Raw genomic sequence first — 98,998 nt, 5'->3', positions numbered from 1 at the left:
GCAATCGATCATAATAACAATATCATGATATTGTTATTATGATCGATCGCCACTCGAATCTGATCTCTGCTTCAATCAATTCCATCTCACTCATATAGTTTCAGCGCATAATCATTCTCCAGCCATATCGGCAATTTCAACATAAAAATCATATATTTACACGTTATCGTCCCGCAATCCGCAAATTGCAGGCCGTAAAAGCAAGATTCCGCCCGCGGTTTCTCATCCGCCTTCAAATATCCATATACAATTCAATTCAGCATGTATTTTATATGTTTCTGCATGTATCTATATAAATATATGTTCATGGAATCCTCCCGGGTCGCAGGTGTACTCCCCTCTTGATCTCGGTTCCCAAATCCGAATTCTTCTTCTGGTTGTGTAAATATTGCTTCTTGTGCCGACGATTCATAATCTTCGCTACCCTTCGCCTCATCAGGGCTGTATCTGCACGAGCAGCAAGAACGTACATCTCATAAAGACCCATTTGAACACACCTTTCCTATCACGCGACGCGGTTGCGACCGTGTCTTGAGCTTCATCTCTTTTCCCATCAGCCTTTCAGCTCGATGGGCATTGCAACGGGGCACTGAAAATTGCCGCCTAGGGAAATAAAGACATCTATCAGTGCCCCCTGCTTTCCTAACAGATACCGAAAATGTGAAAGCAACGTCCTCTCTCACAATCCACGCTACTTCAGCTCCAACACCAGAAATCTCCCGGTTCATTGCCGAACAGGTGCAGTATAAGACACGCAAACAAGGTGGGGACGAATGGAAACAAAAAAATGCGAAAGGCACTATCGAAACGGCAAGGCCGGCTGATGGAATCCACGGGATAAAGAGTATAAACTAACGATTAATACCTATGAGTGCACAACTACAAATGATATTTCATTTAAAAAACACGCTGGATCGGGGGGTCGGCATGAATAGCTCACCATTTGAAGTCTTGGTTGATGAGACACTTGCTGGAATTACGTCCGTCTCAGAGCTAACGGGCCTGATTAATAAAAGGGTACTGAGCCTAATTAATGACTTTGAAGATGCAGAGTGGCGCTATCCAAAATTTCAAAGCTATCTTTGGGACAACATTGCCCAAACTGCCCTATCGCAAAAAGAGCGAGCGGCCCTTATTGATCAAAGTCACAGTACGCTCATCGCGGCCGCACAAAATCTAAGACTAACAGACAATGATGAGATAGGACAAGGAAGTGAAATTGCGGAAGTTTTCCTTTACGGATTGATGAGACATCGCTTTGGTGCGCTACCGGTCGTTCCCAAAATTTTTTACAAACAAAATGTGAACGATAATGCCAAAGGGGCAGACAGCGTGCACATTGTCGTTAATGGTGACGATTTTACGCTGTGGTTTGGAGAAGCCAAATTCTACAATTCTATTGCAGATTCTCGTCTAGATTCCATTGTGACATCCGTTATTAACTCTTTGTCCAAGGACAAGTTAAAAAAAGAAAATTCCATAATAACAAGTCTATCTGATCTCGACCTATTACCTATTAATGCCGGACTTCGTGAAAGAATAAAAGCATCACTAGATAACAGGGAGTCTATAGATAATATAAAATCAAAAATCCATATTCCAATACTGCTGTTGCATGAATGTTCGACCACGTCGGCCACACAAGAATTATCTGACAGTTACAAGGCCGACATCATCGCTTTCCATAAAGATCGTGCCAGCGCCTATTTCCTTAAACAAATAAAAAAATCCAGTAATATTCACAAATATAATGATATAAATTTTCATATAATATTGTTCCCTGTTCCAAATAAAAAGAAAATAGTTGACGTATTTGTTCAAGCTGTATCTTTCTATAAGGGGCAAAAATAATGGATGTTTTTGAGATTTGTTTCGAGATAAACAAACTTCTTTTATCTAAAAACGAGGTTGCGGCTAGAAACATTTTGATACGACTACTGGCAGACCTCGATCGAGCCCAAAAGCCTTATCCACAAGTCGTCAATCATATGATCCGCGCGACCGGTTTGTTCCCATACTTACAACTCGCAAATGCTTCTTGGGATCAAAAATTCGTTCACCATGCATTTGAGGTAGATGTTGGGCACCGAATGGCGACGTTGCATCGCGAGCAATCAAACCTACTAGCTAAACTATTGGACGGCAAAAATATCGCGGTAAGCGCGCCCACCAGCTTCGGCAAGAGTTTCATCATTGACGCATTCATCGCTGCGAAACAGCCGAATAATGTCGTAATCATCGTGCCCACAATCGCATTAATGGACGAAACACGAAGAAGGTTATTTAAAAAATTCTCCGAGAACTACAATATAATAACAGCACCAGACACGAAACTTGGCGCAAAAAATATCCTAATATTTCCGCAAGAAAGAGCTTTCGGCTACTTATCTGCGCTCGAACATATAGACCTTCTCGTAGTAGACGAATTTTATAAAGTAAGCCAAAAGCATGATCGTGAACGAGCACCATCTCTTATAAAGGCAATACTTAAATTATCGAAGAAATCAATGCAAAGGTATTATCTAGCTCCAAATATAAAAAGACTCAGCGACAACGCTTTCACTAGAGATATGGAGTTTATAGAGCTTCTCGATTTCAATACCGTTTATCTCGACATAGAAGAATCATACAAAAATATTGATGGTGATACAGATAAAAAAAATCAAAAATTAATCGACATAATTGCACCGGGTACTCAAAAATCGCTAATTTATGCTGGTACATATAGCGAAATTAAGAAGATTGCTGATCTAGTAATAGAGAAAATTCCTCAGGTAGATCGTATTTATACCAGTCATTTTTCCAAATGGCTCCGACAAAATTACCAGTCAGATTGGGTACTAGCTGATTTGGTCGATAGAGCTATCGGTGTTCATAATGGCAGAATGCATAGATGTCTTAGCCAGTTGCAGATAAAGTTATTTGAATATGAGGACGGATTCGACAGTATCGTATCCACATCTTCAATCATTGAAGGAGTCAATACGTCTGCGCAAAACGTGATAGTGTGGCGAAGCAAGCTCGGTAATAATAATCTAAAAGATTTCACATATAAAAACATCATCGGCCGAGGAGGCCGAATGTTTAAGTATTTTGTTGGAAATATATATTTATTGGATGCACCACCTAAGTCCGAAGACACCCAGCTCGAAATTGACTTCCCGGACGAAATCCTCGGCACACTAGACGAGGATCACGATGTCGATCAACTCACCGAGAGACAAGTGGAGCGCATTATCGAATATCGCAAACAAATGTCGTCGATAGTAGGAGAAGAAAACTTCGCACGGATCAAGCGAGAAAACTTGCTCCAAGATAGTGATGCTGATTTCCTTCTCCGTCTGGCTGCCGATATGAGGGACAATCCTGAGGAGTGGCGTGGGTTTGGCTATCTGAATTCCTCGAATCCAGATAATTGGGATAATATGCTTTACAAAGTTCTCAAATTAAAACCAAGCGACTGGGAAACACAATGGAATAAACTGGTTACAGTTACGAAAAAAATCGCTAACAATTGGATTACAGATTTATCAAAAATCATATCATCACTAAGAGAAGACGGAATAGATATTGAAGATTTCTTTAAAATGGAGAGAACAGTTACATTCAAGCTTTCAGCTCTACTTAGTGACACAAACGAATTACACAAAATTATCGTAAATCCTTCGGTAGACATTTCACCTTTCATCGGTAGGATGAGTAGAGCTTTTCTGCCTAGCGCAGTATACCATCTCGAAGAATATGGCCTGCCACGTATGATATCTAAGAAGATTCACGCCGCAGGTTTGATTGATTTCGAAGACCCAAATATGGACCTATCGCGAGCACTTGAGCGTTTTAAGTATTTAGGCATCGAAACAGTATTAGGCCTTAAGTCGTTGGGGCCTTTTGATCGTTATGTGGTACGATTTTTCTTTGAGGGAATTACCCCTCATGATTTATCAGCCCAAGAAATCGTGGAATAATTTTATGATAGCTAGCCATAGCTAGAACTGGGACCGTATCCGCTCCGAAAATAATCGAAGTAGAGGAAAGCTACGCTACAAGCACCTTTATTCATCGATAACCCGCGCCTAAGGCCGATCACATGGTAAACAGAGAAAAACGGGAACAACAGTATGGCTACAAACCCGACATGGAGCAGCTGGAAGAGATGAAGCGGTTGGCTTCTAACCAGATGAGAAAACAAGAATGAGGATCAAGAATTGAAGGTCATCACAGGAACCGGATTTGCCGCTGCCGCTCTTCTTTTTTCAGGCTCTGTTGCCCTTGCCGTGCCGACATATCTCAGCTGTGAATTCGCAACTTCGAAGGGAACACCACAGGTGTTCAATTTCGCTCTCGACGAAGCCACCGGGACATTTGGAGTTTATGTCCCGGCTTCTGGAAGTCAGAGAATGGAGAAAGGCACCTTTGCCGGTGGTAAAGCGAGCCTGAATGAAGGCTCGGTGGCATGGGAGATCGATATCGCCAAAGGTTCAGTCATCCGCGATAAGCGCATGGTTGGCGAGAAGGATGGCGGGACCTGCAAGACGATCTCGCACGCGCAGAGCGGCTTTGAAGATTAAGCCGGTCTGGACAGGAGCCAGTATCGAGACCTCTGCACATGGAGCTGACGGCACGGCACATCTATAGCGCCTTGGCGAAGCGCTCCAGTTTGCCGAGCGTTTGCTGACCCAGCTCCACGGCGCCGAAACCCTTCGCTTGCTGGAACTCGGCTTCCGTGCTGAACACCATGCCCAGCACAACTTTCGTCGCGCCATCCTGATCTTCGAAGGAGGCCCAGGCATCGGCATGTTTCGGCCCGTTTTCGCCCCATAGCAGCGTATAGGCAATCCTCTCTTCGGGCCGGACCTCGACATAACGATGATGGTTCGGGAAAACTGTGCCGTCGGGGCCGATCATGTCAAAGACCCATTCGCCGCCGGTCCGCAGATCAATCCTCTTCGTGCGGCAGGAGAACCCTTCAGGGCCCCACCATTGCGGCAGCGTCTTTTCATTCATCCAGGCTTTCCAGACAATGTTTCGCGGCACCTTTATCGTTCGCTCCAGCACCATGGTGCGCCCGGCCACGCTGGCCAGATTGTTGAGGCCCGCGTTGAAACCTTGTTGATAGCCATCGCGCATATCCTCGGCCAGAGAGGAAAGCTGCACCGTTACGGTCAAGCGGTTGCTCTCTTCCGTCGCCTGAAAATCGGCAGTCACCAGCGCTGCCGACTGGGTTACGCCGCCGGATGAGACCACCTCGTAATTCACGCTGCGGCGGGCTGGCTGTAGCTCCAGCCAGCCGCATTCACAGCGAATATCCGGCTGGCCGGCGACCTTGCAGAGCGACACTTCGCGACCGCCCAGCCTGCTGTCCGCCTCCAGGAACTCCACTGTCACCGAGGGCGTGGGAGAGGCCCACACCGCCCGGGCGGCGGGTGACAGCCAGACCTGCCAGAGCGCCGATAGCGGAACGGCAATTTCCCGTTCGAAGCTGAGCGTTGCAAAACGGTCTTGCGGTTGAAGCGGTTCAGCGCGTGCGCTTTTTTGATCCGGTTTCGTTGTCATTCTGAATCCTCCTTCATGGCCTGCATTGCAAATGCCTCCAGCCGGTCAAGCCGGCTCTCCCACACAGCCCGCTGCTCATCGAGCCATGTACTTACCGGCTCCAGCGCTTCGGGCACGATTGCGCAGGTGCGCACCCGCCCATCCTTGGACGTGACGATCAGCCCCGCCTCCTCCAGCACGGAAAGATGCCGCATGACCGTGGGCAGACGCAGCCCCGTGGGAGCGGACAACTCCATGACCGGCGCCGGACCGCCGCCGAGGCGCGCCAGAATCGCCCGCCGCGTCGGATCGGCCAGAGCCTGGAAGATCGGTGAAAGGTCCTGATGATGCTTAGTCATGTTGCTAACTATCATGTTTCATCGCGATGGGGCAAGCAGAAACTTAGCAGATTAACTAAGTTTTATCGGGAGGAATGGCCCCGGGGATGAAATGCCCATGCGTCGTCCGGCCGTCTCGTTTGGGTAACCGGGCCTTTCCCCTTCATGCGCCTGGCGTTCGGCAACGGGTGGCGGATGCAACTGCCGGGCCGGAAACGAGCCATCAAAAGTTGCAGAAAAAGATTGACTCTCGCTGCCGCCTGAGTGAGCTTCGCCGGGAAAAGACGGGGAAAAAATCAAATCATCATGTCACCAGAACGCTTTAATCAATGCCTGCGGGTGATCCGCTGGACGCCGATCAATATTGCGTCCGCGCTGCAATGCGAACTTTCATGGATCGAGGCGCTGGAAGCGGGCAACGAGGAGGTTCCCGCTGGCCTGGCGACATGGCTGGAAACGCTGGCGCAAGCCCATGAGGCTCTTCCGCCTCCGTCCACTTACAGAGGAAAACGGTCGACATTCTGATGCGGCCGGCAGCTTTCAGCCTTTACCAACGATTGGATTATTCGAAATGAAATATGTCATAGCAGCTCTTGGCCTGATCGCCTTCTCAAGCCCCGTCCTCGCCGCATCCTGCGAGAAGAACTTCACTGTCTCAGGCGTACCGATGGTGACGGCTGTCTCTTACAAGTCCTGGCAGGAGCTGCCGAAGGCGAAAGCGCCCGCCGTGCTGCAAAAACTCGCTCAGGCCGTGGCGGCGGAAGGTTTTGCAGGCATCCAGATCAACAAGGCGTTGTCTTCCATCGATGCGCACCAGGAAACCAGCGGCAGCGGCAGAATTCAGACGCTGCGGGTCGTGGCCCGGCAGAAGGGCGCCGCGGTGCGAATTGATGCTGTCTTCAACATTCAGGCAGGGCAGATCGCGGACAAGAACGTCATCCGCGAGGGCATCTGCAATATCATCAATGGCGCGTGACGCACGGTGAATGACCCGTCCGTTCGCAGTCTCGATGCCGGCGCACGCTGACATCGAGACTGGGGAGCTGTGCGGGTGCGGCGCATTTGTTGCGAACGGACGCGGCGGCTGGCCCGGCGCGGGCGGCGGGCCATGTGCTGGTGCATGCCGTTGATGGCGATGCTTAGGCTATGGCGGGCAAACCCGGAATCTGCGATGGGTGCAGACAGGGATAGTGTCCGCAGCCGGAAGCAGGCTGCGAATCGACGGGGAAAACATGCCGATCTATGAACTGGCTGCCGTGGGCGCCGCGACGTGCTGGGCGATAACCGGGCTTCTTGCCGCGGGCCCGGCGGGGCGGCTTGGAGCGCTGGCCTTCAACAGGACGCGGCAGCTTTTTGTCGCCGCTTTGCTGGGGGTCTATGTGCTCGCGTCAGGCTCCTGGCGAGAGCTTCAGCCCGAGGCATTGTCGTCGCTTATCCTTTCCGGCTTCATCGGCATTTTTGTTGGCGACACGCTTCTCTTTACCTGCCTCAACCGGCTGGGGCCGCGCCGTTCGGGAATCCTGTTTGCGCTGAATGCCCCGATCGCCGCGCTGCTGGCATGGGCGGTGCTTGGCGAGCAGCTTCCCGCAAGCGCCATTGCCGGCATAGGTCTGACACTCAGCGGCGTGCTGCTGGCAATCCTCTTCGGCAAGCGCAAGGCGCAGCTGCATGAATGGGAGAGCGTGAAGGGGCCTCTCTGGCTCGGCGTGCTCTTCGGCCTTCTGGCGGCGCTCAGCCAGGCGGTCGGCTCGCTCATTGCAAGGCCCGTGATGGCGACCGGGATCGATCCTCTTGCCGCTTCCATGCTGCGTGTCGGGGTGGCCGCCCTTTGCCTGACCGCACTGACCATGCTGCCTATCGAGGCTGTCAGGCCCAGAGGCCCGATGACCCGGAGCCTGTTCCTCCAGACGGCGTTCACGGGCATCATCGCCCTGGCTTTCGGCATGACGCTGCTTCTTTTTGCCCTTTCCGGCGGCAAGGTCGGCATCGTCTCGACACTGTCGGCAACGACGCCCGTGATTATCCTGCCATTGCTGTGGCTGAGAACGCGGGAAGTGCCGGCGCCCGGCGCATGGGCCGGCGCCGCACTTGTCGTGGCCGGTATGGCGCTGATGTTCTGGAGATAGCTTCAACCCGATGGAGAACGGGTGCGGAAACACCTCATCCGCGTCGAGACTTTTCACGCCAGAATTCAGACAGCAATGACCGCTTGCTAAGCAACTTTTGCGTGCTTAAAAGGCGTCTAATATCAGTTCGTTAGAGAGGACCAACTTCGTGGAACAGGAAAACATCCAGACCGGCAAGGGTCGGCGCAGGGCGCTTTGGGCGGCAGTTGCGATTATTGCCGTTGCTGCCGCAGGCGTCATCGGCGGCAAGACCTTCTACGAAGCAAAGGTGAAGGAGCTGGTTGCCCGCAGCGGTGCGACGGCCACTTCCATCGAGGTCGATTTTCTCGGGAAAATTCATGTTCGCGATCTGACGCTGCCGCTCGAAGAGGGCAGGAATATCAAGATCGCGGCTATCGACGGACGTCCGAAACTTCCGTTTCTGGACGGCGCGTTGGACATGAACACCATCGACATCGATGTGCCGACCGGAAAGATCTCAATGGCGCAGGCCCGCGTCGAGAATGCCGCGTTCCAAAAGCCGGCACGGGCGGAAGGAAACGGCGGCTCCCTGCCCCGGCGCATCGAGCGCTTCGCGGCGACAAGCATCTCCACGCCGGAGGTGACGTTTACCCAGTCCGTCGCGACCACCGAGCAGAAGACCGTTTACAGGAACCTCGCTCTCTCTGAGATCGCCGGCGGCCGCATTGCCCGATACTCTATCGATAATGGCAGCTACGACATCAAGATGCAGCTTCCCGACAGCGAAGGCGCGATGAAGGACAAGCATATGGTCGTGTCAACCGGCGCGATCGCCGGCCAGGACATCGACGTCGCTTATCTCGCCCGGCTCTATACGGAAAAGGCGGGCCCGGACGACAAGGAAGCGAAGCCGCTCTACGGGCCGGTCTCCATCAAGGCAGTTTCCTTCTCTGAAGGAGACGGTCATTTCAGCTACGATGAAATCCGCAGCGATGGCTTTACCGCCCGCATGCCGTCCGAACCGCTGCTGGAAACCCTCAAAACGCTGACGACGACCCAAGATCCTGACGAGCTTTCACCGGAGGCGCGCCAGGCGCTTTTCGCGAAGGTCGTGTCCATTCTCGACATGTTCGGCAAGAGCAACATGCAGCTCATCGGCTTCAAGGTCGATGCGCCGGATGAAAAGGAAGGCGCGGCCGGCAAAAGGGTCAAGGCCACCATCGACCGCATCGACATGCAGATGGACAGCCGCAAGCTCGACTTCGGCTTGAATGGCATGTCGATCGGAGATGGCGACGGCAAGATTGAAGTCGCGGAAGCGAGCCTCAAGGGCTTCGACTGGAGTTCGACGATCAAGGGAATTTCCGAGATCATCGCGCTCGACGAGACGCAGATGGAGACCTTCCAGTTCAATCGCCTGATACCGGAGCTCGGCAGGGTGCGCGTCGGCGGCATCAACGTCGATATCGCCGCGCCGGAAAAGCCGGAGGAGGAGACGGAGGAAGAAACGGCCGGAACGCCGGAACGCATCAAATTCTCGCTCAAGAATTTCGAGATGGGGCTGACCAAACCCTTCAACGGCATTCCGACCGATATCGAGATCAGGCAGGACGAGCTCACGCTTCCGATTCCGGCGGACTCGACGGAGGAAGTTTTCGTCGAAGCCCGCAAACTGGGTCTCGAAACGCTGGCCTTTTCTTATGGCCTCGCCGCCGGCTGGGACGAACCGAACAGCAATCTGGTGATCCGCGATATCTCGCTTAGCAGCAAGGATTTCGGCAGCGTCAATTTTGCCGGTCTGGTAAGCGGCTTTACGGAAGAGTTCTTCTCCTTCGACGTCAATCGCGCGCAGGCGGCACTTTTCGGGCTTGCCGGCCGCGAAGTGAAGCTCACGATCAAGGACGAAGGCCTGATGGCCAAGGCGATCAAGCTTTATGCCCTGCAGAACGACATGACGGAAGATCAGGTACGCGCCACTCTGACGCTTGTGGCGAGCATGATGCTGCCGCAGGTGGCAGCTGAACAGCCCAAGCTCCAAAACGCCGTGCAAGCGCTCGTCCAGTTCATCAGCAAACCCGGTACCCTGACGGTAACGGTCAAATCCACCGGCGCAAACGGTCTCGGCATTTTCGATCTGGTTGCCGCCTCCGACAACCCGATGGGGCTTCTGGACAAGGTCGATATTCAGGCGACGGCCGAATAAATCCGGCGATTTCCGCCCCTCCAGTGGCTGCACAGGCTTTAGCTAGTGCAGCCACTCGCAACTATAGGCCAGCACCGGCTCGGCAAAGCCCTTCAGCCTGTAACGATCGCCATGCACGAGGACATCGGCGCCGCCATATTCCTGAAAAGTCTTGTCCGATATCAGGATCTGGTCGCTCTCGGCGGCGGCGCAAAGCCTTGCCGCCAATTGCACGGTCGTGCCAAAGAAATCATTGCTGTCTTCGATAGGTTCCCCGCAATCCAGGCCGATACGGATGTGGATGGGCTCGCCCCTGTCGCTGTTGTAACGATGGAACTCGCGCTGGATATCGATGGCGCAATCCACCGCAAATGGCGTGGAGGAGAACACGGCCATTATCCCATCGCCGGTGTGCTTGACCTCCCGTCCCGAGCGCCGCCCCAGACAACCGCGCACGAGGGCATCATGGGCCCGGATGAGTTCCGCCGCCATGCGATCGCCGAGGCGGGCCGTCATTTCGGTTGAACCGACAATGTCCGTGAAAAGGATCGCGCGGTGGCCGGGGTCCATATTTTTCGAGGCGGCCGCGGGTGCTACCGGATCCTGTATTCGCCCGAGAAACGCTTCCACCGCCGACAGCGCGACTTCCACCACCTCGCTGGCGACGAAGCCGTGCGCTTCGCGATGCACGCACTGCGCGGTTTCAGCGTCCGGCGCGTCCATAAGGCAAAACGCCGTACCGCGCCTTTCATCGAACCAGTAGGTCAAAAACCTGACGCCGTACCGATCCTGAATGTTGATATCTTTAAGATGTGCCGCGGCGATATCGGCAGCGGAAACGCCGGCAAGCTCGTGCCGGTCCATGAAGATAGGCATTGGTTTCCTCCCAAGAGTATATCGTTGCCTCCTCTGCCAGCCATTTTATGACTTCGCCGAATTGCCGTCCATCGTTCTTACGGGTGACACCGCACAGGGCGGGAACACCGGAAAGGGCGATATTCGTTCGCGTTAGCACTCGCGACAGCCGCAGCGACTTACCTGCGTTTGACCATGCGCCGAAGCAGGGAGCGGGATCTGGCCTTGCGGGGAATGAGGTGGATATCGCTGACCAGCTTTGCGCCGCCGTCCCGTCGCTCCAAGGTTATTTTCCGGCTATGGAAGGCCTCCAGTTCGGCACGATGCGCCACGCTGATGATGGTGGCGTCGGGCAACTCATCGATCACCGTCTGCATCATCCTGTCCTGGCTTTTTTCGTCGAGAGCCGCGGTCGCCTCGTCCATGACGATGATATCCGGGTCGTTCAGCAACAGGCGGGCAAAGGTCAGCCGCTGTTTTTCACCGCCCGACAGCGTCTGGTCCCACGGCGCCTCCTCCTCCACCTTGTCTTTGAGATGGCCGAGACCAACCTTGTCGAGAGCTTCTCCTATCTCTTCGAACGTCCAGCTCTCGGCCGCCTGCGGATAGCAGACCGCCCGGCGAAGGGTGCCGGAGGGCACATATGGCCGCTGCGGCAACATGAAAAGCCGGCTGCCGGCCCGAAAACTGACGCTGCCTCCGCCCCATGGCCAAAGGCCCGCGATTGCCCGCACAAGCGTGCTTTTACCGGATCCGGATTCGCCTGCGACGAGCACTCTTTCTCCCCGCCCGATTTCCACATCGGTCTCCTTGACGACGGCCGTGCCGTCGCCGAGCGACACCGAAACATCCTTGAGGCTGAGCATCGTTTCGCCTTCCGTTTCGCCGCGTACGATCCGGCCGAGCTTATCGCTCTGTTCGGCCCGCTCCAGCCCGTCAAGCGACATCATCAGGGAGGCAACGCGGCGTGCACAGGCATTCCAGTCCGCCAGCCGGGGATAGTTGTCGACCAGCCAGCCGAAGGCGGATTGAACGATGGTGAAAGCGGATGCCGCCTGCATGACCTGGCCGAGAGACATGCTTCCATCGAGAAATTTCGGCGCGCAGAGAAGAAGCGGAACAACGGGCGCAATCAACATCGATCCATGCGACACGACCGTGGTGCGCATATATTGCTGCGCCATCTGCTTCCATTGGTGTCGGACATTGCGGAACCTCCTGTCGAGGTCGCTTCGCTCTTCCTCTTCGCCGCCCAGCAGGGCGATGCTTTCCCCATTTTCCCGGACACGGGTGAGCGTGTAACGGAATTCCGCCTCCAGCTGGTTCTTGACCTCGGAGACCCGGACGAAGTTCCGGCCGATCAACGCAATGGAACTGGATGTGATGAGCGCATAAATCACCGCCGCGATCACCAGAAAACCGGGTATCGTGACCGATAGGCCGCCGATCGGCAGCGTCAGCGCGCCGCCAATCGTCCACAGAACGACGATAAAGGTGGACGCCGATACGAAGGCGGCAATGACGCCCGCCATGAAATCCACGGGCGCTTCGGTGGCGATCCGCATATCTTCCGACAGCCTCGCCTCCGGATTTTGATGGTCGCCGTCTATCAGGTTGAGCTGATAATAGCGGCCATTTGCGATCCATCGGGAGACCAGCACCTTGGTCAGCCACGACCGCCAGCGGCGCTGAATGCGCATTCTGACGTAAACCTGCGAGGTCACAATAAAAACGCTTCCGAGAACCAGCGGCGGGAATATGGAAGCGAGAAAGTAGACCGTCGATGCATCCCGTTTTTCAATCGCATCGAAAATCCCGCGATTCCAGACGTTGATGCCATATTGGAAACCGACATTGACGCCGATCATAGCGAGAAGCCCGATGGAGAACGGCCAGGCAAGCCCGTCCCCACGGCGGCTCCAGAACCCCCGCGCGCTGATCAGGAAGCGCTTCAGAAGATATCGCTTGCGAGCCTCTTCGGCCTGCTGCGGCGTCAAACCCGCAGCGGGCTCCAATTCCTCCGGCGGAAGGGGATCATCGGGTGCGTCGTTGGCATGAACATTCTCTGCACCGTTGTGGCCGGTGCCATCGACTGGTTGGGGTTTTGCGTCAGCATCGGTCATGGATGCATAAACGGATGACCGTTTGAAAAGTTGCCGGCCCGGGACGCTAGTGATCCCGGTTTTTTCTCCACTTCAGCATATAGCAAAATCCCGGTCCGAGCAGAGCGCCGGCGATGACCCATTCCATCCGGCCGAGCGAAATCGGCGCCGCTGCCGCTCAGCGCGTGCATCCGGCCATGCACGGATATGGGAACCTTTCGTCCCGCTCTGCGCTCTTATCCCTGAGGGAGCAATTCAATGGACACGCGCGTCACACATCGCAGAACCTCAATTGCGGGGGTAGAGACCTTCTACAGGGAGGCTGGCTCGCAGGATGCGCCGGTCATTCTGCTGCCGCACGGCTATCCCTGCTCATCCTTCGAGTTCCGAAACCTCATGCCCAGATTGGCCGACAGATGGCGGCTGATCGCACCCGATTTTCCGGGATTCGGCTATAGCGGCAATCCCGAAACCTTTTCCTATAGCTTTGACGGTTATGCCAGCTGGCTTAACGCTTTTGTCGAGACGCTGGGTCTCGATCGTTTTGTGCTCTACCTGCACGACTTCGGCTCTCCCATAGGCGCAAGGCTTTCCATCATGAAGCCGGACCGCATCGTGGGACAGATCATCCAGAATGGCGATATTCCCTATGAAGACGCGCTGGGGCCGAAATATGCCGATATCGAAAAGTTCTGGTCGCTGCCTGCAGACCGGATGCGCGCCGCATTTCGCGATGCCGTCACCGAGGAGAATTTTCGTGACGAGTTTCTGAATAACGTCCGTCCCGAACTTACCGCACTCATTCCTCCTGACCTCTGGCAATTGCACTGGAGCCTTGTGACGGAGAGGAGGAAGGATATCGCAGCAGACCTACTTTCTGACCTCAAGGCAAATCGCGACTGGTTTCCGATCCACCGCCGCTACCTGCAAACCTGTCGGCCGCCGACCGTCATCATCTGGGGACCGCAGGATCATTACATGCCCGAGCGCTCCGCACGCGCTTATCTTCGCGACATGCCCGCTGCCGAGCTTCATCTACTGGATGGAGGACACTGGCTCCTGGAAACAAACCTTGAGGAAGTCATCCCTTTGATCCGGAGCTTTCTTGATCGCATCCACCACTGATGGGACCACGCTTTCATCGCGCCCTCATTCAGGCCGCCGGTCCGCAATGGCATCCTCCCCACGCGAATGGCACGACAAATGTTGTGCGATGCACAAATTTCGGAGGAATAGGCATGAAATTCGGATTTTTAGATACATATCATCCGGAAAAAACCGTCTAAAACTCTCTCAACTCAAGGAGAGACGTCATGACGGACACAACATCGCAGTTTGATGGGGTAGCTATCCCCCTGGAAACCACAGAAGAACCCGCATGGACGGCTGCGACCTGGTTCGCCGTTCTTTCCATGGCGGCCACCAGCTTCGCGCTGGTATCGGCCGAATTCCTGCCGGCGGGCCTGTTGACGCCCATGGCGCGCGATCTTGGCATCACAGAAGGCACGGCCGGACAGGTCGTCACCGCCACCGCCTCCGTGGGCGCGGTGACGGCCCTGTTGAGCAATGTTCTGATCGGCAAGCTGAACCGCAAGACAGTGCTTGTCGGTCTTAGCGCGCTGGCGATTGCCTCCAACATTCTGGCATCGGTTGCCGCCGATTTCTGGCTATTGCTCTTGGGCCGGGCCGGGCTGGGTGTTGCACTCAGCGGTTTCTGGGCGCTGTCGGTTGCCGTTGTGGCGCGGCTTGTCGGCGCAAATTCGACCGGGCGCGGCATGGCTATCGTTACCCTCGGCGTTTCGCTTGCCACCATTGCAGCTCCTTCGATGGGCGCCCTGATCAGCGACTGGCTGGGATGGCGCATCGCCATGTCGATGACGGCGGGACTTGCCATAGTTGCCATGCTGCTTCAGATACTCAGCCTGCCGTCGCTGCCGGCAAGTACAAGCAACAGTCTTTCCGATGTCCTTGGATTGACGCGACGCCGCAGCGTTCAGCTCGGTATGCTTGCCATCCTGTTGCTGATGACGGGGCATTTTGCAGGCTCGGTCTATGTGCGTCCCTTCCTCGAAAAGGTCACGCTTCTTGACACCACGCCGATTGCACTCGCCCTGCTCGGATTTGGCGTTGCCTCGGTGATCGGCAATGTCGTCGGCGGCCGGATGGCTGACGCCAGTATCCGCGTTGCTCTCATCGTCACTGCAGCGGTGATGGCATTTGCGACGATCGCCCTCGTTATCTGGGGTGCTCATACGAGTGCGGCTTTTGCTCTCGTCGCACTTTGGGGCCTTGCATTCGGCATGGGACCGGTCGTGCTGCCGACAAACCTCTCCCGTGGTGCACCCGATGCCTTGGAGGCAGCCGGCAGCCTGATGGTGGTATCTTTCCAGGTGGCGATCAGCATTGGCGCGGTGCTCGGCGGTTATATCGTTGACTCCTACGGTGCGACCGCGCCGCTCGCTCTCACCGCCGTCCTTGCCGCATTGACGGTCGCACTCGCCGTCGTGCAGCGTCGCGACTGATCCCTGCCACTCCTGGGCCGCGGGCGACATGACGTCCGCGGCAACCGGATGAGCGGCGAATTTCCGGAGCCGCCACCTGAAACAGGTTAAAAATTGGGGCAGGTCCTGCCTTGCGTCACTCCACCTTTGCGCTACGCTTGAGAACAGGGATTTCTCAATGGAGGGACTGAGGCATGTGCAACAATTGCGTGATCGAGAACGTAAAACGGAACATGCTGTCACGACGCCTGCTGTTCAAGGGCGCCGCGGCCGGTTTAACGGCCATGACGGCGGGCAGCCTGGCGGCGCCGGTGCTGGCGCAATCGCCCCGGCAGGTCGTTGATCTCACCCATACCTATGATTCCACATTTCCCACATTCGATGGCAAACCGGGCATAGAATACGAGTGGGCAGCGGAGATCGCCAAGGACGGCTATCAGCTCCACAAACTCACCATCTACGAACATACCGGCACCCATATCGATGCGCCTTTCCATTTCAGCGCGGATGGCGCGAGCGTCGACCAGTTGGAGCCGCAGAAACTTGTGGCGCCGCTCGTCATCGTCGACATCACCGACCGCGCCAAAGACGATGCCAATTCCACCATTGAAGCCGAAGACATCGAGCGCTGGATATCTGCGAATGGCGACATTCCGGCAGGTGCAATCGTGGCCCTGCGCTCCGGCTGGGCAACCAAAGTGAAGAGCCCCTCATTCCGCAATGACGACGCCGGAAAATTCGCCTTCCCCGGTTTCGGCAAATCGGCGACCGACCTTCTGCTCAAGCTCGATACGGTCGCCATTGGCGTCGACACGCTTTCGCTGGATCCCGGCAACTCCGCAGATTTCGCGGTTCACAATTCCTGGCTGCCGGCGGGGCGCTACGGCATCGAAGGGCTGAACAACCTCGAGGCTCTGCCGGTCAAGGGAGCGACCATAGTTGTCGGCGCGCCGGCACACCGCGGCGGAACGGGCGGCCCGGCCCGGATTCTGGCCCTGGTCTGATACCGGACAGCCCTTCCGTTCACTCATGGATCGATTGGAAAGGCGAATCCTGCCTTGACGCGGTCCATGACGACCATCGTCTTGAACCCCTTGATATCGTGGTTCTCGTAAAAGAACCGGCGGGTGAAGGCCTCGTAGTCTTCCATGTCCTTGGCCGTGATCACCAGGATGAAATCGGCGTCACCCGTCACGTAATAACCGATCATGACCTCCCGCGTGGCGCGAATGGCAGCCTTGAAACGATCGACAATATCGGCCCTTTCTCGCTCCAGCGAGACGAGAACGATCATGGTGATGCCGCGCCCGACGGCCTTGGGCGAAACGATTGCCACATCGGCTTCGATCACCCCCTCATCACGCAGGCGCTTCAACCGACGCTGGCACGCGGTTGGCGACAGGTTGACGATTTTGGCCAACTCTTCCGATGTCAGGCGATTGTTCTTCTGTACGGCGTCAAGCAGTGCCCGGTCGGCTCGGTCAATCTGTGTCATGCGGGATTCCTGCATCTGAATGTCGAACTAAGCATTATTCCTGCGTCGAAGCATGCTTAAACGCCGTCGATCAATCATGCAGCGCAGTTAAGCTTCTGGCAAATGAAAAGGGAACTTGCCGATGGAAGCTATCGCCAGCGCAGCGCTTAAAAACCTTCACCGACCCGAGCTGATCGAGCATCGTGCCTTTCTGGATGGGCAATGGGTGGCGCGTAAGGAGACGCTGGGCGTTGTCGATCCGGCAAGCGGAGATCATCTGCTCGATGTCTCTTCCTGCTCCCTGAACGATGTGGACGCCGCAGTCGAGGCCGCCGGCAGAGCGTTTCTCCGGTGGCGGGACATGCTGCCCGTGGAACGCGGCGATATCCTGCGGGCATGGGGCCGGCTGATGCGTGACAATGCCCGCGACCTCGCTGTTATCATCAGCGCCGAACAGGGAAAGCCGCTTTCGGAATCGCTCGGCGAAATTTCCTATGCCGCCGCCTTTTTGGACTGGTTTGCGAGCGAGTGCGAGAGATCCTATGGCGAGACAATTCCAAGCCACCTAAAAGGCGGCAATCTTTCCGTGCGGATGCAGCCGGTCGGCGTCACGGTGGCCATCACCCCCTGGAACTTTCCCTCCGCCATGATCGCGCGCAAGGCGGGCGCCGCCCTTGCTGCGGGCTGCACGATGATCGTCAAGCCGGCGCCGGAAACACCGCTTTCGGCACTGGCACTGGCAAAACTGGCGCAGGAGGCGGGTATGCCGGCCGGCGTGTTGCAGGTTCTGCCGGGTGAAGCCGCGCTGCTCGCGCGCCGCCTGCTGGAGCATACCGAGGTGCGGGCATTTTCCTTCACCGGCTCGACGGAGGTGGGGCGGCTCCTCCTCACGCAATCGGCAGCGACCATCAAAAAAGCCTCGCTGGAGCTTGGCGGCCACGCACCCTTCATCGTCTTCGCCGATGCGGATCTGTCCCAGACAGTGACGGGCTGCCTCGCCGCCAAATTTGCGACATCGGGACAGGACTGCCTTGCAGCAAACCGCATCTATGTTCAACGCGGGCTTTATGACCGTTTCATTGAGCGGTTTGCCGATGCGACCTCTAGACTGACCGTCGGCCATGGCCTTGAACCCGGTATCGACATCGGGCCGATGACACGACCGTCCGTCGCCGAAAAGTGCCGCCAGCAGATTGCGCAGGCGCTCTCTTCCGGCGCGCGCCTCGTCTGCGGTGGACAGGACAGCCCGCTCGGCGGCAATTTCGTCACCCCCACCGTGTTGGCCGATGTGACTGACGACATGCTGATCGCGCGCGAAGAAACCTTCGGTCCGGTCGCCGCCATCCTGTCATTCGATGACGAGCGGGAGGTGGTCCGCCGCGCCAATGCCACGGAGATGGGGCTTGCGGCCTATGTCTACACCAACGACCTCGGCCGGGCGATGCGCCTGACCGACCAGCTGGAATACGGCATGGTTGCCGTCAACACGCCGAAATTCACCGGCGCGCCAATCCCCTTCGGCGGCTGGAAACAATCCGGCCTAGGCCGCGAGGGCTCGCGTCATGGCCTCATGGAATATCTCGAACCCAAATATGTCTGCTTCGGCAACCTGGCTGCCTGAAAGGAACTCGCCTATGACCATCGACATCAAAAACATCGCGGAAATGGATCGAAATGCGGTTCTGCATCCCTTCACGCAGTTGAAGGATTTCGCCAGCGGCAAACTCGGCGAACCGACCATCGTCGAAACCGGCAAGGGCATCCGCATTCAGGACGCGCATGGCAAGCAGCTGATCGATGGCTTTGCAGGTCTGTATTGCGTCAATGTCGGCTATGGCCGCACCGAGGTGGCGGAGGCCATCTCCCGTCAGGCCTACAGGCTTGCCTACTACCATTCCTACGCCGCCCACACGACGGACGAACTGGCGATCCTGTCCGACCGGCTGGTGCAGATGGCGCCCGGCAAGATGAGCAAGGTCTTTTACGGCATGTCGGGCTCGGACGCCAACGAGACCCAGGCCAAGCTCGTCTGGTATTACAACAACCTGCGCGGCAAGCCGCAGAAGAAAAAAATCATTTCCCGCGAGAGAGGGTATCACGGCTGCAGCGTGGTCTCCGGCTCCATGACCGGCATGAGCTTTTATCACGACCACATGGACCTGCCGCGCGCCGGCGTGCTGCACACCGGCGTTCCGCACCATTACTGGGGTGCGGAAGCCGGTGAAACCGAGCTGGAATTCTCAAAACGCCGCGCCGACGAACTGGAAGCACTCATCCTGCGCGAAGGTCCCGACACAACAGGCGCCTTCATTGCCGAACCGGTGCTTGGCACGGGCGGCATCACGCCGCCGCCGGAAGGCTACTGGCCGGCGATACAGGATGTTCTCAAAAAATACGATGTCCTGCTGATCGCCGATGAGGTGATTACCGGCTTCGGCCGCACGGGCTCCATGTTCGGCTCGCAACATTACGGCATCGAGCCGGATCTGATCACCGTCGCCAAGGGCCTGACTTCGGCCTATTTCCCGCTCTCCGGCGCCATCGTGGGGGAGAAAGTCTACAGGGTGATGGAGGACGGCGCTGATCGCGTCGGCGCATTCTCCCATGGCTACACCTATTCCGGCCACCCCATCGGTGCGGCTGCGGCAAATGCCGTGCTCGACATTGTCGAAAAGGAAGACCTGCCCGGCAATGCGCGTGCGGTCGGCAGCTATTTTCAGGAACAGTTGAAGGCGAAGTTCGCGCAGCTTCCAATCGTCGGCGAAGTGCGAGGCGTGGGCCTGATGGGCGCCATCGAATTCGTGGCGGACCGGGAAAAGAAGACACGTTTTGCCCCCGCCCTCACGGTCGGCGCGCGCGTTTCGAAGGCGGCACGCAACGGGGGACTCATTGCGCGTGCCATGCCGCATGGCGATATTCTGGGCTTTGCACCGCCGCTCGTCACAACGAAGGCGGAGGTGGACGAGATCATCGCCATCGCCGAAGCCGCTGTCCGCAGCGTCATGGATGATCTGGTGCGGGCCGGCGAAAAAATCTGACGCCAGCCTTGGCGTTCAACGGTCACCACTGCTGCCCATTTCGACAGTAATGACATGACAACTGCGCCCATTTGCGGCGCAGTTGTCATCTGCGCTGCATAAGGCTTCATCTTTTCGCAGAAGCGTGCATAATGTCATGAAATTACCTTCGTCAAAAACGAGACAATTTCATGCGTCGTCAAGCCAATCCGCTCAGCTCCGATCCGGTTTCCGCAACCAAACCGGTGGCATGGCGGCCGTCGCTTGCCAAGCAGAAGGGCGAAACCAAACATTCGGCACTGACGGAACGCATCATTGCCGATATCGACGCCGGCGTCCTGAAGCCGATGGACCGCATGCCGACCCACCGCGATCTCGCCCGCGAACTCGGCCTTTCAGTCCAGACCGTCAGTCTTTCCTACAAGGAGGCCGAGCGGCTGGGTTATCTCAGCGGCGAAATCGGCCGCGGCACTTTCGTAAAGACACGGGTGACGGACCGGGCGGGACGCATGATGCTCGATCACAGCCCGACCGAGGTGCTCGATCTATCGATTATCCGCGGCGTTTATCTCGACGACCATGAAAACGCCTCGCGCGCCATCCTTCGCGAATTGGCCGATGGTGACAATTCGGGCTTCATGCGCCCCTGCCGGCCGGTCGCGGGCCTCGACAGCCATCGCGAAACCGCACGGATCTGGCTTGGCATGATGGGCGTGACCGCCGGCGCGGAGCGTATTCTTGTCACCAACGGTGCTGCGCACGGCATTTTCCTTGCCTTGAGCTGCATTATCCGCTCGAACGACGTGGTTCTCTGCGAAAACCTCACCGACCACGGCATTATCGGCCTGTCGAACATTCTGGGCTTCAGCCTCAAGGGCCTGCCGACCGACGAAGAGGGCATTCTGCCGGACGCGCTCGAGGCCGCCTGTGCAGCCGGCGGTGTCAGGGCGCTGGTGCTCATTCCCACCCTCAACAATCCCACCGGGCATGTGTCGGGTGCGGAGCGCAGGCGGGCGATTGCGGCGATTGCCGAACGGTACGGCGTCTTTGTCATTGAGGACGAAGTTTATCGCCCGATCATCGAGGATGACCTGCCATCCATCACCGAAATGCTGCCTGATCTGGGCTTTTTCGTCACCAGCTTTACCAAGACGGTGCTGACCGGGCTACGCGTCGGTTATCTCGTCGTGCCGCCCGCCTACTCCATCCGCGCCGCCTCTATCCTGCGTGTATCGAGCTGGAGCGGCACCTATCTCACGGCCGAAATCGCCACGCGCTGGGTCGAAAACGGCACCGCAGGGCGGCTGCTGGATGTCCAGCGCGCCGAAGTGCGTGCGCGGCAAAAGATCGCCACGGACATATTGGGCGACCATATCGCCTCGACCCACCCCCTCTCCTTCTGCGCCTGGCTGAAGGTTCCACCGCGCTGGACGGAGGACGGCCTGGTGCGCGCGCTCACAAACCAGAACGTCGCGGTCACGCCGTCGGAACCATTCATTGCCGGTCCCGGCCATGGCGGCGGCATCCGCATATGCCTCGGCGGCCGCCTCAATCACTCAAGCCTCGTCAAGGCCTTGACCACCGTGCGGCAGACCTTCGAGCAACTGCCGCCTGTCTACGATATCGGTTCAATCGGCTGAGGCGGCCGCCCGAAAATCATTGAATCATTACAATATAATAATTGACATGATTTTACTTCGCTCTCAACATGACAATCATGAAGAGCGAAAACCTGTCCATATCCGCCGACAAAACCCTGCTTCCGGTCTCGCTGGCCGCGATAGAGCAGGCGGCTGCGCGGCTTGCCGGACAGGTGGAGCGAACACCTTTGGTTCGCTCGGACAATCTGTCCGAACGCTGTGGTTCTCCCGTTCATCTGAAACTTGAAACCCTTCAGCCCATCGGCGCCTTCAAACTGCGCGGCGCGATGAACGCTATCCTCTCGCTTGACGATGAGGCACGCAGGCGTGGCCTCGTCACGGCCTCGACCGGCAATCATGGCCGCGCCGTGGCCTATGCGGCCCGCAAGCTCGGAATTCCCGCCACGATCTGCATGTCGGCACTCGTGCCGGCGAACAAGGTTGAGGCGATCCGCGCGCTCGGTGCGGAGATCCGGATCGTCGGCAGGTCACAGGATGACGCGCAGGAGGAAGCGGAGCGCCTGACCAAGAGTCTCGGCCTGACCGCAATCCCACCATTCGATGATGCTGACGTTGTGGCCGGCCAGGGCACGATCGGTCTCGAGCTTGTCGAAGACATGCCTGAACTGGCGACGGTGCTCGTTCCTCTTTCCGGCGGCGGCCTTGCGGGCGGTATCGCCGTTGCGGTGAAGGCGCTGAAGCCACGGGCACGGGTCATCGGCATTTCCATGGAGCGGGGTGCGGCCATGCAGGCGTCGGTCGCAGCCGGCCGGCCCGTCACCGTCCGGGAAGAAGAAACGCTGGCGGATTCGCTGGGCGGCGGGATTGGACTAGAGAACCGCGTGACATTCGCGCTTTGCCAGACGCTTCTCGATGAGATCGTGCTGGTTTCCGAAGATGAGATCGCAGCCGGCATCCGCCATGCGGCGCGCGAAGAAGGTTTGACGGTGGAGGGTGCGGGTGCCGTTGGTTTCGCTGCCATCCTGTCCGGCAAGATCGACATCAGCGGCCCGACCGCCATCATCGTGTCGGGCGGAAACATCGATCCGGCGATCCACAGAACAATCATCGACGGGGGAGCCGCATGAGCCGCATCACCATCCTGACCGAAAAAGATCTGCGCGGTGTCATCCAGCTCGACCTTTCCGCTGTCGACTGCGTGGAGCGGGCCTTTGCGGCGCTCGCAACGCAAGCCGTTGCCATGCCGCCGATCCTGCGGCTCGATATTCCGGAATTTCGCGGCGAAGTGGATGTGAAGACCGCCTATGTCCCGGGCTTTGACGGTTTCGCCATCAAGGTCAGCCCCGGTTTTTTCGACAATCCGAAACTCGGTCTGCCCAGCCTCAATGGCCTGATGATCCTCTTCAGTGCGAAGACCGGACTGGTGGAGGCCCTTCTCCTCGACAATGGCTATCTTACCGATGTGCGGACCGCCGCAGCCGGTGCTGTCGCGGCGCGGCATCTGGCCCGCAAAGACGCGTCCGTCGCCGCGATATTCGGGGCGGGCATGCAGGCCCGCTTGCAGCTTGAAGCCCTGATGCTGGTGCGCCCGATTAGATCGGCACGGATATGGGCACGCGACCATGACAAGGCCAAGAGACTTGCGGGCGATTTCGCCAGCGAACACGGCATCGAAGTCACCGCCATGGCCGATCCGCAGGCCGCCGCGCGGGGTGCCGATATCATCGTGACAACGACACCCGCCGAAAGCCCGATCCTCTTTGCCGACTGTCTGGAAGAAGGCCAGCATCTGACAGCCATGGGATCGGATGCCGAACACAAGAACGAGATCGATCCGGCCGTATTCGCCAGAGCACATTATGTCGCGGACCGCATCTCGCAGACCCGCATTCTCGGTGAGTTGCGTCACGCCATCGCCGCCGGCCACGCCGCGTCGAATCAGCACTTCGCCGAACTTGGGGACGTCATTGCCGGCAAGGTGCAGGGCCGCATGTCGAGCAAGGACATCACCTTTGCCGATCTGACCGGCACCGGCGTGCAGGACACGGCTATCGCCAATCTCGCCTTTGCCCGCGCAAAGGAAGCCAAGAGCGGTCAAACAATCGAAAACAGAGTAAAAATGGGAGACGCAGCGTGAGCGTAACGCTGAACTTTACGCGCGAGGAATATGCCGCGCGCCTGTCCAAAACACGTAAAGCCATGGAAAAGGCCGGGCTCGATCTTCTGGTCGTCACCGACCCGTCCAACATGCATTGGCTGACCGGCTATGACGGCTGGTCCTTCTATGTGCATCAATGCGTGCTGGTGCCGCCGGAAGGCGAGCCGATCTGGTACGGCCGCAAGCAGGATGCCAACGGCGCCAGACGCACAGCCTATCTCGCCCACGACAATATCATCGGCTATCCGGATCACTACGTTCAATCGACCGAACGGCACCCGATGGATCTGTTGTCTGAGATCATCGAGGAGCGCGGCTGGTCTGGCCTGACGGTCGGTGTCGAGATGGATAATTATTATTTCTCGGCAGCCGCCTTTGCCTCTCTGCAGAAACATCTGCCAAACGCCCGTTTCAAGGATGCCGCCGGTCTCGTGAATTGGCAGCGCGCGGTGAAAAGCCCGACCGAACTCGACTATATGCGCAAGGCCGGCAAAATCGTCGAGCTGATGCACAAGCGTATCGTCGATGTCGTTGAGCCGGGCATGCGCAAATGCGATCTCGTGGCCGAAATATACGATGCCGGCATTCGTGGAACTGCCGAATTCGGCGGCGACTATCCCGCCATCGTGCCGCTGCTTCCTTCGGGTGCCGATGCCTCCGCCCCACATCTGACATGGGACGACAAGCCGATGCGCTCAGGCGAAGGTACTTTCTTCGAAATCGCCGGCGCTTACCGCCGTTATCATTGCCCGCTGTCGCGCACCGTCTTTCTCGGCAAGCCAACACAGGCGTTTCTCGATGCGGAAAAAGCGACGCTTGAGGGCATGGAAGCCGGTCTTTCCGCCGCAAAGCCGGGCAACACCTGCGAGGACATCGCCAATGCCTTCTTCGCCGTCCTGAAAAAATACGGGATCATCAAGGACAACCGCACCGGCTATCCCATCGGCCTCTCCTATCCGCCGGACTGGGGCGAGCGCACCATGAGCCTTCGCCCCGGCGACCGCACGGAGCTGAAGCCCGGCATGACATTCCATTTCATGACCGGTCTCTGGCTGGAAGACATGGGCCTTGAAATCACCGAAAGCATCGCCATCACCGAAGCCGGTGTCGAATGCCTTTCCAATGTGCCGCGGCAACTGTTCGTGAAAGGCTGAGACGATGTTGAAGACCGCGCTTCGCCCCTCGCCGATCGCGCCCACCGTCGATTTTGACGCGAAGGGCGTGCAGCACGGTCATCTGCGGCTGCCATACAGCCGCGATGACAGCGCCTGGGGTTCGGTGATGATCCCGATCTGCGTCATCGCCAATGGCGAAGGGCCGACAGCCCTTTTGACCGGCGCCAATCATGGCGACGAATATGAGGGACCGGCAGCACTTTTCGAACTCGCCCACACGCTTGATCCGGCAGACGTGAACGGGCGCGTCATCATCGTGCCGGCGCTCAACTATCCGGCCTTTCGTGCGGGAACACGCACCTCGCCCATCGACCGGGGAAACCTGAACCGCAGCTTTCCCGGCCGCCCTGACGGCACGGTGACGGAGAAGATCGCCGACTACGTGACCCGCCATCTGATACCGCTCGCGGATATCGTCCTCGATTTCCATTCCGGCGGCAGGACGCTTGATTTCCTGCCCTACGCCGCAGCCCACGATTTGCCCGACAAGACGCAGGAGGCCCGGTGTTTTGAAGCGGTAGCCGCTTTTGCCGCCCCCTATTCGATGAAGATGCTGGAAATCGATGCCGTCGGTATGCTCGACACAACGGTCGAGGAGATGGGCAAAGTCTTTGTCACGACCGAACTTGGCGGAGCCGGCACGGCGAGCGCAAGATCGATCGACATCGCCCGGAAAGGCACCGTCAATCTGCTGCGCCATGCCGGCATCCTCGCCGGCGCACCGGCACCTGCGCCAAGCCGCTGGCTGGATATGCCATCCAGCGATTGCTTCACCTTTGCCGAAGACGACGGGCTTGTCGCCTTTGTCCGCGATCTGGGAGACGCGGTCACGGCAGGTGAAACAATCGCCCGGGTTTATCCTGTCGGCAAAACCGGCCTCGCGCCGGTCGATTACCGCGCCTCCATCAATGGCGTGCTTGCCGCGCGCCATGTTCCCGGCCTCATCAAGGCCGGCGACTGCCTTTCCGTCATCGCCACGGTCACGGAGAATATCTAGCCACAAGAAACATCGTGAGATCCAAAAACGGACCGCGCAACCCAACCAGAGGAGTAAGAACATGCACATTGCCAGACTTGCCGGGCTTTCCGCCCTCGCGCTTACTATCGGCGTGACGTCCGCCAGCGCCCTGACAGTCGAGGAAGTAAAAAGCCAGGGCTATATCCGCGCCGCAACGGCCAATGAAGTGCCCTATTCCTACATGCAGCCAGACGGCACCTCCGCCGGCATCGGCCCCGATGTGGCCAATGCGGTTCTGAAATCGATGGGTATCGAGGAGGTCAACTGGACGGTGACGCCCTTCGGCACGCTGATCCCCGGCCTCAAGGCCCGTCGCTTCGATTTCGCGGCCGCCGAACAGAACATCTCGCCCGAGCGCTGCAAGCAGGTCGCCTTCACCGAACCGAACTCGTCCTATGGCGAAGGCCTGCTGGTGAAGAAGGGCAATCCGAAAAAGCTGACCACCTATGCCGATATCGCCAAGGACCCCTCGCTGAAGGTAGCGGTCGTGTCGGGCGCCAACAATGTCGACTTCCTGCGGGCGGTTGGCGTCAAGGAAGAGCAGATCGTCTTCATCCCCGCCAATGCCGATGCCATTCCGACCGTCCAGAGCCGCGCCGATGCTTATGCAGCGACGGAGCTGACTGTTTCGGAACTCGCCAAGGGACAAGCCAATGTCGAGCAGGTCGAGCCTTTCACCGACCCCGTCGTGAAGGATGCGCCGGTGCGTAATTACGGGGGTTTTGCCTTCCGGCCGGAAGACAAGGAGCTGCGTGACGCCTTCAACGCCGCACTCGTCGAATTCCGCAAGACCGACGATTACAAGAAAATCCTCGCCAAATACGGCCTCTCCGAACAGAGTATTGCGGCGGCGGCCGAAAAGAAGGTCGCCGATCTCTGCGCCGGCAAATAATGCCAGCCGGCGCCCGGCCATAACCGGGCGCCGTTCCTCGGAAACTCGGGAAAACGCCAGATGGACATGACCGCCTATTTGCCGATGTTGTGGCAAGGCGCCGTCGTCACCATGACGATTACGCTCGCAGCCCTTGTCGTCGGCACGGTGCTCGCCTTTTTCTTCGGCATTCTGCGCGTCGAGGGTGGACCGATCCTGTCGACCATCGCGCTTTGTTACACGGAAGTGTTCCGCGGCACCTCGCTGCTGGTGCAGCTTTTCTGGTTTTATTATGCCCTGCCGCTGGTCGGGCTGAGCTTCGATCCGATTACCACCGGCGTGCTGGTGCTTGCCGCCCATGCCGGCGGTTATGGCGCCGAGATCGTGCGCGGCGCGCTGTCTTCCGTTTCGGTGCAGCAGCTGGAAGCCGCACGCGCGCTGAATTTCACACGGATGCAGACGCTGTTTCGCATTTCCTTGCCGCAGGCCGTTGTCGAGATGATGCCGGCCTTCGGCAATCTCGCCATCGAAACGCTGAAGCTTTCATCGCTTGTGTCGCTTATCTCGATTGCCGATCTCACCTTTGCCGCGCAGTCGATCCGCAACCTGACGCTGGATAGCGCCAGCATCTATTCGATCACGCTGCTTTGTTATTTCGCGATGTCGCTGATCCTGATGGTCGTCATCCGGGTGATCGAACGCTTCGTGCGGCGCGGCAACGTCTTCCCGCGCACCCGCCATTCGTAAGGATATCTGCTCATGATGTATGGTTACGAATGGGACACAACCACCTGGCTCACCTACACGACCTCCATCCTGCCGATCATCCTGATCGGGCTTACGGTGACACTGAAGGCCGCCGCCGCCGGCTTTGCCATCGCGCTGGTTCTGGGGCTCGTCTTCGCGCTGCTGCGCCGCAGCCGTGTCAGGATGATCTCCTGGCCGACCGCGCTGGTTGTCGAGTTCCTGCGCGATACGCCGCTTCTGGTGCAGCTGTTCTTTCTCTATTACGTGCTTCCGGATTTCGGCATTGTTCTGCCGGCGTTTCTCACCGGCGCGCTGGCGCTCGGCCTGCAATATGCCGCCTATACGTCCGAGGTCTATCGCGGCGGCATAGAGGCAGTGCATCACGGGCAATGGGAAGCGGCGACGGCGCTTAATCTCACACGCATGCAGACCTATCGGGATATCATCATCCCGCAGGCCATTCCGCGCATCGTTCCGGCCATGGGCAACTATCTGGTTGCCATGATCAAGGAAACGCCGGTGCTTTCCGTCGTCACGGTTCTGGAGATGATGGGGCTTGCCAATATGATCGGCGAGCGCACCTTCGAATATCTGGTGCCGCTGACGCTTGTGGGCCTGATCTTCCTCCTTCTGACCATAATCTGCTCGGCAGGCCTCAGCCGCCTGCAAAGGGCACTTCCAAAAGCAGGAATACCCTTGCGATGACCAACAACACGAACCAGCCACTGATCGAATTTTCCGATGTCACGAAACGCTTCGGCATTCTGACGGTGCTCGACCAGTTCAATTTCAGCGTGGCGAAGGGCGAAAAAGTCACCCTCATCGGTCCTTCCGGCTCCGGCAAATCAACAGTTCTGCGCATTCTCATGACGCTGGAACCGTTCCAGGAGGGAAAGCTGACCCTTGCGGATATGTCCTACCATGAGCCAGGCGGCAAAGGACCATTCAAGGCCTCGGAAAAACATCTGCGCCAGATCCGCAACCACGTCGGCATGGTGTTCCAGAGCTTCAATCTCTTTCCCCATATGACCGTCCTTCGCAATATCGTAGAGGCACCGGTGCGGGTTCTGGGCATCGGCCGGGCAGAGGCGGAGGCGCGCGCAATCGAATTGCTGAAGATGGTCGGGCTGGCGGATAAAAAGGACCATTATCCGGTGCAGCTTTCCGGTGGGCAGCAGCAGCGTGTCGCCATTGCCCGCTCGCTTGCCATGCGTCCGCGTGTCCTGCTTTTCGATGAGCCGACCTCGGCGCTCGACCCGCAACTGGTCGGCGAAGTGCTGTCCGTCATCCGCGACCTGGCCCATGAGCATGACCTGACAATGCTTCTTGTCACCCACGAAATGCGCTTTGCACGGGAAGTCTCGGACCGCGTGTGTTTCTTCGATAAGGGCCGCATCTGCGAACAGGGAAAACCGGACGAGATTTTTGGCCAGCCGAAAGAAGACCGCACACGCGAATTTCTGGCTTCCGTCTTACGGTGACCTTGGTGCAATCAGTCGGCAGGGCTGGACAGAACCTTTCCGTCCCTGCCCTGCACGATATCATGCGACGGAACCGGTGGAGCATCGGCAGCCGGCAGGGGCGGGATTATCAACCACGCGCCGGGATAGTCGTTGCGAAGATGCCGGGGATTGTAACGAATACTGGTTCCGGCGGCATGGTGAAGCGTCCCGAGCGTTGCGTCTTTTGACAGGACACCTCTCTTGATCTCGTGGAGTTTTCGCTCGCCATCAAGGGCAAGCGTTGCCTCGGAAAGATCGAACCTGTCGATGTGAACGGTCTCGCCCTGCGCCGTATCGAGAACCCATCGATCGGAATCGACGAAGCCATCAATATAGACATTGCCGGTGGAGGCACGCAGGGACGTGCCTTTAGGCAGGGTGATGCCGTCGACAACATTGCCATCGGAAAGAGTGCAGTTGCTGAAGGCGGAGATGCCGCCATCGGGCGAAAGATCGAATTCCACCGGTTGCGTCGCATCGCAGCGCCAGCCGTTCTGGCTGGTCACGCCGTTGCCGGTGATCCGCATAGTCTGCGGGGTAAAGCCCACCGTTTCATAATTATCGTTGGTTTTTATCGAGATATAACGGGCGATTTCGACGGCATCGATATCCGCCACCCGCACCGCATGCGGAAACACGGCCCGGTCGAAGGCTTCCCTGTTATTGGCAATTGCCAGTTCGAGTTTGGTGCCCTTGGGCATATCGATCTGGCCAAGACGCGCCGGCTCGAGCAGTTCCGGCCGATGGCTTGCCTTCCTCTCTTTGTCGTAGGCGCGCATCTGCAGATAAAAATCACCGAACCGAAAGAGGGTGAAAAGCGCGACGGTGGTTACCAGTCCATAGGGCAGGATCATCGGGCGTTTCCAGCGGCCTGCCACATATCGTACGAACAGCAGGAACGTCCAGACGATCCATACGAAGGTCGTGATGAACAAGAAGGCAAGGAGAAGCAACGCTTCGACGGACGGGAGTGCGACAGGGATCATGCAAACCAATGGTCTTGGGCGGATCGTATTGATCCCGAAGAGACATCAGTGCTTTAGCCCACAAGCGGTTATCTTTTCAACTCGGCGATTGCGGGCGAACATGGCAGTCGCTGCCCGGGCGACAGATGGCCGCCGCCCGGTCAATGCGCTTATCAGCCATCAGCCGCCAAGCACGAAACGGGAAAATGCCAGGGCATTGCGGGCATCCTCGTCCATTTTCGCGAGGTCGGCGCCGCCGCTGAGATCGCGCCACACCTTGATGTCGGAGCCGATCGTGCCGCCCGTCTTGACGAAAGGCTCCATGACGACCGCGCCGGTGTAATTGATATCGCGAAGGGCGAGGCCGATTTCGTGCCAGGGCATCCTGCCCTTGCCCGGTACGCGGCGATTGCTCTCGCCGGTATGGAAATGCCCCAGCAACGGGCCGGCCGTGCGGATGGCCTCACCAAAGCTGTCTTCCTCGATGTTCATGTGGAAGGTGTCCAGCATGACTTTCACGTTGTTCTTGCCGACATCCTTCACAAAAGCGACGCCCTCGGCCGCCGTGTTGAGAACGTGGTTTTCGAAGCGGTTGAGGACTTCGATGCACAGGTTGATGCCGAGATCATTGGCGAAATCGGCAATGCCGTGAATGCCCTCGACGCCGCGCGCATAATCGCCCGCCTTGTCGACCGGCTGCGAATAATCGATTGGCCAATAGGAATGCAACGCGCCGCCGATGGTGTGGATGTCTAGCTTGGCGACATTGGTAAGGGTGCGTTCAAAGAACGCCTTGCCGGCTGCACGAACCGCGGCATCCTCTGACGACAGGTTCTTCGTTTTCGAAGGGCCGATGCCGGCGGTGAGGATGATGCCGTTATCCTTTGCGCTCTGCCTGATGACGGCGAGTTCGGCGTCGCTGTATTCATTGATGTGGTGGGCGGCGACTTCGATGATATCGAAACCGAGCTTGGCGACCTTCTCGATATAGGGGCCGAACTTGGCGCTCCACTCATGTTCCCAGTAGGAGTAATAGATGCCGTGTTTCATGGAGGTCTCTTTCGCTTTTCTGTTTCGCTTGACTTTGGATAGGGAGGCGCAGCCCTTCAGGAAGGTTCAGGACGCGGGACTGCTTCCCGGATTTCCGATGCGAATATCCGGCTCCATGCTTGTGGACGTGATGAAGCGGCCATTGGGGAGATCGTTTTCCTCCACCTTCCGGTTGATCTCGTCCTCGCCGAGACCGAAGCTTCGCCAGCGGTCCCGCAGCCGCGCACGCAGATCGTCTTCGTCGACATCAACGAAAATCGTGAGATCGAAGATCGGCTTGAGGCGATCCCAAGGCGACTGGCCGGCGAGGAGATAATTGCCTTCGCAGACGATGATATCGACGGATTGCGGGATCAGGCGGCCGCCGGCGCGGGCGATTTCGATGGCGCGGTCAAAGACGGGGACGGCAACGACATCGTCCTCATTGGCCTTCAGGCGCTCAAGCATGTGACGCAGGCCGTGGGCATCGAACGTATCGATGGCGCCCTTGAAGGGACGGCGCTTCATCTCTTCCAGAACGGCATCGTCATAATGAAAACCATCCATAGGAAACAGTGCGGCCGATACGCCTTTGCCTGCGTTCAACGCATCGACCACGCATTCGGCAATGGTTGATTTTCCCGATCCGGGGGCACCGGCAATCGCAATCATCACACGCCGACCCTTCGACCCTTCCAGTCGCTGGAGGGCAAGGCCCGCAATCTCGCGGGCATTATCGTCAATTTTACTCAAGGTGCTTGCCCCGATAATGAGTGCTTTCAGAAAATGCGGTACTGGTTTGCCTTGTCGCGCAGGAATGCCAGGCCCTTGTCGAGAACCTCATCGGCGCTGGGCGCAACCGGCCGCCAGGTGGAAATCGCGCCGGCCATCTCCCTGGGCATCGCGGCGAAGCTTTCGAGCGTCAGCACACCCTTGAAGCCGATGGCGGCGAGCGCTGAAAACACCTCGTCCCAAGCAACATTGCCGCAACCCGGTGTGCCGCGGTCGCTTTCCGACATATGCATGTATTTCAGATGGTTGCGGGCGGCGATGATGCCATTGGCGATGCCCTTTTCCTCCATATTCATGTGGAAAGTATCGAGATGGATAAAGACGTTGTCGGCACCGATGCGCTCCACCAGCGCCACCGCCTGTTCGGCGGAATTGAGCAGATGGTTTTCGTAGCGGTTGACGGTTTCGATACCGAATTGCAGGCCGAGTGTTTTTGCGTGGTCGGCAGCGCTGGAGAGCGCCCTTGTCAGATTGTCATATTCGCCCTGTGTCGGCGGAAATCCGGTTCGCTCATTGGTGCCGCCATAGGTAACACCCGTCAGCGCTTCCGCGCCCATATCGGCGGCCTTGTCGAGCGCGGCATTCAGATGGTCGATTGCCGCATCGGGACGCGCGGACGCCCAGGCCGGCTCCGGCAGCACCAGCGAGCAGACGGCGCGCAAACCGTATTTCTCCAGCAGGGCGCGCGTGTGTTGTGCATCGACGGAGGGGATATCGGTAAGCGGAATCTCGATGAAATCCTGACCGTAATCCGCGGCAGCGGCGATGGACCGTCTGGCATTTTCGTGGTCCCAGTTCAGGGACCACATCATTGCGTGAACACCGAAGCCTTTCACGTCATACCTTCTTTCTGAGAGATGCGAAGTAGCTCGAAAACAGGCCGCGCGCCGCCATGACGACAATCATCAGCACGCCCCAGAGCGCCGTTGCCAGATGCTGGTTGGCCCCGAGAAGATTGAGGCCGGACGACAGCAGTTGCAGAACGATGAGCGCGACGAAGACCGGCAGCACCCGACCGAAACCGCCGAACGGATTGATGCCGCCGAGAAAGGCCGCCAGCACCGTGATCAGCAGGTAGGATTCCCCGTGGCCGACACGGACGGAGTTGAAACGGGCAAGCATGATGATGCCGGCAACCGCACACATCAGGCCCGAGAGCGTGTAGACGAGAACCTGAATCTTGCGCGTATTGAGGCCGGAATAACGCGCGGCTTCGATGTTCGAGCCGATCATCAACAGGCCGAAGCCGAGCTTGGTTCGCGTCAGCAGCACATGCCAGAGGCCGACGCAGACGGTGAAAATCAGAAGCGGGATCGGCAGACCGAGAAGTGTGCCGTGACCGAGCGGCGCCATATAGGTGGGGAAACCGGAAACGTCTCCGCCACGGGTGAGAAACTCGCCAAGGCCGCGCAGGAAAATCATCATCGACAGCGTCACCAGAATGGGGTGCGCACGGGTGTAGGCAATCGCCGCCCCTGTCATCGCGCCGGCAGCGCCGCCGGTGACAAGTGCGGCAAGGCAGGCGAACAGGAATGCGCTCGGCGGCGCATCCACCCCGCCATGGGCCTGCAGCACCCAGGCCGCGGCGAGACCCGACAGATTGGCGGCGAAGGTGACGGACAGATTGATGCCGCCCGTCAGCAGCGGCAGCAGCATCGCCAGTGTCAGCAGGCCAAGTTCCGGCAGCTGGAAGGCGACCGAACCGAATGTCGCGAGCGAGAGAAAGTTATCGGCAAAGGTTCCGAAAATGAGCATGACCGCGACGAAAGCAATCACCGGCCCAGCCATGTCGGCACCGAAAATCGCGTTGAATTTCCGAACGAGATTGTTCATCGCTGTGCGCTCCCCTTCTTTGCGGATGTCCGTAAGGCACTCGGCAAAAGCTTGTCGAAGCGGGTGGAAGAGAGCGTGATGGCGATGAGGATGATGGCACCGACGATCATCTTGAAGGCAAAGGGAGAAACGCCCATCAGGTTGAGGCCGTTCTGGGTGATCGACACCATCAGCACCCCGAGCACGCAGCCGATGACGGAGCCCTTGCCGCCGCCAAGCCGCGCACCGCCAAGCACGGTTGCGGCAAGAACATCCAGCTCGCGGCCATAAAGCGCGTTCGGCACCACCTCCTGCGCATAGTGCGCCTGCATGAGCCCGGCAATGCCCGCCATCAGACCGAGCCAGCCGAAGGAAATATAGTGCATGGCGCCGATGTTGATGCCGAAGCGGCGTGCGCCTTCCGGATTGTCACCGAATGCATAAAGTTTGCGGCCGACGGTGGTGCGGGAAATCATGAACCAGGTGGCAAAGCAGCAGAGGATCATGACCACGACGGGCAGTGTCAGCTCTACCCAGGAACCATCGGACATCTCGCGCTCGTAAAACACCACGCGCGTCGACAGCCATTCGGGCAGGTCGTAGATCGACACGCCCTTGGTGAAGAACATCAACAGCCCGAAGAAGATGTTGAAGGTGGAGATGGTCGCGACGATGGAAATGATGTTGAGCCGCCAGACGAGGAAGGCGTTGACGAAACCGAGACCAAGGCCAACCGCGCCGGCAATGATGAAACCTTCCGCCCAGTTGCCGCCACCCAGCGCATTGAGCGCCAGCACCGTGACATATTGAACGACGGAGGCGGCGACCGCGAAGGAGATGTCGATACCGCCCGAGATCAGCACCACGAGCAGGCCGACCGCGAAGATGATGTTGACCGCCGAGACATTCAGCACATCGAAGGCGTTGGAAATGGTGAGGAACCGGTCGGTGGCGAAGGACAGTCCCGTGCAGAGCAGCACCATGACCATAAGCAGCGTGAATTCGGTTGTATGTCCAAGGATGAGCCTACGCATAGATGGCGGACTCCAGTTCGGTCAGCGACAGGTGTCGCGGATCATAGGTGGCGTGGAACCGGCCTTCGACCATATGGATGACCCTGTCTGTATTGAAATAAACTTCCGGCGGCTCGTCGGAGATCACGATGATCGAAAGACCTTCTGCGGCGAGCTTGCGGACGATTTCGAAGATGCCGGCGCGGGCGCCGACATCGACCCCCACGGTCGGCGCATCGAGGATGAGGATTTTCGGCCCGATGGCCAGCCACTTGGCAATCGCCACGCGCTGCTGGTTGCCACCCGAGAGCGTGCGGATCGGATCTTCCGGCAGGCCGATCTTCACCCCGAGCGCCGAAATCCAGCGGGAAACGACATCGGCCTTTTTAGAGGGTGAGATGAGGCCGCCGCTCAGCAGCCGGTCGAGCGAAGCCATAACCAGATTGTCGGCAATGGACTGCGGCTGGTTGAGGCCAAGCGACAGCCGGTCTTCGGAAAGATAGGCGACGCCCGCCCGGATCGCATCTCGGTTGGAATGAAAATCCACCTTCTTGCCGTCAATCAGGATTTCACCCGATTGCGGCCGATGCATGCCGAACAGCGTCAAAGCCAGTTCCGTGCGGCCGGCTCCCAAGAGGCCGGTTATGCCAAGCGTTTCGCCCCGCCGCAGATCGAACGAAACATCCTCGAACTCGCCGGCCCGGCTCAGCCCGCGCACCGAGAGAACGGTGGGTTTGTCATCGTGATCGGCTGCAATGACGGCGCTATCGAAATTGCGGCCGGTCATCAGTTCGGTCACCCGTGACTGGGTCATGCCTTCGACGGGAAAGACACCGACAAGCGACCCGTCCCGCAAAACGGTTATGCGGTCTGAAATCTCAAGCACTTCCGCAAGGCGGTGCGAGACGAAGACGACCGCGACGCCGGAGGCCGACAGGTTGCGGACGATGTCGATCAGGTAATCCGTTTCCGACTGCGTGAGCGACGCGGTCGGTTCATCCATGAAAACGAGCCGCGCTTCCCCGACCAGCGCGCGGGCAATCGCCACGATCTGACGCTGGGCGATAGGCAGTTCCTTGAGCGGCTTATCAAGATCGATCTCGACGCCGAGCCGGGCCAGCGCCTTTTCGGCCGCCTGCTCGATGGCGCGCTTGTCGACCAGCCCGTATTTTCCATTCACCGCGTACTGGAAGCCGATATTCTCAGCCACCGTCATTTCATCGAAAAGCGCCAGATCCTGCCAGATCACCTGGATGCCAAGCGATTGCGCAAGCGTCGGGTTCATCGCGGTGATCTGCTTGCCGTCGAAATAAAGTTCGGCATCGCTTTCGGGCGTATAGACGCCTGTGATGACCTTGATCAGCGTGCTTTTACCGCAGCCGTTTTCGCCGGCAAGGCAATGCACTTCACCCGGATTGACCTCGAAAGAAACACCCTTCAGCGCGCGGACGCCGCCGAAGGTGACTTTGACATTTTTGAGGGCCAGGAGCGGTTCTGCGCTCATGATAACGTAAATCTCCTTCGCCGCGGCAGCATTGCAGACGTGGCGCTCGGCATGTTTTCCAGATGGGACGTCGCGCGAGTATCACACCTCGCGCGACGCCCTCGGCCTTGGGGAGGATCAGAGGCCCATGGAAACGAGCTTGTCGATGCTTTCCTTGTCGATCTTCAAAAGCTGGTCGACGACGATGGTGTTACCCTCGGGATTGATGGTGCCGAGACCTTCGATAGTGTCGCCGGCCTTGGGTGTCTCGCCCTTGGCGATACGATCCGCGAGGGTGATGAAGACTTCACCGGCTTGTTTCGGGTTCCACATGAAGCCGCCCGTCAGCGCGCCCGACTTGATGAGCTTGGCGCCCTGCCCCGGCGAGAACGGGCCGATGACGAAGACCTTGCCATCCTTGCGCCGCTCTTCGACGGCACGCCCGGCGCCGATCGGCCCCTGCGAACCGAAGGCGAGGAAACCGCTCAGGTCGGCATTGGCGGACATCAGGTCAAGCGCCGTCGAACGGCTCTTGTCGAGGTCCTCCGCCACGCCGTAGCGATCGCCGACGAGCTTCATGTCCGGATAATTGGCCTTGATGTAAGCGATGGCGGCATCAGCCCAGGCATTATGAAGCGGAACCGTAAGCGAACCGACGAAGACGGCATAGGAGCCCTTGCCGCCCATCTTTTCAGCCAAGAGCTTGCCATGCGCCTCGCCGAAACCCTTGGCGGATGCCAGTTCGAAATCCCAGTCGGCGCCGAGCTGCTTGGGCGATTCATGGGTGATGACCTTGATACCGGCGGCCTGAGCCTTTTTCAGCACCGGCTCCAGCACCTTCGCATCATTGGGCACAACACCGATGAAATCGACCTTCTGGGCGATCAGGTCTTCGATGGCGCGGACCTGCAGGGCGGGATCGGCGCTGGTCGGGCCGACCATGAAACCGTCAACGCCGAGCTTCTTGCTCTGCTCCTTGATGCCGGCCTCCATGGCGTTGAACCACGGAATGCCGCCGATCTTGACGACGACGCCCACCTTCGGCCCTTCGGCAAAGGCGGCGGACGAGAGCAACGCGAGCGACAGGCCGACCGCTGCAGCAATAATTTTCTTCATGATGTTCCTCCTCAAAAAATTAGGCAAACGAAACCAGCCGCAGCCATTTTTCATCTGGCGCGTTCAAAATTTCTCATCTCGCTTATTCGAGACTCTCCCTTGCCACTCCCACAGCAACCATCTTGCACAATCGATATTGCCAAGTTGCACAATCGATGGTGCAATAACCATAACATGAAGCGCCCTTCCGTCAAGGGGATGTGTGCTCTAATAATCGGAATCAGTTGGGGAGATCGCAGTGACGGGTATAAGTTCCAAGAAAGCCACCATTTATGACTTGTCGATATTGTCGGGCGCATCAGCCTCGACAGTGAGCGCGGTGTTGAACGGATCGTGGCGCAAACGGCGGATTTCGGAGGAGACTGCCGATAAGATTCTCTCGCTCGCCAAGGCGCATCGCTATACAACCAACCTGCAGGCCCGCGGTCTGAGAAGTTCGAAATCCGGTCTCGTCGGGCTTCTGGTGCCCATTTATGACAACCGGTTCTTTTCATCGATGGCGCAGACATTCGAAGGGCAGGCACGCAAACGCGGCCTGTCGCCCATGGTGGTCTCCGGACGGCGCGATCCCGAGGAAGAACGCCGCACCGTGGAGACCCTGATCGCCTATTCCATCGATGCCCTCTTCATTGCAGGCGCGACCGATCCCGACGGCGTGCACCAGGTCTGCGCCCGCGCAGCACTGCCGCATGTCAATATCGACCTTCCCGGCAAATTCGTACCCTCGGTCATTTCCGATAACAGGCACGGTGCGGAGATACTGACATCGGCGATCCTTGCCCATGCGGAAAAAGGCGGGCCTCTCGGCCCTGACGACGTCATCCTGTTCGGCGGTCATGACGACCACGCCAGCCGCGAGCGTATCGACGGCTTCCACGCCGCCAAGGCCGCTTATTTCGGGGCGGAGAGCGGAGACGATATCGAGATCACCGGCTATTCACCGCATATGACGGAGCTGGCATTCGAACGCTTCTTCGAGCGCAGGGGCCGCCTGCCCCGCTGTTTCTTCGTCAATTCATCGATAAATTTCGAAGGCCTGCTGCGTTTCATGGGGCGTCATGATGGCGAGGCCTTCGGCGACATCGTTGTCGGCTGCTTCGACTACGACCCGTTCGGGTCATTCCTTCCCTTCCCGGTCTATATGATTAAACCCGATATCGCGCAGATGCTCGAAAAGGGTTTCGAACTGCTGGAAGAGAACCGGACCGAGCCGGAAGTCACTATCATCGAACCGAAGCTCATTCCCCCGCGAACCGCTCTCGAAGGCCCGCTCGACGACATATGGGACCCGGTTGCATTGCGTCGCATGGCGAAGTGAACGCGCGAAATCCCGCTTGACCTCAACCGCGCTTGAGGTCGTACCGATTGCATGGTGCTTCACCATCGCAACGGGAAAATGATGATCGAAAAACTCATGAGGATGCTGGAAGACGGACGGGACAGTCCGCTCCTGCGCTTTTCAATCGCAAAGACGCTCAAGGCGGCCGGGCAGTTCGAAGTTGCCGCGCTTCATCTCCAGGAGGCCATCCGGCAGGATCCCGACTATTCCGCGGTTTGGGCCGAACTCGGCGAATGTCGCGCACGGCTGGGAGATGACGACGGCGCCATTGCGGCATGGTTGGAAGGCATCGCGGTGGCCGTCAGGCGTGGCGACATTCAGGCAAAGAGGCAGATGGAGGTCCGGCTGCGACGTTTGCGGTCACGCACCCTGAAAGGCGTCCGTTGACGAGAGCCTCAACGCCTATCGTCAGAGAGGTCCGGCCCGCCTCCATGAAACGGGCCGGGCATTTTTACGGCTGCGGCTTATCGGATCGCCAGAACCGATAAAGCTCGGCGACATTGCCGCTGGTCATAAGCGGCATTGCCGCTTTCAGCCGTGCCGCCGGCCAATCCCACCATTTCATCTCGAGCAGCATGGCGATGCTGTCGTCATCGAACCGCTTGCGGATCGTTTTTGCGGGGTTGCCGCCGACGATGGCATAGGGTTCGACATTCTTCGTCACCAGCGCCCGCGTTCCGACCACGGCGCCATCGCCGACCGTGATGCCGGGCATGATGATCGCTTCCGAGCCTATCCAGACATCGTTGCCGATGACGGTATCGCCCGCCGGCAGATAACCGTTGCCGGCATTCTCGAATTCCGGCACCTCCGGCATGAAGAAGAACGGGAAGGTGCTGATCCACTCGTTGCGATGGCCCTGATTGCCGGCCATGATGAAGGCGGCGCCCGAACCGATCGAGCAGAAGCTTCCGATCACCAGCCTGTCCGCGCCTTCATCCGGCAGCAGATAACGGGCGCAATCCTCAAAACTGTGGCCGCGATAATAGCCGGAATAATAGCTGTATTTCCCGACCACGAGGTTCGGGTTCCTGACCTGCTTGTCAAGCGTGATGCCCCGGAACGGGCTTTCGAAGTAATTTTCCATTGGAGTAATCTCACTGCATATGTTCGCATTCGCTTGCCTTCAGACAAGCCGACGCCGAGCGCCAAGCCTGTCGGCTTTTCGCTCGATGCTCCTCGCGCTGCGGCGGGAGCTAGATGCAGGTGATACTCGATGCTTTTATCATTCAGTCTGGTTACCGCAAAAAGAGGCGAAGGCCAAGCCGAGACATGTCGCCAGTCTCCAATGGTCGGGTCGGAGCACCGCCACCCATAAAAAACAGCGGGGATTTCTCCCCGCTGTCCACGTTCATTCGGCGTTTTCAGTGCATCGCCATCGCGGAGCCTGTAGCCCACGCACCGCGATAATCACGATCTCAGTAATGCACCGACTGGGAATCGATCGGCGTCGTCTTCGGCGGAGCGAACTTCGTCAGGTCGATGCCCTCGACGGCGGAACGATACTCCTCGATGCTCGGCGTACGTCCGAGAATGGCGGACAGCACCACGACCGGTGTCGAGGCCAGAAGCGATTCACCTTTCTTTTCGGCACTGTCTTCAACGACACGGCCCTGGAAGAGACGCGTCGAGGTTGCCAGAACCGTGTCACCCTTCGCCGCCTTTTCCTGGTTGCCCATGCACAGGTTGCAGCCCGGGCGCTCCAGATAGAGGATGTTTTCGTATTCGGTCCGGTTCGTTGTCTTCGGATTGATATCATCGAATTCGAAGCCGGAATATTTCTGTAGGATTTCCCAATCCCCTTCCGCCTTCAGCTCGTCGATGATGTTGTAGGTCGGCGCGGCAACGACGAGCGGAGCCTTGAATTCGACCTTGCCTTCGGTCTTTTCGATGTTGCGCAACATCTGCGCGACGATCTTCACGTCGCCCTTGTGCACCATGCACGAGCCCACGAAGCCGAGATCGACCTTCTTGGTAGCGCCATAATAGGAAACCGGACGGATCGTATCGTGCGTGTAGCGTCGCGAAACGTCGTTGTTGTTGACGTCTGGATCGGCGATCATCGGTTCGTTGATGACATCGAGATCGACGACGACTTCAGCGAAATATTTCGCATTCGCGTCAGGCTTCAATGCTGGAACTTCACCGGAACGGATTTCCGCAATGCGCTGATCCGCCTTCGCAATCAGGCCTTTAAGCGCCTGTGCGGCATTGTCCATGCCCTTGTCGATCATGATCTGGATGCGCGACTTGGCGATCTCCAGCGACTCGATCAGCGTTTCGTCTTCGGAAATGCAGATCGACGCCTTGGCCTTCATTTCGGCCGTCCAGTCGGTGAAGGTGAAAGCCTGGTCGGCAAGCAGCGTTCCGAGATGGACTTCGATGATACGGCCCTGGAACACGTTGTCGCCGTGCTGCTGCAGCATCTGCGCCTGCGTCGCGTGCACAACGTCGCGGAAGTCCATGTAGGGCTGCATCGTTCCCTTGAAGGTGACCTTGACCGACTGCGGGATCGGCATGGTCGCCTCGCCCGTGGCGAGCGCAAGCGCGACGGTTCCGGAGTCCGCACCGAAGGCGACGCCCTTGGACATGCGGGTGTGGCTGTCGCCGCCGATGATGATTGCCCGGTCATCAACGGTGATGTCGTTCAGCACCTTGTGGATCACGTCTGTCATAGAGTGATAGACGCCCTTCGGATCACGGCCGGTGATGACGCCGAAATTGTGCATGAAGGCCATGAGCTTCGGCGTGTTGGCCTGAGCCTTCTTGTCCCAGACGGACGCCGTGTGGCAGCCGGACTGATAGGCGCCGTCCACCAGCGGCGAAATGACGGTCGCCGCCATCGCTTCCAGTTCCTGCGCGGTCATCAGACCGGTCGTATCCTGCGAGCCGACGATGTTGACCTTGACGCGAACGTCGGAGCCGGCGTGCAACACCTTGCCAGGCGTCACGCCAACGGCGTTGCGGTTAAAAATCTTCTCGACGGCCGTGAGGCCCTGGCCTTCGATCGAAATTTCCTTGTTCGGTGCAAAGACAGGGGTCGCCTCGACGCCAAGCGTTTCAGCGGCAAAAGTCTGGAGCTTCTTGCCAAAGACGATGGCGTAAGAGCTGCCCGCCTTCATGAATTCCATCTTCTGGGGCGTGAAGGACGAAGCGAGGTCGACCAGCTCGGTGCCGTTTTCGTCCCGCAGCTTGCGATTCTTGGCGTCGATCTTGAGGACCGTGCCGGTCTCGACCGAATATTTCTGCTCGAGGATGGGGTTGCCGTCATTGTTGAGGATCGGCTTGCCGTCTTCACCGAGCTTCTTCACCCAGTTCTTCAGATTGACGCCGATGCCACCCGTCACGTCGACGGTGGTGGCGAAAATGGGCGAAATGCCGTTGGTGCCCGCAACGATGGGGGCATAGTTGACGAAGGGCACGTAGGGGCTGGCCTGCTTGCCGGTCCACAGCGCCACGTTATTGACGCCCGACATGCGCGAGGAGCCAACGCCCATCGTGCCCTTTTCGGCGATCATCATCACCCGCTTGTCGGGATGCTGCTTCTGCAGCGCGACGATTTGCGCCTGCGCTTCCGGCGAGATCATACACTGGCCGTGCAGCTGGCGGTCGGAGCGCGAATGCGCCTGATTGCCGGGAGACAGGAGGTCGGTGGAAATATCGCCTTCGGCGGCGATGAAGGTGACGATCTTGATCTCGTCTTCGACATCCGGAAGCTTGGTGAAGAATTCGGCCTTGGCGTAGCTTTCCAGCACGGCCTTGGCGATGGCGTTGCCGGCCTTGTAGGCATCCCGCAGGCGGAACATGTCGGCATCGTAAAGGAAGACCTGGGTCTTCAGCACTTCACCCGCCTTGGAGGCGATTTCAGCATCGTTGCCGAGCGCGATGTCGAGCAGCACCTTGATCGACGGGCCGCCCTTCATGTGCGACAGCAGTTCCAGCGCGAAGGTCGGGGTGATCTCAGGGATGATGACGTCGCCGAGGATGATCTGCTTCAGAAACGCAGCCTTCACGCCGGCGGCGCTCGTGGTTCCCGGCAATGTGTTATAGATGAAAAACTTCAGGGCATCGGCGCGGTGTTCGCTACCTGCATCCTTGATCAGTTCGATGATTTCGGCGGTCAACGCACCGTCATCGATCGGCTTGGGCGCGAGACCCTGTGGTTCTCTGCTTTTGATTTCAGCCAGGTAATCCAAGTAAAGGTTCATCGCAATCCCAACGTCATGATGTCTATGGAGCCGAACGCAGCGTCACCGAACGGTACTGTTGATCGGCCCGGGTTTCTATCGATTTCGAGTACGCCAACCGGGGCCGGCTGACAAGATGTCGCATTTCAGTAAAAAACTCGTAGACGGGATTTAGCGTCGATCCTGTGCTTTGCAACCACGTCGCGACACTTTTGATTGTGGCGCGTACTGCATTTCAGCCAGTGGTTTTTCAGGCCTCCCCCATTAAGGATTTATTAACCAAATCGGCGCGAGTATTAGATTATTCTAATTACCCGTTATTGGAGTAATTCCATGTTGCGCATCGGAAAATCAGCAGCGCAGCAGCTTGGGGAGGCAGCATGAAGTTTGCAGCATCAGGCTATTTATTATCATTTGCGGCACTGGTCCTTACACCGGCATCGGGCGTCGCGCAGGTCGCCACGACGAATTTCAACGTCCAGATCACCATTCAGGCGGCGTGCCAGATCAATTCCGCCGGCAACCTCAATTTCGGCACCAATGGTGTGATCGGCAGCAATATCGATGCGACCAGCAATATTGTCGTTCAATGCACGGCCAGCACACCCTTCAGCCTGGGTCTCAGCGCCGGTGCCGGCTCGGGGGCGACGGTCGCCAACCGTCTGATGACATCGCCTGCGGGCGCGACCATTTCCTACTCGCTTTATACGACTGCGGCACATAGCACGGTGTGGGGGAACACCGTGGGAACGGACCGGCAAACGGGAACCGGAACCGGGGCGCCGCAGACATTCACGGTCTATGGGCGCGTTCCTGCCCAGACGACACCCGCGGTCGGCGTCTATACCGATACGGTGACGGCCACGCTCAACTACTGATCGCCACAGGGAGGATCGCGCATGCGTGTTTTTACCTTAGCGGCTGCGTTTTTTGCCGGTTTGAGTGTTTCACCTTCACAGTCTGCATCGCTACGGGTCGCACCCGTGCTTCTGGATCTCAAAGCGCCCACGGCGGCCTCCAGCCTCCGCATCTGGAACGATGCGAAAACCCCGATCAACGTTCAGGTCAGGATATTCCGCTGGACCCAGCAGAACGGGCAGGACGTCTATACGGCAGCGCAGGACGTCGTCGCCAGCCCGCCGATGACGCAGCTGAAGGGAGGCGCCGAAAACCTTATCCGCATCGTCCGCCTTTCCAAGACGCCGCTCAGGGCCGAAGAGAGTTACCGCGTCATCGTCGACGAATTGCCGCCGGCGGGAAGACCGCAATCCGGCACGGTCAATCTGGTGGTGCGCCACTCCATACCCGTTTTCTTCTCACCCGCCTCCACAGGCGACGCAGAACCTGCGTGGAAGATAACGCCGCAGGGCAATGGCTACCGGGTCTCGGTGTCCAATACGGGCGCAAAGCGCATAAGGATCGCCAACCTGATGCTTTCCGGTAGCAACGGGCAGGCGCTTGCCCGGCAGCAGGGGCTGGTGGGATATGTGCTTGGCGGATCCGCCGCAAGCTTTGTGGTTCCGGCAACGGGCGGCAAAAAAGGCGGCGGCACGCTGAAGATTTCGGCAGACAGCGAAGGCGGCCCCGTCAATGCGACGGCGCGCGTCTCGGGCGGCTGATCTCGCCGTTTTGACGATTGCCGCTCTGACGGTCATTTCATCGGGCAATTTCTCCGTGGCGCAGGATATACCCCCTGCGGCGCAACCGGCCTCTTTTGCCGCAAAAGAAGCGGGACAGTTGCAGCTCGAAGTCTACATCAACGATGTTTCGACAGAACTGATCGCCACATTTCGTCAAAACGACGCCGGATCGTTTCTCATCGAGCCGGAACAGCTGACCAATATCGGGATTTCCCCGGTTGAAAGCGCTGCCGGCGATGATGGCTGGATCGATATTTCCCGGCTGCCGGATGTTGTGGCGCGCTACGATGAAGGCACCCAGTCCATGCATTTCACCCTGCCGATGGCGGCGCGGGCGAACAGGGTGATCGACGCCTCCGGCAAGATTGCGCAGAAGCAGGACGAAGAGACCCGGGAAAAGGCCACAAGCGATTTTGGAGGTCTGGTGAATTACACGATCTACGGTTCTTCCGGCGGCAACAAATGGTCGGATATCGCCGATTTCAACGGCGTCTCGGCCCTTTTGGAAAGCAGGGCCTTCGGTCCGCTCGGCGTGCTCTCCTCATCGCAGGTTCTGAGCACATCGCGCCTGTCGGAGTTCGATACGCAGCGTCTCGATACCACCTGGAGCTATTCGGACGAGGACACGCTGACGAGCTATCGGGCCGGCGATCTCATCACCGGCGGGCTGAGCTGGACACGCCCGACACGGTTGGGCGGCCTGCAGATACGCCGCAATTTCGACCTGCGTCCGGATATCGTCACCATGCCGATGCCGGAATTTGCCGGTTCCGCTGCCGTGCCCTCCACCGTCGACGTCTACGTCAACAATGTCCGCCGCCTGTCGCAGGATGTTCCCGAAGGGCCGTTCTCGATCACCAATCTCCCTGTCATCAGCGGCGCGGGCAATGCGCGGCTGGTGGTGCGGGATGCGCTTGGGCGCGAAACCGTGTCCGAAACGCCCTTTTATGCTTCACCGGATCTGCTGGCGCAGGGCCTCATCGATTTTTCGGCCGAGCTTGGCTTTGCCCGGCGCAATTACGGAACCTCGTCATTCGATTACGATGACAGGCCGCTGGGGTCTGCGACGCTGCGTTATGGCGTGTCGGACAGTCTGACGCTGGAAGGCCATGCGGAAGGCGGCGAGAATTTCTACAATATCGGCTTTGGCGGCGTCTTCACCCTTGGAGCGCAGGGATTGGCGGCGGTTTCGGGCGCATCGAGCCGCTTTGGCGCGGAAAGCGGTTATCAGCTCTCCGCAAGCGTCGAAGCGGAATTGCTGGGGGTAAAATTTCACGCACGGTCACAAAGGACATTCGGCGATTATCACGATATGGCCTCTGTCTCCGCCGACCTGTCCGATATCCGCACGGCATCCGGGCTGCTGAGCGCGCGGCCGCCGCGTGCCCTCGACCAGATTTCCGTTTCCACCCAGCTCGGTTTCGATGAGACCAGCCTCAATTTCTCCTATACGGAACTCGAAACATTCGATGAAAGACGATCACGGCTGCTCGGCCTTTCCGCCACGCGGCCGTTCGGCGAGAACGGCAATATTTTCATCACCGCCTACAAGGACCTCGAGGACAACAAATCCTACGGCATCTTCGCGGGCCTCTCCTGGTCGTTCGGCGGCGGCGTCTCCGGCTCGGCCGGCATGTCGTCGGATGCGGATGGATATTCGCTGACGGCCGAGGTCGGCAAATCCGAAGAGCAGGCCGAGGGAAGTTATGGCTGGCGTTTGCGCGGCTCGACCGGCGGCAACGACATCGCCTCCGTTTCCGGCAGCTACCGCGGCAGCGCCGCGCGCGTTTCGGCCGGCGTCGACCAATTCAACCGCACAACACAGGCCTATGCGCAGATCGAAGGATCGATAGCGCTCGCCGGCGGCGATGTCTTTGTCGGCAACCGGATCGATGACGCTTTCGCCGTGGTGGATGCGGGCGCGCCCGGTGTCGATATCCTTTTGGAAAACCGCCCCATCGGCCAGACCAACCGCCGCGGCAAGATATTGCTTCCGAACCTGCGCTCCTATGACGTCAACAACATCACGCTCGATCCGAGCAATCTTCCGGTCGACGCCCGCATCGACCGGACGAAACAGACGGTCAGGCCGACGCAACAGGCCGGCGCGGTGGTCAATTTCAAGGTGGAAACCGAGGGTCAGGTGGCGCTGGTGACGCTGAAAGACGAGAGCGGCGAATTCATCGAAACCGGATCGACCGGCAAAATCGACGGCAAGCGCGATTTCATCGTCGGTTATGACGGACAGGCCTATCTCGACAATATCAGCAAGACGCATCGGCTCCGCATCATGCAGCCGACGAAGGGCGAATGCGAAGCCCAGATCACCGTGCCTTCCGCCGGCAATTCACGCGCAACTTTCGAAACCCTATGCAGGAGCATTCCATGAAGGTCCTGACCCGCACCGCCCTTGCCATCGCCGCTCTCCTCCCGGCTTCACCGGCACTGGCGCAAAGCTGCACCTTCAGCATGTCGGATATGAATTTCGGTTTCGTCAATCTTGCAAGCGGCAGCGCCGTGGACACGACGGCGACATTGTCAGTCACCTGCTCCAATCCCCTGTCGCTGGCGCTTTCCATCCGCATCTGCCCCAACATCAATGCCGGAAGCGGCGGGCAGTCGGGCGGCATCCGTCGCATGCTTCAGGGCAGCAACATCCTCAATTATCAGCTTTACCAGAACTCGGCGCGGACAACCTCATGGGGATCGGTCACGCAGCCCGCACTCGGCTCGCCTCCGCCAATCGATATGGCACTGCCGCTCCTGATCAACACCACGAGCCGCACGGTCTATGGCCGGATCAACGCCGGTCAGGCCTCGGCAGCGCGCGGCCTTTATCTTTCCAGCTTCGCCGGCGCGGAAACGAGCTTCACCTATACGACCTTTACCCTGCTTGCACCGAGCTGCTCTTCCGTGACCCAGAACCCCACGCAGGTGCCGTTCAACGTGTCGGCCGCCGTGGCGCCCACCTGCATCATCTCGGCCCAGAACATCGATTTCGGCAGTCACGGGGTGCTGAACACGGCAGTCAATGCGACCGGAGCGATCAATCTGACCTGCACCACCAATCTGAGCTACAGTGTGGCGCTCAATGGCGGCCTGAGCAACAGCCCGCCCGCCACGCGCCAGATGGTGCAGGCGGGTGGTTCGATAACCTATGGTCTCTACCGCGATGTGAACCGCACGTATGTCTGGGGAAGTGCGGCGGGCGAAATAGCCACCGGCACCGGAACGGGCAGCCTGCAGACATTGACAGTCTATGGCCGCGTCCCGGCGCAGAACACGCCAGCGCCGGGAAACTACTCCGATACGGTCGTCGTGACGGTGAACTACTGAGCGCCTGAACGCATCTCTGACTTCCCAAGTTCCAGCCGCCTTTCGATGCCAATGGCGGCGAGGAAAGCCTCATCGTGGCTGACCGCCAGCAAGGCGCCGTCATAGGCCTGAAGGCCAGCCTCCACGGCCGCGATGGAATCGATATCCAGATGGTTGGTCGGCTCGTCGAGGATCAGCAATTGCGGAGGCTGCGGGCCTCCCAGAACACAGGCGAGACCGGCCCTGAGCATCTGCCCGCCCGAGAGCGTTGAAACGATCTGCAAGGCGGCATCGGCACGAAACATGAAGCGCGCAAGCGCGGAGCGGCAGGCATTCTCCCCGGCCTTAGGGTTAAGCCGAAGGAAGTTGTCGCGGATGGACAGGCTCGCGTCGAGCAGGCTGACCTGCTGGTCGAGAAACACAGCCTTCACCCCGATATGCACCGCGCCTTCGAATGGCGGCAATTCCCCGGTGATCACCGAAAGCAGCGTCGTTTTTCCCGATCCGTTCGGACCGGTGACGGCAACCCGTTGCGGTCCGATGATCTCGAAGGACAGATCGCGAAGCACGGGGTGTTCGGCCTGATATCCCGCAGTCAGATTTTGCAGGCTGAGCACGGTTTTTGTCGCGTGCAGCCCGCTGGGCGGCAATGTGACACTGACGCCCTGCAGGATTTCGATCCGCTCGCGCGCCGTCTTCAGGTCTTCGGTCGCCTCGGCTGTCAGGCGGCTGGCCAGATTGGCATTGTCGCCGCTCGTCTTTTCGGCACGCCTTTTCATCGCACCGACAAGGATACGGGGCATGTCTCCCCTCGCCGCTTTTGCAGCACCCCTGCTATCACGGCGAGCCTTGCGCTCCAAGGCTTCCTGCGACCGGCGCTTGACATCCGACAGACGTTTTTCCGCATTCGCGAAGTCCTGTTCGGCGGCGGCAAGTTCCAGCGCTTTTTGTGCGCGATAGTGGCTCCAGTTGCCGCCGTAGCGGGTGGCGCCGAGCGTGGTCATTTCCACAATTGCATCGAGGGTTTCGAGAAGCTCCCGATCATGGCTGACGACGATCGCTCCGCCGCGCCAGCCCGCCAGAAAATCGGCAACGAAAATGCGTCCGTCCCGGTCGAGATTGTTGGTCGGTTCGTCGAGGATCAGGAAATCCGGCGCGGCATGAATTTGAGCCGCAAGTGCGGCCCGCGTGCGCTGGCCGCCGGATAGCGCCGAAAGCGGCGTGGAGGGCAAGGCGTCCAGCCCGACCTGCGCGAGCGCTCCGGCAATTTTCTCCTCCAGCATCCAGTCGATGTCTTCAAGCTCTTCCAGAGTGGCCGTTCCCGCCTGCGCACGGGCAAGCGCCTCCAGCGCATCGCGCGCTTCGAACAGGTCGGCGACGGTCTCGTCGGACACGACCTGCACGCTCTGGCGCAGCAGATTGACGCTGCCCGAGACGGACACCGTGCCCGCGGACGGCGACAGTTCGCCGGCGATCAGTTTCAGAAGCGTTGTCTTGCCGACACCGTTGCGCCCGACGAGGCCGGTGCGTTCAGGTCCGAAGCGAAGATTGATGTCGGAAAAGAGCGGATGACCGTCAGGTGTCGACCACGAGAGGTCCGAGAGAGTGATGGAATGCGGCATGGATATGGGTTCCCCTGATGACAAGGCGTTGCGGCTTTGTGATCGGGTGGAAATCCATGGTTCACCGTCCTGTTGGTGTTGCGCAGAACACCCACTTACGCGAAAAAAGCGGCGTGTTCGTGGCGCGGGGTCAATGTTCGGGAAGGGAACGCCGGGAGGATACCCCCGGCGTTTGGTTTTTTCAGGCCACCAGGCCCTTGGTCAGCTCCAGCGCCTGCCGTTCGAACAGCCGGCGGTAGATGCCGTCATTGAGGCGGATCAGCGCCTGATGATCACCCTCTTCGACAATCCTGCCCTTGTCGAAGACAAGCAGCCGGTCCAGCGCCCGGACAGTGGAGAGCCGATGGGCGATGACGAGTGTGGTGCGGCCGACCATCAGCCGTTCCATCGCCTGCTGGATCTGCACTTCGCTTTCGCTGTCGAGGCTGGAAGTGGCCTCGTCCAGTATCAGCACCGGCGCATCCGCAAGGAATGCACGGGCGATGGCGACACGCTGACGCTCACCGCCGGACAGCTTGACACCGCGTTCGCCCACCATCGTCTCATAACCCTTGGGAAGGGACATGATGAAATCATGGGCGCTGGCCTGTTTCGCCGCCTGCTCGATCTGACGCCGCGTGGCGTCCGGCCGGCCGTAAGCGATGTTTTCCGCCAGCGTGCGGTGGAACAGGATGGGCTCCTGCTGCACGATGGCGATCTGGCCGCGCAGGCTCGATTGCGTGACGCCTGCGATATTCTGGCCGTCGATGCGGATCGCGCCCGACTTGATGTCGTAAAGCCGCTGGATGAGCTTGACGAAGGTTGTCTTGCCCGAACCGGAATGGCCGACCAGACCCACCCGTTCACCCGCCTTGATGGTGACCGAAAAGTCATCGTAAAGCGGCGTGGGATGCGCGCCATACTGGAAGGTAACGTGATCGAAGACGATCTCGCCCTTTCCAATTTTGATAGGCCCCGCATCCGGCCTGTCCTCGATGCCGAGCGGCATCTTGTCCAGCAGCACCAGCTCTTCCATGTCGTTGACGGCGCGTTGCAGGTTGCGGATATCCTGCCCCACATCGCGCAGATAACCCTGCAGCACGAAGAACATCGCAAGCACGAAGGTAATGTCGCCCGGCGTCGCCAGCCCCTTTTGCCACATGATGAGGCCCGTACCCAGAATGCCGGCCTGCATGGAGACCATCATGAAGCTTTGGATCGTGCCGTTCAGCGTGCCACGCTTCCATGTCCTGCGCGTGCGGTTGTCCCACTTCACCAGCACATGGCCCAGCCGCGTTTCTTCGCGGGTCTCGGCACCGAAGGCCTTGACCACCGAATTGCAGCTGATGGCATCCGCCAGCGCGCCGCCAAGTCTGGTATCCCAGGCATTGGCAAGCCTTGCCGCCGGCGACACATATCCCATGGAAAGGCCGACCGTAACGCCGATATAGATCAGCGATCCGAGACCGACGATCAGGCCCATGACCGGCCAGTAGCTGCCGAGCACGATGGTGGCGCCCACCAGCATGACGATGGATGGCAAAAGCGCGACGAGCAGCAGGTCGTTCAGCGAATCCAGCGCCCACATGCCGCGCGTGATCTTGCGGACCGTGGAGCCGGCGAAGCTGTTCGCATGCCAGTCGGTGGAGAAGCGCTGCACCTTGTGGAAGCCGTTATTGGCGACATCCGCCATGATTTTCAACGTCAACCGGATGATGCCGTTGAATATGAACCAGCGCAGCACAACGCTCACCAGCCCCAGCGCCACCACAATGACGAAGGCGCGCAGCGCCTTGTCTGCCCCGTTGCCACCGGCAATGGCATCGACGATCTGGCCGGAAAAGACCGGCACCATCACTTCGGCCAGCGTGCTGGCAATCACCAGAACGATGATGAAACCCACCAGCGCCGGCCGATGACGCCAATGGTTGAAAACAAAGCCGAGCACATGTCGATAGGCATCGGCGCGGAAATCGAGCTTCTTGCGAGTCATTTTTACCAGCCCAGCGCCATGTAATCGGCGACCGGTCCTCAAAACGGAAGTTGGATGGCACAGCCCGGGCGGGAGACGAAGTGATCCCGTCAGATCAATCGGGCTATGGGGGAAGTAAAACCGCATGTCGGGCGCGCGATGGCGGGCCGCTAATGGATATGACCTAGTGTCGGGTCATTCCCTGCGGGAGGGTTTCGAAGAATGCTGGTGTCATGCAACGCCTCCCTTTGTTCGATCTGACGCGGTAGTGAGATTTGTAACTCAGCCGTTGGAGCTTGCCAAGCGGGTTTTTGCAACCGGCTGGTGAGTGATGCGGAATGGCCACACCGGTTGGGTGCGTCACTATGAATCGCGGCCGATGCGACAACGGCATCGGCCACGATTTCGTCAGGTCGTTATTTCCGTCCGCAACCGGCAGGATGTGTGGCGGAAAATGAGGATGGTATCTGCCGTTACCGGTCAGTCCATCTGCACATTCGCGTCCTTGACCACCGGTCCCCACTTGGCGATTTCCGCAGCAACGTGGGTTTTCAGCTCATCCGGCGAAGAGGCGACGATCTTGGCGCTGAACTCCGCCATGCGTGCGGCAACTCCCGGATCGGCAAGCGCCTTTTTGGCCGCGGCATTCAGCTTGTCGACCACCTCGGCCGGCGTGCCGGCAGGCGCAAAGAGCGCATTCCAGGTGTAGGTCTCATAACCCGGCACCGTCTCGGCGATTGTCGGCAGATCCGGGAAGGACGAGGCGCGCTCCTTGGTCGTGACGCCGAGCGCCCGCAACGTGCCGGATTTGATATGTCCGGACGAAGACGGCAGATTGTCGAACATGATGGAAATCTGATTGCCGAGCAGATCGTTGAGCGCCGGGCCTGCACCCTTGTAGGGAACATGCTGCATGCTGACGCCGGCCATGCTCTTGAAAAGTTCGCCGGAAAGATGCAGCGGGGTGCCATTGCCGGAAGAGGCGTAGGCATGTTTGTCCGGCTCGGCCTTCAAGAGGGCAATCAGTTCCGCCACGCTGTTGACGTTGAGCTTCGGATTGACGACCAGCACATTCGGCACCACCACGAGCAGCGAAACCGGCGTGAAATCCTTTTCCGGATCGTAAGGCTTGGTCTTGAGAATGAGCGGGTTGAGGGCGTGGGTGGCAACCGTTCCCATCAGGATCGTATAACCGTCAGGATCGGCGCGGGCCACGCGGTCGGCACCGAGATTGCCGCCGGCCCCGGCGACATTTTCAACAACGATCTGCTGGCCGAGCTCATCACCCATCTTCTGTGCGATAACACGCGCGACCACATCGGTGGAGCCGCCCGCCGCGAAAGGAACGACCAGAGTAATCGTTCGATCGGGGAAACCCTGCGCGAGCGCAGCCGTTCCCAGCATACCGAAAGAAACCGCCGCAGCGGCAAGTTTCAAAATCATGCGCCGTTTTGAAGACCGGTAAATCATGAACCCTCCTGTAACATGGCCTCCTCGCCATGGGCGCATAGTAGCTAAAATGCACCTCAGGGCAACCCGCAGGCGGCCGGCCGCTGCCGGCAGGTTTCAGGAGAAAGAGGATCGTTATGATTTCAGGCGTTCTTCGACGACCCGCCAGTTAACCAGCTTGTCGAGCACGGCGCGAATATGGTCGGCCTTGCGATTTTCATAATCGACGTAATAGGCATGCTCCCATATGTCGATGCCGAGATAGGCCGGGCGACCCACAGCGACGGGATTTTTGCCGTCCTCATATCCGATCAGCGCGAGCCGGTCGTCGTCGCCGCGCGTGAGCCACACCCAGCCGGTGCCGAAGACCGTGTCGGAGACATCGACCGCACGTTTGATGAAACCATCATAGCCACCGAAGGTCTCGTCTACCGAAGTGGCGAGATCGCCCGTCGGCCGGTTCGGCCCGCCCGGTACGAACTGATCCCAATAGGCGACATGGTTCCACGCCTGTGCGGCATTGTTGAAGATCTTGACGTCCGCCGCCTCTTTCGACTTGGCGGATGTCGTCACGATATCCGCCAGCTCCATGTCGGCATAGGGCGTGCCGGCGGCAAGCGCATTCAGCTTGTCGTAATAGGCCTTGTGGTGTTTTCCATAATGAAGACCCACCGTTTTCGCCGAAATCACTGGCGCGAGATCGGCCTCGGCGAAAGGAAGTTTGGGCTGCATCAAGGGCAGTGCGGCACGCGCGACGTGCGGGCGGGGAAAGATTGCAGCGGCGGCGGTTGCTGCACCGGCGGTGAGAATCGTGCGTCTGGTGATGTCCATCGTATCCTCCTTATGAACGGTGATACGGGACTAACCCCGAACTGCCGTCAGGGTTTCCTCACATTGAAGGCAATTCTGTCTAAGCCCATGCTGATTTGGAGCAGGGACGCTGTATTCACACCCTCCCCGAGAGCGGATGGCCCTCACCAGGCCATATGAGAAAGGCCCTCCCGACGTAGAGAGGGCCTTGCCCGATCAGTATCGATAATAATCGCGACGATCGCGGTAGTCGCGATAATCTCTGCGGTCGCGCCACTCACGCCATTCCCGTCTGGCCTGACGCTCGCGCCATTCACGGCGAGCTTCCCAGCGGTCGCGCCGGTCCCAGCCGCGCTCATAACGCGGTCCGTTCGGACGGCAATAGCCGCGCGGAGTCAAATGGAAGCCGCGGCCGCAGGCATAATCCACCTTTTGAATGTGGGATGCCGAAGGTGCAGACGGTTGACCGACAGGCATGGCGTTGGCGCCGGTGCCGAACAGGGCGCCGAGAATTAATCCGGCGGTTAGAATCATCTTGCGCATCTTATCTCCCTCCTTGTGGGATGAGACGATTTAGCGCCCCGCCGGGTGAACTGCGGCTGAATGAATCGTGATCTTTTCGTGGCAGCAGGCCACAGTTACGCCGAACATTTCGGCCGCTCGGCGGAACCCTGCGGAGGTTCGGACATTTACCAGTGCAAGCCAAAAAAGGGAGAGCACCAATGGATTGGAACCGCGTTGAAGGCAACTGGAAGCAGATGAAGGGCAAGGTCAAGGAGCAGTGGGGCAAACTCACTGACGATGACCTCGACGTCATCAACGGCAAGCGCGAACAGCTCGAAGGCAAGATTCAGGAGCGCTACGGCTACGAAAAGGACCGGGCCAGGAAAGACATCGACGACTGGTATGGACGTCAGCCCTGGTAAGACAAGACCCCGCTTCGGCGGGGTTTTTCTTTGCGGAAGATTCTCCGGTCAGCTGGCCGCGGCCAGAACGGCAGCAATAACGATCAGCAGAGGCCCCATCCATCTGAAGTGACGAACAACCGGCGGCTGACTGACCGTGTTTTTCGACAGCGGCAGATAACCGAAGCCGACACATGTCATCCACAGGCCGGCACAAAACATGATAAATTCGTCGATATAGGCTGCAATCATCGCTCCCCTACCTCCAATCCAATCGCGATCACTCTACCTGCCCGGCGACGCCTTGAGTAGGGCCCGCTTTCGAACGGCCACACGGGCAGTGTGCGCCGGCGATGCTGTCGGTAGCAACCGTCACGAAAGCGTTATGGAAAGACATTAGAACCGCCGCCGGCCCGTTCAAAAAATGCACGGCTGTGCAACGACCGGCCAGAGCCTTCCCCATCTTTCCCGGGGTCAGCGCTCAGCAGTTCCACTCGCGCCGAAAACATCGGAGACATAGATGAAACGCCGCACCTTTATGATGTCCGCCGCAGGCGCCGCCGCCGGTCTCGCCCTTTCACCGCGCATGAGCTTCGCCGCTCCGGGCACGATCGACTGGTACACCAGTTCGGATACGAATATCCTCGATTTCTGGTCCAATACGATCAAGCCCGCCTTTGAAGCCGCCAATCCCGGTGTGAAGCTCAACCTCGTCGATGCCGGCGACAGCGCGGGCATCACGGCCATTGGCGAGCGCGCCATCGCCGCAAAGCAGACGGGCACCGATCCGCAGGCCGATTATTTCGAAACGGCCGATCCGCTGCTGCCCACCGGCGGCATCGATGCCGGCATCTATGTGAACATGGCGAAAGCCGGCCTCTCCAACTATTCGCGCGTAAACCCGCTCGCCATCCGCAGCGAATACAGCCTGCCCTATCGCGGCAGCCAGGTTCTGCTCGCCTATGACACCAGCAAGCTCAAGCCGGCGGATGCACCGAAGACCTGGGATGAGCTCGTCAAGTGGATCAAGGCCAATCCCGGCCAGTTTGTCTATAACCGTCCCGACAAGGGCGGCTCCGGCGGTAACTTCGTCCGCCGCGCCATCCATCAGGCCAACGGCCTCGACCCCAAGGCCTTCACGGTCGATAATTACACGCAGGAAGCCGGTGACAAGGCTCTCGGCAAGGCATGGGCGCTGCTGAACGATATCGCCCCGTCGCTCTATGACAAGGGCGCATATTCCTCCGGCAACACACAGTCGCTGCAGCTGCTTTCGCAGGGCGTCGTCACCATGACCCCTGTCTGGTCCGATCAGGTGCTGAAGGCCATCGATCAGGGCGTTCTGCCGCAAGAAACCGGCCTCGTCCAGCTTCAGGATCTGGCGCTTTGCGGTGATTTCTCGCGCGCCGTGGTGCTTGCCAACGGCGCCAATCGCGATGCTGCCCTGAAGCTCGCCAATTTCGTGCTGTCGGAAGAAATTCAGGGCGCGATCCTCACCGAACTCGGCGGTTTCCCCGGCGTTTCCTGGGACTATGTGCCGGCCGAACTGCGCAAGCGTTTCGCCGACATCATCCCGCAGACCATTCCGACCTTCCCGGCCGGCAAATGGGAAACCGCCATCAATGATGGCTGGTATCGCAACGTCGCTCCCAACGTCGACCGCAAGTCGTGACCGAGGTTGCGGAAGGAGCGGTTCGCCCGCTCATCGACAATACGGCAGGCAGGAGGCCAGTCGGCCTCCTGCTCGTCGCCATCCCCTTGTTCCTGATGATCTGGCTCGTCATCTGGCCTGCCATCAACGCCATCGGCCGCACCGTCTGGCGGACCGGAGCGAACGGTGGAACGGGTTTCGATCTTTCGAGCTACGGCTTCTTCTTCTCGGACCGCTACAGCCTCGACAATCTTGCCGTGACGTTGTGGACGACAATGGTCTGCGCGATCCTCCTGCTCGTAATCTGCCTGCCGATCGCGCTCTACCTGCGCTTTTCGCAAGGTCGCCTTTCGGCTTATGTGCAGGCGCTCGCCATCTTCCCGATGTTCGTGCCCTCGATCATCCTCGCCTTCGCCTTCATCCGCGTCCTCGGGCCCAACGGCATGGTGGATATATTGCTCAATGCGGTCGACCTGCCGAAAATCCGCACGCCCTATCTCACCCCGTGGGGACCGGTCATCGGTCTCGTCTGGGACAATATTCCGCTGACCGTTCTCATCCTGCTCGCGGGGCTTGGCAGCGTCGCCAACCAGTCGGTGGAGGCGGCGCGGGATGTGGGCGCAAATGCGCTTCAGGTCTTCTGGCATATCATCCTGCCGCGCATTTCCAATTCCATCCTCGTGGCGCTTTCCTTTTCGGTGCTCGGCATTTTCTCCTCCTTCACCCTGCCCTATCTTCTCGGACCGGCCTCTCCTGAAATGCTCGGCCCCTTCATGCAGCGCACGCTACGCGAAGTGCAGGATCCCATCGGCGCCATGACCCAGGCCGTCATCGCTTTCGGTTTCTGCATCGCATTCGGCCTGTTCTACGTGCGTTCGGTCGCACGCAACCAGGGGAAATGACATGACGACCCTCACGCCGGCGCGAACGCGCATGGACTGGCCCGGCATATTTTTCGCCACCCTTCTCACCGTCGCCATCGTCGGGCCGCTGCTTGTCGTGGGCACCTGGGCATTCACCGAGGTCTGGCGTTTCCCCAACGTCATTCCCCAGCAGTTCGGTTTCCGCTTCTGGGGCCAGACGCTCGGCCGCGCCGATGTCTGGAACGCGCTGATACTGAGCCTGCGGCTGACGACTGTGGTAACGCTGCTTTCAGCGGTGATCTGCCTTCCCGCCGCCTATGCTTTTGCGCGCATGAGCTTTCCCGGCCGCAACCTGCTGTTCTTCTCCTTCCTTGCCGGCCACGCCTTTCCGAAATTCGGGCTTCTGGTGGCGATTGCCGCCATTTTCCTGCAGCTCAACCTCATCGGCACCTTCTGGGGCGTCGTTCTCATCCAGCTCGTCGGCACGCTGATGTTCATGATCTGGATTCCCGTGGCGGCATTTCAGGCTGTCGACCGGCGCATGGAAGAGGCGGCCCGTGATGTTGGCGCCAGTCCGCTCAGGGTCTTCTGGTCGATTACGCTGCCGCAGGCGGGACCGACCATCGCCGCTGCCGTGCTGCTGAGCTTTGTCGGCACTTTTTACGAGACGGAAGGCGCATGGCTGATCGGTGCGCCCGGCATTCGCACCATGCCGGTGCTGATGATCAGCTACATCAACAACCAGATGGTTATCCAGTATGGCGCGGTCCTCTCCGTCCTGCTCTGGGTGCCGTCCTTCATTGCCCTCATGTTCGCCCGCCGCGTCATCGGTGGCGGCGCATTCGCCCGCGGTTTCGGCGGTTAGGAATTCATCATGTCCGTACTTCACATCCGCCAGGTCACAAAAACCTATTCCGGCGGGACAAAGGCAGTCGACAGCTTTTCGCTCGATGTCGCCGATGGTGAACTCGTCTGCCTTCTCGGCCCCTCCGGTTCGGGCAAGTCGACGCTGCTGCGCATGGTCGGCGGCTTCGAGCAGCCGACGGGCGGGCAGATCACCATCGATGGCGAAGATGTCACCCACCTGCCGCCGGAACGGCGGCCGACCGGCATGGTGTTTCAGAGCCACGCGCTCTGGAGCCATATGAACGTCTTCAAAAACCTCGCTTTCGGCCTCAAGCTGCGCCGCGTGCCGGCTGCCGTCATCAGAGAGAAAGTGGAGGCAGTGCTCGAACTCGTCGGGCTTGCCGGTTATGGCGAGCGCGCCACCGGCCAGCTTTCCGGCGGCCAGCAGCAGCGGGTGGCGCTCGCCCGCTCGCTGGTTCTCGAACCGAAAATACTCCTGCTCGACGAACCCTTCGCCAGCCTCGACCAGCATTTGCGCGAGCGGCTGCGGGAAGAGGTGCGCGATATTCAGCAGCGTCTCGGCATCACCACGCTGTTCGTCACCCACGGTCAGGATGAGGCCCTCTCCATGGCAGACCGCATCGTCGTGATGGCGAACGGCAAGACCGAACAGATCGACCGGCCGAGCGTCATCTACCGCGAACCGCAGACCCCGTTCGTCGCCGGCTTCATCGGCACCATGAACCTGATAGCGGGCGCGGTTTCAGACGGAAATTTCATGCGCGCAGACTTCAGCCTGCCGCTCCCGGTCTCCGACGGACCGGCCATTCTCGCCGTTCGCCCTGAAGCCATCGATCTGACGATTTCCGAAACGCCGGAAGCAAGTGTGCACCGGGTGACGGATTATGGCACCCACGGCCTTGTCGACCTTGATCTTGCCGATGGTACAAGGATCAAATCCATGGTCGCTCACCCGGATATGTTTCAGGCGGGACAGGGCGTACAGATTTCGCCCCGTGCCGTCACCGCCTATCGCGACAACCGCCCAATCTACCGGAGCTGACATGAACCAGCCGATCCTTATCGACCGCGACGGCCACAGAACATGGCTCAAATGGCATCGCGCCCGGCGTCGTGCCGAAGATCCGGTCTTTACCGGTGAGCGTATCATCGAGGCGATGCGGCTCGGTGCAAGCATCGAGGTGGATCTCGTCATCCATGCCGATCACGGCTGCGCCGTTTTGCATGACCGGACGCTGGAGCGGGAGACCACCGGCACCGGCCGGGTACGGGATACATCCGCAGCCACCCTGCGCCAGCTTCATTTGCGCGACAATGACGGCCAGCCCATCCATGCGAAGGTAATGCTGCTCGAAGACCTTTGCGCCCTGCTTGCCGAGGGCACCGTTCATCCCGACGCCCTGCTCCAGCTCGATTTCAAGGAAGACCGGCAGGCGCTTACTCCGCAGGTGGTCGCCGGTTTCGGGGCGAGCGTTTCGCCCTTGGCGAAGTCCGTGATCCTGTCGGGCGGCGATTTCGACGCCATCGCCACGCTTGCCGGGTCAGCCCCCGGCCTTCGCACCGGATATGATCCATGCCATCGCGGCACGCTAGCCGACCTGAAGGCAAGCGGAAACTATCCGGGCTTCATCGCAGACGCCCTTGCCACGGCACCCGATGCCGACATGATCTACCTCGCCTACGAGATCGTACTTGCCGCCGAGGATGCGGGTGTCGATATCATCGCCCCCATCCATGCCGCCGGTCGCCGGGTCGACGCGTGGACGATCAACAGCGTCACACCGCAATCCATAGAACAGGTGAAACGCCTCTTGCGGCTTAAGGTGGACCAGATCACCACCGATGATCCGCAAGGGCTCGCCGAGGTTTTCAGCCGATGACAGTCAATTACAGCACCATCCTCAACCATATGGTCGCCACCGCCCGCGAAGCCGGCGCATTGACGCTCGACCATTTCAGGCGCTTCCGCGAGATCGAAATCGGCGTCAAGGGACCGGGAGACTTCGTTTCCGATGCGGACAGGGATTCCGAAACGTTGATCCGCGACCGCCTGCTCGGGCAATATCCCTGGGGACTGACCGGCGAGGAATTCGCGCCCGTCGAAGGGGCGGATCAGGATCACCGCTGGCTGGTCGACCCCATCGACGGCACCACCAATTTCATCTTCGGCCAGCACTATACAATTACCATCGCGCTTCGCCGCGGCAATGAAACGATCTGCGGGCTGGTCTACAATCCCGTTTCCGACGAGATGTTCACCGCGATCAAGGGAGACGGCGCCTATCTCAACGGCGAGCGGCTGCGGGTCAATGCCAGCACCGATGTCGCCCTGATGTGCGTCGGCACCGGCCTGCCCACGCCCAATCTCCAGCTTTATCCCGGCGCCTATCAGCGCCTCGACGCCATTCGCGCGCCCATTGGCGCGGTCCGCGTGGTCGGCAGCGCCGCCAATTCCTGCGCTTACGTCGCCTGCGGCCGGCTGACCGGCTATTATGAGGAAACGGGCTTCGTGGACACGGCAGCCGGCATTCTGCTGGTGCAGGAGGCCGGCGGCATCGTGACCGACTGGTGGGGCCGCGGACCGGAATTCTATGAAAAGACCGGTACGCTGATCGTCGCCAATGCCGCGACCCATGCCTATCTTATGGAGCACCTGCGCGGCGTTCCGCCCAAGAACCCCGCATAGCGGCTTCTTCTTCGGAGCATCCATGCCGCAACAATCGTCTCAGGCCACCTGCACCAGGTGGCCTGGCGACACCGTCCTGTAGTTTCGCACTGGCGTTTCATATCCCATGGCCCGTATCGGGCTTTTCAGCTCGTCATTGGATATGCCGCGCCTTATCCCGCGCCTTGCCGGGTCCGGCACCGGCACGGCGGCCATCAGCTTTTTCGTATAGGGATGTTGCGGATTGTCGAAAACCGCCGCACGCGGCCCGATTTCGACGATCTCCCCGAGATACATCACCGCCACACGATGGCTGACGCGCTCCACCACCGCCATGTCATGGCTGATGAACAGGAAGGCGAGGTTGAGGCTCTGTTGCAGGTCGAGCAGCAGATTGCAGACCTGCGCCTTGATGGAAACATCGAGCGCCGAGACGCTCTCATCGGCGACGATGACCTTCGGATCGAGCGCAAGCGCGCGGGCAATGGCGATGCGCTGACGCTGGCCGCCCGAAAATTCATGGGGGTAGCGGCTGGCCATATCGGCGGACAGGCCCACCTTTTCGAGAAGATCGGCAGTCTTTTCCTTCGCCTGTCTGGTGCTGCCGAGTTTGTGCTTGATGAAGGGCTCGGAAATCGCCGTGCCCACCGTCATGCGCGGATTGAGCGACGAGAACGGGTCCTGAAAGATCATCTGCACGGATTTGCGCATATTGCGCAGGCCGACCGTATCGAGCCGCATCACGTCGTAACCGTCGAGCGACACGTCGCCGGCCGTCGGCTCCACAAGCCGCATGATCGAGCGGCCGGTAGTGGATTTTCCGCAGCCGGATTCACCCACCAGCGACAGCGTTTCGCCCTGAAACAGATCGAAGGAGACGTTTTCGACGGCGTGAACCGCACCCGTCTGGCGTGCCAGCAGGCCGGAGCGGATGGCAAAACGCGTCACAAGGTTTCGGACCGACAGAACCGGCGTCTGCCCGCTCGCAACCGTCCCCGCCACCTCCTGCGGCTCGCTCGAAAGGCCGGTTTTCATGTCGAGCACCGGAAACCGTGTCGGCCACTGCCGGTCGCGCATTGAGCCGAGCTTCGGCACCGCCGAAAGCAGCGCCCGCGTATAGGGATGCTTGCCACGCCGGAAGATGTCCTCGGTCGGTCCGGTCTCGACCTCATCGCCGCGATACATCACGATCGTCCGGTCGGCGATTTCGGCCACCACACCCATGTCATGGGTGATGAAGAGAACGGACATGCCCTCCTCTTCCTGCAGCAGCTTGATCAGATCGAGTATCTGGCCCTGAATGGTGACGTCGAGCGCCGTCGTTGGCTCGTCGGCGATCAGCAGTTTCGGCCTTGAGGCGAGCGCCATGGCGATCATCACCCGCTGGCGCATGCCGCCGGAAAACTGGTGCGGATATTCATCGAAACGGCCGGAGGCGTTGGGAATGCGGACCTTTTCCAGCAGCCGCACCGTCTCCGCCCGCGCCTCCTGCTTCGAAAGCCCCTTGTGCCGGATGAGCACTTCGGAAATCTGGCGACCGATGGTGAAGATCGGATTGAGCGAGGTCATCGGCTCCTGAAAGATCATCGAGATATCGTTGCCGCGCACGCCGCGCATTTCTCTTTCGGAAAGCGCAAGAAGATCGCGCCCGTTGAGTAGCACTTCCCCCTCGATCCGGCTGGAGGCCGGGGCAAGCAGGCGCATCAGAGACAGCGACGTCACCGATTTTCCGGAGCCGGATTCGCCGACAATCGCGACGGTTTCGCCGGGCGCGACATCGAAGGACACGTTGCGCACCACGCTCTTCCACGCGCCATCGACGAGGAAGGAGGTGGTGAGGTTACGGACGGAGAGGACTGGTTTTGTCTCCATGGTCTCACCGCCCTACCGCATAGGCCTGCATCAGCCGCGGTGTTGCGGCGGCGCGCAGCAGGCCATCCGCATCGCGACGCGCGGCGGTGAGCCGCCCGACCGACCATGCATCGGCAACCGTGACGCGGTGCCCGCGACGGCGAAGCTCCTGCAGGGTCGCTTCGCCCACGGTGCTTTCCACGGTGATTTCACCCGGCGAACTGGTGCGCGGATAAAACGAGCCCGGAAAATGCGCGGTGTGGAACAGCGGCATGTCGATGGCGGCCTGCAGGTTCTTGCCGTGATGGGCATAACGCAGGAAGAAAGGCAGTTGCCACTGGTCCTGCTGATCGCCGCCCGGCGTGCCGAACACCATCGCGGGACGCCCCTGATGCAGCGCAAGCGAAGGCGTCAGCGTGGTGCGCGGACGTTTGCCCGGTGCAAGTGAGGTCGGCAGGCCTTCCTTCAGCCAGAACATCTGGGCGCGGGAATTGAGCGCAAAACCGAGGCCGGGCACGATGGGCGAGGATTGCAGCCAGCCGCCGGAAGGCGTGGTGGAGACCATGTTGCCCCAGCGGTCTATGACATCGATATGCACCGTATCGCCGCGCTTCTCCGTCAGATGCGACATGGTCGGCTCGTAGACCGTGCCGGTGCCGCTCATCTCGGCCAGCATGGCCATGGTGGCGTCCACCTGCTTTTCATAACCCGGCACGGTGCCGGGGCGCAGCTCCAGCGAGGCCTCGCCGCTTATCAGCGCGCGGCGGCCGGCATTGTAACCTTCCGACAGGAGATATTCCGTCGGGATCTGCCCGAATTCCGGATCGCCGTAATAGACCTCGCGGTCGGCATAAGCGAGCTTCATGGCTTCGACGATGGTGTGGATGAAATCGGGACCGGAGGGGTCCATGGCCGCAATGTCGAAGCCTTTCAGAAGCGCAAGCGATTGCAGTAGAACCGGACCCTGCCCCCAGGCGGGCGTCTTGGCAATCGTCCAGTCGTGATAGTCGAGCGTCTGCGGCGCTTCGACGGTCGCGCTCCAGTCCGCCATATCCTGCGCCGTCAGCACGCCCTTGTGCTTAGCACCGCTGGCATCCATGACTTCCGCTGTCCTTACGTAACCGTCGATAACTTCCGCAACGAAACCCCGATAAAAGGCATCGCGTGCCGCCTCGATCTGGTTTTCACGGCCGGAGCGCGCTTCGGCTTCGGTGACGATCCGCTGATAGGTCGCGGCCAGAACCGGATTTCGGAAATTGGCGTGTGGCTCGGGCGCCGCGCCACCCGGCAGCCACGTCTCATGGGATGTCGGCCATTCCTTCTCGAAGAAATCGGCCAGACCCTTGATGGTGGCGGAGACGCGCGGCAATGTCGGATGCCCGTGTTCGGCATAGTAGATGGCGGGTTCCAGCACGTCGCGCACGCTCATCGTGCCATAGTCGCGCAGCATCAGCATCCAGCCGTCGAAGGCGCCGGGAATGACGGTGGCGAGCAGCCCGTCGCCGGGGATCAGCTTCAGCCCTTCCGACGTGTAATGTTCAATCGTCGCACCGCTCGGGGCCGGGCCCTGTGCGCAGATGACTTCCACCTTGTCCTTCTGCTTCGAATAAAACACGGCGGGCATATCTCCGCCGGGGCCGCACAGATGCGGCTCGACAATCTGCAGGACGAAACCGGTGGCGACGGCCGCGTCGAAAGCATTGCCGCCTTTTTCGAGGATCGCCATGCCAACGGCCGATGCGATCCAGTGCGTTGAGGTGACGACGCCGAAGGTGCCAAGGATTTCAGGGCGTGTGGTGAATTCATTCATTCCGATATTCCTTGTAAAAGATCATGCTTCGCGCGGATCGAGCGCGTCGCGCAGGCCGTCGCCCAGAAGATTGAAGCCGATGACGACGAGGAAGATGGCGATGCCGGGCCACATCGTCATCCACGGCGCCTGGCTGAGGAAATTCTTCGCGGTATTCAGCATCGAACCCCAGGAGGGCGCCGGCGCCTGCTGGCCGAGGCCGAGGAAAGAAAGGCTCGCCTCCGCGATGATGGCGGTCGCCACCGTCAGGGTCGCCTGCACGATGATGGGGGCGAAGACATTCGGCAGGATGTAACGCGTCATGATGTCGATGTGGTTGAGGCCAATGGACCTTGCGCCTTCGACATAGTCTTCGGTCTTGACCGCCAGCACCTGGCCGCGCGTCAGCCGCACGAAAATCGGCATGGCGGAAAGGCCGATGGCGATCATTGCATTGGTGAGGCTCGGGCCGAGGAAGGCGGCAAGCGCAATCGCCATGATGAGAAACGGCATGGCCAGCAACGCTTCGGTGATACGAGATATGACCATATCCACCCAGCCGCCGAAATAACCTGAAATCAGGCCGAAGGGCACGCCGATGACCACGGCGATCATCACCGAGACCACGCCCGCCATCAGCGAGGCTCGCGCGCCATAGATCATGCGGGAAAGGATGTCTCGGCCGAGATCGTCGGTGCCGAGCCAATGGGCCGCCGAGGGCGCCTTGCGGATGGCCGACCAGCTGGTCGCCACCGGATCGGCAATCGGCAGGATCGGCGCGGCGATGGCAAGTACGGCGAAAAACAGCACGATAACCATGCCGACAAGCGCCGATTTGTTGCGCTTCATCTTCTTCCAGGCGCGGCTTTCCTGCCGCATTACCGCTACGGAGAGGTTTTGATCGAGAACGGTCATGATATCGGAGCCTCAGATCGTCGCCCTGAGGCGGGGGTTGAGCAGGACATAGGCAATGTCGGCCAGAAGGTTCATGAGGATGAAGCCGACGGCGGTGCAAAGAACGATGCCCTGCACGACGGCGTAATCGCGGGTGAACACCGCATCGACCGTCATCTTGCCAAAGCCGGGAATGGTGAAAATCTGCTCCGTCAGAACCGCCCCGGCCAGCAATTCGCCGAAGAGCAGCGCCAGCAATGTGATGACGGGCAGAAGCGCGTTGCGGAAACTATGCGACAGGATGATCTCGCGCGGAGAAAGACCCTTGGCACGGGCGGTGCGGATATAATCGGAACTGAGCACCGCCACCATCGCCGAACGCGTATGGCGCATCAACGTCGCCGCAAGCGCGTTGCCCAGCACGAAGGCGGGCATGATCATGGTTTCGATGGAACGCACGGGATCGACAAAGATCGATTCATAACCGGATGCCGGCAACCAGCCGAGTTTGACCGACACCAGCAGGATCAGCATGATGCCGAGCCAGAAGTTCGGGATGGAGAGGCCGGAAAGCGCCACGATATTGGCCGTGTAGTCGATCCATGTGTTCTTCTTGACGGCGGCCAGAATGCCGATGGGAATGCCGATGACCATGGCAAAGAACATCGCCATGACAGCCAGCTGAATGGTGACCGGCAGCTTCTGGCCGATAAGCTCCAGCACCGGCTGGTTGGTGCGCAGCGAAATACCGAAATCGCCCGTCACGACGCCGCCCAGCCAGTTGACATATTGCAGCGGCACAGGGTCGTTCAGGCGATATTTCTCCCGCAGGAATTCAATCGTCGCCGGATCGCGCTCCTCACCAGCCATGGCAAGCACCGGGTCGCCCGGCAGCAGTTTCTGCAGCGAGAAGACGAAGATGGAGATGATCAGAAGCGTCGGGATCGCGACCAGCAGTCGCTTGCCGATATAAACAGGCATGGCATGGCCCTCGTTCGTGCCAATTCGTGAGGGCCGCACGGCAAGGCCGTGCGGCGCATGCGAAGCGTTCAGTCCTTGGAGACGCCGAGAAGGCGGATCATGCCATCCGGCGACGGCGCCCAGCCCTTGACCTTGTTGGAAATGGCATAGGCATAGGGCTGGTGGCCAAGATAGATGATCGGCATGTCATCGTTGAGGATGACGCTTGCGGCATCGTATTTTTCCTTGCGCACCGCATCCTCGGTCGAGGCGCGGGCCTCGTTCAGCAGCTTGTCGACCTCGGGATTGCAATATTTCACATCGTTAATGCCGCCCTTGCAGGTGACGAACTGATGCAGATTGCCATCCGGATCGATACGTCCCGACCAGTCGGAACGGCTGAGCTGGTAGTTGCCGGCGGTCTGTTCGGACAGAAGAGTCGCGAATTCCGTGGCCTTCAGGGTGACGTTGAAGCCGGCTTCCGCGACCATGGACTGGATGACCTGCATCATCTGCGTCTGCGTTGTGTTGTTGGCGTGCTGAAGCTCGATGTCGAGCTTTTCGTAACCCGCCTCCTTCATCAGCGCTTTGGCCTTGTCGATATCGCGCGCCGGCACCGGCAGATTCTGGTTGAACCACGGGCTTGTGGGCGGGAAGGCCTGATTGCCTGCCTTTGATGTGCCCTCAAAGACGATCTGGCCAATCGCTTCCCGGTCTATCGCATAAGAAAAGGCCTGACGCAGGCGCTTGTCCTTGCCGAGCGGATTATCCGCACGCGAACCATTGTTGATATTGACATACATGGCCATGTAGCCCGGTCCGATGACATCCGCATAGGTCAGATTGGCGTCGTTCTTGACGGACTCGGCATCGGAGGCCGAGATGCGCTCGGCGATATCGAGGTCTCCCGAGCGAAGATTGGCAAGCTTCACGGTCGTATCGGGGATCGGCAGATAAACGACCCTGTCGACCAGAATTTTGTCCTTGTCCCAATAATCGGTAAATTTCTCGAGCACGATACGGTCCTGCTGGATGCGCTCGACGAATTTGAACGGCCCGGCGCAGACCGGCTTCGAACCGAAATTCGCGCCCAGTTCCTTGGCCGCCTTCGGCGCGACGATCATGCCGGCGCGGTCGGAAAGCTGCGCAAGCAGCGTGACATCCGGCGTCTTCAGGGTGAATTTGACGTCCAGCGGCCCGGTGGCCTCGACCTTTTCGACCGAGGAAAGCTCGCTCTTGCGGCGGGATTCCGGCAGGGTCATGTTGCGCTCGATGGTGGCGACCACAGCCGCCGCATCCAGTGTCTCGCCGTCGTGGAATTTCACGCCGTCGCGGATCTTCATCGTCAGCACCTTGCCGCCCTCGGACCAGGCCCATTCGGTGGCAAGCTGGGGAACGATCTTCATGTCCTGCGAGATGTCGACGAGCTTGTCACACATGGCGGTGTAAACGATACGCCCGACGAAGGTGCGCGATTGCGCGGGGTCGAGAACGTCGGCGTCATCGTTAAGGCCGATGCGCAATTCGGACGAGATGGCTGGCGTGGACAGGAATGCACCGGCCAATAAGGCGGCAGTCAATGTCTTGATTTTCTTCATGTTCTATCCTCTGGTCAGGTTATCTTTGTTTTTTCATTGGCCGGCCCGGAAAGGCCGGCAGGTCTGCTCTGCTGCCTATGAGGCCGGCGTGAGCGGATTGTCGGCATCGCCCGTGCTGCGGGCGGCAATGTCTTCTCCGGTTTTCTCCTCCAGAAAGCCGAGCGAGGTGGCGCGGATCAGCCTTTCCTGATGCATGAGAAGGTGCTGGCGCATCGCTTCGCCGGCTCTTGCGGGGTCGCGGTCGGCGATGGCATCGACGATCGCTATGTGCTGCTCGAAGGAAGCCTTGCCGTTCGTGCCGCTGCGGCGCGCCAGTTCCCGTATCGACTGCCACGCCTCGTCCTGGCGAATGCGGTTGACGACATCGAAGATGGACAGGAACAATTTGTTGCCGGCGCTCTGGGCAATCTGGCGGTGAAGCGAACCATCCCACAATTCCTTGGCGTCGGCATCCGTGCTCTGGCCTGTCTTCTGGACAAGGGCGCGCATGCGCTCCACCTCGGCGGGCTTGGCGCGCATGGCCGCAAGCTGCGCCAGTTGCGGCTCGATGCGCAGGCGCACTTCCATGATTTCCATGATATCCGTGCCGGCGACCAGTTCCGTCACCTGGGCGGACCAATCGTCCGGCTTTTCACCCACAAAGGTTCCCGCCCCCTGCCGTCGCCAGATCAGACCTTCGGCTTCCAGAACCTCAAGAGCACGACGGACCGCACGCCGGCCGACATTGAAGGTTTCCGCGAAGGCCCGCTCCGTCGGCAGGCGACGGTCTTTCGCAAGATCCTGCGTTTGAATGTACTCCCGCAACTTCGCCAGCGCGTAGTTGGAGTTATCGTTGGGGTTCACCGTCAAGTCGCACCATTTACTGAACCAATCCTATATTGGTTCATTTGGTGAGAAATTTTTGCCGCCGTCAAGCTTATTTTTGAGCGGCAAAAACTGGCGCTCAAAATATGGGCATACGGCTTTTTTTGAAGGTGAAGGGTGGGCGTCATAGACGCACCCGCCCCTCCTAAAGATCGATGGAGAGCCTGATGCGCCCCGACAGGCGCTCGCCAGGAGCAACCGTCCCGAAACCCTGCCCTTCCCGCTGCGCCTGAGGCAAACCAAGCGCTCCGGCGGCCGTGGAAACGGGCTCAACACAGAGATAGCGCTCCATGCGGTGCACGGCGAGATGGCCGAAAACAGGATCGGCCTTAAGCCGTAGTGAAAACCTGTCGAAGTCTACCTGTGCGCTTGACCAATCGGTGAAATGCAATGTGTATCCCGTTGCGGCGGGAATGGCGGGCTTCGGGCGAGGTGCCGGCGGCTGGCCGGTTGGCACGTTCTGCGCGTCCAGAGGATATTGCAATTTGGCGTCCGTTCGCGCATCGCAACCGATCCCGGCCGCCAGATAGGGATGCCAGCCCAGCGACATCGGCGCTGGCCCATTCGCGAAATTGGTTATCGACAGCCCAACGGTAAGGCTGTCGTCCTCCAGCAGGAAAGACTGCTCGGCGCGGAAGGAAAAAGGCCACTCCCCGTCAGCCTCGTAGTCCAGTACCAGTGAGACCCGATTCGAAGACAGGTCTGAAATCTCCCACGGCCGGCGATGAGCCGGGCCATGCATGGCGTCAGGCGCAAGCGCCGGATGCGGCAGCAGATCATGGCGGGTGCCCGCATGAACGAAGGACCCGCCATAGAGCCGGTTGTGATAGGGAAATAACGGATATGCGCCGGCCCTCGGCCAGTTGAACGGCTCGAACTCCTGCTCCATTGTGGGTGCCAGAATATCGCCGTAGTCCGCGTGCCGCAGATGGGTCATTCTGCCACCCCAGGCGGGGCGCAGGCGGGCAGAGAGCCGCCCGCAGGCAATCGCAACCGTTTCAGGCGAAGGCATAGGAGCCGTCAGGCCGTTTCGGCACCCGTCTTTGCCAGTGAACATAGCCATCCTCCTGCATGGCTTTTTCATCCATCTCCACACCCCAGCCGGCGCGGTCCGGCCTCAGTTCCAGATATCCGTCCTTCGGCAGGTAGGGGTCGACGACATAACGGGTTTCATCCTCGCGTTTTTCAAGATCGGTGCCGCCATAGACGTAGCATTGCCCTTTCGGCAGCCGGTATTCGAGAATGCGGAAATTCTGCTGGGCGGCGGAGAAGTGCACATTGACGGCGGTGGCGAGCGGTCCCATCGGGTTATGCGGCGCGATGCTCACGAAATGCGCTTCCGCCAGCGTGGCGATGCGGCGCATCTCCGAAATGCCGCCGACAACGCAGATGTCGGGCTGGATGATATCCGCACCCTTTACCTGAAGAAGGCGAAGGAACTCATTGCGATTATAGAGACTTTCACCGGTCGCCAGCGTGCAGTTCAGCCCCTGTTTCAGGTCTCCCCACATCTCGATATTCTCGGGACGCAAAGGCTCTTCGAAGAACAGCGGATCGTAAGGGGCAAGCGCATTGCCAAGCTGGCGGGCGGCCGCAGGCTCGAAAATCTTGGCATGGGCGTCAAAGGCGATATCGAAATCGGGCCGCACGGTTTCGCGAAGGGAGCGGAAATATTCGGCCGAACTGCGCACCACCTCCCCCCAGCGATGGGCGTGAATATCGACGCGCCATGGGCTGAGCTTGAAGGCTGTGAAGCCCCAGTCCTCGTTGAGACGGTCGAATTCCTCCTTCGCCGCCGGTGCGTCCGGGGCCGTATAGACACCGGCATAGACCTTGATACGGTCGCGCACTTCGCCGCCCAGCAGCTTGTAGACCGGCACGCCCGCCGCTTTGGCCGCGAGGTCCCAGAGGCAATGATCAAGCGCCGAGATTGCCGACAGACCGAGCGCTCCGGGCGGAAAGCGGTTCTGCTGGAGCAGGAGATTATAGAGATACTCCACCCGCGTCGGGTCCTGCCCGGCAAGGAAGCTATAGAGGTAATCCAGCACCGGCGGCAGGGCGAGATCGGGGCCGTGATTGTAACATTCACCCCAGCCGGTCAAACCGTCATCGGTATCGAGGGCGACGATGACGCGGGGGCGGTCCTTGTCGCGGGTGACGAATACCCGCATGCGATCGATTTTCATGCTTCAGTCTTCCTCATGAATTGCAGCTTGCGACAGGCCCGGCACTAACGGGCGACGGCCCCGTTCTTGACTTCGGATGGTTCGACGTAGCGGAATCTGCGGGTGCGATCCCGGTCGCGCGGGTCCGGGCGCGGAATGGCGGAAAGAAGCGCCTGTGTGTAAGGGTGATCCGGCGCGTTGCAGACCTTTTCGGCGTCTCCCACTTCCACCAGCTTGCCACGATACATCACCCCGACGCGGTCGCACATATAGCGGATGACGCCGATGTCGTGGCTGATGAAGATATAGGCGAGCCCCAGCTCATCCTGAAGCCGCATCAGAAGATCCAGCACCTGGAACCGCACCGAAACATCGAGCGCCGAGGTCGCCTCATCCGCCACGATGATGCGCGGCTTCAGGGTGATGGCGCGGGCGATGCCGATGCGCTGGCGCTGGCCGCCGGAAAAGGCGTGCGGGTAACGTTCACGCCCGGCAGGGTCGAGACCCACCTGCTCCATCAGCGCGCAGACGCGTTCATCCAGTTCCCTGCCCTTCGCAATACCGTTTACGAGCAATGGCTCGCCGATCACCTGCGCCACCGTCATGCGTGGATTGAGCGAACCGAACGGGTCCTGAAACACCATGCGTAATTCGCGCCGCGCGGCTTTCAGCTCCGCACCCTCGATTTTCGCCAAATCGACCACCGTGCCATCCGCACGGCGATAGAGCATTTCGCCGCCGGTCGGGTCGTAGAGACGCATGATGGAGCGGCCCATCGTGGTCTTGCCGGAGCCGCTTTCTCCGACGATGCCGAGCGTTTCGCCGGGAAGCAGCCGGATCGATACGCCGTCCAGCGCCTTCATCTCGCCGAAATGCATGGAGAGGTCGTTGACCTCGAGGATGGGCGCGGCCGCAAGATCGAGCGGCGGGCGGGCCAGGCGGATTTCCGCCTTCTGCTCCAGCTTCAGAACGGAGCCGATCAGCATGCGGGTATAGGGATCTTTCGGATTGTGGAATATCTCGTCGACCGTGCCATATTCCTTGGCGACGCCGTGATGCATGACCAGCACGTCATCGGCAATCTGCGCCACCACGCCCATGTCATGGGTGATGAAGAGCACAGCCATGCCGTGCGCCTTTTGCAGCCGCGATATCAGGTCGAGGATTTCGGCCTGTGTGGTGACATCGAGCGCCGTCGTCGGTTCGTCGGCGATCAAAAGCTGCGGTTTGCAGGCCAGCGCCATGGCGATCATCGCGCGCTGGCGCATGCCGCCCGAATATTGGAAGGCGTAACGATCCAGCGCCTTTTCAGGGTTAGGGATTTCCACCTGCCGCAACAGTTCGATGGCCTCGGCCCGCGCCTCTGCCTTGCTCATCTTCAGATGCAGGCGCAGGACCTCGGTGATCTGGTCACCCACGGTATGCACGGGTGAAAGCGACGACATCGGCTCCTGAAAGATCATCGCGATATCAGCGCCGCGCACCGAGCGGATGGCGCGGCTGCGCGGATCGAGCTTTGCCAGATCGAGAGACGTGCCGTCGGCGCGGTTGAGGATGATCGAGCCGGACGCGATGCGGCCGGGGCTGTCGATGATCTGCAGGATCGAACGGGCGGTGACGGATTTGCCGGAGCCGCTTTCGCCGACGACGCAGAGCGTCTTGCCGGGATCGATGGAGAAAGACAGGTCGTTGACGGCCCGGAAAACGCCGTTTCTGACCGGAAATTCGGTCACCAGATTACGGACTTCAAGCAGCGGCTTGGCTGGCTTCATGGAGAGAATATCGCTCATCCGGGGCCTCACTTGTTATAGGGGTCGGCCGCGTCGCGCAGGCCGTCACCGAGCAGATTGAGCGCCATGACGGCAATGACGACCGCCACACCGGGCAGGAACAGCCAGGGTGCGGTTGCAATCGAGCGGATATTCTGCGCCTCGCGAAGCAAAACGCCCCAGGAAATGGTGGGCGGCTGAAGGCCGAGACCGAGGAAGGACAGCGATGTTTCCGCAAGAATCATGGCCGGCACTGCAAGCGTGACCGAGGCGATGATATGGCTCGAAAAACTGGGCAGCATGTGGCGGAAGATGATGCGCCCTTCCGGCACGCCATCCAGCCGCGCCGCGGCCACGAATTCTTCGGTCCTGAGCGACAGAAACCGGCCGCGCACGACGCGGGCAAGCTGCGCCCAGCCGGTCAGCGACAGGATGATGGTAATCATCATATATTGCAGCGTGGCAGGCCAGCCCTGCGGCAGGGCGGCGGCCAGCGCCAGCCAGATGGGAATGGTGGGCAGCGACAGCACGAAGTCGATCACGCGCTGCATGACGAAATCGATGCGGCCGCCGTAATATCCCGAAATGCCTCCCAGAACGACGCCGAGCAGCAGCGAGAAGAACACGCCGACAAGACCGATGGACAGGGAGACCTGCGCCCCCTGCACCACGCGGCTGAAAACATCTCGGCCGAGACGATCCGCGCCGAAGAGGAAGAGCGGGCGCGTTTTATCGGTGGAGGCCAGCAGGTGGATATCCGTGGTGAACAGGCCGAAGACGGAATATTCGTAACCGCGACCGAAAAGCTGGACCGGAATTTTCTTCGCCGTATCTTCAACGAAGACCGCCGCCAGCGTTTCAGGATTGCGGGTCAGCTTCAGCGGATAATAATGCAGCCCGAGCGAAAAACCCTCGGTCGTATCGATGAAATGAACGCGCTGCGGCGGATGGAAGGTGGCGCGGGCATTTTGCAGCACCGGATCGTTGATGGCGAAGAAGCCGGGCACCAGCGCGACGATATACATGGCGATGGTGATGAACAGGGCGGCCATGGCCAGCTTGTGGCGCTTGAAGGCCCACCAGATGAGCTGCCACTGCGAGGCGACGGCGGCGCGGTCCTGCCGGGCATTGGTGGTCATGGTGATATCGCTCATGGCGCCCTCCTATTCGAGACGGATGCGCGGATCGACCAGCGCAAGCAGGATGTCGCTGATAAGCGAGCCGATCAGCGTCAGCGCGCAGATCAGCAGCACGAAAGCGCCAGCGAGATACATGTCCTGCGCCATCAGCGACTGCAGAAGCAGAGGCGCGGCCGTCGGCAGATTGAGCACGATGGCGACGACCACGGAGCCCGAAATGAGGTTGGGCAATAGCCATGCAATGGTGGAGATGAACGGATTGAGCGCAATTCTGAGCGGATATTTCGTCAGCAGCTTGAACTCCGACAGTCCCTTCGCCCGCGCGGTGGTGACATAGGGCTTGGGCAACTCGTCCAGCATATTGGCGCGCATGACACGGATGAGGCTTGCGGTGGAAGACACGGCGAGAATGGCGACCGGCAGCCAGATATGGGCCATCAGGTCCATCATCTTGGCGATGCTCCATGAGGCGGTCTCGTATTCGGCTGAAAACAGCCCGCCGACATCGGCCCCGAACTCCACCGCCGCGACATACATCAGCACCAGCGCCAGCAGGAACGAGGGTATGGAAAGGCCGAAGAAAGAAAAGGCGGTGAAAAGATAATCGCCAATCGAATATTTGCGCACGGCAGAGAAGACGCCGATGGGAAGCGCGATGGCCCAGGTTGCAAGAAGGCTTGCGATGGCCAGAACCAGCGTCAGCGCCATGCGCTCCCAGATGAGGCCTGAAACCGGCTGCTGCCATTCGAACGAAATGCCGAAATCACCGCGGCTGACGATGCCCCATATCCATTTCAGATATTGCACGATCATCGGGTCATCGAGGCCGAAACGTTCGCGCAGCTGCGCCGCCGTATTGTGGTCGATGACCTCGTTCGAGGCGGCCAGTGTGGCGATATAGGTCGTCACATAGTCGCCGGGAGGCAGCTGGATCAGGACAAAGGCAAGGAAACTGACGGCAAACAGGGACGGTATCATCCACAGCAGGCGTTTTACGATAAAAAGCAGCATGTCGTTCTCGCAATCACATTGTGCCGCACGCGCCGCCCTCCACTAAGGAGACGGCTGTGGGTGGTCGAAACAACCTGAGAGGCGTCGCCGCGTTGCGGCAGCGACGCCCATGTGGCGATATCAGCTTGTGAAGGTGAACTGTTGCGGCAGCGCCGGGCCGGGATTGGGCCAGGTCCAGCTGTCGGGTTCCGTTTCCGGTACATTGCGCAGATTGTTGCGGATGATGCCGAAACCGCCCACAGCAAGGCAGAGGCCGATTGTCTCGAACTCTTCCGCCGCAATGTCGAAAATCTGCTTCATCTTCTCGCCGCGCTTGGCAAGGTCGGCCGTCGAGCGCGCCTCATCGAACAGCTTGAAGCGCTGCTTCTGGCTTTCCGGCGGCTCTTCGCCCTTCTGGCCATTCGAGGTGTACCAGAGCGCCCACGGGATGGCGTAACGCGACCCCTGCGGGTGGAAGGCGAAGAAATCGCGCGGGTCGAGCATCGGATCGAGACCGCCGGGACCGGGCCAAACGGCGGCATCATGGGCGTTGTCATCACCGCGCGTATAATAGAGCGCACGTTCGATGGTGTTGACCTTGATGTCGACGCCGATCTGCGCCCATTGCGCCTTCACCAGTTCCAGCGCATCGACCAGATCGGGATAGAGCGTCGGGATGACGTCAATCGAGAAGAAGACGGGCTGGCCGTCAGGCCGCAACCGCATGCCGTTGCCGTTCTTCTTGTCGTAACCGGCTTTGTCGAGAAGCTCGTTTGCCTTGTCCGCATCATATTCGGTGAATTGCCGCGCCAGCTTTTCATTGTACCAGGGGTGTGTCGGGCGCGGCCCGGCCTGATAGCCCTCGCTTTGACCGAAATAGACGATGTCAATGATTTCCTGCCGGTTGAGCGCGATGGACAACGCCTGGCGGAACGACTTGTCGGCGAACATCTTGCGCATCGCCGGGTCTTTATGGGTGATGTTCAGGTAAATCTGGCACTGCTGTGCGGCAGACGGCACCAGCGTCAGCAGGCGGTAGCCACCCTTTTTCATGTTCTGAGACAGGGTCGGCTTGTTGGCAAGAACGCTGATATGGCGCTCCTGAATGTCGATCTTGCCGGAAATGACGTTCAGCATCAGCGATTCGACATCCTGCGAAATGCCGAAATTGATTTCGTCGATATAGGGCAACTGGTTGCCTTCGGTATCGACCTGCCAGAAGTAAGGGTTGCGGGTCATAACCACGCGTGTCGCACCGCCGGAATAGGGTTCTTTCACCACCCATGGATCAAGCGTCGGCTTGTCGACATTCGACCAGCGGGACGGAATTTCGATATCGCCGCATTTGGCGCGGAACAGCTCGGTCCAGCTGGAGACACCCGCCGCCTTCACATCGGCATCGAGCGCCGTGTTGTATTTCGGCAGGAACTTGCTGCAATAGTGCTTGGGAAACAGTGTCGGATGCTGGCCGAGCGGCGTGGCGAGGTTTTCGAGATAAAGCGCATTCGGCGCGGCGAATTTGAACTTTACCGTAAAATCGTCGACTTTTTCGACATCGACCGCCTTGCCGGCCACGGAAAGCTGCGCCGGTGTGGCGCTGTAAAGCTCCTTGTTCTTGATGCAGTCCTCGATGGCGAACACCACGTCATCGGCGGTGAAGGGGTGGCCGTCAGACCATTTTGCGCCTTCCAGCAAATGGAAGGTGAATTGCGAGGCATCGTCGTTGACTTCCCATTTCACCGCAAGGTTCGGCAGAACCTCGGTGAAATCCATGTTCCAGCGGACAAGGCCCTGATTGCCGACCATGCGCAGGATGCCGTTATGGTCCGATGAACCGCGCAGGCCACGGCGCAATGTGCCGCCATAGGTGCCGATTTTCTCGTGCGGCGTCACCACCATCGGATTTTTCGGCAGACGTTCGGCCAAAGGCGGCAATTTGCCGTCCTTTACCAGCGCCTCCAGTTCCGGCGCCTGCTTGCCGGCGGCAGCCCGCGCCGAGGTCCCGATGACGGAAAGGGCGGCCACGCCGCCAACACCCGCCATAAAGGTTCGGCGCGTTACGCCCAGTGAAAATGCTTCGCCATCGCGCATCGACAATCCTCCCAAAAAATCACCGGCAGCGAAACGGCTTTCACCGAACCGCGACGGCCCTCCCGGCCAGCCAGCACGCCGATCCTCCATCGGCAGGGGCAGACCATATGAGCGTTTTCAGATGATTACAAGTATTGACAGATTTTTACATCTTTTTTATTTGTAGGCCGGTTTTCAGGATCAGGCTTAAAGAAAAAATCGGCAGGACAGCCCTCTCGCTCACAAAAACCCCGGTATTTCTGTTGCGATTGAAATGCAGGAAACCCATTAACTTCAGCGATTTGCAACGGAAGGGCTGCTGATGGACAATCACACTGCATCTGCCGCCGCTCGAGGCGAGACTCGGCTGAGCGACATCATCTACGAAAAAATCGTGGGCATGATTTCGGACGGGCGGTTTCCCGTGAACGAGCGGTTGCCATCGGAACAGAATCTGGCGTCGCTGTTTGGCGCGTCGCGGCCGGTTGTGCGGGAAGCGCTGGAGCGGCTTCGGAACGACGAGCTTATTGTTTCGCAAAAGGGATCCGGCTCCTATGTACGCCAGCAGCCGGATTCTTCCGTGTTGCAACAGGTGCCGGTCGGCTCGCTGGCCGACGTGCAGCGTTTTTTTGAGTTCAGGGCCGGATTGGAGGCTTCCGCGGCTGAGCTTGCGGCGCGCAACTGGCAGGCAGCGGACAGGGTGCGTATCGAGCAGGCGATAGCCGCGCTGGAACAGTGTCTCGAGCGCAACGATCTCGGCGCGGAGGAAGACTTCGCCCTGCACGAAGCCATCGCGAAGGCGAGCCATAACCAGTTCCACATCACGGTGCGGATCTGGTTCAAGCCCCATTTCGCCATCGGCCAGTCGGTGACACGCAGCCTCAGCCTCAAGCGGACGCCGCAGCATGTGCGCGAAGTCCAGAACGAGCACACGGCCATCGTGGAAGCGATTTTTGCGCGGCGTGAGCAGGCCGCGCATGACGCGATGAAAGACCACATATTGAAGGCGCGCGCCCGCATGTTTCAGGGCGTCGGCAGCTAGGCCGCACCCTGCAATGTCGAAAACAGAATCATAAAGGGCGGATGAGGGAGAGGAACCAGTGAGCCAGCCACACGTCATAGAACCGAAGCTCCGTTCCCTGATCGATACCCCGCTGAAGGTCGGCGAATCGCCTGCCTGGGACGAGCGAACCGGCGATCTGTGGTTCGTCGATATTCTCGCGCCTGCCATTTTTCGCCTGCATCCCGGTGGAAAACTCGACAGATACGACATGCCCGCCCAGGTGGGCTGTCTCGGCCTTTGCGACAATGGCTTGATCGTGGCGGGCCTCAAGACCGGTGTGCATCTTCTCGATCCCGCGAGCGGCAAGCTCGATCTTCTCTGCGACCCGGACGACGGGCGGCCCGACAGCCGCCTCAACGACGGAAAGGTCGGTCCGGACGGCCATTTCTGGGTGGGGACCCGCGACGAGGCCGCGATACAGACAGGCAATGCCCGCCTCTATCGCGTCGCCCCGGATGGCGGCATCGAATGCATCATCGATGGCAACATGTTCACATCGAACGGGCTTGCCTGGAGCCCGGACGGCAGGCGCATGTACCATTCCGACAGCAGCGGCCTCATGTATCATGCGTTCGATTTCGATGTCGCGACCGGCAGGCTCGGCCCGGCCGAACGCCTGCACGATTTCGCGCCGGATGAAGGCAGGCCGGACGGTGCGGCGACCGATTGCGAAGGCTGTTACTGGAGCGCCGGCGTTCAGGCGGGACGTCTCAACCGTTTTTCACCGGACGGCGAATTGTTCGAGATTTACAGGCTGCCATTCAAGGGGCCGACCATGCCGTGTTTCGGCGGTCCCGACCTCAAGACGATATACCTCACAAGTCTCGTAACCGAGACGGACGGAATAACCACCGCAGGCACGGTTGTCGCATTCGATGCCCCGGTCGCCGGCACACCCGTTCACAAATTCTCCATCTGAAGATGACTTTTGATCTTAAGGAACCCAGTTGATGACGACATTCGATTTTCGCCAGGCCCTGCAGGGCATCTCCGGTGTTCCGGTAACGGCTTACGATGCAAGCGGCGAAGTGGAGACCGGTGTTACAGCCGAGGTTTACGCCCGCGTCGCGAAGGCAGGCATCCACAATATCGTTGCGGCAGGCAATACGGGCGAATTCTACGCCTTGACGCCCGCGGAAATTCTGAAGGTTTATGAGGCTGCGATAAAAGGCGTCAGCGGCAAAGCCCCGGTTACGGCGGCGATTGGCCGCTCGCAGCGCGAGGCGCTCTCCATGGCGCGTCAGGCAAAAGAAATGGGCGCATCCGCCGTCATGTCGCATCAGCCGGTCGACCCTTTTGCAGCCCCGCAATCGCAGATCGACTATTTTATCGGCCTTGCGGAGGGCAGCGAATTGCCGCTGGTCGCCTATGTCCGGGCGGACGGCTTTTCGGTCGATGACATGGTAAGGCTCGCCGGCCACCCGAATGTCGCCGGCATCAAGTTCGCGACGACCGACATCATGCTTCTGTCGCGCGCGATTGCCGCTTCCGATCCGAACGGCGCTCTATATGTCTGTGGACTGGCTGAAAGCTGGGCGCCTGCCTTCGCGGCGGTTGGTGCGCGCGGCTTTACATCCGGTCTCGTCAATGTCGCGCCGCAATTTTCCCTGCAGGTTCACGACGCCCTGACGGCCGGCAATTTCCCGGCCGCACGGAAGATCATCGAAAAGATCGAATTGTTCGAACGGCTGCGGACACGATATCGCAACGGCGCAAACGTGACCGTGGTGAAGGAAGCCATGGAAATTCTGGGGATGAAGGTTGGCCCCGTGCGTGCGCCGGGACTTGCCCGTCTGGACAAAGAAGACCGCGCAACACTCGAAGGACTGCTTGCCAGCTGGCGTTGATGGACGCCGTACCGGCAAGCTGCACGTTTTCGCTTTTATCAGATCATATGCCGGCCATGAGCCGGCATATGCTTTCCGGGCCTGATGGCTCAGCCGAACAGTGCAAGGCTGCTCTTCACGGTAACCCATACGCCCCACAGAAGCGGAATACCGACAGCAACCCAGGCAAGTGCCGCCTTGGTGTCCAGCCCGCCACGTCCGATGCCGAAGGAACCTGTCGGACCGGCATTGGCGGCCGCCGTCTTTGCCTGCAGCGTCGCGACCTCCGCATCCGACATGAACCACCTGTCCGAAAGCGGCCGCACGAAGGCATTGGCCACGAGGCCAATCGCCAGCATGCCCGCCAGAATATACATGGTGCTGGTGTAGAGCGCGGGTCCTGGCGCCACGCCCGCCGCGATCTGCGCTTCGCGGATGTAGTTAACGACGACGGGGCCGGCGATGCCCGCAGTCGCCCACGCCGTCAGCAGGCGGCCGTGGATTGCGCCGACGAACTGGGTGCCGAAAATATCGGCGAGATAAGCGGGAATGGTCGCAAAACCACCGCCATACATCGACAGGATGATACCGAAGGCGAGAACGAAGAGCGCCTTTTTGCCCATCGTCGCAAGCGTCGGCGCCAGCGCATAAAGAATGATGCCGAGAATGAAGAAGCAGAAATAAGTGTTCTTGCGGCCGATCTTGTCGGACATCGACGCCCAGAAGAAACGGCCGCCAATATTGAACAGGGAAAGCAGCCCGGTGAAACCGGCAGCAATCGCCGCGATCTGCGCCTTCTGCCCGGCATCGAGATCCGCAAAACCCACGCCGGGTAAGCCGATCAGCGAGCCCGCGAAGATTTCCTGCAGCATGGGCGAGGCCATGCCGATGACGCCGATACCCGCCGAAACGTTGAGGCACAGCACCGCCCAGATGAGCCAGAACTGCGGCGTCTTGTGCGCATCGCGCAGATGCACGTGGCGATGGGTTATCATGGCGCTTTTGGCGGAGGGCGCCGTCCAGCCTTCCGGGCGCCAGCCCGATGGCGGAATGCGGTAACCGAAAGCGCCCGCCATCATGAAGACGAAATAGATCAGGGCCATGACCACGAAAGTCTGCCAGACGCCGACCGAAACATCCGTCTTGAAGTTGTTCATCAGCAAATTGGCGAGCGGCGCGCCGATCATCGCACCACCGCCGAAACCCATGATCGCCATGCCCGTCGCCATGCCGCGACGGTCCGGAAACCATTTGATCAGGGTCGATACGGGCGAAATATAGCCAAGGCCGAGGCCGATACCACCGATGACACCGGCGCCCAGCCACATCAGCCACAGTTGATGCGTGATGACGCCGATTGCCGCCACCAGAATGCCGCCGCACCAGCAGCAGGCGGAAACGAAGCCGGCCTTGCGTGGCCCCACTCTTTCCAGCCAGCCGCCCCAGATCGCCGCCGAGCAGCCCAAAAGAACGAAGAAAAGCGTATAAATCCAACCAAGGTCGGCCACGCGCCAGTTACACTCAGTGGTGAACAGCGCACCCAGAAGGGTAAGGCTGGAGCAACTGGGGTCCGTGGCCGGCAGCGCCTTCGACAGCGGCAGCCAGAACACGCTGAAGCCATAGGCCATGCCGATGCATAGATGAATGGCAAGGGCCGCCGGCGGCACCAGCCAGCGATTGAAACCCGGTCTTGCGATTATTCGTTCGCGGTCCAAAAACCCGGCTTGCGCCGCCTCTCCCGCTGTCGCACCTGCTACTGCCATTGACATTACCTCCCTCGTGGATGTCTGGACATGTCACGTTCGCCCCGCCGGGCGAACACCAATATCGCCGAACGTCCCCCGTCCGGCCGAAAATGTGATTATCCGGTCGCGCCGCTCAAGCCTCTGTGCTTTCCGGGACGCTCGGTTCCGAAAGGGACTCGCCAGCAATCGGTCCTTTGCCGCCCGGCGCGCCCTTGGCATCGTCGCCGAGGCCCACGGCATCGGCCGCCGGATCGTCGGGCCGCTTGATCTTCTTCGACGCGGCAAGCACAAGCGGCAGAAAATCACCTGCCCCGGCATCCACCATCTCGAAGAACCGACGTCGCATGCGCGGTTCCCAGAACTTGTTGATGTGGGTGGCGACACCTTCGATGCGAATATCTTCCGGCTGCGACAGAAAGAATGTCGCGATCTGGTTCGCCATTCTCACCAGCTTTTCATCGGTGTGGTTGAGCAACATGACCTCTTCCCCCGCGCCGGCTGCCAGCCGACGCCTCTGTGTGTGACAAGGCCGGGCGCACCCGGCCCTCCTTATTCCGCCGCTTCGAGCTTGCCGCTGATCCGCCGCGAACGGCGGCCAAGCGCATCATATTCCTCCTGCCATTCCGTCGGCCCGTTGGAAGGCGATACCTGCACGGCGGTCACCTTGTATTCCGGACAGTTGGTCGCCCAGTCGGAGAAGTCGGTAGTGATGACATTCGCCTGCGTGCCGGGATGGTGGAAGGTCGTATAGACCACGCCTGGCGCCACACGGTCGGTGATCAGCGCCCGCAGCGTCGTATCGCCCGACCGGCTGGCGAGCTTGATCCAGTCGCCATCCTTCACGCCGCGCTGTTCGGCATCGTGCGGATGGATTTCGAGACGATCCTCCTCATGCCAGACGACGTTTTCGGTGCGCCGTGTCTGCGCGCCGACATTGTATTGCGACAGGATGCGGCCGGTGGTGAGCAACAGGGGGAAACGCGGCCCCGTGCGTTCGTCCGTCGCCACATATTCGGTGCGGATGAACTTGCCCTTGCCGCGCACGAAACCATCCACATGCATGATCGGCGAACCATCCGGGAATTTCTCGTTGCAGGGCCACTGCACCGAGCCCTTCTCCTCCAGATAGTCATAGGAAACACCGGCAAAGCTCGGTGTCGTCGCCGCGATCTCGTCCATGATCTCGGACGGATGCGCGTAGTTCCATGCAAGCCCCATGGCCTGCGCCAGCTTCTGCGTCACTTCCCAGTCGGCATAACCGTTCTTCGGGGACATGACCTTGCGGACACGGTTGATGCGGCGCTCGGCATTGGTGAAGGTGCCGTCCTTTTCGAGGAAGGTAGACCCCGGCAGGAAGACATGGGCGTAATTTGCCGTCTCGTTCAGGAAGAGATCGTGCACCACGACACATTCCATCGCGGCGAGACCGGCCGAAACGTGCTTCGTATCCGGATCGGACTGGAGAATGTCCTCGCCCTGAATATAGATGCCCTTGAAGGTGCCATCCACGGCCGCATCGAGCATGTTGGGAATACGCAGCCCCGGCTCGTTGTTAAGCTTCACGCCCCAGAGTTTCTCGAAGATGTCGCGCGTGGCATCGTCGGAAATATGCCGATATCCCGGAAGCTCGTGCGGGAAAGACCCCATGTCGCAGGAACCCTGAACATTGTTCTGACCGCGCAGCGGATTAACGCCTACACCGGGGCGGCCGATATTGCCGGTCGCCATGGCCAGATTGGCGATTGCCATCACCGTGGTAGACCCCTGGCTGTGTTCGGTGACACCGAGCCCGTAATAGATGGCGCCATTGCCACCCCTGGCATAAAGGCGTGCGGCACCGCGCACCTCTTCTGCCGGCACACCGGTGAAGTTTTCGGTTTCTTCCGGGCTATGCTGAGGCTCGGCGACGAAAGCGGCCCAATCCTCGAATTCCGACCAGTCGCAGCGCTCGCGAATGAAGGCTTCGTTGAACAGACCTTCCGTGACGATGACATGCGCCAGCGCCGTCAGCACCGCGACATTCGTTCCGGGCTTCAGCGGCAGGTGGAAGGACGCCTCCACATGCGGTGTGCGAACGAGATCGATACGGCGCGGATCGATGACGATCAGCTTCGCGCCCTGTCGCAGCCGCTTCTTCAGCCGCGAGCCGAAAACAGGATGTCCATCGGTCGGATTGGCGCCGATCACCAGCACCACATCGGACTGCTCGACGCTATCGAAATTCTGCGTGCCGGCGGAGGTGCCGAAAGCCTGGCCAAGACCGTAGCCCGTCGGCGAATGGCAGACGCGGGCGCAGGTATCGACGTTGTTATTGCCGAAGCCGGCGCGGATGAGTTTCTGGACGAGGAAGGTTTCTTCGTTCGTGCAGCGGGACGAGGTGATGCCGCCGATGGATTCCCGGCCATATTGACCCTGTATACGCCGGAACTCCGAGGCAACATGGGAGAAGGCTTCCTCCCACGTGACTTCCCGCCATGGATCGCTGATCTTTTCGCGGATCATCGGGTTGAGAATGCGGTCCCTGTGGGTGGCATAACCATAAGCGAAGCGGCCCTTGACGCAGGAATGGCCGCGATTGGCCTGCCCGTCCTTCCACGGCACCATGCGCACCAGCTCCTCACCGCGCATTTCCGCCTTGAAGGAGCAGCCGACACCGCAATAGGCGCAGGTCGTGACCAGCGAATGCTCCGGCTGGCCGATCTCGATCACCGATTTCTCCGTCAGCGTCGCCGTCGGACAGGCCTGCACGCAGGCGCCGCAGGAAACGCAGTCGGAATCGAGGAACGCCTCATGCGCGCCGGGCGACACACGGCTTTCAAAACCTCGTCCTTCGATCGTCAGCGCGAAAGTGCCCTGCACTTCCTCGCAGGCGCGCACGCAACGGGAGCAGACGATGCATTTGGAAGGATCGTAGGTGAAATAGGGATTGCTTTCATCCTTCGGCATCCAGCGCGCGTTATGATCGCCATCGCCAGTGCGGGCCTTGACGTGGTTGTCGCCTTCGTATCCGTAGCGCACATCGCGCAGGCCCACGGCGCCGGCCATATCCTGCAGTTCGCAATCGCCATTGGCGGCGCAGGTCAGACAGTCGAGCGGGTGATCGGAGATATAAAGCTCCATCACGCCCTTGCGGATCTGCTTCAGCCGCTCCGTCTGCGTGTGAACGACGAGACCGGGGGCGACAGGCGTGGTGCAGGAGGCGGGGGTGCCATTGCGGCCCTCCACCTCGATCAGACAGAGGCGGCAGGAACCGAAGGCATCCACCATGTCGGTGGCGCAGAGCTTTGGAACATCGATACCCGCTTCGCGCGAGGCGCGCATGATCGAGGTTCCCGCAGGCACAGTCACCTGCCTGCCGTCGATGGTGAGCGTCACCATGTCCGTTGCGTGGGATTTGGGGGTTCCATAGTCGAATTCTGTTACAAGGGCCATGGTCTTACTCCGCCGCTTCAACACGTGGGATGGGGGCAAAATCATCAGGGAAATGCCGAAGTGCGCTCATGACGGGATAGGGCGTGAAACCGCCGAGCGCACAGAGCGAACCGAATTTCATGGTCTCGCAGAGATCTGCGAGGAGTGCCGTATTTTTCTCCCGCTCGATGCCGAGCGCGATCCTGTCCACCGTCTCGACGCCGCGTGTGGAGCCGATGCGACAGGGCGTGCACTTGCCGCAGCTTTCGACGGCGCAGAATTCCAGCGCGAACCGGGCCTGATGCAGCATATCGGCAGTATCGTCGAAAACCACGATGCCGGCATGGCCGATCAGGCCACCGGCGGCGGTGAAGGCTTCATAGTCGAAGATCGTATCGAACAGCGAAACCGGGAAATAGGCCCCGAGCGGACCGCCCACCTGCACCGCCTTGACCGGGCGGCCGGTGATCGTGCCGCCACCGATATCATTGATCAGCTGCCCGAGCGGCAGGCCGAAGGCGGTCTCATAAAGCCCACCATGCCGGATGTTTCCGGCAAGCTGGATGGGAATGGTGCCATGCGAGCGGCCGACGCCGAAATCGCGATAAAACGCCGCGCCGCGATCCATGATGACCGGAATGGAGGCGAGCGAAATCACATTGTTGACGACGGTGGGCCTGCCGAACAGGCCCTGCAAAGCAGGAAGCGGCGGCTTGGCGCGCACGGTTCCGCGCTTGCCTTCCAGACTGTTCAGAAGCGAGGTTTCCTCGCCGCAGACATAGGCGCCGGCACCCATGCGCACTTCGAGATCGAAGGCCCGCCCGGAACCGAGCACGGATGGGCCGATGATGCCTTCGCGGCGGGCGATTGCGATTGCCTGCTCCATGACCTTGATGGCGTAAGGATATTCCGAGCGCGTATAGATGAAACCTTTTGTCGCGCCGACGGCGAGGCCGGCAATCGCCATGCCTTCGATCAGCACGAAGGGATCGCCTTCCATGATCATGCGGTCGGCGAAGGTGCCGCTATCGCCCTCATCGGCATTGCAGACGATATATTTCTGGTCGGCCACCGCATCGGCGACGGTCTTCCATTTGATACCGGTCGGGAAACCCGCGCCGCCGCGTCCGCGCAGGCCGCTTTCGGTCACTTGCGCAACGATATCGGCCGGCGCCATGGCGACGGCTTTTTCGAGGCCTTTCAAGCCCTGATAGGCGCGGTAATCCGCAAGCGACAATGGATCGGTAACGCCGCAGCGGGCAAATGTCAGGCGCGTCTGGCTTTTCAGGAACGGAATGTCCTTCGTCGGCCCGAGACAGAGAGGATGCTCGCCGCCGGTGAGAAAACCCGCATCGAAAAGCGAGGCAACGTCGCTGGCCTTGACCGGCCCGTAGGCAATACGGCCATGTTCGGTGCGCACTTCCACCAGCACTTCAAGCCAGAGCATGCCGCGCGAGCCATTGCGGACAATATGAACCTCGAGGTTGCGGCTGGCCGCCTCGCGGCCGATTGCTTCGGCGACACGGTCTGCGCCAACGGCAAGCGCGGCGGAATCGCCTGGAACAAAAACGGTGACACTCATCGGCGCGCCTCCGCCAGAATGTCGCCAAGACAGTGCTCATCCAGTCGCGCATGAAGCTCGCCATCCAGCATCAGCGCGGGCGCCTGTGCGCAAAGCCCGAGACAGAAGACCGGCTCCAGCGTGACGGAACCGTCGGCTGCGGTTTCGTGCCAGTCGAGGCCGAGCCGGTTCTTGATGGTTTCCGCAAGAGGCTCGCCACCCATCGACTGGCAAGCCTCGGCGCGACAGAGCTTCAGCACATGCCGGCCGGACGGATGATCTCGAAAATCGGGATAGAAGGTCACGACGCCATGGACCTCGGCGCGCGAAATATTCAGCGCGGATGCGACGATCTGCTTGGCGCTTTCCGGTATGTAGCCGAATTCTTCCTGCACCGCGTGCAGAATGGGCAGCAATGGCCCCTCCAGGTGGAGAAGTTCGTCAATGATGGCGGAAACACGAGCCGCCTCATCTGCGGCAACCGCACCGATATTCATAAGCCAGTCCTCCCAAACCGACAGGGGCAGGTATGGCGAACGGCACATGTTTCAGTGTCAGCGCAGCCCCTGCATGGTTCGGGAGAATGGCGAGGTCGGCCGGATCAGGTCAATAATGTGTTTTCGTCAACCGATAGGAAATTCCTATCAAAAGCCATCGCCGCTGCGCGCTGACGCGCCTCATGAAGAAGCGCAGAAACGAGTGGCGTGTGCGGTTCGCGATAGGTTGCGATCAGCCCCACCAGATGCTCCGCATCCGGCTCGGTAATCGGTATCATTCTGATCTGTTTTGGAAAACCGAATGATTCCGCTATGTTACGCGGCATTATTGAAGCCCATTGTCCGGTTCGGATATGCGAAAACAGCACAATCATGGAGTTGGACTCCAATGTCGGCTTCACCTCAACGCCCGCTTCCGCCATATGCTTGTTGATGATGCGGCGGTTCTGCATATCCGAAGTCAATAGGCATAACCTAAGACCTGAAACCTGCTTCCAGGTAACGCTTTCCTGATCGGCGAGCGGCGTTCCGGCTGCTGCAATCAGGTGATATCGCTCCGAATAGAGCGGTACCGTGGTCACTCGGCCAAGAGGTTCATTGTCGAGATAGCTGATTCCCGCATCGATCTCGAGGTTTTCGATCTGGCTCAGGACCTGAAGCGAGGTGCGTGACGTCACGGAAAAGGTCACGTCGGGATGCCGCGCCTGAAAGGATTCCGTCAATCGCGGCACCATCGCAAGGGCCGTCGGAATGACCGCAAGGCGGATGTGGCCCGCCAGACCCTTGCGCGCCGCCCGCATTTCCTCACGCATGGTGCGCGTATCGGCGACGATGCGACGCGCCCATTCGAGAACACGCTGTCCCTCCGGTGTCAGCCCCTGATAACGCGCCGCACGCACCACAAGAACGACACCAAGCTGGTCCTCCAGCTGCCGGATCGCGGCCGAGAGACTGGGTTGGGAAACGCCGCACTCCTCTGCCGCGCGGCCAAAATGCCCTGCGCGCGCCAATGCAATGAAAAATTCCAGCTTGTCGATCATGCGTCCTCCCGCGTCGCTCGCGACCCTGCGATGGTGCGAGCAGGAGAACACTAGAACGAGGCGGGGAAGCCCGCAAATGAATGCCGTTGTTTTCCTGAAACCGCACGGGGTGGCGAGACTGGATTCCATCAGGCACGGGCAGTCATGGGCGCGACGTTCGGTCAACCACTCCAACCGCACTGGACGCAGCTTTATCGCGGCATTGACCCATCCGTCGTTTCGCCTGACCTGCCGCACAGCGCCGGGAAACGAAACCAATCGTCATCGCCGCCGCGATGCCCTACCCTCTCATTTTCTCGAGTTTGCGGCGGCAGGCAAAAGGTATTCGGCGCTTCAGTCGCAGAAACCTTCACTCGCCAGTCGGCTTGATGAAGTCGCTCATCGCAGGCGCCTTGAGGACGAACTGGCGATCCGAGCTGATGTAATTATCGGCATGCAGGCGCGCGATGGGCTGATATCGGTCCGGATCGACATAACGCCCTTCCGCATCGAGACAATCCTTGTGGACATGCATGTGCACGACTTCGCCCAGAACAAGGGTACGGCGTGGATAATCGATCAGGCGCTCCACACGGCATTCGAAGGCGCAGGGCGATTCCGCCGCAAAGCTTGCATCGATCTTGCTGCAGGGCGTGGCCGTCAGTCCGGCAATCGAAAGTTCATCGACCTCGCTGTCGAAACCGAGGCCGCAAACGAGCATCTGTTCGGACAGAGTCATATCGACCATGTTGATGACGAATTCGCCGGTGCGGCGAATATTGGCCATCGTGTCCTTCTCCTCGCCCGTCACATGCGGCTGGATGCCGAGAACAACGATCGGCGGATCATGGGAGAAAACGTTGAAAAAGCTCATCGGCGCGGCATTGTTGTGACCAGCGGCCGAGCGGGTCGTGACAAGCGCTATCGGCCGTGGACCGATAAAATTGGTCAACAAACGATAACGGCTTTGCGGCTCAAGCGCGGTAAAATCGAATTCCATGGGAGTACCTGATTTATTGTATACAATAATATTTCATATTGCAGACAATTACTCAATTGCCCTCCTCACGGGATAGCCGATTTTGCTGTATCACATTTGCGAGCAAGGGAAGAGCAGCAAGCCTGCGCGCATTCTCCGACCAAATGGACGGAGCCGCCATCCACGTATCGACTATAAGCGCAAAAACTCCCCGGCCTGGAGGGGTCCGGGGAGTAAACCTGACATCATGTCAGGAACTTTGACTGGAGCTAGTGACTCACCCGTTCGGAAACGGGGTGGATCTGAGTTGTCTAACCCTACTATGCTTTTTGTAGACTATTAGAACGCGCGCTCGAGACGAACGAAACCGGTCCAGCTGTCGCCAGCACCACTGTCGCGACCTTCGCGGCCGTCGACGTCCTGATAGGTCACCGCAACCTTGGTGGAGAGACCAGACGTGATCTTGTAGCCAGCAGCGACGCCAGCGCGCCATGCATCGCGATCACCCGTGAACTTGCCGTCCTTACCGATATCCAGCGTACCGAAGTACTGGAAGCCGGGGGTGATGGTCAGCTTGTCGGTTGCTTTGATCGAATATTCGGCGGCCACGGTCCATTCCGATTCTTCGTAATATGCATTGGCACCCGATGCCCATGCGCCAGCAAGGCCGAACGTGCCCGGACCGAGGTCTGCCGTCAGGATTGCGCGGATTGCGCCATTCTCAGCATTGGTGTCGTAACCGCCGAGGACGTTGGCCTTAACAGCGCCGAACTTTCCGCCGATGATAGCGCTAATACCGACGTTGTTGTCGGTGGCGCTTTTTCCGTTGGCGGTGGTCCAGTTGCCTTGGGCTACGCCGAGGTTGTTTGTTTTGTTGATGGCGGTGTAACCACCGCTAACCCTTCCAGAGATTACTGTAGCTGCTACATCAGCATCGTTGCCAGCGATAACGCCTTCGAGTTCTTCAACTGCAACACCAGCGTAGAACGAGCCGGCATCGTAGGTGTAACGGATAGCGTTCAGACGGGTCTTGTTGGAGCTGAGCTGGTCATATTCGCCAGCGAGACCATCATCCCACCAGTTGTAGTAGAAACCGACCTTGAGGCCGCTGAGCTCGATAAATGCCTGATCGACGACAACGCCGCGGCTGCTGTCTTGGTCGGCATCGCCACGGAAACCGATATAGCCGCGCAGAGCGCCCAGTTCGGTGTCGGTGCGGGTATCGATGTTGAACTGGGCGCGCGAGAAGCTGTCCCAATCCGAGTCGCCAGCCTTGCCGCGACCGAAGTCCGTCTGGAAACGTACGTAACCGTCGAACTTCAGGCAGGTTTCGGTGCCGGGGATGTAGAAGAAGCCGGTGCCGAAAGCGTCGCAGACGCGAACATATTCCATGGCTTCCGGCTCGGCAGCGACGATGGCGTCAGCGGCCTGTGCGCCGGATACTGCTGCGAGAGCCGCAGCGGAGCCGATAAGAAGGCTCTTGATGTTCATTTGTAATCTCCAGTCAAAAATTTTTCAACGAATGCGCAAATTTGACGGCTGGTCTTTCCCTGCCGCCCGCTTCCCTGCGCTGATTCAGCAAATGACAGAAGTTGCCGCAGACTCGCAATTTAAATCGACAAAATACAAATACAGACAAAGTACACAATTCAATTTCGTAGTAAAATTACAACAATTTAATAGTTTAAAATATAATACTTCTTATTATTATTTCAAAATAATAGAATTTATTACTTTTAAATATTGCCTTAAATTTCTAAATTATAAGACACAAAAACAACAAACGCTCCCGTCCCGTCCGGATCAGGAGGCGTCAGCACGCGCGGGCATGGGGAAGCAAAGTGGTTTTCATCGAGGAAGAAGAAAGGATGCAGGCGACAAAACGTCCGCCCGGCCTCTCCCTGGAAGCCATATCTGGACGATCTGAAACAACCGGTCGCCCGAGGCAGCTTATAGGCGGTGTTCGGGTAAGCCGGTCGCGAATATCGTCGTCTTCGCCAGCATGTCTTCGATCGCCTCTGCCGGCACCGGGCGACTGAAGTAATAACCCTGACCGTAGGGGCAGCCGGCATCCCGTAGAAATGTCGCCTGCTCGCTGGCCTCCACACCTTCGGCAATGACATCGATGCCGAGAGATCCGGCAAGCTGGATCATGATCGAGACGATGGCGCTGTCCTTGGTCTTTTCCGGCAGATGGGTCAGGAACGAGCGGTCTATCTTCATGCACGAGAGCGGGAATGTCTTGAGCATGCCGAGACAGGAATAACCGATACCGAAATCATCCAGCGCCAGGCTGACACCCATCTGTTTGATGGCCCGCATGATCCGCACCGATGTTTCGACATCCTGAATGATGAGCGTCTCGGTGATTTCGATTTCCAGCAGGGATGGCGCAAGGCCAGTTTCCTTGAGCACCGACCTGATCTGCTGCACCAGCCCGCCCTGAAACTGCCGCGGAGAGATATTGACCGCCATTTTGACGGGCGACAGGCCGCCGGCGGCCCATGCCTGTGCCTGACGACAGGCCTTTTCGAGAATGCTTTCTCCGAGTTCGACGATCAGGCCGGTTTCTTCCGCAAGCCCGATGAACTCCGCAGGACCGAGCAGACCTTCCGTGGGGTGCTGCCAGCGCACCAGCGCCTCCACGCCGCTGATCCGGCCGCTGACAAGATCGACCTGCGGCTGGAAGTGCAGCACGAACTCGTCCCTCTTTACTGCCTTTCGCAATTCCTCGATGCGGGTGAACTTCTTTCTCAGATCATCCGCCATATTCGGGGTGAAGGTGGCAATGCTATCGCGCCCGGTATGTTTGGCCTCATACATGGCGAGATCGGCCGCCGCGACGATTTCCGCCGTGGTTTCCCCATGTTCCGGGAAAAAGGCCATGCCGATGCTGCAGGTGACCCTGATGTCGTAATTGCCGATACGCAATGGCTGCGAGACAGCGGCGCGGATGCGCTGCAGGCGGTTTTCGACATCGTCCCTGCGCTCTTCAAGAATGATGACGAACTCGTCGCCGCCGACCCTGAGAACGAGATCGTTCTTCCGGAGGCTTTTCGCAATGCGCTCGGCGGTTTTCGACAGCAATGCGTCGCCGATGCTGTGGCCGAGCGTATCGTTGATCTGCTTGAAATTGTCGAGATCGAGAAAACCGATACCGACCCTTCGGTTCGCCTTTGCCGCAGCCGCCAGTATTTCCGGCAGTCTCGTATCGAGGAAACGGCGGTTCGGCAGCCGGGTCAGCATGTCGTGGTCCGCCAGGAAGGCGATATGCTCCGCCGCCCTTTTTCGGTCGATCGCCAGCCCCGCCATGCGCGCCGCCGCGCCTATGAATTCCACCAGCGCCGCATCCGGCTGGCGGCCAGCCAGCATGCACCAGACGAAACCATGCGCCTTGCCTTCGCTGGCGGGAATATCGAAACTGAAGGCCATGTGTTCTGCCGGATGGACAAGGCTCTCTGGATCGCTGACGCTGGAAACCAGCGCGGCCAGCCCCTTCTGCTGCGCAAGCGTCGGCGAGGCGTAAACGGAAGGTTCTCCTTCCACCGCATCGAACACCCGCACCGCGCAGGCCAGTCCGGTCGCGAGATTTTCGATGGCCTTGACGAATTCCTCAAGAAAATCCTCGATACGCGCTGCCGCGACGATCATTTCCAGAATATGCGCCTGCGCCTGAAGCAGTCTTTCCGAGGCCTTTTTCTGGGTTATGTCCCGCGAGGCGCCGACCACGCCGATGATGTTGCCGGCCTTGTCCTTCAGCGGCACGCGCGACATCATGAGCCAGCGGTCGATATCCCCGCGCATGGCGCGCTCTTCGTAACCGAGATCCGGTTCGCCGGTGCGCATCACCCGCGCCTCGGTATCGGGAATGCCGGCACGCCGCGCCGCTTCGCCGTGAATATCGTAGTCGGTGAGCCCGATCAGTTGCTCGACCGTGTCAAAGCCGTTTTCGGTGACGATGGCGCGATTGGCAAAAAGAAAGCGCCCTTCCAGATCCTTGGCATAGATAAAATCCGGCACGTGGTCGATCATCGCTTCCAGAAGCGCGTGCCGGTCGGAAGGATTGCTGTTTTCGCTCATGTCACGAGTGGCGGATGGCGTGACATCGCGCTTTTTTCGCGACATCCGGTTTTCTTCGGGTGTCTTCGGGCCTTTGGAACGCACCTCTCCGCCTCATCATTTTATAAGGAAGCAGAATAGTAGGATTATACGTATTATATAAATATGAACAACGGCGGGAGATTGCCGGGAAACCCGCCTTTTGCAGCAGCCTCCCCGAAGCCCTGCCGGCTTGAATCAGAACGGCGCAACCGAAGCTGCGCCGTCAAGGCCACAGGCGGCAATTCGTTGACGGTCACACCACCGGCGTCGGCAGTTCTTTGCCGGCAAAATGGGCATCGAGATTGGCGAGAACGAGATCGGCCATGGCGCGCCGCGTCTGGTGCGTGCCGCTGCCGACATGCGGCGCGAGCGTGACGTTGTCGAAGGCGAAAAGCGCTTCCGGCACACGCGGCTCATCCTCGAAGACATCCAGCGCAGCACCTGCGATCGTGCCGTTCGCAAGCGCTTCGACCAGCGCCTTTTCATCCACCAGCGAGCCGCGCGCCACATTAACGAGCACACCCTGGGGCCCGAGGGCCTTCAGCACATCTGCATTGACGATATGGCGCGTTTCGCCAGTAGCGGCGGCGGCGATGATCAGCACATCGCAATTGGCGGCAAGCGCCTCGATGCTGTCATAATAATCATAGGCGACATCGCGGCGGTTTCTGGCGGTGTAGGAAATGCGCGCATCGAAACCTTCCAGCCGCTTTGCGATTGCCTGACCGATGCGGCCGAGGCCGAAGATGCCGTAACGGCGGCCGGCCACGCGGGTGGAAAGCCCCATATCGCCCTTCAGCCATTGGCCGGTGCGCACATGCTGATCCGCCTGCGGCAGCTTGCGTGCCTGCGCCAGAACGAGGCCGAGCGCGAGGTCGGCGACATCGGCCGTCAGCACGTCAGGCGTATTGGAGACGCGAAAACCGCGTCGCTTGGCTTCGGCGAGATCGACCTTGTCGAAACCGACACCGTTGATGGCGACAATTTCAAGATTGGGAAGTGCAGCGCCGATATCCGCCGGAAGGCCGATGTGGCCGCCGGTGACGACGCCGCGGATTGAAGCACCCTTTTCAGCAAGGAACGCCGCCTTGTCAGCAGCCTCGAACAGGCGATGCACGGTGAAGCGCTGCGCAAGTTCCTGTTCCAGTGCCGGGATGAGCGGGCACAATTGCACGATTTCAGTGGTCATGAAGTTTCCTTTGCGCCGGTGAACTACTTCACATCGGCCTTAACGAATTGCCGGAGTTCCGGCGTTTGCGGGTTGGCGAAGAGTTCGGATGAACGACCCTGCTCCCAGATCTTGCCCTTGTGCATGAAGATGGTTTCGGTCGCGACGCGGCGTGCGAAGGCCATTTCATGGGTGACGAGGATCATGGTCATGCCGTCTTTGGCGAGGTTTTCCATGACGGTCAGCACTTCCTCGGTGAGTTCTGGGTCGAGAGCCGAGGTCACCTCATCGAACAGCATCACCTTCGGCCGCATGGCGAGCGAGCGGGCAATCGCCACGCGCTGCTGCTGGCCGCCGGAAAGCTGATCCGGATAGGAATCGAATTTCTCCGACAGGCCGACGAGTTGCAGAACTTCGCGGGCAATATCCTTCGTTTCCGATTTCGCCACGTCCTTGACGATGCGCGGCGCAAGCATGATGTTTTCGCCGACCGTCAGATGCGGGAAAAGGTTGTAGCTCTGGAACACGATGCCGACATCGGTGCGCAGCTTGCGCAGCGCCTTGGCATCTTCGCCGATGGCGTGACCGGCGATTTCGATGCGGCCCGAATTGATCTTCTCCAGCCCGTTCATGCAGCGAAGCAGCGTGCTCTTGCCCGAACCCGAGCGGCCGATGAGGGCGAAGACTTCACCGCGGCCGACCGTCAGCGACACGCCTTTGAGGACTTCCAGAGCGCCAAAGCTCTTGTGAACGTTTTCAACGATTACTTCCGGCATGAAGCCTCCTTTCCAGCCAACGCGACAGCTGGGACAACGGGTAGCAGACGATGAAATAAAGCACGGCCACGGCGACGAAGACGCGGAACGGCTGGAACGTGGCATTGTTGATGAGCTGCCCCGCTCTCGCCAGTTCGACGAAACCGATGATCGATGCGATGGACGTATTCTTGACGACCTGAACGGCGAAACCGACGGTCGGCGGTAGCGAAATGCGGATAGCCTGCGGCAGGATGACGTAGCGATATTGCTGGGCGCGGGTCAGCGCCAGCGATTCCGACGCTTCCCATTGCTGCTTCGGCACCGCCTGGATGCAGCCGCGCCAGATTTCCGCGAGGTAACCCGATGTATAGATCGTCATCGAGGCGCCGGCGGCAAAGAGCGGCGGCAGTTCCAGCCCGGCAAGGCTGAGGCCGTAATAGGACAGGAACAGGATCATCAGCACCGGAATGCCCTGGATCACCTGGATATAAGTGCCGGCGGCAATGCGCAGCGCCTTGAAATTCGAGGTGCGGGCGAGCGCCACGAAGAAGCCGACGATGCCGCCGCCGATAAGCGCAATGATCGTCAGAAGCACGGTCCATTGCAGGGCGGTCAGCAGGAAGCCGAATTCGTTCCAGCCGAAAGTTCGAAGAGTCATGACTGCACCTCCGGCATGGCGGTCATCGTCTTGCGGGCAACGCGACGGCCGAACAGCCACATGCCGACGAGGGCAAGAATGAGCCGCAGGCTGAGCGCCAGCGCAAGATAGATGAGCGTGACGACGATATAGACCTCAAAGGAGCGATAGGTCTGCGATTCCACGAAGGCTGCGGCAGCCGCAAGCTCATGGGTGGAAATGGCCGAACATATGCTCGATGCCAGCATCATCAGCACGAACTGGCTGCACAGCGAGGGATAGACTTTGGCGATGGCCGGCACGATGATGACGTGGCGATAGATCTGGTACTTGGTGAAACCCAGCGCCTCGCCCGCCTCGATCTGCGACTTGTGCACCGCCTCGATGCCGGCGCGGATGATTTCCGTCGAATAGGCCGCGAGATTGATCGTCATGCCGATCAGCGCCGCCGTATCCGCCCCTACCCTGAAGCCGAGGCCCGGCAGGCCGAAATAGACGATGAAAAGCTGCACGAGAAACGGCGTATTGCGGATGATTTCCACATAACCGTCCACGATGATGCGGACGATGCCGCCATTGATGGACCGCAGCGAGGCCAAAAGAATGCCGAAAGCGCAGCCGAGCACGATGGACAGGACAGACAGCTTGATCGTCAGCCATATGCCGTTCAGAATCTCGTTATGATACTGGGCGAGCGCGCCGAATTGGAATGTATAGGACATGCGTCACTCCGTTGACATTTCCCGGGCCCGCCGGAAGTCTTCCCGGCGGGCGCGTTGAAAGGCTCAATCAGAAGCTTGGCAATTGCGGCAGCGGACGGCCGGTCCACTTGACCGAGATGCGGTCGAGATCGCCGGACATCTTCATGAGATAGATGGAGGTGTTCAACCATTGGCGCAGCTCGAAATCCTCAAGCTTGGTCGCCATGGAATTGCCCTGCTGGAAGAAGGTGAAACCGACCTGCAAACCGGCTTCCGGGCGCTGCTTGATGATCGCCTCACCCACCGTGGACGGCAGGGCCACCGCATCGACCTGACCGGCGAGCAGTGCCTGGGCGCTGGTGGAATCGTCTTCGTAAACGACGATTTCAAGACCTTCGACATTGGCCTTGCGCAGCGCGGTTTCCTGCGAGGAACCGCGATTGACCGAAACCCGCTTGCCCTTGAGGCTGTCGAGATTTTCGAACTTCTGGTCCTTGCCGGAAATGATGTCCATGTTGAAGGCGCTGTAAGGCTGCGTGAACATCACGGTCTTGGCGCGCTCGCCGGTCGGCGCAAGCGTGGCAACAAGGAAGTCGACCTTGCCGGTCTGGAGTGCGGGAATACGCGCAGGCGGCGTCAGCGGCACCAGTTCCACCGGCAGCGACAGGTAGGAACCAATGAGATTGGCGACATCGACGTCGTAACCAGAGGGATTGCCCTTCTCATCCACCATGCCCATCGGCGGGGCACCGGTCAGAACACCGATCTTGACCTTACCGCGCGCCGTGATCTCGCTGAGCGAGACGGCATGGGCGGACGTGGTGGCGGCAAGCGTTGCTGCTGCAACACCGACGGCGACGGTCATGTTCTTCAGAAATCTGGATATGCTCATGGTTTCTCCTCCAACCTTATAGTGGCTGCCCAGAATGGAACAGCGGCCTTGCGCAAACCGGAAAATGTTCTCGATAACATTTTAACGCGATTGACTAAAAACTCCTCCCAAGAAACTGCGAAAGCACAAAACCAGATGAATTTCCCATGAAATTCAATGTTTTCGGCTGGTTATCGATTTTCCTCTGTTCGACACCGCTTCACGTTCTTGGCAGGATCAATAATGCATGTTATCGGTATCATTGCAAGTCCGATCTACAGAACTGTTTCGGTCGGCAATCATTCGGGAGGAAACATGTATACACGCTCGGCAATTTTCGAAGGCAGGATTCACCCTGGCCGGGAGGAGGAGTTTTTCCGCATCGTTGAGGAAAAATTGCTGCCGGTCTGGAAACGCATGCCGAATGCGCAGGCCGTGCGGGTGATGCGCACCGAGCGCACGGACCCGGACGCGGCCTCGATCATCATGGTGCAGGAAATCGACTATCCGTCGATGGAAGCAGTGGAGGAAGCGCTGGTTTCCCCCGTCCGGCTGGAAGGCCGGGTGCTGACGGATGAGATGATGAGCATGTGCGACGGACGTTTTTACCATCTGGTCTATAGCCGCGTCGCATAAATCCGGTGCACGCCGCATCGATCTGCAATCATACGGCGTGCTTTCCCTTATTGTCTTCGTGTATGTCTTGTCCTGAACCGGTTCGAATTTAGGGAGACATGCTTTGGTGGAGCGCACGCCCTTGGCCGCAGCGTTAGTCACGTCAAAAAAAGCAACCATGAGCGATGTCTCGAAACTCGCGGGCGTCTCCAAGATGACCGTTTCGCGGGTGCTGGCCGATCCTGCCCTGGTGTCGGAAGAGACGCGCCAGAAGGTGATGAAGGCCATCGAGAAGCTGGGCTATGTGCCGGACCGCATCGCCGGTTCGCTCTCTTCCCGCCGCACCAATTTCATCACCGCCATCCTGCCGACGCTCACCAACTCCAACTTCGCCGATAGCGCTCAGGGGCTCGCCAATGCGCTGCGCGCGGCCGATTACCAGTTGCTCATCGGCTATACGATGTACGATCTGCAGGAGGAGGAACGCGTCATCCGCACCATGATGGAGCGCCGCCCCGATGCCATCGTCGTCGCCGGCACGGTGCATACCAAGATGGCGAGCGAGGTGCTGATGCGCGCCGGTATCCCGATCGTGGAAATCTGGGACGTTCCCGAACACCCCATTGACCATGCGGTTGGTTTTTCCAACTACGAAGTGGGAAGAACTGCCGCCAAGCATCTGATATCGCTTGGCTTTAAGAAAATCGGTGCGCTCGGATCGAGGGCCGATGGCGATGTGAAGGACTGGCGCGGCGAAAGCCGCCTGCTCGGTTTTGGCGCGGCCCTGCGGGAAGCCGGCATTGCCGACGATCTCATCATCCGCGAGGGCAGCGCCCCGGTCTCCTATGACCACGGGGCCAAAACGCTCGGCTCGCTACTGGCCAAGGCCCCGGATGTCGAGGCCATCTTCGCCGTATCGGATATTTCCGCCGTCGGCGCACTGATGGAATGTCATCGACGGGGAATCAGTGTCCCGGACCGCATTTCCATCCTCGGCTTCGGCGACTTCGATATCGGCCGGCAATGTTACCCGGCGATTTCAACGATCCGCGTCGATGCCCAGATGATCGGCCGCAGGGCGGGCGAGTTGCTGCTTTCGATACTGGAGGCGGAAAAGGATGCCGTTGTTCCCGAAGGCGCAAGGGTGGATGTCGGCTTCGAGCTGATCGTGCGGGAGACGACGAAGCGGCTGGGTGGGTGAGGCTCTAGCTAGAGCGGGCGCCACTTGTTTCTTCTCCCCGCCGGGGAGAAGGTCGCGGCAGCGGGATGAGCGACTGTCTTTGATGTCAAGCGTTTTGCCATGGTTTGTTGTCTCTGATGATG

87 protein-coding genes are annotated in these 98,998 nt (G+C 59.5%); 40 read left to right on the top strand and 47 right to left on the bottom strand.

Annotated features, from left to right (window positions below; all coding sequences use genetic code 11):
* The first annotated feature begins 867 nt into the window (after nt 1–867).
* The 3 genes from ACQZ40_RS19325 to ACQZ40_RS19315 all read left to right on the top strand — a co-directional run bounded on the left by ACQZ40_RS19325 (nt 868) and on the right by ACQZ40_RS19315 (nt 4,568).
* Nucleotides 868–1,851: a HamA C-terminal domain-containing protein gene (locus ACQZ40_RS19325; protein WP_448748490.1), complete on the top strand. Its 984-nt coding sequence runs from the start codon at nt 868–870 to the stop codon at nt 1,849–1,851.
* Nucleotides 1,851–3,965: a DEAD/DEAH box helicase gene (locus ACQZ40_RS19320; RefSeq protein ID WP_035238459.1), complete on the top strand. Its 2,115-nt coding sequence runs from the start codon at nt 1,851–1,853 to the stop codon at nt 3,963–3,965. Before ACQZ40_RS19325 ends, ACQZ40_RS19320 begins: the two co-directional genes overlap by 1 nt.
* Nucleotides 3,966–4,205: 240 nt before the next feature.
* On the top strand, nt 4,206–4,568 hold the full coding sequence (locus ACQZ40_RS19315) for a hypothetical protein (protein ID WP_003521596.1): 363 nt from the start codon (nt 4,206–4,208) through the stop codon (nt 4,566–4,568).
* A gap of 61 nt (nt 4,569–4,629) precedes the next feature.
* Here ACQZ40_RS19315 and ACQZ40_RS19310 read toward each other — a convergent pair whose 3' ends face one another.
* Nucleotides 4,630–5,553 (bottom strand): SRPBCC family protein, encoded by a 924-nt coding sequence (locus ACQZ40_RS19310; protein ID WP_448748489.1) that lies wholly within the window; start codon nt 5,551–5,553, stop codon nt 4,630–4,632.
* Nucleotides 5,550–5,891, bottom strand: a complete 342-nt coding sequence (locus ACQZ40_RS19305) for an ArsR/SmtB family transcription factor (protein ID WP_448748488.1) — start codon at nt 5,889–5,891, stop codon at nt 5,550–5,552. The genes ACQZ40_RS19310 and ACQZ40_RS19305 overlap by 4 nt, the downstream gene beginning before the upstream one ends.
* A 285-nt stretch (nt 5,892–6,176) precedes the next feature.
* Between ACQZ40_RS19305 and ACQZ40_RS19300 the strand changes: the two genes are divergently transcribed.
* From ACQZ40_RS19300 to ACQZ40_RS19285, 4 genes are all read left to right on the top strand, one after another.
* The gene (locus tag ACQZ40_RS19300) at nt 6,177–6,395 is read left to right on the top strand and encodes a hypothetical protein (RefSeq protein ID WP_003505772.1); all 219 of its coding nucleotides are present in this window, start codon (nt 6,177–6,179) and stop codon (nt 6,393–6,395) included.
* A 46-nt stretch (nt 6,396–6,441) separates the two neighbouring features.
* Complete coding sequence (locus tag ACQZ40_RS19295) at nt 6,442–6,846, top strand: hypothetical protein (protein WP_078053844.1); 405 nt, start codon at nt 6,442–6,444, stop codon at nt 6,844–6,846.
* A 256-nt stretch (nt 6,847–7,102) separates the two neighbouring features.
* The gene (locus tag ACQZ40_RS19290; protein ID WP_078053930.1) at nt 7,103–7,996 is read left to right on the top strand and encodes a DMT family transporter; all 894 of its coding nucleotides are present in this window, start codon (nt 7,103–7,105) and stop codon (nt 7,994–7,996) included.
* 148 nt (nt 7,997–8,144) lie between these two features.
* The gene (locus ACQZ40_RS19285) at nt 8,145–10,160 is read left to right on the top strand and encodes a hypothetical protein (protein WP_448748487.1); all 2,016 of its coding nucleotides are present in this window, start codon (nt 8,145–8,147) and stop codon (nt 10,158–10,160) included.
* Between the two features lie 42 nt (nt 10,161–10,202).
* On the opposite strand, the gene ACQZ40_RS19280 is transcribed toward ACQZ40_RS19285, so the two are convergent.
* Together ACQZ40_RS19280 and ACQZ40_RS19275 are read right to left on the bottom strand one after the other, a co-directional pair.
* The gene (locus tag ACQZ40_RS19280; RefSeq protein ID WP_065657755.1) at nt 10,203–11,015 is read right to left on the bottom strand and encodes a nickel-binding protein; all 813 of its coding nucleotides are present in this window, start codon (nt 11,013–11,015) and stop codon (nt 10,203–10,205) included.
* A gap of 158 nt (nt 11,016–11,173) precedes the next feature.
* Nucleotides 11,174–13,117, bottom strand: coding sequence for an ABC transporter ATP-binding protein/permease (locus ACQZ40_RS19275; protein WP_448748486.1), 1,944 nt, complete (start codon nt 13,115–13,117; stop codon nt 11,174–11,176).
* A gap of 237 nt (nt 13,118–13,354) precedes the next feature.
* Here ACQZ40_RS19275 and ACQZ40_RS19270 point away from each other — a divergent pair, with 237 nt between their 5' ends.
* The 3 genes from ACQZ40_RS19270 (at nt 13,355) to ACQZ40_RS19260 (ending at nt 16,601) form a co-directional block, all read left to right on the top strand.
* Nucleotides 13,355–14,221, top strand: coding sequence for an alpha/beta fold hydrolase (locus ACQZ40_RS19270; protein ID WP_174046708.1), 867 nt, complete (start codon nt 13,355–13,357; stop codon nt 14,219–14,221).
* Nucleotides 14,222–14,409: 188 nt separating this feature from the next.
* On the top strand, nt 14,410–15,618 hold the full coding sequence (locus tag ACQZ40_RS19265) for an MFS transporter (protein ID WP_065657752.1): 1,209 nt from the start codon (nt 14,410–14,412) through the stop codon (nt 15,616–15,618).
* Between the two features lie 173 nt (nt 15,619–15,791).
* Entirely contained in the window at nt 15,792–16,601 is an 810-nt protein-coding gene (locus ACQZ40_RS19260; protein ID WP_125146259.1) for a cyclase family protein, read from the top strand.
* Nucleotides 16,602–16,624: 23 nt separating this feature from the next.
* Here the strand turns inward: ACQZ40_RS19260 and ACQZ40_RS19255 are convergent, their stop codons facing one another.
* Nucleotides 16,625–17,092 carry an Lrp/AsnC family transcriptional regulator gene (locus tag ACQZ40_RS19255; protein ID WP_003521623.1) on the bottom strand — a complete coding sequence of 156 codons (468 nt, stop codon included), beginning with the start codon at nt 17,090–17,092 and terminating at the stop codon, nt 16,625–16,627.
* Nucleotides 17,093–17,213: 121 nt separating this feature from the next.
* On the opposite strand from ACQZ40_RS19255, the gene ACQZ40_RS19250 reads away from it, so the two are divergent.
* The 11 genes from ACQZ40_RS19250 to ehuA all read left to right on the top strand — a co-directional run bounded on the left by ACQZ40_RS19250 (nt 17,214) and on the right by ehuA (nt 29,139).
* The gene (locus tag ACQZ40_RS19250) at nt 17,214–18,692 is read left to right on the top strand and encodes an NAD-dependent succinate-semialdehyde dehydrogenase (RefSeq protein WP_448748485.1); all 1,479 of its coding nucleotides are present in this window, start codon (nt 17,214–17,216) and stop codon (nt 18,690–18,692) included.
* 13 nt (nt 18,693–18,705) lie between these two features.
* A complete protein-coding gene (locus ACQZ40_RS19245; RefSeq protein ID WP_448748484.1) occupies nt 18,706–20,109 on the top strand; it encodes an aminotransferase in 1,404 nt (467 codons plus the stop codon).
* Between the two features lie 170 nt (nt 20,110–20,279).
* Nucleotides 20,280–21,728, top strand: coding sequence for a MocR-like ectoine utilization transcription factor EhuR (gene ehuR, locus ACQZ40_RS19240; RefSeq protein WP_448748483.1), 1,449 nt, complete (start codon nt 20,280–20,282; stop codon nt 21,726–21,728).
* A gap of 68 nt (nt 21,729–21,796) precedes the next feature.
* Entirely contained in the window at nt 21,797–22,816 is a 1,020-nt protein-coding gene (eutB, locus tag ACQZ40_RS19235) for a hydroxyectoine utilization dehydratase EutB (RefSeq protein ID WP_448748482.1), read from the top strand.
* Nucleotides 22,813–23,826: an ectoine utilization protein EutC gene (eutC, locus tag ACQZ40_RS19230; RefSeq protein WP_448748481.1), complete on the top strand. Its 1,014-nt coding sequence runs from the start codon at nt 22,813–22,815 to the stop codon at nt 23,824–23,826. Before eutB ends, eutC begins: the two co-directional genes overlap by 4 nt.
* Entirely contained in the window at nt 23,823–25,001 is a 1,179-nt protein-coding gene (gene doeA / locus ACQZ40_RS19225; protein ID WP_448748480.1) for an ectoine hydrolase DoeA, read from the top strand. The genes eutC and doeA overlap by 4 nt, the downstream gene beginning before the upstream one ends.
* Nucleotides 25,002–25,005: 4 nt before the next feature.
* Nucleotides 25,006–26,019 carry a N(2)-acetyl-L-2,4-diaminobutanoate deacetylase DoeB gene (gene doeB, locus ACQZ40_RS19220; protein WP_174000787.1) on the top strand — a complete coding sequence of 338 codons (1,014 nt, stop codon included), beginning with the start codon at nt 25,006–25,008 and terminating at the stop codon, nt 26,017–26,019.
* 61 nt (nt 26,020–26,080) lie between these two features.
* Nucleotides 26,081–26,932 carry an ectoine/hydroxyectoine ABC transporter substrate-binding protein EhuB gene (ehuB, locus tag ACQZ40_RS19215; RefSeq protein WP_448748479.1) on the top strand — a complete coding sequence of 284 codons (852 nt, stop codon included), beginning with the start codon at nt 26,081–26,083 and terminating at the stop codon, nt 26,930–26,932.
* A 60-nt stretch (nt 26,933–26,992) separates the two neighbouring features.
* A complete protein-coding gene (gene ehuC / locus ACQZ40_RS19210) occupies nt 26,993–27,658 on the top strand; it encodes an ectoine/hydroxyectoine ABC transporter permease subunit EhuC (RefSeq protein ID WP_003521633.1) in 666 nt (221 codons plus the stop codon).
* 12 nt (nt 27,659–27,670) lie between these two features.
* Entirely contained in the window at nt 27,671–28,363 is a 693-nt protein-coding gene (gene ehuD / locus ACQZ40_RS19205) for an ectoine/hydroxyectoine ABC transporter permease subunit EhuD (RefSeq protein ID WP_080839336.1), read from the top strand.
* Nucleotides 28,360–29,139 (top strand): ectoine/hydroxyectoine ABC transporter ATP-binding protein EhuA, encoded by a 780-nt coding sequence (gene ehuA / locus ACQZ40_RS19200; RefSeq protein WP_065657740.1) that lies wholly within the window; start codon nt 28,360–28,362, stop codon nt 29,137–29,139. The genes ehuD and ehuA overlap by 4 nt, the downstream gene beginning before the upstream one ends.
* 11 nt (nt 29,140–29,150) lie before the next feature.
* Here ehuA and ACQZ40_RS19195 read toward each other — a convergent pair whose 3' ends face one another.
* The 8 genes from ACQZ40_RS19195 to ACQZ40_RS19160 form a co-directional block, all read right to left on the bottom strand.
* Nucleotides 29,151–30,146, bottom strand: a complete 996-nt coding sequence (locus ACQZ40_RS19195) for a hypothetical protein (protein WP_448748478.1) — start codon at nt 30,144–30,146, stop codon at nt 29,151–29,153.
* A 159-nt stretch (nt 30,147–30,305) separates the two neighbouring features.
* Nucleotides 30,306–31,175: a D-psicose 3-epimerase gene (locus ACQZ40_RS19190; protein ID WP_065657738.1), complete on the bottom strand. Its 870-nt coding sequence runs from the start codon at nt 31,173–31,175 to the stop codon at nt 30,306–30,308.
* Nucleotides 31,176–31,241: 66 nt separating this feature from the next.
* Entirely contained in the window at nt 31,242–31,907 is a 666-nt protein-coding gene (locus tag ACQZ40_RS19185) for a nucleoside triphosphate hydrolase (RefSeq protein ID WP_448748477.1), read from the bottom strand.
* A 26-nt stretch (nt 31,908–31,933) separates the two neighbouring features.
* Nucleotides 31,934–32,782, bottom strand: coding sequence for a sugar phosphate isomerase/epimerase family protein (locus ACQZ40_RS19180; protein WP_448748476.1), 849 nt, complete (start codon nt 32,780–32,782; stop codon nt 31,934–31,936).
* Between the two features lies 1 nt (nt 32,783).
* Nucleotides 32,784–33,779: an ABC transporter permease gene (locus ACQZ40_RS19175; protein WP_338808911.1), complete on the bottom strand. Its 996-nt coding sequence runs from the start codon at nt 33,777–33,779 to the stop codon at nt 32,784–32,786.
* On the bottom strand, nt 33,776–34,792 hold the full coding sequence (locus ACQZ40_RS19170) for an ABC transporter permease (RefSeq protein ID WP_448735698.1): 1,017 nt from the start codon (nt 34,790–34,792) through the stop codon (nt 33,776–33,778). The genes ACQZ40_RS19175 and ACQZ40_RS19170 overlap by 4 nt, the downstream gene beginning before the upstream one ends.
* The gene (locus ACQZ40_RS19165; RefSeq protein ID WP_448735697.1) at nt 34,785–36,275 is read right to left on the bottom strand and encodes a sugar ABC transporter ATP-binding protein; all 1,491 of its coding nucleotides are present in this window, start codon (nt 36,273–36,275) and stop codon (nt 34,785–34,787) included. Before ACQZ40_RS19165 ends, ACQZ40_RS19170 begins: the two co-directional genes overlap by 8 nt.
* Nucleotides 36,276–36,392: 117 nt before the next feature.
* Nucleotides 36,393–37,370 carry a substrate-binding domain-containing protein gene (locus tag ACQZ40_RS19160; protein WP_125146247.1) on the bottom strand — a complete coding sequence of 326 codons (978 nt, stop codon included), beginning with the start codon at nt 37,368–37,370 and terminating at the stop codon, nt 36,393–36,395.
* A 238-nt stretch (nt 37,371–37,608) separates the two neighbouring features.
* On the opposite strand from ACQZ40_RS19160, the gene ACQZ40_RS19155 reads away from it, so the two are divergent.
* Nucleotides 37,609–38,688 carry a LacI family DNA-binding transcriptional regulator gene (locus ACQZ40_RS19155; protein WP_065657731.1) on the top strand — a complete coding sequence of 360 codons (1,080 nt, stop codon included), beginning with the start codon at nt 37,609–37,611 and terminating at the stop codon, nt 38,686–38,688.
* A gap of 81 nt (nt 38,689–38,769) precedes the next feature.
* Nucleotides 38,770–39,096, top strand: coding sequence for a tetratricopeptide repeat protein (locus tag ACQZ40_RS19150; RefSeq protein WP_448748475.1), 327 nt, complete (start codon nt 38,770–38,772; stop codon nt 39,094–39,096).
* A gap of 64 nt (nt 39,097–39,160) precedes the next feature.
* Here the strand turns inward: ACQZ40_RS19150 and catB are convergent, their stop codons facing one another.
* On the bottom strand, nt 39,161–39,796 hold the full coding sequence (gene catB / locus ACQZ40_RS19145; protein WP_448748474.1) for a type B chloramphenicol O-acetyltransferase: 636 nt from the start codon (nt 39,794–39,796) through the stop codon (nt 39,161–39,163).
* A 331-nt stretch (nt 39,797–40,127) separates the two neighbouring features.
* A complete protein-coding gene (locus tag ACQZ40_RS19140) occupies nt 40,128–42,917 on the bottom strand; it encodes a bifunctional aconitate hydratase 2/2-methylisocitrate dehydratase (RefSeq protein ID WP_448748473.1) in 2,790 nt (929 codons plus the stop codon).
* Between the two features lie 359 nt (nt 42,918–43,276).
* Here ACQZ40_RS19140 and ACQZ40_RS19135 point away from each other — a divergent pair, with 359 nt between their 5' ends.
* The 4 genes from ACQZ40_RS19135 to ACQZ40_RS19120 are packed head-to-tail and all read left to right on the top strand — an operon-like array spanning nt 43,277 to nt 47,872.
* Nucleotides 43,277–43,774: a Csu type fimbrial protein gene (locus ACQZ40_RS19135; RefSeq protein WP_065657727.1), complete on the top strand. Its 498-nt coding sequence runs from the start codon at nt 43,277–43,279 to the stop codon at nt 43,772–43,774.
* A gap of 21 nt (nt 43,775–43,795) precedes the next feature.
* Nucleotides 43,796–44,515, top strand: a complete 720-nt coding sequence (locus ACQZ40_RS19130) for a fimbrial biogenesis chaperone (protein WP_448748472.1) — start codon at nt 43,796–43,798, stop codon at nt 44,513–44,515.
* Entirely contained in the window at nt 44,487–46,925 is a 2,439-nt protein-coding gene (locus ACQZ40_RS19125; protein ID WP_448748471.1) for a fimbria/pilus outer membrane usher protein, read from the top strand. The genes ACQZ40_RS19130 and ACQZ40_RS19125 overlap by 29 nt, the downstream gene beginning before the upstream one ends.
* Nucleotides 46,922–47,872: a Csu type fimbrial protein gene (locus tag ACQZ40_RS19120; RefSeq protein ID WP_080858222.1), complete on the top strand. Its 951-nt coding sequence runs from the start codon at nt 46,922–46,924 to the stop codon at nt 47,870–47,872. The genes ACQZ40_RS19125 and ACQZ40_RS19120 overlap by 4 nt, the downstream gene beginning before the upstream one ends.
* Here the strand turns inward: ACQZ40_RS19120 and ACQZ40_RS19115 are convergent.
* From ACQZ40_RS19115 to ACQZ40_RS19095, 5 genes are all read right to left on the bottom strand, one after another.
* Entirely contained in the window at nt 47,866–49,473 is a 1,608-nt protein-coding gene (locus ACQZ40_RS19115) for an ABC-F family ATP-binding cassette domain-containing protein (protein WP_080858077.1), read from the bottom strand. The two genes, ACQZ40_RS19120 and ACQZ40_RS19115, sit on opposite strands and share 7 nt — an antisense overlap.
* Nucleotides 49,474–49,654: 181 nt before the next feature.
* Entirely contained in the window at nt 49,655–51,445 is a 1,791-nt protein-coding gene (locus ACQZ40_RS19110; RefSeq protein ID WP_080858076.1) for an ABC transporter ATP-binding protein, read from the bottom strand.
* Between the two features lie 459 nt (nt 51,446–51,904).
* Nucleotides 51,905–52,894, bottom strand: a complete 990-nt coding sequence (locus ACQZ40_RS19105; protein WP_080858075.1) for a Bug family tripartite tricarboxylate transporter substrate binding protein — start codon at nt 52,892–52,894, stop codon at nt 51,905–51,907.
* Between the two features lie 114 nt (nt 52,895–53,008).
* Nucleotides 53,009–53,704 carry a superoxide dismutase gene (locus ACQZ40_RS19100; RefSeq protein ID WP_080858074.1) on the bottom strand — a complete coding sequence of 232 codons (696 nt, stop codon included), beginning with the start codon at nt 53,702–53,704 and terminating at the stop codon, nt 53,009–53,011.
* Nucleotides 53,705–53,899: 195 nt separating this feature from the next.
* Nucleotides 53,900–54,226, bottom strand: a complete 327-nt coding sequence (locus ACQZ40_RS19095; RefSeq protein ID WP_020810616.1) for a GCG_CRPN prefix-to-repeats domain-containing protein — start codon at nt 54,224–54,226, stop codon at nt 53,900–53,902.
* A gap of 179 nt (nt 54,227–54,405) precedes the next feature.
* Between ACQZ40_RS19095 and ACQZ40_RS19090 the strand changes: the two genes are divergently transcribed.
* Nucleotides 54,406–54,609 carry a CsbD family protein gene (locus tag ACQZ40_RS19090; protein WP_080858073.1) on the top strand — a complete coding sequence of 68 codons (204 nt, stop codon included), beginning with the start codon at nt 54,406–54,408 and terminating at the stop codon, nt 54,607–54,609.
* Nucleotides 54,610–54,657: 48 nt separating this feature from the next.
* Here the strand turns inward: ACQZ40_RS19090 and ACQZ40_RS19085 are convergent, their stop codons facing one another.
* Nucleotides 54,658–54,840, bottom strand: coding sequence for a hypothetical protein (locus tag ACQZ40_RS19085; protein ID WP_065657718.1), 183 nt, complete (start codon nt 54,838–54,840; stop codon nt 54,658–54,660).
* A 268-nt stretch (nt 54,841–55,108) separates the two neighbouring features.
* Between ACQZ40_RS19085 and ACQZ40_RS19080 the strand changes: the two genes are divergently transcribed.
* The 6 genes from ACQZ40_RS19080 to ACQZ40_RS19055 are packed head-to-tail and all read left to right on the top strand — an operon-like array spanning nt 55,109 to nt 60,655.
* Nucleotides 55,109–56,260, top strand: a complete 1,152-nt coding sequence (locus ACQZ40_RS19080) for an extracellular solute-binding protein (protein ID WP_448748470.1) — start codon at nt 55,109–55,111, stop codon at nt 56,258–56,260.
* The gene (locus ACQZ40_RS19075; protein ID WP_448748469.1) at nt 56,257–57,141 is read left to right on the top strand and encodes an ABC transporter permease; all 885 of its coding nucleotides are present in this window, start codon (nt 56,257–56,259) and stop codon (nt 57,139–57,141) included. The genes ACQZ40_RS19080 and ACQZ40_RS19075 overlap by 4 nt, the downstream gene beginning before the upstream one ends.
* 1 nt (nt 57,142) lies before the next feature.
* Nucleotides 57,143–57,967 (top strand): ABC transporter permease, encoded by an 825-nt coding sequence (locus ACQZ40_RS19070; RefSeq protein WP_271045644.1) that lies wholly within the window; start codon nt 57,143–57,145, stop codon nt 57,965–57,967.
* 9 nt (nt 57,968–57,976) lie between these two features.
* On the top strand, nt 57,977–59,011 hold the full coding sequence (locus ACQZ40_RS19065) for an ABC transporter ATP-binding protein (RefSeq protein ID WP_448748468.1): 1,035 nt from the start codon (nt 57,977–57,979) through the stop codon (nt 59,009–59,011).
* Nucleotide 59,012: 1 nt separating this feature from the next.
* Nucleotides 59,013–59,849 carry a glycerophosphodiester phosphodiesterase gene (locus ACQZ40_RS19060; RefSeq protein WP_448748467.1) on the top strand — a complete coding sequence of 279 codons (837 nt, stop codon included), beginning with the start codon at nt 59,013–59,015 and terminating at the stop codon, nt 59,847–59,849.
* The gene (locus tag ACQZ40_RS19055; protein ID WP_078053881.1) at nt 59,846–60,655 is read left to right on the top strand and encodes an inositol monophosphatase family protein; all 810 of its coding nucleotides are present in this window, start codon (nt 59,846–59,848) and stop codon (nt 60,653–60,655) included. Before ACQZ40_RS19060 ends, ACQZ40_RS19055 begins: the two co-directional genes overlap by 4 nt.
* A 39-nt stretch (nt 60,656–60,694) precedes the next feature.
* Here ACQZ40_RS19055 and ACQZ40_RS19050 read toward each other — a convergent pair whose 3' ends face one another.
* The 12 genes from ACQZ40_RS19050 to ACQZ40_RS18995 form a co-directional block, all read right to left on the bottom strand.
* Nucleotides 60,695–62,506, bottom strand: a complete 1,812-nt coding sequence (locus ACQZ40_RS19050) for an ABC transporter ATP-binding protein (RefSeq protein WP_078053882.1) — start codon at nt 62,504–62,506, stop codon at nt 60,695–60,697.
* A gap of 4 nt (nt 62,507–62,510) precedes the next feature.
* Nucleotides 62,511–64,295: a gamma-glutamyltransferase family protein gene (locus ACQZ40_RS19045; RefSeq protein ID WP_078053883.1), complete on the bottom strand. Its 1,785-nt coding sequence runs from the start codon at nt 64,293–64,295 to the stop codon at nt 62,511–62,513.
* 21 nt (nt 64,296–64,316) lie between these two features.
* Nucleotides 64,317–65,189 (bottom strand): ABC transporter permease, encoded by an 873-nt coding sequence (locus ACQZ40_RS19040; protein WP_304983329.1) that lies wholly within the window; start codon nt 65,187–65,189, stop codon nt 64,317–64,319.
* 12 nt (nt 65,190–65,201) lie between these two features.
* The gene (locus tag ACQZ40_RS19035; RefSeq protein ID WP_020810606.1) at nt 65,202–66,149 is read right to left on the bottom strand and encodes an ABC transporter permease; all 948 of its coding nucleotides are present in this window, start codon (nt 66,147–66,149) and stop codon (nt 65,202–65,204) included.
* Between the two features lie 68 nt (nt 66,150–66,217).
* Nucleotides 66,218–67,726, bottom strand: a complete 1,509-nt coding sequence (locus ACQZ40_RS19030) for an ABC transporter substrate-binding protein (protein WP_338808894.1) — start codon at nt 67,724–67,726, stop codon at nt 66,218–66,220.
* A gap of 75 nt (nt 67,727–67,801) precedes the next feature.
* A complete protein-coding gene (locus ACQZ40_RS19025; RefSeq protein WP_448738849.1) occupies nt 67,802–68,575 on the bottom strand; it encodes a FadR/GntR family transcriptional regulator in 774 nt (257 codons plus the stop codon).
* Nucleotides 68,576–68,735: 160 nt separating this feature from the next.
* Nucleotides 68,736–69,602, bottom strand: a complete 867-nt coding sequence (locus ACQZ40_RS19020; RefSeq protein WP_448748466.1) for an aldose epimerase family protein — start codon at nt 69,600–69,602, stop codon at nt 68,736–68,738.
* Nucleotides 69,589–70,776 (bottom strand): galactarate dehydratase, encoded by a 1,188-nt coding sequence (locus ACQZ40_RS19015; RefSeq protein WP_448748465.1) that lies wholly within the window; start codon nt 70,774–70,776, stop codon nt 69,589–69,591. The genes ACQZ40_RS19020 and ACQZ40_RS19015 overlap by 14 nt, the downstream gene beginning before the upstream one ends.
* Before the next feature lie 44 nt (nt 70,777–70,820).
* Nucleotides 70,821–72,545 carry an ABC transporter ATP-binding protein gene (locus ACQZ40_RS19010; protein WP_065657706.1) on the bottom strand — a complete coding sequence of 575 codons (1,725 nt, stop codon included), beginning with the start codon at nt 72,543–72,545 and terminating at the stop codon, nt 70,821–70,823.
* Between the two features lie 8 nt (nt 72,546–72,553).
* Nucleotides 72,554–73,678, bottom strand: coding sequence for an ABC transporter permease (locus ACQZ40_RS19005; protein ID WP_020810601.1), 1,125 nt, complete (start codon nt 73,676–73,678; stop codon nt 72,554–72,556).
* A 9-nt stretch (nt 73,679–73,687) separates the two neighbouring features.
* Complete coding sequence (locus tag ACQZ40_RS19000) at nt 73,688–74,674, bottom strand: ABC transporter permease (protein WP_003521681.1); 987 nt, start codon at nt 74,672–74,674, stop codon at nt 73,688–73,690.
* A 120-nt stretch (nt 74,675–74,794) separates the two neighbouring features.
* Complete coding sequence (locus ACQZ40_RS18995) at nt 74,795–76,744, bottom strand: ABC transporter substrate-binding protein (protein ID WP_220317886.1); 1,950 nt, start codon at nt 76,742–76,744, stop codon at nt 74,795–74,797.
* 301 nt (nt 76,745–77,045) lie between these two features.
* On the opposite strand from ACQZ40_RS18995, the gene ACQZ40_RS18990 reads away from it, so the two are divergent.
* The 3 genes from ACQZ40_RS18990 to ACQZ40_RS18980 are packed head-to-tail and all read left to right on the top strand — an operon-like array spanning nt 77,046 to nt 79,633.
* Nucleotides 77,046–77,765, top strand: coding sequence for a FadR/GntR family transcriptional regulator (locus tag ACQZ40_RS18990; protein ID WP_003521683.1), 720 nt, complete (start codon nt 77,046–77,048; stop codon nt 77,763–77,765).
* A 58-nt stretch (nt 77,766–77,823) separates the two neighbouring features.
* A complete protein-coding gene (locus tag ACQZ40_RS18985; protein WP_448748464.1) occupies nt 77,824–78,705 on the top strand; it encodes an SMP-30/gluconolactonase/LRE family protein in 882 nt (293 codons plus the stop codon).
* A gap of 31 nt (nt 78,706–78,736) precedes the next feature.
* Entirely contained in the window at nt 78,737–79,633 is an 897-nt protein-coding gene (locus ACQZ40_RS18980) for a dihydrodipicolinate synthase family protein (RefSeq protein ID WP_174000738.1), read from the top strand.
* Between the two features lie 89 nt (nt 79,634–79,722).
* Here the strand turns inward: ACQZ40_RS18980 and ACQZ40_RS18975 are convergent, their stop codons facing one another.
* The 8 genes from ACQZ40_RS18975 to ACQZ40_RS18940 form a co-directional block, all read right to left on the bottom strand.
* Complete coding sequence (locus ACQZ40_RS18975; protein ID WP_448748463.1) at nt 79,723–81,375, bottom strand: OFA family MFS transporter; 1,653 nt, start codon at nt 81,373–81,375, stop codon at nt 79,723–79,725.
* 115 nt (nt 81,376–81,490) lie between these two features.
* Nucleotides 81,491–81,835 carry a formate dehydrogenase subunit delta gene (locus ACQZ40_RS18970; protein WP_065657700.1) on the bottom strand — a complete coding sequence of 115 codons (345 nt, stop codon included), beginning with the start codon at nt 81,833–81,835 and terminating at the stop codon, nt 81,491–81,493.
* Between the two features lie 71 nt (nt 81,836–81,906).
* Entirely contained in the window at nt 81,907–84,789 is a 2,883-nt protein-coding gene (gene fdhF, locus ACQZ40_RS18965) for a formate dehydrogenase subunit alpha (RefSeq protein WP_448748462.1), read from the bottom strand.
* 4 nt (nt 84,790–84,793) lie between these two features.
* Nucleotides 84,794–86,350: a formate dehydrogenase beta subunit gene (locus ACQZ40_RS18960; RefSeq protein ID WP_220317882.1), complete on the bottom strand. Its 1,557-nt coding sequence runs from the start codon at nt 86,348–86,350 to the stop codon at nt 84,794–84,796.
* The gene (locus tag ACQZ40_RS18955) at nt 86,347–86,826 is read right to left on the bottom strand and encodes a formate dehydrogenase subunit gamma (RefSeq protein WP_448748461.1); all 480 of its coding nucleotides are present in this window, start codon (nt 86,824–86,826) and stop codon (nt 86,347–86,349) included. Before ACQZ40_RS18955 ends, ACQZ40_RS18960 begins: the two co-directional genes overlap by 4 nt.
* Before the next feature lie 104 nt (nt 86,827–86,930).
* On the bottom strand, nt 86,931–87,866 hold the full coding sequence (locus ACQZ40_RS18950) for a LysR family transcriptional regulator (protein ID WP_003521693.1): 936 nt from the start codon (nt 87,864–87,866) through the stop codon (nt 86,931–86,933).
* A 349-nt stretch (nt 87,867–88,215) separates the two neighbouring features.
* Nucleotides 88,216–88,845, bottom strand: a complete 630-nt coding sequence (locus ACQZ40_RS18945; RefSeq protein ID WP_448748460.1) for a flavin reductase family protein — start codon at nt 88,843–88,845, stop codon at nt 88,216–88,218.
* A 318-nt stretch (nt 88,846–89,163) separates the two neighbouring features.
* Entirely contained in the window at nt 89,164–90,315 is a 1,152-nt protein-coding gene (locus ACQZ40_RS18940) for a porin (RefSeq protein ID WP_078053893.1), read from the bottom strand.
* Nucleotides 90,316–90,346: 31 nt separating this feature from the next.
* Here ACQZ40_RS18940 and ACQZ40_RS18935 point away from each other — a divergent pair, with 31 nt between their 5' ends.
* Nucleotides 90,347–90,751: a hypothetical protein gene (locus ACQZ40_RS18935; RefSeq protein ID WP_448748459.1), complete on the top strand. Its 405-nt coding sequence runs from the start codon at nt 90,347–90,349 to the stop codon at nt 90,749–90,751.
* A 23-nt stretch (nt 90,752–90,774) separates the two neighbouring features.
* Here ACQZ40_RS18935 and ACQZ40_RS18930 read toward each other — a convergent pair whose 3' ends face one another.
* The 6 genes from ACQZ40_RS18930 to ACQZ40_RS18905 all read right to left on the bottom strand — a co-directional run bounded on the left by ACQZ40_RS18930 (nt 90,775) and on the right by ACQZ40_RS18905 (nt 97,081).
* Nucleotides 90,775–92,949: a putative bifunctional diguanylate cyclase/phosphodiesterase gene (locus tag ACQZ40_RS18930; RefSeq protein ID WP_448748458.1), complete on the bottom strand. Its 2,175-nt coding sequence runs from the start codon at nt 92,947–92,949 to the stop codon at nt 90,775–90,777.
* 229 nt (nt 92,950–93,178) lie between these two features.
* Nucleotides 93,179–94,114: a 2-hydroxyacid dehydrogenase gene (locus tag ACQZ40_RS18925; RefSeq protein ID WP_448748457.1), complete on the bottom strand. Its 936-nt coding sequence runs from the start codon at nt 94,112–94,114 to the stop codon at nt 93,179–93,181.
* 23 nt (nt 94,115–94,137) lie between these two features.
* Nucleotides 94,138–94,869 (bottom strand): amino acid ABC transporter ATP-binding protein, encoded by a 732-nt coding sequence (locus tag ACQZ40_RS18920; RefSeq protein WP_003521699.1) that lies wholly within the window; start codon nt 94,867–94,869, stop codon nt 94,138–94,140.
* Complete coding sequence (locus ACQZ40_RS18915; RefSeq protein WP_003521700.1) at nt 94,850–95,509, bottom strand: amino acid ABC transporter permease; 660 nt, start codon at nt 95,507–95,509, stop codon at nt 94,850–94,852. The genes ACQZ40_RS18920 and ACQZ40_RS18915 overlap by 20 nt, the downstream gene beginning before the upstream one ends.
* Nucleotides 95,506–96,210: an amino acid ABC transporter permease gene (locus ACQZ40_RS18910; protein WP_448748456.1), complete on the bottom strand. Its 705-nt coding sequence runs from the start codon at nt 96,208–96,210 to the stop codon at nt 95,506–95,508. The genes ACQZ40_RS18915 and ACQZ40_RS18910 overlap by 4 nt, the downstream gene beginning before the upstream one ends.
* Before the next feature lie 67 nt (nt 96,211–96,277).
* Nucleotides 96,278–97,081, bottom strand: a complete 804-nt coding sequence (locus ACQZ40_RS18905; RefSeq protein ID WP_046801225.1) for a transporter substrate-binding domain-containing protein — start codon at nt 97,079–97,081, stop codon at nt 96,278–96,280.
* Nucleotides 97,082–97,375: 294 nt separating this feature from the next.
* On the opposite strand from ACQZ40_RS18905, the gene ACQZ40_RS18900 reads away from it, so the two are divergent.
* The gene (locus ACQZ40_RS18900) at nt 97,376–97,696 is read left to right on the top strand and encodes a hypothetical protein (protein WP_003505663.1); all 321 of its coding nucleotides are present in this window, start codon (nt 97,376–97,378) and stop codon (nt 97,694–97,696) included.
* Nucleotides 97,697–97,853: 157 nt separating this feature from the next.
* The gene (locus tag ACQZ40_RS18895) at nt 97,854–98,876 is read left to right on the top strand and encodes a LacI family DNA-binding transcriptional regulator (RefSeq protein WP_174037898.1); all 1,023 of its coding nucleotides are present in this window, start codon (nt 97,854–97,856) and stop codon (nt 98,874–98,876) included.
* Nucleotides 98,877–98,998: the final 122 nt, after the last annotated feature.

This window comes from Agrobacterium sp. 16-172Ci, from assembly GCF_053522725.1.
The sequence above is the reverse complement of the archived record's forward strand: the minus strand, read 5'-3'. Positions and strand labels throughout refer to the sequence as shown.

What these genes read in the sequence shown, in the direction of transcription:
- ACQZ40_RS19325 (WP_448748490.1), top strand. Translation starts at nt 868, where the DNA reads ATGAGTGCACAACTACAAATGATATTTCATTTAAAAAACACGCTGGAT.
- ACQZ40_RS19320 (WP_035238459.1), top strand. Translation starts at nt 1,851, where the DNA reads ATGGATGTTTTTGAGATTTGTTTCGAGATAAACAAACTTCTTTTATCT.
- ACQZ40_RS19310 (WP_448748489.1), bottom strand. Translation starts at nt 5,553, where the DNA reads ATGACAACGAAACCGGATCAAAAAAGCGCACGCGCTGAACCGCTTCAA.
- ACQZ40_RS19305 (WP_448748488.1), bottom strand. Translation starts at nt 5,891, where the DNA reads ATGACTAAGCATCATCAGGACCTTTCACCGATCTTCCAGGCTCTGGCC.
- ACQZ40_RS19300 (WP_003505772.1), top strand. Translation starts at nt 6,177, where the DNA reads ATGTCACCAGAACGCTTTAATCAATGCCTGCGGGTGATCCGCTGGACG.
- ACQZ40_RS19295 (WP_078053844.1), top strand. Translation starts at nt 6,442, where the DNA reads ATGAAATATGTCATAGCAGCTCTTGGCCTGATCGCCTTCTCAAGCCCC.
- ACQZ40_RS19290 (WP_078053930.1), top strand. Translation starts at nt 7,103, where the DNA reads ATGCCGATCTATGAACTGGCTGCCGTGGGCGCCGCGACGTGCTGGGCG.
- ACQZ40_RS19280 (WP_065657755.1), bottom strand. Translation starts at nt 11,015, where the DNA reads ATGCCTATCTTCATGGACCGGCACGAGCTTGCCGGCGTTTCCGCTGCC.
- ACQZ40_RS19275 (WP_448748486.1), bottom strand. Translation starts at nt 13,117, where the DNA reads ATGACCGATGCTGACGCAAAACCCCAACCAGTCGATGGCACCGGCCAC.
- ACQZ40_RS19270 (WP_174046708.1), top strand. Translation starts at nt 13,355, where the DNA reads ATGGACACGCGCGTCACACATCGCAGAACCTCAATTGCGGGGGTAGAG.
- ACQZ40_RS19265 (WP_065657752.1), top strand. Translation starts at nt 14,410, where the DNA reads ATGACGGACACAACATCGCAGTTTGATGGGGTAGCTATCCCCCTGGAA.
- ACQZ40_RS19260 (WP_125146259.1), top strand. Translation starts at nt 15,792, where the DNA reads ATGTGCAACAATTGCGTGATCGAGAACGTAAAACGGAACATGCTGTCA.
- ACQZ40_RS19255 (WP_003521623.1), bottom strand. Translation starts at nt 17,092, where the DNA reads ATGACACAGATTGACCGAGCCGACCGGGCACTGCTTGACGCCGTACAG.
- ACQZ40_RS19250 (WP_448748485.1), top strand. Translation starts at nt 17,214, where the DNA reads ATGGAAGCTATCGCCAGCGCAGCGCTTAAAAACCTTCACCGACCCGAG.
- ACQZ40_RS19245 (WP_448748484.1), top strand. Translation starts at nt 18,706, where the DNA reads ATGACCATCGACATCAAAAACATCGCGGAAATGGATCGAAATGCGGTT.
- ehuR (WP_448748483.1), top strand. Translation starts at nt 20,280, where the DNA reads ATGCGTCGTCAAGCCAATCCGCTCAGCTCCGATCCGGTTTCCGCAACC.
- eutB (WP_448748482.1), top strand. Translation starts at nt 21,797, where the DNA reads ATGACAATCATGAAGAGCGAAAACCTGTCCATATCCGCCGACAAAACC.
- eutC (WP_448748481.1), top strand. Translation starts at nt 22,813, where the DNA reads ATGAGCCGCATCACCATCCTGACCGAAAAAGATCTGCGCGGTGTCATC.
- doeB (WP_174000787.1), top strand. Translation starts at nt 25,006, where the DNA reads ATGTTGAAGACCGCGCTTCGCCCCTCGCCGATCGCGCCCACCGTCGAT.
- ehuB (WP_448748479.1), top strand. Translation starts at nt 26,081, where the DNA reads ATGCACATTGCCAGACTTGCCGGGCTTTCCGCCCTCGCGCTTACTATC.
- ehuC (WP_003521633.1), top strand. Translation starts at nt 26,993, where the DNA reads ATGGACATGACCGCCTATTTGCCGATGTTGTGGCAAGGCGCCGTCGTC.
- ehuD (WP_080839336.1), top strand. Translation starts at nt 27,671, where the DNA reads ATGATGTATGGTTACGAATGGGACACAACCACCTGGCTCACCTACACG.
- ehuA (WP_065657740.1), top strand. Translation starts at nt 28,360, where the DNA reads ATGACCAACAACACGAACCAGCCACTGATCGAATTTTCCGATGTCACG.
- ACQZ40_RS19195 (WP_448748478.1), bottom strand. Translation starts at nt 30,146, where the DNA reads ATGATCCCTGTCGCACTCCCGTCCGTCGAAGCGTTGCTTCTCCTTGCC.
- ACQZ40_RS19190 (WP_065657738.1), bottom strand. Translation starts at nt 31,175, where the DNA reads ATGAAACACGGCATCTATTACTCCTACTGGGAACATGAGTGGAGCGCC.
- ACQZ40_RS19175 (WP_338808911.1), bottom strand. Translation starts at nt 33,779, where the DNA reads ATGAACAATCTCGTTCGGAAATTCAACGCGATTTTCGGTGCCGACATG.
- ACQZ40_RS19170 (WP_448735698.1), bottom strand. Translation starts at nt 34,792, where the DNA reads ATGCGTAGGCTCATCCTTGGACATACAACCGAATTCACGCTGCTTATG.
- ACQZ40_RS19165 (WP_448735697.1), bottom strand. Translation starts at nt 36,275, where the DNA reads ATGAGCGCAGAACCGCTCCTGGCCCTCAAAAATGTCAAAGTCACCTTC.
- ACQZ40_RS19160 (WP_125146247.1), bottom strand. Translation starts at nt 37,370, where the DNA reads ATGAAGAAAATTATTGCTGCAGCGGTCGGCCTGTCGCTCGCGTTGCTC.
- ACQZ40_RS19150 (WP_448748475.1), top strand. Translation starts at nt 38,770, where the DNA reads ATGATCGAAAAACTCATGAGGATGCTGGAAGACGGACGGGACAGTCCG.
- catB (WP_448748474.1), bottom strand. Translation starts at nt 39,796, where the DNA reads ATGGAAAATTACTTCGAAAGCCCGTTCCGGGGCATCACGCTTGACAAG.
- ACQZ40_RS19140 (WP_448748473.1), bottom strand. Translation starts at nt 42,917, where the DNA reads ATGAACCTTTACTTGGATTACCTGGCTGAAATCAAAAGCAGAGAACCA.
- ACQZ40_RS19135 (WP_065657727.1), top strand. Translation starts at nt 43,277, where the DNA reads ATGAAGTTTGCAGCATCAGGCTATTTATTATCATTTGCGGCACTGGTC.
- ACQZ40_RS19130 (WP_448748472.1), top strand. Translation starts at nt 43,796, where the DNA reads ATGCGTGTTTTTACCTTAGCGGCTGCGTTTTTTGCCGGTTTGAGTGTT.
- ACQZ40_RS19125 (WP_448748471.1), top strand. Translation starts at nt 44,487, where the DNA reads ATGCGACGGCGCGCGTCTCGGGCGGCTGATCTCGCCGTTTTGACGATT.
- ACQZ40_RS19120 (WP_080858222.1), top strand. Translation starts at nt 46,922, where the DNA reads ATGAAGGTCCTGACCCGCACCGCCCTTGCCATCGCCGCTCTCCTCCCG.
- ACQZ40_RS19115 (WP_080858077.1), bottom strand. Translation starts at nt 49,473, where the DNA reads ATGCCGCATTCCATCACTCTCTCGGACCTCTCGTGGTCGACACCTGAC.
- ACQZ40_RS19110 (WP_080858076.1), bottom strand. Translation starts at nt 51,445, where the DNA reads ATGACTCGCAAGAAGCTCGATTTCCGCGCCGATGCCTATCGACATGTG.
- ACQZ40_RS19105 (WP_080858075.1), bottom strand. Translation starts at nt 52,894, where the DNA reads ATGATTTACCGGTCTTCAAAACGGCGCATGATTTTGAAACTTGCCGCT.
- ACQZ40_RS19100 (WP_080858074.1), bottom strand. Translation starts at nt 53,704, where the DNA reads ATGGACATCACCAGACGCACGATTCTCACCGCCGGTGCAGCAACCGCC.
- ACQZ40_RS19095 (WP_020810616.1), bottom strand. Translation starts at nt 54,226, where the DNA reads ATGCGCAAGATGATTCTAACCGCCGGATTAATTCTCGGCGCCCTGTTC.
- ACQZ40_RS19090 (WP_080858073.1), top strand. Translation starts at nt 54,406, where the DNA reads ATGGATTGGAACCGCGTTGAAGGCAACTGGAAGCAGATGAAGGGCAAG.
- ACQZ40_RS19085 (WP_065657718.1), bottom strand. Translation starts at nt 54,840, where the DNA reads ATGATTGCAGCCTATATCGACGAATTTATCATGTTTTGTGCCGGCCTG.
- ACQZ40_RS19080 (WP_448748470.1), top strand. Translation starts at nt 55,109, where the DNA reads ATGAAACGCCGCACCTTTATGATGTCCGCCGCAGGCGCCGCCGCCGGT.
- ACQZ40_RS19070 (WP_271045644.1), top strand. Translation starts at nt 57,143, where the DNA reads ATGACGACCCTCACGCCGGCGCGAACGCGCATGGACTGGCCCGGCATA.
- ACQZ40_RS19065 (WP_448748468.1), top strand. Translation starts at nt 57,977, where the DNA reads ATGTCCGTACTTCACATCCGCCAGGTCACAAAAACCTATTCCGGCGGG.
- ACQZ40_RS19060 (WP_448748467.1), top strand. Translation starts at nt 59,013, where the DNA reads ATGAACCAGCCGATCCTTATCGACCGCGACGGCCACAGAACATGGCTC.
- ACQZ40_RS19055 (WP_078053881.1), top strand. Translation starts at nt 59,846, where the DNA reads ATGACAGTCAATTACAGCACCATCCTCAACCATATGGTCGCCACCGCC.
- ACQZ40_RS19050 (WP_078053882.1), bottom strand. Translation starts at nt 62,506, where the DNA reads ATGGAGACAAAACCAGTCCTCTCCGTCCGTAACCTCACCACCTCCTTC.
- ACQZ40_RS19045 (WP_078053883.1), bottom strand. Translation starts at nt 64,295, where the DNA reads ATGAATGAATTCACCACACGCCCTGAAATCCTTGGCACCTTCGGCGTC.
- ACQZ40_RS19040 (WP_304983329.1), bottom strand. Translation starts at nt 65,189, where the DNA reads ATGACCGTTCTCGATCAAAACCTCTCCGTAGCGGTAATGCGGCAGGAA.
- ACQZ40_RS19035 (WP_020810606.1), bottom strand. Translation starts at nt 66,149, where the DNA reads ATGCCTGTTTATATCGGCAAGCGACTGCTGGTCGCGATCCCGACGCTT.
- ACQZ40_RS19030 (WP_338808894.1), bottom strand. Translation starts at nt 67,726, where the DNA reads ATGAAGAAAATCAAGACATTGACTGCCGCCTTATTGGCCGGTGCATTC.
- ACQZ40_RS19020 (WP_448748466.1), bottom strand. Translation starts at nt 69,602, where the DNA reads ATGCCTTCGCCTGAAACGGTTGCGATTGCCTGCGGGCGGCTCTCTGCC.
- ACQZ40_RS19015 (WP_448748465.1), bottom strand. Translation starts at nt 70,776, where the DNA reads ATGAAAATCGATCGCATGCGGGTATTCGTCACCCGCGACAAGGACCGC.
- ACQZ40_RS19010 (WP_065657706.1), bottom strand. Translation starts at nt 72,545, where the DNA reads ATGAGCGATATTCTCTCCATGAAGCCAGCCAAGCCGCTGCTTGAAGTC.
- ACQZ40_RS19005 (WP_020810601.1), bottom strand. Translation starts at nt 73,678, where the DNA reads ATGAGCGATATCACCATGACCACCAATGCCCGGCAGGACCGCGCCGCC.
- ACQZ40_RS19000 (WP_003521681.1), bottom strand. Translation starts at nt 74,674, where the DNA reads ATGCTGCTTTTTATCGTAAAACGCCTGCTGTGGATGATACCGTCCCTG.
- ACQZ40_RS18995 (WP_220317886.1), bottom strand. Translation starts at nt 76,744, where the DNA reads ATGCGCGATGGCGAAGCATTTTCACTGGGCGTAACGCGCCGAACCTTT.
- ACQZ40_RS18990 (WP_003521683.1), top strand. Translation starts at nt 77,046, where the DNA reads ATGGACAATCACACTGCATCTGCCGCCGCTCGAGGCGAGACTCGGCTG.
- ACQZ40_RS18980 (WP_174000738.1), top strand. Translation starts at nt 78,737, where the DNA reads ATGACGACATTCGATTTTCGCCAGGCCCTGCAGGGCATCTCCGGTGTT.
- ACQZ40_RS18975 (WP_448748463.1), bottom strand. Translation starts at nt 81,375, where the DNA reads ATGGCAGTAGCAGGTGCGACAGCGGGAGAGGCGGCGCAAGCCGGGTTT.
- ACQZ40_RS18970 (WP_065657700.1), bottom strand. Translation starts at nt 81,835, where the DNA reads ATGTTGCTCAACCACACCGATGAAAAGCTGGTGAGAATGGCGAACCAG.
- fdhF (WP_448748462.1), bottom strand. Translation starts at nt 84,789, where the DNA reads ATGGCCCTTGTAACAGAATTCGACTATGGAACCCCCAAATCCCACGCA.
- ACQZ40_RS18960 (WP_220317882.1), bottom strand. Translation starts at nt 86,350, where the DNA reads ATGAGTGTCACCGTTTTTGTTCCAGGCGATTCCGCCGCGCTTGCCGTT.
- ACQZ40_RS18955 (WP_448748461.1), bottom strand. Translation starts at nt 86,826, where the DNA reads ATGAATATCGGTGCGGTTGCCGCAGATGAGGCGGCTCGTGTTTCCGCC.
- ACQZ40_RS18950 (WP_003521693.1), bottom strand. Translation starts at nt 87,866, where the DNA reads ATGATCGACAAGCTGGAATTTTTCATTGCATTGGCGCGCGCAGGGCAT.
- ACQZ40_RS18945 (WP_448748460.1), bottom strand. Translation starts at nt 88,845, where the DNA reads ATGGAATTCGATTTTACCGCGCTTGAGCCGCAAAGCCGTTATCGTTTG.
- ACQZ40_RS18940 (WP_078053893.1), bottom strand. Translation starts at nt 90,315, where the DNA reads ATGAACATCAAGAGCCTTCTTATCGGCTCCGCTGCGGCTCTCGCAGCA.
- ACQZ40_RS18935 (WP_448748459.1), top strand. Translation starts at nt 90,347, where the DNA reads ATGCGCAAATTTGACGGCTGGTCTTTCCCTGCCGCCCGCTTCCCTGCG.
- ACQZ40_RS18930 (WP_448748458.1), bottom strand. Translation starts at nt 92,949, where the DNA reads ATGTCGCGAAAAAAGCGCGATGTCACGCCATCCGCCACTCGTGACATG.
- ACQZ40_RS18925 (WP_448748457.1), bottom strand. Translation starts at nt 94,114, where the DNA reads ATGACCACTGAAATCGTGCAATTGTGCCCGCTCATCCCGGCACTGGAA.
- ACQZ40_RS18920 (WP_003521699.1), bottom strand. Translation starts at nt 94,869, where the DNA reads ATGCCGGAAGTAATCGTTGAAAACGTTCACAAGAGCTTTGGCGCTCTG.
- ACQZ40_RS18915 (WP_003521700.1), bottom strand. Translation starts at nt 95,509, where the DNA reads ATGACTCTTCGAACTTTCGGCTGGAACGAATTCGGCTTCCTGCTGACC.
- ACQZ40_RS18910 (WP_448748456.1), bottom strand. Translation starts at nt 96,210, where the DNA reads ATGTCCTATACATTCCAATTCGGCGCGCTCGCCCAGTATCATAACGAG.
- ACQZ40_RS18905 (WP_046801225.1), bottom strand. Translation starts at nt 97,081, where the DNA reads ATGAGCATATCCAGATTTCTGAAGAACATGACCGTCGCCGTCGGTGTT.
- ACQZ40_RS18900 (WP_003505663.1), top strand. Translation starts at nt 97,376, where the DNA reads ATGTATACACGCTCGGCAATTTTCGAAGGCAGGATTCACCCTGGCCGG.
- ACQZ40_RS18895 (WP_174037898.1), top strand. Translation starts at nt 97,854, where the DNA reads ATGAGCGATGTCTCGAAACTCGCGGGCGTCTCCAAGATGACCGTTTCG.